This is a genomic window from Streptomyces sp. NPDC002206, assembly GCF_053593595.1.
Genome location: NZ_JBSFCW010000030.1, coordinates 1 through 80,937 on the forward strand (window position 1 = coordinate 1; position 80,937 = coordinate 80,937).

Annotated in this window: 69 protein-coding genes and 3 pseudogenes; 46 read left to right on the forward strand and 26 right to left on the reverse strand. The window is 70.2% G+C overall.

Annotated elements, in window-relative coordinates; translation table 11 throughout:
• Positions 1-1,685: 1,685 nt before the first annotated feature.
• The 9 genes and pseudogenes from ACWCP8_RS33095 (at position 1,686) to ACWCP8_RS33135 (ending at position 11,253) form a co-directional block, all read left to right on the forward strand.
• Positions 1,686-2,285, forward strand: coding sequence for a hypothetical protein (locus ACWCP8_RS33095; protein WP_451119910.1), 600 nt, complete (start codon positions 1,686-1,688; stop codon positions 2,283-2,285).
• 75 nt (positions 2,286-2,360) lie between these two features.
• Positions 2,361-3,200 (forward strand): annotated as a pseudogene (locus tag ACWCP8_RS33100) (tyrosine-type recombinase/integrase); the annotation flags it as partial.
• 782 nt (positions 3,201-3,982) lie between these two features.
• Positions 3,983-4,504, forward strand: coding sequence for a DUF2617 family protein (locus ACWCP8_RS33105; RefSeq protein ID WP_382827888.1), 522 nt, complete (start codon positions 3,983-3,985; stop codon positions 4,502-4,504).
• Positions 4,505-4,587: 83 nt separating this feature from the next.
• Complete coding sequence (locus ACWCP8_RS33110; protein ID WP_451119912.1) at positions 4,588-6,189, forward strand: polyamine aminopropyltransferase; 1,602 nt, start codon at positions 4,588-4,590, stop codon at positions 6,187-6,189.
• Between the two features lie 88 nt (positions 6,190-6,277).
• Entirely contained in the window at positions 6,278-7,219 is a 942-nt protein-coding gene (locus tag ACWCP8_RS33115; protein WP_352266747.1) for an SRPBCC domain-containing protein, read from the forward strand.
• Between the two features lie 21 nt (positions 7,220-7,240).
• A complete protein-coding gene (locus ACWCP8_RS33120; protein WP_352266748.1) occupies positions 7,241-8,038 on the forward strand; it encodes an aldose epimerase family protein in 798 nt (265 codons plus the stop codon).
• A 190-nt stretch (positions 8,039-8,228) separates the two neighbouring features.
• Positions 8,229-8,768: an orotate phosphoribosyltransferase gene (gene pyrE, locus ACWCP8_RS33125; RefSeq protein ID WP_352266749.1), complete on the forward strand. Its 540-nt coding sequence runs from the start codon at positions 8,229-8,231 to the stop codon at positions 8,766-8,768.
• A 213-nt stretch (positions 8,769-8,981) separates the two neighbouring features.
• Entirely contained in the window at positions 8,982-10,004 is a 1,023-nt protein-coding gene (gene fbaA, locus ACWCP8_RS33130) for a class II fructose-bisphosphate aldolase (RefSeq protein WP_352266750.1), read from the forward strand.
• A gap of 58 nt (positions 10,005-10,062) precedes the next feature.
• Positions 10,063-11,253 carry a MalY/PatB family protein gene (locus ACWCP8_RS33135; RefSeq protein ID WP_451119915.1) on the forward strand — a complete coding sequence of 397 codons (1,191 nt, stop codon included), beginning with the start codon at positions 10,063-10,065 and terminating at the stop codon, positions 11,251-11,253.
• Positions 11,254-11,311: 58 nt separating this feature from the next.
• On the opposite strand, the gene ACWCP8_RS33140 is transcribed toward ACWCP8_RS33135, so the two are convergent.
• Positions 11,312-11,926: a hypothetical protein gene (locus ACWCP8_RS33140; protein WP_352266752.1), complete on the reverse strand. Its 615-nt coding sequence runs from the start codon at positions 11,924-11,926 to the stop codon at positions 11,312-11,314.
• A gap of 142 nt (positions 11,927-12,068) precedes the next feature.
• Here ACWCP8_RS33140 and ACWCP8_RS33145 point away from each other — a divergent pair, with 142 nt between their 5' ends.
• The 8 genes from ACWCP8_RS33145 to ACWCP8_RS33180 all read left to right on the forward strand — a co-directional run bounded on the left by ACWCP8_RS33145 (position 12,069) and on the right by ACWCP8_RS33180 (position 20,664).
• Positions 12,069-13,586, forward strand: coding sequence for an MFS transporter (locus ACWCP8_RS33145; RefSeq protein ID WP_352266753.1), 1,518 nt, complete (start codon positions 12,069-12,071; stop codon positions 13,584-13,586).
• A gap of 62 nt (positions 13,587-13,648) precedes the next feature.
• The gene (locus tag ACWCP8_RS33150) at positions 13,649-14,062 is read left to right on the forward strand and encodes a DUF3151 domain-containing protein (protein WP_352266754.1); all 414 of its coding nucleotides are present in this window, start codon (positions 13,649-13,651) and stop codon (positions 14,060-14,062) included.
• Positions 14,063-14,222: 160 nt separating this feature from the next.
• A complete protein-coding gene (locus ACWCP8_RS33155; RefSeq protein WP_352266755.1) occupies positions 14,223-15,071 on the forward strand; it encodes a tryptophan 2,3-dioxygenase family protein in 849 nt (282 codons plus the stop codon).
• The gene (gene kynU / locus ACWCP8_RS33160; RefSeq protein ID WP_451119918.1) at positions 15,064-16,302 is read left to right on the forward strand and encodes a kynureninase; all 1,239 of its coding nucleotides are present in this window, start codon (positions 15,064-15,066) and stop codon (positions 16,300-16,302) included. The genes ACWCP8_RS33155 and kynU overlap by 8 nt, the downstream gene beginning before the upstream one ends.
• Before the next feature lie 109 nt (positions 16,303-16,411).
• Complete coding sequence (locus ACWCP8_RS33165) at positions 16,412-17,287, forward strand: alpha/beta hydrolase family protein (RefSeq protein ID WP_451119920.1); 876 nt, start codon at positions 16,412-16,414, stop codon at positions 17,285-17,287.
• Between the two features lie 131 nt (positions 17,288-17,418).
• Entirely contained in the window at positions 17,419-18,738 is a 1,320-nt protein-coding gene (locus ACWCP8_RS33170) for a sensor histidine kinase (protein WP_451119922.1), read from the forward strand.
• Positions 18,735-19,397: a response regulator transcription factor gene (locus tag ACWCP8_RS33175; protein ID WP_352266759.1), complete on the forward strand. Its 663-nt coding sequence runs from the start codon at positions 18,735-18,737 to the stop codon at positions 19,395-19,397. The genes ACWCP8_RS33170 and ACWCP8_RS33175 overlap by 4 nt, the downstream gene beginning before the upstream one ends.
• Positions 19,398-19,434: 37 nt before the next feature.
• On the forward strand, positions 19,435-20,664 hold the full coding sequence (locus ACWCP8_RS33180) for a cytochrome P450 (protein ID WP_451119925.1): 1,230 nt from the start codon (positions 19,435-19,437) through the stop codon (positions 20,662-20,664).
• A 250-nt stretch (positions 20,665-20,914) separates the two neighbouring features.
• Here ACWCP8_RS33180 and ACWCP8_RS33185 read toward each other — a convergent pair whose 3' ends face one another.
• Together ACWCP8_RS33185 and ACWCP8_RS33190 are read right to left on the reverse strand one after the other, a co-directional pair.
• On the reverse strand, positions 20,915-22,516 hold the full coding sequence (locus ACWCP8_RS33185; protein ID WP_451119927.1) for an ABC transporter permease: 1,602 nt from the start codon (positions 22,514-22,516) through the stop codon (positions 20,915-20,917).
• Positions 22,513-23,436 carry an ABC transporter ATP-binding protein gene (locus ACWCP8_RS33190; protein ID WP_451119929.1) on the reverse strand — a complete coding sequence of 308 codons (924 nt, stop codon included), beginning with the start codon at positions 23,434-23,436 and terminating at the stop codon, positions 22,513-22,515. Before ACWCP8_RS33190 ends, ACWCP8_RS33185 begins: the two co-directional genes overlap by 4 nt.
• Positions 23,437-23,550: 114 nt before the next feature.
• On the opposite strand from ACWCP8_RS33190, the gene ACWCP8_RS33195 reads away from it, so the two are divergent.
• Positions 23,551-24,084 carry a GbsR/MarR family transcriptional regulator gene (locus tag ACWCP8_RS33195; protein WP_451119931.1) on the forward strand — a complete coding sequence of 178 codons (534 nt, stop codon included), beginning with the start codon at positions 23,551-23,553 and terminating at the stop codon, positions 24,082-24,084.
• Between the two features lie 46 nt (positions 24,085-24,130).
• Here ACWCP8_RS33195 and ACWCP8_RS33200 read toward each other — a convergent pair whose 3' ends face one another.
• Together ACWCP8_RS33200 and ACWCP8_RS33205 are read right to left on the reverse strand one after the other, a co-directional pair.
• Positions 24,131-24,403: a DUF1876 domain-containing protein gene (locus ACWCP8_RS33200; protein ID WP_327245597.1), complete on the reverse strand. Its 273-nt coding sequence runs from the start codon at positions 24,401-24,403 to the stop codon at positions 24,131-24,133.
• Positions 24,404-24,481: 78 nt separating this feature from the next.
• Positions 24,482-25,339 (reverse strand): diacylglycerol kinase, encoded by an 858-nt coding sequence (locus ACWCP8_RS33205; RefSeq protein WP_451119933.1) that lies wholly within the window; start codon positions 25,337-25,339, stop codon positions 24,482-24,484.
• Between the two features lie 186 nt (positions 25,340-25,525).
• Between ACWCP8_RS33205 and ACWCP8_RS33210 the strand changes: the two genes are divergently transcribed.
• The gene (locus ACWCP8_RS33210; RefSeq protein ID WP_352266765.1) at positions 25,526-26,809 is read left to right on the forward strand and encodes an adenylosuccinate synthase; all 1,284 of its coding nucleotides are present in this window, start codon (positions 25,526-25,528) and stop codon (positions 26,807-26,809) included.
• A gap of 58 nt (positions 26,810-26,867) precedes the next feature.
• Here the strand turns inward: ACWCP8_RS33210 and ACWCP8_RS33215 are convergent, their stop codons facing one another.
• Positions 26,868-28,397, reverse strand: a complete 1,530-nt coding sequence (locus tag ACWCP8_RS33215) for a substrate-binding domain-containing protein (RefSeq protein ID WP_451119935.1) — start codon at positions 28,395-28,397, stop codon at positions 26,868-26,870.
• 187 nt (positions 28,398-28,584) lie between these two features.
• Here ACWCP8_RS33215 and ACWCP8_RS33220 point away from each other — a divergent pair.
• A pseudogene (locus ACWCP8_RS33220) lies at positions 28,585-28,986 on the forward strand (chitinase); the annotation flags it as partial.
• Positions 28,987-29,092: 106 nt separating this feature from the next.
• Here ACWCP8_RS33220 and dnaN read toward each other — a convergent pair.
• Entirely contained in the window at positions 29,093-30,232 is a 1,140-nt protein-coding gene (dnaN, locus tag ACWCP8_RS33225; protein ID WP_451119937.1) for a DNA polymerase III subunit beta, read from the reverse strand.
• Positions 30,233-30,594: 362 nt separating this feature from the next.
• Between dnaN and ACWCP8_RS33230 the strand changes: the two genes are divergently transcribed.
• Complete coding sequence (locus ACWCP8_RS33230) at positions 30,595-32,046, forward strand: helix-turn-helix domain-containing protein (protein ID WP_451119979.1); 1,452 nt, start codon at positions 30,595-30,597, stop codon at positions 32,044-32,046.
• A gap of 30 nt (positions 32,047-32,076) precedes the next feature.
• Here the strand turns inward: ACWCP8_RS33230 and ACWCP8_RS33235 are convergent, their stop codons facing one another.
• Positions 32,077-33,933 (reverse strand): serine/threonine-protein kinase, encoded by a 1,857-nt coding sequence (locus tag ACWCP8_RS33235; RefSeq protein WP_451119939.1) that lies wholly within the window; start codon positions 33,931-33,933, stop codon positions 32,077-32,079.
• Between the two features lie 177 nt (positions 33,934-34,110).
• On the opposite strand from ACWCP8_RS33235, the gene ACWCP8_RS33240 reads away from it, so the two are divergent.
• From ACWCP8_RS33240 to ACWCP8_RS33250, 3 genes are all read left to right on the forward strand, one after another.
• Positions 34,111-35,493 carry an aspartate aminotransferase family protein gene (locus tag ACWCP8_RS33240; protein WP_352266769.1) on the forward strand — a complete coding sequence of 461 codons (1,383 nt, stop codon included), beginning with the start codon at positions 34,111-34,113 and terminating at the stop codon, positions 35,491-35,493.
• A gap of 112 nt (positions 35,494-35,605) precedes the next feature.
• Positions 35,606-36,337, forward strand: coding sequence for a GntR family transcriptional regulator (locus ACWCP8_RS33245; RefSeq protein ID WP_352266770.1), 732 nt, complete (start codon positions 35,606-35,608; stop codon positions 36,335-36,337).
• Positions 36,338-36,470: 133 nt separating this feature from the next.
• On the forward strand, positions 36,471-37,121 hold the full coding sequence (locus ACWCP8_RS33250) for a hypothetical protein (RefSeq protein ID WP_352266771.1): 651 nt from the start codon (positions 36,471-36,473) through the stop codon (positions 37,119-37,121).
• Positions 37,122-37,187: 66 nt separating this feature from the next.
• Here the strand turns inward: ACWCP8_RS33250 and ACWCP8_RS33255 are convergent, their stop codons facing one another.
• Positions 37,188-38,063, reverse strand: a complete 876-nt coding sequence (locus ACWCP8_RS33255; RefSeq protein ID WP_451119942.1) for an SLATT domain-containing protein — start codon at positions 38,061-38,063, stop codon at positions 37,188-37,190.
• Between the two features lie 356 nt (positions 38,064-38,419).
• Between ACWCP8_RS33255 and ACWCP8_RS33260 the strand changes: the two genes are divergently transcribed.
• From ACWCP8_RS33260 to ACWCP8_RS33290, 7 genes are all read left to right on the forward strand, one after another.
• Positions 38,420-38,755: a YbaB/EbfC family nucleoid-associated protein gene (locus ACWCP8_RS33260; RefSeq protein WP_352266773.1), complete on the forward strand. Its 336-nt coding sequence runs from the start codon at positions 38,420-38,422 to the stop codon at positions 38,753-38,755.
• A 73-nt stretch (positions 38,756-38,828) separates the two neighbouring features.
• Positions 38,829-39,428: a recombination mediator RecR gene (recR, locus tag ACWCP8_RS33265; RefSeq protein WP_267003617.1), complete on the forward strand. Its 600-nt coding sequence runs from the start codon at positions 38,829-38,831 to the stop codon at positions 39,426-39,428.
• 92 nt (positions 39,429-39,520) lie between these two features.
• A complete protein-coding gene (locus ACWCP8_RS33270; protein WP_352266774.1) occupies positions 39,521-40,180 on the forward strand; it encodes a DUF5063 domain-containing protein in 660 nt (219 codons plus the stop codon).
• Positions 40,181-40,400: 220 nt separating this feature from the next.
• Entirely contained in the window at positions 40,401-41,672 is a 1,272-nt protein-coding gene (locus tag ACWCP8_RS33275) for an aspartate kinase (RefSeq protein ID WP_267003613.1), read from the forward strand.
• Positions 41,669-42,733 carry an aspartate-semialdehyde dehydrogenase gene (locus tag ACWCP8_RS33280; RefSeq protein ID WP_352266775.1) on the forward strand — a complete coding sequence of 355 codons (1,065 nt, stop codon included), beginning with the start codon at positions 41,669-41,671 and terminating at the stop codon, positions 42,731-42,733. The genes ACWCP8_RS33275 and ACWCP8_RS33280 overlap by 4 nt, the downstream gene beginning before the upstream one ends.
• Before the next feature lie 379 nt (positions 42,734-43,112).
• Positions 43,113-43,688: a SigE family RNA polymerase sigma factor gene (locus ACWCP8_RS33285; RefSeq protein WP_352266836.1), complete on the forward strand. Its 576-nt coding sequence runs from the start codon at positions 43,113-43,115 to the stop codon at positions 43,686-43,688.
• Positions 43,689-43,762: 74 nt separating this feature from the next.
• Positions 43,763-45,019: a hypothetical protein gene (locus ACWCP8_RS33290; RefSeq protein ID WP_451119981.1), complete on the forward strand. Its 1,257-nt coding sequence runs from the start codon at positions 43,763-43,765 to the stop codon at positions 45,017-45,019.
• 73 nt (positions 45,020-45,092) lie between these two features.
• Here ACWCP8_RS33290 and ACWCP8_RS33295 read toward each other — a convergent pair whose 3' ends face one another.
• From ACWCP8_RS33295 to ACWCP8_RS33305, 3 genes are all read right to left on the reverse strand, one after another.
• Positions 45,093-45,914, reverse strand: coding sequence for an SURF1 family protein (locus ACWCP8_RS33295; RefSeq protein WP_451119946.1), 822 nt, complete (start codon positions 45,912-45,914; stop codon positions 45,093-45,095).
• A gap of 81 nt (positions 45,915-45,995) precedes the next feature.
• Positions 45,996-47,843, reverse strand: coding sequence for a S9 family peptidase (locus ACWCP8_RS33300; RefSeq protein WP_451119948.1), 1,848 nt, complete (start codon positions 47,841-47,843; stop codon positions 45,996-45,998).
• Positions 47,844-47,957: 114 nt separating this feature from the next.
• Positions 47,958-48,512: a winged helix-turn-helix transcriptional regulator gene (locus tag ACWCP8_RS33305; RefSeq protein ID WP_352266837.1), complete on the reverse strand. Its 555-nt coding sequence runs from the start codon at positions 48,510-48,512 to the stop codon at positions 47,958-47,960.
• Positions 48,513-48,675: 163 nt separating this feature from the next.
• Here ACWCP8_RS33305 and ACWCP8_RS33310 point away from each other — a divergent pair, with 163 nt between their 5' ends.
• The gene (locus tag ACWCP8_RS33310) at positions 48,676-50,070 is read left to right on the forward strand and encodes an MFS transporter (protein WP_451119950.1); all 1,395 of its coding nucleotides are present in this window, start codon (positions 48,676-48,678) and stop codon (positions 50,068-50,070) included.
• A 91-nt stretch (positions 50,071-50,161) separates the two neighbouring features.
• On the opposite strand, the gene ACWCP8_RS33315 is transcribed toward ACWCP8_RS33310, so the two are convergent.
• Positions 50,162-50,968, reverse strand: a complete 807-nt coding sequence (locus ACWCP8_RS33315; RefSeq protein WP_451119952.1) for an SGNH/GDSL hydrolase family protein — start codon at positions 50,966-50,968, stop codon at positions 50,162-50,164.
• A 332-nt stretch (positions 50,969-51,300) separates the two neighbouring features.
• Positions 51,301-52,071, reverse strand: a complete 771-nt coding sequence (locus ACWCP8_RS33320) for an SDR family oxidoreductase (RefSeq protein WP_355994467.1) — start codon at positions 52,069-52,071, stop codon at positions 51,301-51,303.
• A 97-nt stretch (positions 52,072-52,168) separates the two neighbouring features.
• Between ACWCP8_RS33320 and ACWCP8_RS33325 the strand changes: the two genes are divergently transcribed.
• Both ACWCP8_RS33325 and ACWCP8_RS33330 read left to right on the forward strand, forming a co-directional pair.
• A complete protein-coding gene (locus ACWCP8_RS33325) occupies positions 52,169-53,053 on the forward strand; it encodes a sigma-70 family RNA polymerase sigma factor (protein ID WP_352266782.1) in 885 nt (294 codons plus the stop codon).
• A 71-nt stretch (positions 53,054-53,124) separates the two neighbouring features.
• Positions 53,125-53,685: a GNAT family N-acetyltransferase gene (locus tag ACWCP8_RS33330; RefSeq protein ID WP_451119955.1), complete on the forward strand. Its 561-nt coding sequence runs from the start codon at positions 53,125-53,127 to the stop codon at positions 53,683-53,685.
• A 219-nt stretch (positions 53,686-53,904) separates the two neighbouring features.
• Here the strand turns inward: ACWCP8_RS33330 and ACWCP8_RS33335 are convergent, their stop codons facing one another.
• Positions 53,905-56,295, reverse strand: a complete 2,391-nt coding sequence (locus tag ACWCP8_RS33335) for an excinuclease ABC subunit UvrA (protein ID WP_352266784.1) — start codon at positions 56,293-56,295, stop codon at positions 53,905-53,907.
• 361 nt (positions 56,296-56,656) lie between these two features.
• Entirely contained in the window at positions 56,657-57,013 is a 357-nt protein-coding gene (locus ACWCP8_RS33340; protein WP_352266785.1) for a VOC family protein, read from the reverse strand.
• A 534-nt stretch (positions 57,014-57,547) separates the two neighbouring features.
• Here ACWCP8_RS33340 and ACWCP8_RS33345 point away from each other — a divergent pair.
• The 4 genes and pseudogenes from ACWCP8_RS33345 to ACWCP8_RS33360 all read left to right on the forward strand — a co-directional run.
• Positions 57,548-58,455: pseudogene (locus ACWCP8_RS33345) on the forward strand (FAD-dependent monooxygenase); the annotation flags it as partial.
• A gap of 146 nt (positions 58,456-58,601) precedes the next feature.
• Positions 58,602-59,042: a helix-turn-helix domain-containing protein gene (locus tag ACWCP8_RS33350; RefSeq protein WP_352266786.1), complete on the forward strand. Its 441-nt coding sequence runs from the start codon at positions 58,602-58,604 to the stop codon at positions 59,040-59,042.
• 27 nt (positions 59,043-59,069) lie between these two features.
• Positions 59,070-59,678, forward strand: coding sequence for a hypothetical protein (locus ACWCP8_RS33355; protein ID WP_352266787.1), 609 nt, complete (start codon positions 59,070-59,072; stop codon positions 59,676-59,678).
• A 113-nt stretch (positions 59,679-59,791) separates the two neighbouring features.
• On the forward strand, positions 59,792-60,127 hold the full coding sequence (locus tag ACWCP8_RS33360; RefSeq protein WP_030929444.1) for a DUF2516 family protein: 336 nt from the start codon (positions 59,792-59,794) through the stop codon (positions 60,125-60,127).
• Here the strand turns inward: ACWCP8_RS33360 and ACWCP8_RS33365 are convergent.
• The 3 genes from ACWCP8_RS33365 to ACWCP8_RS33375 form a co-directional block, all read right to left on the reverse strand.
• A complete protein-coding gene (locus tag ACWCP8_RS33365; RefSeq protein ID WP_352266788.1) occupies positions 60,109-61,458 on the reverse strand; it encodes a PP2C family protein-serine/threonine phosphatase in 1,350 nt (449 codons plus the stop codon). The genes ACWCP8_RS33360 and ACWCP8_RS33365 overlap by 19 nt on opposite strands.
• A gap of 313 nt (positions 61,459-61,771) precedes the next feature.
• Complete coding sequence (locus ACWCP8_RS33370; RefSeq protein ID WP_451119958.1) at positions 61,772-62,845, reverse strand: C40 family peptidase; 1,074 nt, start codon at positions 62,843-62,845, stop codon at positions 61,772-61,774.
• 216 nt (positions 62,846-63,061) lie between these two features.
• On the reverse strand, positions 63,062-63,838 hold the full coding sequence (locus tag ACWCP8_RS33375; protein ID WP_352266790.1) for a class I SAM-dependent methyltransferase: 777 nt from the start codon (positions 63,836-63,838) through the stop codon (positions 63,062-63,064).
• A gap of 182 nt (positions 63,839-64,020) precedes the next feature.
• Here ACWCP8_RS33375 and mshA point away from each other — a divergent pair, with 182 nt between their 5' ends.
• The 3 genes from mshA (at position 64,021) to ACWCP8_RS33390 (ending at position 67,822) form a co-directional block, all read left to right on the forward strand.
• On the forward strand, positions 64,021-65,373 hold the full coding sequence (gene mshA, locus ACWCP8_RS33380; protein ID WP_352266791.1) for a D-inositol-3-phosphate glycosyltransferase: 1,353 nt from the start codon (positions 64,021-64,023) through the stop codon (positions 65,371-65,373).
• Positions 65,374-65,499: 126 nt separating this feature from the next.
• Positions 65,500-66,009: a type III secretion system chaperone family protein gene (locus ACWCP8_RS33385; RefSeq protein ID WP_352266792.1), complete on the forward strand. Its 510-nt coding sequence runs from the start codon at positions 65,500-65,502 to the stop codon at positions 66,007-66,009.
• Between the two features lie 121 nt (positions 66,010-66,130).
• The gene (locus tag ACWCP8_RS33390; protein ID WP_451119960.1) at positions 66,131-67,822 is read left to right on the forward strand and encodes a glycosyl hydrolase family 28-related protein; all 1,692 of its coding nucleotides are present in this window, start codon (positions 66,131-66,133) and stop codon (positions 67,820-67,822) included.
• An 18-nt stretch (positions 67,823-67,840) separates the two neighbouring features.
• On the opposite strand, the gene ACWCP8_RS33395 is transcribed toward ACWCP8_RS33390, so the two are convergent.
• Positions 67,841-68,851 (reverse strand): phosphotransferase family protein, encoded by a 1,011-nt coding sequence (locus ACWCP8_RS33395; protein WP_451119962.1) that lies wholly within the window; start codon positions 68,849-68,851, stop codon positions 67,841-67,843.
• A gap of 144 nt (positions 68,852-68,995) precedes the next feature.
• Between ACWCP8_RS33395 and ACWCP8_RS33400 the strand changes: the two genes are divergently transcribed.
• Positions 68,996-69,781 (forward strand): hypothetical protein, encoded by a 786-nt coding sequence (locus ACWCP8_RS33400; RefSeq protein ID WP_451119964.1) that lies wholly within the window; start codon positions 68,996-68,998, stop codon positions 69,779-69,781.
• A gap of 43 nt (positions 69,782-69,824) precedes the next feature.
• On the opposite strand, the gene ACWCP8_RS33405 is transcribed toward ACWCP8_RS33400, so the two are convergent.
• The 3 genes from ACWCP8_RS33405 to ACWCP8_RS33415 form a co-directional block, all read right to left on the reverse strand.
• Positions 69,825-70,067, reverse strand: coding sequence for a hypothetical protein (locus ACWCP8_RS33405; RefSeq protein ID WP_313938475.1), 243 nt, complete (start codon positions 70,065-70,067; stop codon positions 69,825-69,827).
• Positions 70,064-70,312: a hypothetical protein gene (locus ACWCP8_RS33410; RefSeq protein WP_326605003.1), complete on the reverse strand. Its 249-nt coding sequence runs from the start codon at positions 70,310-70,312 to the stop codon at positions 70,064-70,066. Before ACWCP8_RS33410 ends, ACWCP8_RS33405 begins: the two co-directional genes overlap by 4 nt.
• A gap of 543 nt (positions 70,313-70,855) precedes the next feature.
• On the reverse strand, positions 70,856-71,404 hold the full coding sequence (locus tag ACWCP8_RS33415; RefSeq protein WP_451119966.1) for an SMI1/KNR4 family protein: 549 nt from the start codon (positions 71,402-71,404) through the stop codon (positions 70,856-70,858).
• 239 nt (positions 71,405-71,643) lie between these two features.
• Between ACWCP8_RS33415 and ACWCP8_RS33420 the strand changes: the two genes are divergently transcribed.
• Entirely contained in the window at positions 71,644-72,588 is a 945-nt protein-coding gene (locus tag ACWCP8_RS33420) for a YcxB family protein (RefSeq protein ID WP_451119968.1), read from the forward strand.
• A 129-nt stretch (positions 72,589-72,717) separates the two neighbouring features.
• Here ACWCP8_RS33420 and ACWCP8_RS33425 read toward each other — a convergent pair whose 3' ends face one another.
• Positions 72,718-73,053 carry a DUF6233 domain-containing protein gene (locus ACWCP8_RS33425; protein ID WP_451119970.1) on the reverse strand — a complete coding sequence of 112 codons (336 nt, stop codon included), beginning with the start codon at positions 73,051-73,053 and terminating at the stop codon, positions 72,718-72,720.
• Between the two features lie 77 nt (positions 73,054-73,130).
• On the opposite strand from ACWCP8_RS33425, the gene ACWCP8_RS33430 reads away from it, so the two are divergent.
• On the forward strand, positions 73,131-73,451 hold the full coding sequence (locus ACWCP8_RS33430; protein WP_352266800.1) for a hypothetical protein: 321 nt from the start codon (positions 73,131-73,133) through the stop codon (positions 73,449-73,451).
• Between the two features lie 759 nt (positions 73,452-74,210).
• On the opposite strand, the gene ACWCP8_RS33435 is transcribed toward ACWCP8_RS33430, so the two are convergent.
• Positions 74,211-74,975 (reverse strand): hypothetical protein, encoded by a 765-nt coding sequence (locus ACWCP8_RS33435; RefSeq protein ID WP_383933462.1) that lies wholly within the window; start codon positions 74,973-74,975, stop codon positions 74,211-74,213.
• 777 nt (positions 74,976-75,752) lie between these two features.
• Entirely contained in the window at positions 75,753-76,775 is a 1,023-nt protein-coding gene (locus ACWCP8_RS33440) for a tetratricopeptide repeat protein (RefSeq protein ID WP_451119973.1), read from the reverse strand.
• Between the two features lie 481 nt (positions 76,776-77,256).
• Here ACWCP8_RS33440 and ACWCP8_RS33445 point away from each other — a divergent pair, with 481 nt between their 5' ends.
• Positions 77,257-77,487 (forward strand): hypothetical protein, encoded by a 231-nt coding sequence (locus ACWCP8_RS33445; protein WP_451119975.1) that lies wholly within the window; start codon positions 77,257-77,259, stop codon positions 77,485-77,487.
• A 135-nt stretch (positions 77,488-77,622) separates the two neighbouring features.
• On the forward strand, positions 77,623-80,847 hold the full coding sequence (locus ACWCP8_RS33450; RefSeq protein WP_451119977.1) for an FG-GAP repeat domain-containing protein: 3,225 nt from the start codon (positions 77,623-77,625) through the stop codon (positions 80,845-80,847).
• The last annotated feature ends 90 nt before the right edge of the window (positions 80,848-80,937 follow it).

Sequence of the window (80,937 nt, forward strand, 5' to 3'; positions counted from 1 at the left end):
CGACACCTCGAAGCGTGAAGAACGGCCGCCCTGCTGTCCCTCGAAGAACACGAGATCAGCGGGTCGAGTGAACCGGCGAGGTTAAACGCCAAGCTGAGATTCGCACGCCACTGGCCCTGGACCGACGTGATCACCAACGCCCTGGCACGGCTCGAAGCTCTCCCCAACCCAGGCTGACCAGCACGTTTCCGTCCCCGCGAGCAGCACCCTCCCCCGACCGGAGCCGTGGAACCCGGCGCCCACCCGACGCGACAGCCGGGCCCTCGGCCTGTCGGCCATCAGGCACAGGACGCGAAACGGTCCACCGACTTTGTCGGCGGACCGTCACGAAGGATCGAGGCTAGCAGGAACACCCTCGGACCCGCCCAGCGGGTCAGATTTACAGAGGGCTCCCCTTAACCCCTTTCACCTGCAGCTTCTCCGTCGCTAGACACCCCTGGGGCACACCTGAGGGAAGGGGCCCCAAGAACACCGCGAGAGACCCTCGCCCGTTTCAAGCGCTGGTCGGCCGTTCGACCAAGGCCGCTCACATTTCACTTGGCGGCTGACTTAGTTAGCGACGCTTTGCTGACACGCCACCTTCCGCCCACCCCTCGGGTCGGCTGCGTCGAGCGCGCCAGCTCCACACTGTGTGCCCGACGAGAGCGACTGCGGAAATGATTGCAGCAACGCGAATCGTGTTCCACGTTATGGAGAACGTCATCCCTTGCGAGTCAGCCTCTGTGCTCAAGCGCTGAGTGGCCTCGAAGAAGGCGATCAATGGAACAAGCAGGCGGAACAGAAGGCCACCAACTCCGGGCGTTCGCGCTACGTTCCCCACGAGTCCCACAGGCGCACCAAACACGAAAGCCGCTATTCCCCACACGAGAATTTGCTCCTCACTGGAGGCGCCATATTCCATTCCGGCCGGAACGGAGGCGGCAGGTTCCATTCCGGCCGGAATGGTAAGGTTCATATCCTTAAAAAGGTAGTATGTGACTACGCCGATAGCCAACCCCAAAGACGGCAGCAACGCTGACTCGATTTTGGATCGGCGGAAATAGCCCACCAAGAATGCATAACAGGCCCACGGCCAACCACTAGAAAAAACAGTACTCACGGCGACGCAAACGGGATTATCCCATTCCCCAGCCACGGGGCCCACTAGGCCAAGTAGCAAACCCGCCCCGAGAGACACAGCGACCGGCACAATGCGAGTGCGCAGGAAGCGCATATTTTCTCTTCCCCGTTCAGTGGGTAAATCAGAGTTGGAGGTGGCGCCACTCTGAGGCTGCGCGGGCAACCGAACGGCCCCCGAGCGGCGCACCAACCTACCGCACCTTCCGAGGAGTTACCGCTTGGTGTGGGGATCAGAACCTGCAGCCTCCAACTGTGGTCGGTGGCTGATACTTAACGCTCGGCTCAGGGCAACGTCGCTCCTATAGCAGTGAACTTAGGCTTTTAGGTTAGTTCCGAAAACCCCGCCGAAGCGGTTAGTCACCTCTTGGACCTCACCGAATTTCTCTACGGGGGCTACGTTTCGCTGGCGATGCGAGAGGATTCGTCTGCTGTTCTGTCGGAAGAAATTACTCGGAGGGTTGACTGTACTATCGCGAGGGCGACGGTGCGCGTAAAGGGATTGACTGTTCGTTTTCATGGTATAGTCCTAATGAATTTACAGGACGCCACAAAAAAAGGGGAATGGCGTGAATACCGAGAAGGTTACGGCTCGACGTCTTACGGCCGGAGAGGTTTCGGAATTGGGCCTCCAGGACGACATCTTCGTCTCGGCGGAGATGGATGGCCTTCCTCTCAACTGCTACGCCCCGGCTTCCCTTACGAAGCCGGGTAAGAATTTCGAGGGAGGGTCCTTCACTGCGAGGACGATCTTCGGTGAGGAAATTCATGTTCTCCCGGACAATGTCGAAGAGCGTGGGATCTGGATTGCCGACAAGGCAGGGGAAGAAATCGAGGTTCTCCAGAGTGCCGGCGTCCTCCTGAACCTCGCCCTCTTCGTGCCTGATGGGAAAAAGGAATCCCTGGAGTCGCTCTACTCCGCCGCACGGGACGCGTTCGGCGCGGGGATCGTTCAGCGCTGGAGCGAGGAAACCGTCGCGGTGCCGGACGTCAAGGTCGACCTGTACGAGGAGCCGGCCCGGGGGCGGAAGAACACGAACAGCCAAAATCGCGACCGCCGTGCCCTGGACATCTACCCGACCCGAGTGCGGTTCCTGGAGCCCAGCGATGGCTGGAGGTTCATTGTCGAACCGCACAAGGAGATCGTCGATGACACACCGACGATCTGACCTGATGGCAGGTTAGCCTCGATCTTTCGCGGGAGCCCGTCAGCTTGCTGACGGGCTCCCCTTCGCTTGTTGGGCGTGAGCCCTTCCTATGTCCGGAAGATCTTCGCGGATGTTCAGTCGGTCCTGTCCGCCGCTGTCGATGACACGCTGCTGTCCCGCAACCCACGCAGTGCACGGACCGTTCGGCGGTCCAAGCCCGCCCCCTATCCAGTTGTTCCGTGGGTGCCCACTCAAATGTTCGCCGTTCGAGCGGCTCTTGCGGAGCGGTATCAAGCGATGGTCGATGTCGGCGCCGGATGCGGTCCGCGCCAGGGCGAGGTGTTCGGGCCGGCCGAGGACGCTATCGACGTCGATGGGTGCACGCTTCATGTGGTTCGGCAGATCAAGCACGTGGAGGGGCACCCGGTGTTCGCTCTTCCCAAGGGCGGCAAGACGCGGGATGTGCCGCTGCCCGACTACGTGGCGGAATCCCTGAGAGCGCATATGGACGCCTTCAAGCCCGTGGAGATCACGTTGCCGTGGGACACACCGGAGGGTCCGAAGGTGTCCTTCCGGCTGATCTTCACGGCTGAGCAAGGGGGCATGGTGTGGCGGAGCAACTTCAACGGCAAGGAGTGGAAGCCTGCTCTCGCGGCAGCCGGGCTCATCCCCGAAGCGGTGGACCAGAACGGCAAGTACGAGTCAGCGCGCGAGCACGGCATGCACGCCCTGCGACACTTCTACGCTTCCGCGTTGCTGGACGCGGGCGAGAACATCAAGGCCGTCAGCGAGTACATGGGGCATGCCGATCCGGGACTGACGCTGCGGGTGTAGTCCCACCCGATGCCTGACAGCCGCGAGCGCGCCCGCCGCGCCATCGACTCGGTTTTTCAGCGCATCTTCGGGGAAGATCACGGCCCACAGACGGCCCAGTGAGCCCCGGGCGCCCCCTGACCTGCGCTTACGTGCAGGTCAGGGGGCGTTTCCCCGATAGAACCCTCTGAAGTTGCTCAAGTCTGCTTTGGCTCCGCGGGGCCGGGGGCATCCCCCACTCACGCAGGAAGCGGAAGGAACATGAAGCGGGGGACCTCGCTTCGGGGGACGGAAGGACGTGAGGTCGGTGGGGGCTTTCTTCGGGGTACTGGCCGGGATCGTTGTGATCGGCTGCGTCGTCGCGATGTGGCGGTCGGCGAACAGCAGCAAGTCGTCCTCCCGGCGCTCCGGGCGCCGTAGCGCGGGCGGCGGCGCGGCCGCTGGTGGCAGTTGGTGGGCGGGCGGCGAGGGCGGCGGCGCGTCCTGCGGAGGCAGCAGCCACTCGGGCGGTCACTCCGGTGGTCACTCGTGCGGGGGCGGTTCCTCGTGCGGTGGTGGTTCGTCGTGCGGCGGCGGGGGCGGATGCGGCGGAGGCAGCTGACACGGGGCAGCTGGTCCGCGTCACCGGGTGCCCGGCGGGTGAACTCCCGCCGGGCACCTTTTTGTTGGGTCGGCCGGCGCGTACCCGGTGAACACGTGAACCGTAGGGCCCCCGAGGGGATGGAAACCACGGCAAGTTGGGCAAAAATGCTGTGGATCGTCGCACTTCGTGATTCCCTCGTTGGAGAGAACATCCAGCCCTCGGACCCCAGTTGGACCTGATCGGGCGCTCCCCACCTCCCACGTATATCGCCACGGGGGCGTCCCCTGTCCATGTGTCCACGCGTGTTTTGCGGAGCCGACCCATGCTCACGACCCTCCAGACGGCCTATTCCGACACCCGTGCTGCCGACCTGGCCTGGGCGCTGGGGCGCGAACCGCTCCCCGCCCTGGCCGTGCTCGACCTCCAGCTCGGCGGTGCCCAACTGCAACTGCGTCTGCTCGGCGCCTCCCATCAGGTGCTTCTCGAGGAGGACGGCGGCAGCTGCTCCGAGACGGTGGCCTGTATCCCCGGCAGCAGCACACCGCTGCCGCTCGGAGTCGCCAAACGGCTCGGGGAGTGGGAGTACGAATTCGCGGCGCGTGTCGAGACGCTCTCCGCGGACGCCTTCGCAGGGCGTGCGCAGGAACTCCTCGCGCTGGTGACCGACCATCCGCACGGCCTCGCCGGGACGTTTCCCGGTAGTCCGCACGCCTTCACCGCCATGCTCGCGCAGCGGACGGAGGGCCAGGTGCGGTGGCGCACCTGGCATGCGTACCCGCAGGAGGGTCAGCTGGTGGTGACCCGCACCCGCGTGGGCGTGCGGATGCCGGCGGTGGCTCACTGATTACCCAAACGGCGTCGCGCACGCGGCACTTGCACCCTTGTGGGTGACAGGTGGCGACGTCGTCGTGACGTAGCGTTCGCATCATGATCGACCAGCAGGTGTCGCTGCGAGGGGGCGCGGCGCGAATCCCCGTGCGGCCGCGGACCGGCCGGCTCCTCGTGCTGGCCGCCGTGTTCATCTGTGCCGCCTGCGGACTGGTGTACGAGCTCGAACTGGTCGCGCTCGCCTCCTACTTGATCGGAGACTCCGTCACCCAGGCCTCCGTCGTGCTGTCCGTGATGGTCTTCGCGATGGGCATCGGCTCGCTGCTCGCGAAACGGTTGCGCAGCCACGCAGCAGTGGGTTTCGGGCTGATCGAGGCGGGGCTCGCACTGATCGGCGGCTCCTCCGCGCTCGTGCTGTACGCGTCGTTCGCCTGGATCGGGGAGTCCCGGTTCGCGCTGGTCGGGTTCTCGCTCGCGATAGGCGTCCTCATCGGTGCGGAGATCCCGTTGCTGATGACCCTGATCCAGCGCGTCGACCGGCAGGACGCGGGCGGGACCGTCGCGGATCTGTTCGCCGCCGACTATGTCGGGGCGCTCGTCGGTGGACTGGCGTTCCCCTTCCTGCTGCTGCCGGTCCTCGGCCAGCTCACCGGGGCGCTGCTCACCGGCATGGTCAACGCGGCGGCGGGCGGGGCGCTGGTGCTGTGGGTGTTCCGCCGGGACCTCGCCCCGCGCTCGCGGTGGCTGCTGATCCTCGTCAATGTGTCGGTGATCGCCCTGCTGGCCACCGCCACGGTCCTGGCCGACGACTTCGAGCGGGCGGCGCGGCGCGCGGTGTACGGGGACGAGGTGCGGGTCGCTGTGCAGACCGATGTGCAGGAGGTGGTCCTCACCGGGACGGGCCGCAGCTCCCTGGACCTCTATCTGGACGGGCGGCTGCGGGTCAGCGCCCAGGACGAGTACCGGTACCACGAGGCGCTGGTCCACCCGGCGATGGACGGCCGCCACGCGCGGGTGCTGATCCTGGGCGGCGGCGACGGTCTGGCCGCCCGCGAGGTGCTGCGCTACCCGGACGTACGGAGTGTCACGCTCGTCGAGATCGACCCCGGCGTCACCCGACTGGCCCGTACGGACCCGGCGCTCTCCGCGCTGAACGCGCACGCGTACCGCGACCCGCGGCTGACGGCCGTGACGGCGGACGCGTTCAACTGGCTGCGGGCGGGGCACGCCGGCTACGACGTGGTGATCTCCGATCTGCCCGCCCCCGGCATCACGGCGAGCACGAAGCTGTACTCCGCGGAGTTCTACGGCCTGATCGCCGAGGCCCTGGCCCCCGGCGGCCGCCTGGTGGTGCACGGGGGGCCGCCGGACACCCGGCCGCGCACGTTCTGGACGGTCGAGGCATCCGTACGGGCGGCGGGCCTGAGCACCCGCCCGTACGGCATCAGTGGCCGTCGTAGCGGCTTCGCGGCGGGCCCGGACCGCACGACGGACCGCACGAAGGCCCCGCACGGCTGGGGCTTCGTCCTCGCCCGCCCGGGACCGCGAGCCCCGGCGCTGGGCCTGTCTTCCCGGGCGCCGAAGCTCCGCTCCCTGACGGAAGGGGTACTGGCGGGCGCGGCCCGGTACGCGCAGCGGGGGCGGCTGCCGGAGCAGGCGCCGTCGACGCTGGTGCATCCGCGGTACTGGGAGGAGCCGTGAGGGGACAGGGGAGGTCTCGGGTGCTGAGTGCCGCTTCCGGGTGCGGAAGCGGTGACGGGGCGGCCGGGCCTGAGTAGGCTCGGTTTCCATGGAGCATGAGGTGTTCGTTCCGGTTCCGGTCCCGTCCCTTCGGCGGACGCTGGGCGATCCTGCCCGGGTCGCGCGCTGTGTACCGGGCCTCCAACAGGACGCCGACGCGTCCGCGGGCCCCCTGTCCGGCCGGCTCAAGGTCCGGATCGGAAGCCACACGATCACGTACCGCGGCACGCTGACTTCGGCCGCGCTGCCGGACGGGGCCGGGATCTCCGTCGAGGGCGAGGGCGTCGAGGCGCGGGGCAGCGGCTCGGCGAAGCTCGCACTGACGATCCGCCTGACGGAGACGGACGGAGGTACGACGATCGGTTTCACGGGCACGGCGGCCGGCGAGGGCCGCATCGTGGAGCTGGAACGCGAGGCGACGCTCGCGGCGGCCCACCGGCTGCTGGACCGCTTCACGCAGCAGCTGGTGACGGAGACGCTGGCGTCCCACGGGCCGGCTGCAGACGGACCGGCGGGCGAGTCCGACGGGCCGGCCGGGGCGGTCGTGGACCTGGCCGTCGACGAAGCCGTGGACCGGGCGATCGAGGAGGCCGCGGAGACGGCGGACGAGACGACGGTGGGGGAGTTCCCCGAGGGCGCTTCCGAAGAGTCTCCCGAGGGCGGGCCCGCTGAGGACGACGCCGCCGGGTCGCTCCCCGGTACCGGTTCGGTCTTCGACGCGCCCGTCCCCCCGCCGTCGCTCGACCCCGTCCCGGACATGGAGTTCACCGTCCCCGACGAACCGCCCGCCGAGGCCGCGCACGCCCGGCGGACCATGATCGGGCGCAGTGCCGAGGAGGTCGACCACGCGCCGCCGCGCGGGCGGTACGCCCCCGTGCCGTCGCCCGACTCGACCACCGCGGGTGCCACCCTGCGCTGGGTGGCCCCGGCGGCCGCCCTCGCGCTCGCCTCCGCGGTCGTGGTGGGCCGGGCGCTGCGGCGCCGGAGGTAGCGGCGCCAGTAGTGTCGTCGTGTGAGCAGTAGCGAGAAGAACGTCCGGCTGTCCGTCGGCGACACCGAGTTGACCGTGAACCCCGCCAACGGCTGCCGGATCAGCAGCCTCCGGATCGGCGGTACCGAGCTGCTGCGGCAGGGGGAGCGGTATGGCTGCTTCCCGATGGTGCCGTGGTGCGGGCGGACCGGGTACGGCCACTTCCTCAACGGCGATGTGCCTCATCAGCTGCCCCTGAATTCCCCGCCGCACGCCATTCACGGCACCGGCCGCGACACGGCCTGGCGCACCGCCAAGGCGGGCGAGTCGCAGGCCGCGTTCTACTACGACCTCGCCGAGCCGTGGCCGTATCCGGGCCGGGTGACCCAGACCTTCGAACTGGCCGAGGACTCACTCACGGTCGCGTTCGGCATCGAGACGTACGGGGACTCGTTCCCGGCGCAGGCCGGCTGGCACCCGTGGTTCCTGCGGAACCTCGGAACCGGCGGTGACGTACAGATCGCCTTCGACGCCGCCTGGCAGGAGGAGCGGGGCGAGGACCATCTGCCGACCGGCCGCCGGATCCCGGTCATGCCCGGGCCGTGGGACGACTGCTTCGGGATGCCCGACGGGGTCGATGTGACGCTCACCTGGCCGGAGCGACTGGAGTTGAAGGTGAAGAGCCGGGCCGAGTGGGTCGTCGTCTACGACGAACAGGCCGAGGCGGTCTGCGTGGAGCCGCAGTCGGGCCCGCCGAACGGACTGAACACCGCGCCCCGGTATGTGACCCCGATCGAGCCGCTGGAGATCGCGACGACCTGGAGCTGGCGCAGGCTCTGAGCCGGACACGCCCTAAGGGCTGTCCCGTCATCCCTGGTGGATCAGCGCGCGGCGTCGGATGCGGTGCATCGCAAGGCGGAGGGACATCCTCATACGGGGCGTATTCGGGCGTTCCGACAACGCGGCGAGGTGCCGTAGCTGTCGTCGTGCGCCCGCCAGGGATCACAGGACAGCCCTTAAGCTCGTAGCCATGACTGACGTACGCGCTGAGCTGCTCCAGCAGATCAAGGACAAGGCCGTGGTGCACGGCAAGGTGACCCTCTCCTCGGGTCTGGAAGCCGACTGGTACATCGACCTGCGTCGCATCACGCTGGACGGAACGGCCGCTCCGATGGTCGGTCAGGTCATGCTCGACGAGACCGCCGAGCTGGACTACGACTGCGTTGGCGGCCTGACGCTGGGCGCCGACCCGGTGGCCACGTCGATGCTGCACGCCTCCGCCGCCCGCGGGAAGACCCTGGACGCGTTCGTCGTCCGCAAGGCGCAGAAGGCGCACGGCATGCAGCGCCGGATCGAGGGCACGGACGTGAAGGGCCGCCGTTGTCTGGTGGTCGAGGACACCTCGACCACCGGCGGTTCGCCGCTGACGGCCGTCGAGGCGGTGCGTGAGGCCGGTGGCGAAGTCGTCGCCGTCGCCACGATCGTGGAGCGGGGTGCCGCTCCGGCCATTGCCGAGGCCGGTCTCCCGTACGTCCACGCCTACACGGTGGCGGACCTCGGCCTGGCCTGATTGCTGGCCTGACCTGCGATTTTCTTCAAGGGCGGACGGTTTCACGTGAAACCGTCCGCCCTTGTCGTATGCCTTCAGTTCCCCGGCCGGAACGTTGAGGGAGTACGCCGGGTGGAGCCGAAGCGAGAGTCTGGGAAGATGGGGGCGACGATGACGTCGCCCCCAGGTCAGGGAACCAGCAACGCACACCCGCACATCCCAAGGAGCGGACAGATGCCCATCGCAACCCCCGAGGTCTACGCCGAGATGCTCGACCGGGCGAAGGCAGGCAAGTTCGCCTACCCGGCCATCAATGTGACGTCGACCCAGACCCTGCACGCTGCACTGCGCGGCTTCGCGGAGGCGGAGAGCGACGGCATCGTCCAGATCTCCACCGGTGGGGCGGAGTTCCTGGGCGGCCAGCACAACAAGGACATGGTCACGGGCGCCGTCGCCCTCGCCGAGTTCGCGCACATCGTCGCCGCCAAGTACGACGTCACGGTCGCGCTGCACACCGACCACTGCCCCAAGGACAAGCTGGACGGCTACGTACGTCCGCTGATCGACATCTCCGCCGAGCGCGTCGCCAAGGGCCTGAACCCGCTGTTCCAGTCCCACATGTGGGACGGTTCGGCCGAGACCCTCGCCGACAACCTGGCCATCGGCCAGGAGCTGCTGGCCAAGGCCGCCGCCGCCAAGATCATCCTCGAGGTCGAGATCACCCCGACCGGTGGCGAGGAGGACGGCGTCACCCACGAGATCAACGACGAGCTGTACACGACCGTCGACGACGCGCTGCGTACCGCCGAGGCGCTCGGCCTGGGCGAGAAGGGCCGCTACCTGCTGGCCGCCTCCTTCGGCAACGTGCACGGCGTCTACAAGCCCGGCAACGTCGTGCTCCGTCCCGAGCTCCTCAAGGACCTCCAGGAGGGCGTCGGCGCCAAGTACGGCAAGTCGTCTCCGTTCGACTTCGTCTTCCACGGCGGCTCCGGTTCCACCGAGCAGGAGATCGCCACCGCGCTGGAGAACGGCGTCGTGAAGATGAACCTCGACACCGACACCCAGTACGCCTTCACCCGCCCGATCGTGGACCACGTGTTCCGCAACTACGACGGCGTGCTGAAGGTCGACGGCGAGGTCGGCAACAAGAAGGTCTACGACCCGCGCAGCTGGGGCAAGTCCGCCGAGGCGGGCATGGCCAAGCGCGTCACGGAGGCCTGCGCCAACCTGCGGTCCACCGGCACCAAGCTGAAGTAGTAGTAGGTACGAACGGCGGCCGTGGGCCCGGTACTCCCTGGGGTGCCGGGCCCACGGCATGTCCGCGAACGAGTACGAGGAGCCCACTGTGCAAGCGAACGCGCGCTATCACTTCGACACCGTCATCGACCGCAGGGGCACCTGGTGTGTCCAGTGGGACGGGGTCGCCGACCGGTTCGGTGTCGACGGGCTGCTCCCGTTCACCATCTCCGACATGGACTTCGAGACGGCCCCCGAGGTCCTGACCGCACTGCGGACCCGCCTCGACCACGGCGTACTCGGCTACACCAGCTGGCAGCACGACGACTTCCGGTCGGCGATCGCGCACTGGTACGAGACCCGGTACGGCACCGAGCTGGACACCGGCCGACTGGTGTACGGCCCGTCCGTGCTCAGCCAGTTCTCGCAGCTCCTCCAGATGTGGACGGCCGAGGGCGACGGCGTGGTCGTCCACACCCCCACGTACGACGGCTTCCGCAAGGCGATCACCGGCCTCGGCCGCGAGCTGCGGGGCGTGCCGGTGGGGGACACCGGGGCGCTGGAACGGGAACTGGCCCGCCCCGAAGCGAAGGTGCTGGTGCTCTGCTCGCCGCACAACCCGACGGGCCGGGTGTGGACGGAGCCAGAACTGGTCGAGATGGCCGCTCTGGCCGCGCTCCACGGGGTCGCGGTGATCAGCGACGAGATCCATGCGGACTTCGTGCACGACGGCCACCGGCATGTGCCGTGGACGCGGGTGGCGGGTGACGCCCGCTGGGCGGTGATCTCGTCCGCGTCCAAGTCCTTCAACTTCCCGGCGCTGACCGGCTCGTACGGCATCATCGGCGATCCGGCCGACCGGACGGAGTTCCTGCGCCGCATGGAAACGGCGGAGGGCCTGGCCTCCCCGGCGGTGCTGTCGCTCACCGCGCACATAGCCGCGTACCGGCAGGGCGGGCCGTGGCTGGACGCGGTACGCGCGTACGTGGCCGGGAACCTGGCCCTGGTCGCGGAACGCCTGAACGCGGCGTTCCCCGAACTGTCCTGGCAGCCCCCGCAGGCCGGCTACCTGGCATGGATCGATCTGCGCCCCCTGGGTGTGGACGACGAGGCACTGCAGCGGGTGCTGATCGAGCGCGAGAAGGTCGCGATCATGCCGGGTGCGGTGTACGGGGCCGAGGGGTTCCTGCGGCTGAACGTGGGGTGCCCGCGGAGCAAGGTCGAGGCGGGCGTGGAGGCGCTGGTGCGGGCGCTGGAGGCCGTGAGGTAGCGGACGGCTGCCCGCCCGGCGGCGAAGGGGGAACGCGTTCCCGTCGGGGCGCCGTGTGTCAGCCGAGCGGGGAGGCGTGTCCCGGCCGGCACCCGGAAGGGATGCTGTTTCCGCTGATGTTGAAGTCCCCGCAGGTGAGAAAGACGTGGTTCAACTGGCCGAGCCCGTAGGCGAGCGCGCCGACGACCACGACGACGCCGATGACCGTCCTTCGCTCACGCGTGGAGAGTTCCGACTCCCCGAAGAGCAGGAGGTGCAGGAGCACCCAGACCAGCAGCGGGGTGCCGACGATGCTGAGGATGCCGCCCGCCAGGAAGAGCGTCTTGTCCGGCCAGCCGTTGTGGCGGGGCACGACGGCGGCGATGACGATCCACACACTGGGCAGGGCCAGACAGGCCCAGTACATCCAGCCGTGTCGCGGTCCGCGTTCGCGCAGCAGCAGGGCGGTCAGCATCACGGCGGTCGACACCGCCCAGAGGGTGAGCAGTTGGTAGTAGAAGACGACGTTGTAGGCGCCGAGCGTGAAGGCGGGCTCCCAGATCGCCAGCGCTCCGCCGCCGGCGATCACGGCGGTCCTCGGCACCACTTGGCCGATGGCGGCGCTGCGGCTGCGGTGGGGGCCGGGACCCGTGCCTGCGCCCGCGTCTGCAGAACGGGTCTCGTCGTCATCCATGGAATCCATCTCCGGAACCGGGACATTTACGCACACATTACTCAGCGCTCGCGCGCTGCGGGTGGGGGCGCGGGCGCGAGCGACGAGCGGGGCGGCCGGACACGGACTGGCCGGAGTGCCGCGTAGCGGCGATGCTGCTCGCATGGGTGAGACACCGGCCGGTGAGATCCGTGCTGCCTCCGCGCCCGGGCGCTGGGTCGTCCTGACCACCGTCCTCGGGTCCAGCATGGCCATGCTCGACTCCACCGTCATCAACGTTGCCCTGCCTCGCATCGGCAAGGACCTCGGCACCGACCTGGCCGCCCTTCAATGGACCGTCAACGCCTACATGCTGACGCTCGCCGGGCTGATCCTTCTCGGTGGGGCGCTCGGGGACCGGTACGGGCGGCGGCGGGTCTTCGTCATGGGGGTGATCTGGTTCGCCGGTGCCTCGTTGCTGTGCGGCATTGCGCCGAATGCCGCCGTTCTGATCGGTGCCCGCGCCCTCCAGGGAGTGGGCGGGGCGCTCCTCACCCCCGGGTCGCTGGCGTTGATCCAGGCAAGTTTTCATCCGGACGACCGGGCGCGCGCGGTCGGGCTGTGGTCGGGGTTCGGTGGGGTGGGGGCCGCCATCGGACCGTTCGTCGGGGGGTGGCTCGTCGACGGCCCCGGGTGGCGGTGGGTGTTTCTGATCAATGTGCCGGTGGCCGCCGTCTGCGTGCCGGTCGCGCTGCGTCACGTACCCGAGTCGCGGGACCCGCACGCACACGGGCGCTTCGATGTTCTGGGGGCCTTGCTCGGCGCGCTCGCTCTTGCCCTGGTGACGTATGCGCTGATCGAGGCGCCCGGCCAGGGGGCGTCCGCCGCGGTGATCGGGGCGGCCGTGGGCGGGGTCGTGCTCGGGGTGGCGTTCGTGCAGGTGGAGCGGCGGCGGACGAACCCCATGCTGCCGCCGTCGGTGTTCGCGTCCCGTCAGTTCACGGCCGTCAATATCGTCACGCTCTGTGTGTACGCCGCGCTCAGCGGTTATTTCTTCCTCTCCGCCATCCAGCTCCAGGTCGTGGCGGGGTACTCCGCCCTCGGCGCCGGGACCGCCCTTCTTCCGACCACTGTGCTGATGCTGCTGTTCTCCGCCTCGTCGGGCGAGCTGGGGCAGCGGATCGGGCCCCGTATCCCGCTCACTGTCGGGCCGCTGTTCGCCGCCGCCGGGATGCTGCTCATGCTGCGGGTGGGGCCCGGCGACGCCTCCGTCTCCGCGTACGTACAGCACGTGCTGCCCGCCGTCGCCGTGCTCGGCCTCGGCCTGGTCACCGTGGTGGCGCCGCTCACCTCGACCGTCCTAGCCTCCGTCGAGACCGCGCGGGCCGGACTGGCCAGCGGGATCAACAACGCCGCCGCCCGCGCCGCAGGCCTGATCGCCGTGGCCGCGCTGCCGCTGCTCGCCGGGATGGGCCCGGAGGCGTACCGCGACGCAGGGCAGTTCGCAGCGGCCTTCAAGCGGGCCATGCCGATGTGTGCCGGCCTGATGGTGCTGGGCTCGGTGATCGCCTGGGCGACCGTACGGACACCGCCCGCGGTCCGGAAGAGCAAGGCGCGTCCCGCATGCACCGTGCACTGCGCTGTCGAGGCGCCTCCCCTCGAGCCCGCTCGGGACGAGAACGGGGACCCGGGCCGGACCTGACCTGACCGATCCGAGGACGCCCGGCTACCCCCGGCGCGCATGTGCCAGGCACACTTGAACCCATGTCCATCCACGAGAACCTGCTCGGGGGGCCTCCCCCGACCCACCTGCCCGACGACCCCGAGCCGCGCGAGCTCCTCGCGAACGGCACGGCCCCCGCCGATGTCGCCGCGAAGTACCCGACCTCTTCGCTGGCCTGGGCGCAGCTCGCCGACGAGGCGTTCGAGGGCGGCCGTGTCATCGAGTCGTACGCCTATGCCCGCACCGGCTACCACCGTGGCCTCGACGCACTGCGCAGGGCCGGCTGGAAGGGCCACGGGCCCGTACCCTTCGAGCACGAGCCGAACCGCGGCTTCCTGCGCGCCCTGCACGCCCTCGCGCGCGCCGCCCAGTCGATCGGCGAGCAGGAGGAGTACGAGCGCTGCTCATCGTTCCTCCGTGACTCGTCTCCGACCGCCGCCGAGATCCTGGGTTAGGACCTCCGGGACGGTGTTCCGGGCCCCGCAGACGTACCGCCGTCTGCGGGGCCTGCACGTTTCCCCGGGGTCCGCTTAGGATGCGGGCAGGGGACCGGAGCTCCATCACCTCACGGAAGGGGCGGACCGCTACCCGGAAGCTCGTGTCGAGGAGACAGCAATGTCGACGATCCACCCCGACCCCGAAGCCACCGGTGCGGACACCCCGCATCTGGACTTCGCGGGAACGACTCCGTACGAGGACTACGTCCAGGCGGATGTCCTGACCCATCTCCAGCACCTGCGCTCCGACGACCCGGGCGAGATGGTCTTCCTGGTCACCACCCAGGTCATGGAGCTGTGGTTCACGGTCATCGTCCATGAGTGGGAGACCGCGGCGTACGCCCTGCGTGAGGACCGGCTGCCGGTCGCGCGCGATGCGCTGAAGCGGTCGGTACGGGAACTGGAGGCGCTCAACGCGTCCTGGACGCCGCTCGCCCAGCTCACCCCCGCCCAGTTCAACTCCTACCGCGCCGCACTCGGCGAGGGCTCCGGCTTCCAGTCGGCGATGTACCGGCGGATGGAGTTCCTGCTCGGCGACAAGTCCGCGTCCATGCTCGTACCGCACCGGGGCGCGCCCCGCGTCCACGCCGAGCTGGAGAAGGCGCTCGCCGAGCCGAGCCTGTACGACGAGGTGCTCGCCCTGCTCGCCCGGCGCGGCCACGGGGTGCCGCAGTCCGTGCTCGGCCGCGATCTGACGCAGAAGTACGAGCCGTCCCCCGAGGTCGAGGCCGTCTGGACGGAGATCTACTCCGACCCCGAGCGGTACGACGAGCTCGTCCGGCTCGGCGAGGCGCTCACCGACGTCGGCGAACTGGTGTGGCGCTGGCGCAACGACCATCTCGTCGCCACCCGGCGCGCGATGGGCTCGAAGACCGGCACCGGCGGCTCCGCCGGGGTCGCGTGGCTGGAGAAGCGGGCCACGAAGAACGTGTTCCCCGAGCTGTGGACGGCGCGCAGCCATGTCTGAGATCTTCGCCGCGCGGGCCGCGGCACTCGACACCGCCGACGAACTGGCGGATCTGCGCAAGCTGTTCACTCTCGACGACGGGGTGTACCTCGACGGCAACTCGCTCGGCGCGCTGCCGCGACACGTACCCGCCCGGGTGCAGGAGGTCCTCACCCGCGAGTGGGGCGAGCTGCGCATCCGGTCCTGGGACGAGAGCGGCTGGTGGACCGCGCCCGAGCGGATCGGCGACCGGATCGCCCCGCTCGTCGGGGCCGCCGCCGGACAGATCGTCGTCGGCGATTCGACGAGCGTGAACGTCTTCAAGGCCGTCGTCGCCGCGAGCCGGCTGGCGCCGGAGGGGCGCGACGAGATCCTCGTCGACGCGACGACGTTTCCCACGGACGGGTACATAGCCCAGTCCGCCGCCCGGATGACCGGGCACCGGCTCGTCCCCGTCGCACCCGGGGACGTGCCGGGCGCGGTCGGGCCCCGTACCGCGGTCGTCCTGCTCAACCACGTCGACTTCCGCACCGGCCGGCTGCACGATCTGCCCGGCCTCACCGCCACCGTGCACGCGGCGGGCGGCCTCGCCGTCTGGGACCTGTGCCACAGCGCGGGCGCGCTGCCCGTGGGCCTGGACGCGCACGGGGTGGACCTGGCGGTCGGCTGTACGTACAAGTACCTGAACGGAGGGCCCGGTTCGCCCGCCTACCTGTACGTCGCCGAGCGGCATCAGGCGGCCTTCGACTCGCCGCTGCCGGGGTGGACGTCGCACGCCGACCCGTTCGCGATGGATGCCGGGTACGCGCCCGCGGACGGTTCCGTACGCGGCCGGGTCGGAACCCCCGACATCCTGTCCATGCTGGCGCTCGAGGCGTCACTGGACGTGTGGGACGGGGTGCCGGTCGAGGCGGTACGGGCCAAGTCGCTGGCCCTGACGGACTTCTTCCTGGAGTGCGTCGAGGCGTATGCGCCGGAGGGTGTGGTCGTTCCGGTCACGCCGCAGGCGCATGCGGAGCGCGGCAGCCAGGTGTCGTTGCGGTGCGTGGACGCGGGGATCACCGAGCCGGTGATGCGTGCGCTGATCGCGCGGGGCGTGGTCGGGGACCTGCGGCGGCCGGATGTGCTGCGGTTCGGGTTCACGCCGCTGTACGTGGGGTTCGCGGATGTGGAGCGGGCTGCGCGGGTGCTGGGTGAGGTGCTGAGTGAGGTCTCGGGCGGGGCGCTCGACGGGGTGCTCGGCGAGGTGTGACGCCTGCCGCGTCCCCACGGTGAATCCCCGTGGGGACGCGGCGCCGGGTGCTGATACCGTCCCCGCTGGTCAGGCCAGTTGGGCACCTCTGTCGGATGGTTGGAGCAGCATGTCGGATTCCGCCGCGCGTGATCGGGACGCAGTCGAGACCGAGTCGGCCTTCTCGCATCCGGCCGTCGCCCCCGACGCCTCGGCCGCCTACGGCGACCATCCCGACCAGGTGATCGACTTCTACGCCCCGCGCGACGGGCGGGCCGGGGCGCCCGTCGTGGTCGTCCTGCACGGTGGTGCGTGGCGGGGGCCGTACGACCGGCTCCATGTGACGCCGTTCGCCGACTTCCTGGCCCGGCGCGGTTTCGCCGTCGCCAACGTCGAGTACCGGCGCGGCAGCGAGCTCCCGCAGCAGCGGGGTTCCGGTCCGGTCGCGGGCCGTTGGCCGGAGACGTTCGACGATGTCGCCGCGGCCATGGACGCGCTGCCGCGGCTGCTGGCCGTCGCGCTTCCGGAGGCCGATGCGCGACGGATCGTCGTCACCGGGCACTCCGCGGGCGGGCAGCTGGCGCTGTGGGCCGCGGCCCGGCACGTACTGCCGCAGGGATCACCATGGCGGCTTGCCGCGGCGCCGCCGTTGCGCGGGGTCGTCGCCCTCGCGCCGATCGCCGACTTCGCCGCGGCGGTGGAGCTGGATGTCTGCTCCGGTGCGGTGGGTCAACTCCTTGGGCGGGAAGGGGACTTCGCCGCGCGGAGCCCGTACGCAGATCCGGCCGCGCTGCTGCCGACCGGTATCGCCACCGCGGTCGTACAGGGACGCACCGATCTGACCGTGCCGCACGCGGTAGCCGAGGCGTTCGTGGACGCGGCGGCCAAGGCGGGCGAGACGGTGGGGCTGACGCTGCTGGAGGAGGTCGGGCACTTCCCGTTGATCGATCCGGCGGCGGACGCGTGCGCGGTGGTGGCGGAGGAGATCGCCCAGTTGGCGTGGTGACAGGGGCCCCGAGGGCAACCGGCGGTCGCATTTGTCACTGATTTCCAGGGTCCAGTAGTCCTTGCGACGGATGCCGCAGGATCCGTATCACTGCTGACGACGTCGTGCGCCCGGCCGCCTACCTTGGGAGCGTGACCGAGACCACCAAGACCAGAAGCCCCGAGTTCCGGCTGGCCGCAGGGGCGATAGACGGCCTGCGGCAGGACCTCTTCCATGACGCGTTCGACTACCGTCCGCTGGCGCCCATGCGGACCGACGGGGCGCTGACCCGGCGACTGTCCGAGCGGATGCGCGCGCGGGCCGCCCGAACGCCGCACGCACTGGTCGGGCTGGCCGCGCTGATCACGGCCCTCATAGGCATCGGCGCGGCGGACGGCTCCGGGCCCTGGTCCGGGATCGAGATCGTCATGGCCGGGCTGCTCCCGGCGCTGACCGTCGCGATGACGCTGTTCCGGCCGGTCGGCGCGTTCTGGATGTCGATGGCGCTCACTCCGGTGACAGCCGTGATCACCGGCGGCGAATGGCCGTGGGTGCCGAGCATGTTCTTCTCGCACCTGGTGGTGCTCGTCGTGGTCGCGGCCCGGACCCGGCCGCGTACCGCCGCCTGGATGTGGGTCCTGACCCTGGTGCTCGGCACCTTCCTGGAGAACTTCGGCTGGCACTACTCGTCGACCACCGGGCCCATGGCCGTGGCCTCCGCGTTCGCCCTGCTCGTGGTGACCGTCGTGAAGACCCGCCGGGAGGCGGAGCGCGAGGTGACCGTGCAGCGCACCGTCACCGCCGTGGAACGCGACCGGCGCACACTGCTGGAGGAGCGCACCACCATCGCCCGCGAGCTGCACGACGTGGTCGCCCACCACATGTCGGTCGTCGCGATCCAGGCCGAGGCCGCCCCGTACCGGGTGGAGAACCCGCCGCCCGAGCTGGAGCAGGCCTTCGTCACCATCCGGGAGAACGCCGTCGCCGCCCTCACCGAACTGCGCCGGGTCCTCGGCGTCGTACGGGCCGAGGACTACGAGGCGCCGGACGCCCCGCAGCCCACCCTCGCCGAGCTGGACGGACTGCTCGCCAATGTGGCGGACGCGGGCCTGGTGGCGGAGAGGACCGTCACCGGTGCGGTACGCGAACTGCCGCAGGGCGTCGAGCTGTCGGCGTACCGGATCATCCAGGAAGCCCTCAGCAACACGTTGCGGCACGCGCCCGGCGCCACCGCCAAGGTCGAGATCGGCTATGTGCTCGGCGGGCTCGGACTGCGGGTCGTCAACGGGCCGCCGACCGGCCCGGTGAAGCCCTCGCCGGGCGCCGGGCACGGCATTACGGGGATGCGGGAGCGGGTCGCCATGCTGAACGGCGAGATGACCGCCGAGACGACCGCGGACGGCGGGTACGAGATCGCCGTGTTCATCCCCGTGCCCCTGGCCCAGGAACCGACGCAGAGCGAGACCTCATGAACGACATCCGTGTCCTGATCGTCGACGACCAGATGATGGTCCGCGAGGGCTTCTCGGTGCTCCTGGGGGCGATGCCGGGCATCGAGGTCGTCGGCGAGGCCGTCGACGGCCGGCAGGCCATCGCCCAGGCCGCTGCGCTGCGGCCCGACGTGGTGCTGATGGACATCCGGATGCCGGAGCTCAACGGCATCGAGGCGACCCGCGAGATCGTCGCGAACGACGCGGCCGCCAAGGTGCTCGTGCTGACCACGTTCGACCTCGACGAGTACGTGTACCAGGCGCTGCGCGCCGGGGCATCCGGGTTCCTGCTGAAGGACGCCTCCGCCCGCCAGCTCGCCGACGGGGTACGGGTGGTGGCGGCCGGGGAGGCGCTGCTGGCGCCGACCGTCACGAAGCGGCTGATCACCGAGTTCTCCCGGCTCGCCGGCGACCCGCGGCCGCCCGCGCTCGCCCGGATCGGCGATCTGACGGAGCGCGAGACGGAGGTGCTCGTCCTCATCGCGCAGGGCCTGTCGAACGCGGAGATCGCCTCGCATCTGGTGGTCGCCGAGTCCACCATCAAGACGCATGTGAGCCGCATCCTGGTGAAGCTGGGGCTGCGGGACCGTACGCAGGCGGCGGTGTTCGCGTACGAGGCGCGGCTGGTCACCCCGGCCTGAGCTGCCCCACCGGCGGGCGGGCGGCTAGCGTCCTTCCATGCACCCGTCTCCGCAGCCCGAGTCCGCCGCTTCGTTCGATCCCTGGTCGCCGGCGTTCGTCGCCGACCCGTACCCCGCCTACGCCGCGCTGCGGGCCACCGGTCGGGTGCACCGGTTCGAGCCCACGGACCAGTGGCTCGTCCCGCACCACGCCGATGTGTCGGCGCTGCTGCGGGACCGGCGCCTGGGCCGCACCTATCTGCACCGCTTCACCCACGAGGAGTTCGGCCGCACGCCCCCGCCCGCCGCGTACGAGCCCTTCACCACCCTCAACGGGCAGGGGCTCCTCGACCTGGAGGCCCCCGACCACACCCGGATCCGGCGCCTGGTCTCCAAGGCATTCACACCGCGCACGGTGGAGCGGCTCGTTCCGACGGTGCGGCGACTGGCCGCCGAGCTGGTCGACAGCTTCGTCGAGGCGGGCGGCGGCGACCTGCTCACCGCGGTCGCCGAACCGCTGCCCGTCGCCGTCATCGCCGAGATGCTGGGCATCCCCGCGTCCGACCGCGCTCCGCTGCGGCCCTGGTCGGCGGCAATCTGCGGGATGTTCGAACTGAACCCGTCCGAGGAGACCGCGAGCGCCGCCGTTCGCGCCTCGGTGGAATTCTCCGCCTATCTGCGGGAGCTGATCGCGGAGCGCCGCAAGAACCCCGGTACGGATCTGATCTCCGCGCTCATCGCCGCGCACGACGAGGGGGAGCGGCTGAGCGAGCAGGAAATGGTCTCCACCTGTGTGCTGCTGCTGAACGCGGGACACGAGGCGACGGTCAACACCACCGTCAACGGCTGGTGGACGCTGCTGCGCCACCCCGAGCAGCTGGCCGCCCTGCGCGCCGACCACGGGCTGCTGCCCACGGCCGTGGAGGAGTTGCTGCGGTACGACACTCCGTTGCAGATGTTCGAGCGCTGGGTCCTCGACGACATCGAGATCGACGGCACGGTGATCCCGCGCGGCTCGGAGGTGGCCCTGCTCTTCGGCTCCGCCAACCGCGACCCGGCCCGCTTCACGGACCCGGAGACGCTGGATCTGTCCCGGCGGGAGAACCCGCACGTCTCGTTCGGCGCCGGCATCCACTTCTGCCTGGGCGCGCCGCTGGCCCGGGTCGAACTCTCGGCTTCCTTCGGCGAGTTGCTGCGCAAGGCGCCCGGGATGCGGCTGGCGGCCGAGCCGGAGTGGAACCCGGGTTACGTGATCAGGGGCGTGAAGGAACTGCGTGTGGAGCTGTGACGGGAAGCCGCCGAGCGCTGCTCAGCACCCCGGGCGGCAGGCGAGGCGCGGTCCGTCCAGGACGTCGGAGGCGACACCGAAGGCGGTGAGCGCCAGCAGGGCCACGGCACAGGAGAGGGCCCGGCCCCACGTGCCTCGCAGGAGGCAGCGGCCCGCCCCCGGAAGAGTTCTGCCCCCGGGGGCCGGCCGCATGGAGGTCCGCCGGTGCATGCGGTTCGGCCGGACTCGGTCCGCCCTGCCGGACCGTTGCTCAGGTCAGGAGGTCGCGTCGCCGCAGCGCCGCCAGTCCCGCGCCCGTCAGCGCCACCGCCATCGCGGTGAGCAGCAGCACCGGAGCCCACTGCATCTCGGTGCCCGGCAGCTTCGGCAGATGGCCGAAGGGTGACAGGTTCATCACCGACTGGGGCAGGTCGAGCGCCGGGCCGATCCACCCGATCAGCAGGCACGCTCCCACCACGCCCCACGCGGCCGGAGCCGCTTTGGGAAGCGCTCCGTACAGCAGGACCGCCAGACCGCCGAGGAGCCAGATCGCGGGCACCTGGACCAGCGACGCCCCGAGCACCGCGCCGAACTCGTTGCCGTATCCGACGGCCAGACCGAGCCCGCCGACCAGCATGATGGCCACCGCGCCGCCGAACGCGATCACCAGGTGCCCGGCTGCCCACCGCAACCGCCCCAGGCGGTTCGCGAGCAGCGGTTCGGCGCGCTGCGAGGTTTCCTCGCTGTGCAGGCGGAGGATCGATGCCACCACATACAACGCGGTCATCATCCCCAGCATCCCGACCATCGTGGCCAGGAACGCCTGGGTCATGCCCTCCTGTCCGCCCATCCGCGCGAAGATCTCCTTGGCCTGCTCGTTGTCACCCACCAGGTCGTCCGCACCCTCGGCCATGCCGCCGAAGACGACGCCCGCCACGGCGAAGCCCACGGTCCAGCCGAGCAGCGTGCCGCGCTGCAGCCGCCAGGCCAGGCCACCTGCGGTGGCGAGTCGGCCCTCGGCCGGGCCCGGACGGGCCGGGAGGAAGCCCATGCCGATGTCGCGCCGCCCGGCCAGTGTGTACGCGGCCGCGGCCTGAGCCGCGATTGCTGCCACGAAGAGCAGCAGCACCCACCAGCGCTCGCCGGCGTACGGTCGCATGTTCTCGGCCCAGCCGATCGGCGACAGCCAGGTCAGTACGGACGACCCGTCGTTCACACCGGAGTCTCCGGCCGCCCGCAGCAGGAAGGCGAGGCCGAGCACGCCGCCCGTCATCCCCTTGGCGAGCCGCGCGCTCTCGGTGAGCTGCGCGACGATCGCCGCCATGGTCGCGAAGAGCATTCCGGTCGCGCCGACGGCGAGCCCGAGTGCGGCCGCTCCTGTTCCGCCCTGTCCGGCGAGGCCGCCCGTGATGAACAGCGTGACCAGCGCGTTGGCGACCAGGGCGGTGAACAGCGCCGATGTCAGCGGGGCGCGCCGCCCCACCATTGCTGAGGAGAGCAATTCCTGACGGCCCGTCTCCTCCTCCTCGCGGGTGTGCCGGATGACGATGATCAGGCTCATCACGGCGGCCAGTGTGGCGGCGAAGACGCCGAACCGCCAGGCCACCAGAGCTCCGATCGAGTCGCCGAAGACCGGTCCGTACATGGAGCGCAGGGAGCTGTTCGCGCTCATGGACGCGGCGACCTCGGCGCGGGCGGCCGGGGTGTCGTAGAGCTGCTCGATCGACGAGCCGCCGCTGACGACCATCAGGGTGAGCACGAGGACCCACACCGGAAGCATGATGCGGTCCCGGCGCAGAGCGAGCCTGAACAGCGGATCAGTTCCCGTGAGTTGGCCGGCACCGCCGCCGCGTACCGCGAGTTCCGCAGTCATCGCGACATCGCCTCTTCCGAGACCGTGGCCGCATCGTCCTGGTAGTGCCGGAGGAACAGCTCCTCCAGGGTGGGCGGGGTGCTGGTCAGCGACCGAACGCCCGAGGCGGTGAGCGAACGCAGCACGGCGTCGAGCTTGTCGGTGTCCACCTGGAGCCGTACCCGCATGCCCTGGACGTCGAGGTCATGGACGCCGGGCAACTGGGCGAGTCCGTTCGGTGCGGCGGCCAGTTCGGCGGTGACGCTGGTACGGGTCAGGTGGCGCAGGTCCGCGAGGGACCCGGTCTCGACCGTGACGCCCTTGCGGATGATGCTGACGCGGTCGCAGAGTGTCTCGATCTCGCTCAGGATGTGCGAGGAGAGCAGTACGGTCTGGCCGCGTTCGCGGGCGGCCTCCCGCACGTAGTCCGTGAAGACCTCCTCCATCAGCGGGTCGAGCCCGGAGGTCGGCTCGTCCAGGATCAGCAGGTCGACGTCGGATGCGAGTGCGGCGACCAGGGCGACCTTCTGGCGGTTGCCCTTGGAGTACGTCCGTCCCTTCTTGGTGGGGTCCAGTTCGAACCGCTCGATGAGGTCGGCGCGCCGCTGCTTGTCGAGGCCGCCGCCGCGCAGCCGCCCGTAGAGGTCGATCACCTCGCCGCCGGAGAGGTTGCGCCACAGGGTGACGTCACCGGGGACGTAGGCCACCCGACGGTGCAGCTCGACCGCGTCCTTCCACGGGTCCCGGCCGAGCAGCTGGGCGGCGCCGGAGTCGGCCCGCAGCAGGCCCAGCAGGACCCGGATGGTGGTGGATTTCCCGGAACCGTTGGGCCCGAGGAAGCCATGGACCTCACCGGTCTCGACCGCGAGGTCGAGGCCGTCCAGTGCGTGTGTCCGCCCGAACGACTTGTGCAGTCCGGCCACGGTGATTGCCTTGGTCATGTTTCTGAACGTACGCTACTTTCATAAAGTTGTGAAGTTAAAGAAGCGTATAAAGTCAAGGTGTGGTCCGGGGCCGGGGAACCCCGCCGGAATTCCAGGGGAGACGATGGGGCGATGAGCAGCGAAACCGGCGCGGACGGACGTGGGTACGAACCCGGGCGCGAACCGGAGCAGGGCCGCGACGAGGAGGCCGTGTCGCGGTTCGTGGAGCGTTTCGCGGCCGAGATGACCGAGGCGGGCATGCAGCGGATGGCGTCCCGCGTCTTCGCCGCGCTGCTGGCGGACGACGACGGCTCCATGACTTCGGCGGAGCTCAGCGAGCAGCTGCAGATCAGCCCGGCGGCGGTGTCCGGGGCGATCAACTACCTCACCCAGGTCAGCATGGTCGGGCGCGAGCGCGACCCCGGCTCGCGCCGGGACCGCTACCGCCTGCACAACGAGATCTGGTACGCCACCTTCGCCAGCCGCGACCGGGTCCTGACCCGCTGGGAGCACACCCTCCGGGAGGGCGCACGGACCCTGGGCCAGGACACGCCTGCCGGTGCGCGGCTCGCGGAGACGGCGGAGTTCTTCGAGTTCCTGCAGACGGAGCTGGTCGGCCTGATGGACCGCTGGCGCGACTACCGCAAGAAGTTCGACCTCCCGTGACGGAACGGCCGGGGACGGGGCACCGGCCCCTGAGCCCCGGGTCGGCTCAGGTCAGCGGGTGCGACGTCCGGCCGGACGCCTGGTCGATCTCGTCGTGCGCCTTGGTCAGCAGGTTCATTGCGAGTTCGTTCAGTGCTCTGGCTCCTGCGATCTCCTCGCCGACCCTCGGCTGCTGGGAGTCGGAGGGGTGGCGGCTGGCGTACCCGTGCGCACGTACCTCGTTGCCATCAGGGAGTCGTACGAGGGCGGCGGCGCGGGTGCGGTGGTTGTCTTCCTCGAATTCCAGCTCGATGTGCCATCCGACAGCGGTCTTCATCATGACCATCACCTCCGGGACCTCCTACCAGAGTGCGCCCGTTCCCGCGCCCGCGCACGGCCGGCCCCGCGACGCGTGGCGCTACTCCTCGGCCACCGGGAGCATGAGTCCCCACGCGCCCGCCCGCACCGTCCAGGTCCGCGTCCGGACCGGGCCGGCGACCTGGGTGTCCGCCCGGTAGCGGAAGTCCGCGCCGGAGACCGTGACCGCCTTGGCCTCCGCCGTCAGCGTTTCGCCCTTCGCGGTGTGGACGACCACGTCCGCGAGGCCTCCGCCGCCGCCCTGCGAGGTCACCGTCACCGATTCGACCGGGCTGTCCAGATCGTTCAGCACCACCCCGTCCGTCTCGACCCGCATCCGATGGGCGCGTGGTGTGGCGGGTGAGGTGGGTGGGGCGGGGCGGACCAGTGTGCGCACCAGGGAGCGACAGGTGTCCCAGACCGCCGTGACGCCCGTGTGCGCGGCCGCCGAGCCCGGCGCCGTGGGCAGGGCGGGGATGTGCAGGGCGCCCAGGACGACGCCGTCGCTGTCGTCGACCAGCAGGTCGAGCCGGCGTACGGCACCGTCCAGGGCCGCCCGCGCCGCGGCCACGGCGCCCATGGGCACGCCGAGCGAGTGCGCGAGTTCCAGCATTGCGGGCGCACCCACCGGAACCAGTGCGAGCGACTCACCGGTCAGCTCCCTGTCCCGGTGCAGCAGCGTCACGGCGCGCAGCAGTGTCCGGTCGTCGCCGACGACCACCGGACGCCGACTGCCGCGGCGGGACAAGGCCCGCGCGAATTCCTCCGGCCCGTCCGGGAGGCAGATTTTTGCGTGCGAACCTGCGCTCAGCACGTCCTTCGCGATACGGACGGACTCGCCGTCCGTCCGGCGGGCGACCGGGTCGATCACCACCAGCAGTTGGTGCGCACCGTTGCCGGGGGGCTGGGCAGCCGACACCTCGGTCCTTCCTCGGGTAGCATCTTGGTGCAAGAGCCCCTTGCGCTATTGCGCCAGGGGCTTCGTCTATTCCGGGGCACCCGGTTCGACGGTTCAGGCTTCGTCGTACATCGTCGTACGGCGTGTACGACGTTTACGTACGCCCCCTGACCTTGGACATGCCCCGCCCGGAAGGGGTGTACGCCTGTGCCCGCACTTGTGCTGCTCGGTGCTCAGTGGGGTGACGAGGGCAAGGGAAAGGCCACCGACCTCCTCGGTGGATCCGTGGACTATGTGGTGCGTTACCAGGGCGGCAACAATGCCGGCCACACGGTGGTCGTCGGTGACCAGAAGTACGCACTTCATCTCCTCCCCTCCGGAATCCTTTCACCGGGGTGTACCCCGGTCATCGGAAACGGTGTCGTCGTCGACCCGGCTGTCCTGCTCTCCGAGCTGAGTGGGCTGAACGACCGCGGCGTGGACACGTCCAAGCTGCTGATCAGCGGTAACGCTCATTTGATCACCCCGTACAACGTCACGATCGACAAGGTGACGGAACGGTTCCTCGGGAAGCGCAAGATCGGCACGACCGGCCGTGGCATCGGCCCGACGTACGCCGACAAGATCAACCGGGTCGGCATCCGCGTCCAGGACCTCTACGACGAGTCGATCCTGGAGCAGAAGGTCGACGCTGCGCTGGAGCAGAAGAACCAGCTCCTCGCCAAGGTCTTCAACCGGCGCGCCATCGAGGCCGGGAAGATCGTCGAGGAGATGCTCCAGTACGCGGATCAGATCAAGCCGTACGTCGCCGACACCACGCTGATCCTGAACGACGCGATCGACGCGGGCAAGGTCGTCCTCTTCGAGGGCGGTCAGGGCACGCTGCTCGACGTCGACCACGGCACGTACCCCTTCGTCACCTCTTCGAACCCGACCGCGGGCGGCGCCTGCACCGGTTCCGGCGTGGGCCCGACGAAGATCAGCCGGGTCATCGGCATCCTCAAGGCGTACACCACGCGCGTCGGCGCCGGCCCGTTCCCGACGGAGCTGCTCGACGAGGACGGCGAGGCGCTGCGCCGGATCGGTGGCGAGCGCGGTGTCACCACCGGCCGTGACCGCCGCTGCGGCTGGTTCGACGCGGTGATCGCGCGGTACGCGACCCGGGTCAACGGTCTCACCGACTTCTTCCTCACCAAGCTGGACGTGCTGACCGGCTGGGAGCAGATCCCGGTGTGCGTCGCGTACGAGATCGAAGGCAAGCGGGTCGAGGAACTCCCGTACAGCCAGAGCGACTTCCACCACGCGAAGCCGGTCTACGAGATGCTGCCGGGCTGGTCCGAGGACATCACGAAGGCCAAGACCTTCGGCGATCTGCCGAAGAACGCGCAGGCGTACGTGAAGGCGCTGGAGGACATGTCCGGCGCCCCGATCTCCGCGATCGGTGTCGGCCCCGGCCGTACCGAGACCATCGAGATCAACTCGTTCCTGTAGGACGGGACAACGCGGAGGGGGGCCGGGGCGGCTGTTGCCCCGGCCCCCCTCCGCGCCTTCACTCCTCCCCGCAGATCCGCAGCCCCTTCGGCGTCGCGCACGGCAGATGTCCATGCGTACGGATGACGTCCTGGCCGTTGCCGCGGCTCAGATAGCCCAGGAAGCTGGAGGCCAGCGAGTCGGCGGGCGGCTGGCCGTACGTGTAGGCGTACTCGATCTCCCGGTACGGGTAGGTGCTGGAGCCGATCGTGTCGACGGACGGGACGGTGGAGTCGATGGCGAGCTGGTGCGCCCCCTTCAGCGCGGTTCCGGAACGCAGCTCGCTGTAGCCGATCGCGCCGTCGAGCCGGCCGACGGTGGCCAGGACCTGGTCGGTGGAGTCGAGTTCGCAGCGGATCACCCGGGCCGCGGCGTCGTCCTTGGTGGCACAGTCGCGGGACGACTGGGCGGGTTCGTTGTGGCCGAGGACGCGGCGCTGGAAGACCTCGCGGGTGCCGGAGTTGGCATCCCTGCTGACCAGGAGTATGGGCAGGTCGGGTCCGTCGAGCGTCTTCCAGTTGCGGATGTCGCCCCGGTAGATCTTCCGGACGGTGGCCAGGGAGAGGTTCTTGACGGGCACCCGGTCGTTGACGACCAGGCGGAAGAGCGAGACCGCGACCCGGTTCTCGCGCAGCTGCGGGTAGCCGTGCGGTTTGGGGCCGTCGGAGAGGGCGATCAGCGCGGGGGAGCCGGACGCCCCGGCGGTCGCGCCCCGGTCGGCGAGCTCCCGTATCCCCGCGTTGCTGCCGTGCGCGTCGACGGTGACGGTGGAACCCTCGCACTCCTTCTCGTACTTCTGCGCCAGTTCCCGCAGGACCGGTTCGAAGGCGGTGGAGCCGGTCACCGTCAGGGTGCCCCGGGCGCAGCCCATCGGGGGCGGGGTGTCGTCGTGGACCAGGATGATCGAGGCCAGGGTGATGACGCAGACGGTCAGGGCCACGGTGATGAGCCGGGCGGCCCGGCCGAACATCGGGGGCTTCTCGTCGGGGCGGGCGGCGCTGTTGGGTGTCACCTCGCCGTCCCGGATGCCGCCGGTGATCCTGATGGGGCTGCCCACGTGCGAGCCGGTGAGCAGCACCAGCAGCTTGAAGTGCTCGCCCCGGTTGAGGGGGACGCGCGGCAGCCGGATGAGCCGGCCGCTGTGGCGCATCCCGCCCGCCGGGGTGAAGTGCTCCATCAGATGGTCGGCGCCGGGTGCCTGGGTGACCGCTATGCCGCGTACGGTGCGGCCGGTGAACTCCACGGTCAGTCCGTGCAGTTCACGGCCCGTGTAGTCGTTGTCGGCGATGGACTGCGAGCCGTCGTTCTCGACGCGCAGCAGGACCAGCGTGGCATCGGCCATGTCGGGCGTCTCGCTGAAGAGCCCGAGCCGGACATTGGCCCGGCCCTCGCTGACGTCACTGCCGATCGGGGTGTCCATCTGGACCCGGTAGCCGATGCGCTTGCGGCGGGGTACGCGGCGCTCGTACCAGAGCACTCCGACGGAGGCCAGGACACCGAGCACGGCGGTGCACACGGCCACGATGTTCTCGGCGCTGAACCACTCCACGGCTTCCTCGCGCTCCCCTCGTCGAACGCGTGCACGCACGTACGCGCACCGGTGCGGCACCGGCCCCCGGTTCGGGTCACCGTATGTGTGCGATGGGTGAGTCGGGGCGGGCAGCCGGATCCTTTCGGCTGACGTTCGCCTGCCGTTCGCGCAGCGGCGGGCTTCGGTGGGCCGGCCGGTTCGTCGTTACCCGCACTACTGCGACACCGGCCAGCCCTACGGCTGCCCGGCCGGGCAGTCCGCGTACTACGGCCGCGGCCCGATCCAGCTCAGCTGGAACTTCAACTACAAGGCGGCGGGCGACGCACTCGGCATCGACCTGCTCGGCAATCCGTACCTGGTCGAGCAGAACGCTTCCGTGGCCTGGAAGACGGGTCTTTGGTACTGGAACACCCAGAACGGTCCGGGCACGATGACCGCCCACAACGCGATGGTCAACGGCGCAGGCTTCGGCGAGACGATCCGCTCCATCAACGGCTCGCTGGAGTGCAACGGCGGCAACCCCGCCCAGGTCCAGAGCCGCATCGACCGGTACCGGGCCTTCGTGCAGATCCTGGGCACCACCCCCGGCTCGAACCTGAGCTGCTGATCCGCCGCTGAACCGGCCTTCCGATCCACAGCCTGTGGATCCTTTCGCCCGGCGGGGGCGTGCCCGGCCACGGCCCGGACACGCCCCCGCCGGTCTTCCGGGCGCCTCAGACCAGTGGTTTCACCGACATCAACAGGTGCCGGTGCGTCGGACGAGGAGCGGGGCCCTGGTCCGACTCCGCCGTGCCGCCCTCGGCCGTCCGGCCAGTGATCATGGCGCGTTGGCCGGGACCCATCAGGCTGAACTGGACGACCGGTGCGTCGAACGAGGCCAGGGCGTCCATCAGGTACGAGGGGTTGAACGCGACCGTCAGCTCATCGGCGCCCTCCAGGGCGGCAGGCAGCCGCTGGGACGCGACATCGTCCTCGTAGCCCGCCTGAAGCAGCACCGACTCGCCGGAGAAGGTCAGTTGGAGCGGGCTGTCGCCGTCCGCGACCACCGCGACGCGCTTGACTGCCTCGACCAGGGGCGCCCGGTCCGTCATCGCGGTCGTCGGTTCCGTCATCGCGAACAGTTTGTCGTGCCGGGGGAGCCGGCCGTCCAGGAGCCGGACCGTGGTGCGCATTCCGGCGAGTTCGAAGCCGGCCGACCCGGCATCCAGGGCGACGCTGACCATGCCCGAGCGGCCGAAGGAGCGGGCGATCTCCGTCAGGCGCCGGGCCGACACCACCACATCGGCCGAGGCATCCGCCGTCGCCGGCTTCCAGGCGAGCGTGCGCACCGCGAAGCGGTACCGGTCGGTGGCGGCCAGCGTCATCGTGTCGCCGTCGAGCCCGACCCGGATCCCGGTGAGGGTCGGCAGCGTGTCGTCCCGGCCCGAGGCCACCGCCACATGGGCGACGGCCGCGGCGAACTCCTCCGAGTCCACTGCCCCCAGCACCCCGGGCAGCGGCGGCAGCGCCGGATAGTCGTCCAGCGGCAGCACCGACAGCCCGAACCGGGCGCCGCCGCCGGTCACCGAGAACCGTGAACCCTCCACCGCGCACACCACCGGACTTTCGGGCAGCACCCGGCACACATCGAGCAGCCGCCTCCCCATGACCAGCACCCGCCCGGCCCGTACGGTCTCCGCCTCGACCTCGATGCAGGCGGACGCCTCGTAATCGAGGCCGGAGATCCGCAGCCACCCGCTGTCCGCCTCCAGCAGCAGACCGCCGAGCACGGGCACGGGCGAGCGTGTGGGCAGCACACGGGCCGCCCAGGCCACGGCATCGGTCAGTGCACTGCGATCGATACGGAACTCCATGGCGGGGCCCTTCTCCGTCGGTCCAGGTGAGGACCCGACGTTAGGCGGTGCCACTGACAATCGGCCCGGGGCCGGTGCGGCCGACGACAGCGACCACCCCCGTGGGTCGCTGCCGTCGTGACTCCCGGTCCTCCCCCGAGTCCGAGGCGGCCGCGTGTTCCCCCGACGCCCCGGAACACGTTCGGACTCTAGGACTGCGGGTAGACGGCAGGGAGATTCAATTCGCACTGTGTGGGCGTTACAGGGGTATCAGTTCGCACAGTCAAACCGGTATGCTGCACTCCGCTTTTCTGCGGAGCGCAGGACGGGTAGGGAGCGAGGGATCGGTGCGAGCAGAGGAACGTGCCGACGACGTGCTGCGGATGCACCGCCTGGCCCGCGCCGGCGGCTCACAGGAGCTGCTGCGCTGGGTGTCGGGGCGGGCCGGCGGCTGGGCCGGTCTGCTCGACGGTGACGGCACCGTCCTGCGCGGCGTGGCCCGCACCCCGGACCTCACGAGCGCGTCGGCCCTCGCGCTGGCCACCGAGGGCGTGAAGGAGCTGACTGCTCTCCGCGGCCGCTCCTTCGCTCTCGACAAGGGCCCGGACACCGCCCTGCTGTTCCCCCTCGACGGCACCCCCGACGCCCCCGCACCGATCCTCGCCGTCGTCGCCCGCCGGCCGCTGCCGGACGGACTGGCCACGCTTCTCGCCGATGTGGCGATGCCCCTGACCATGTGCTGGGCGGCCGAGACGGTCGAACGCAAGCGCCGCCGCGTCGACCTCGCCGAGTCCCGAGGCCGGGAAGCGGTGCTGCATCTGCTGATGACCGGCCAGCTCTCCATCGCCCATCAGGTGGCGGGCGCGCTGAAACCCACGCTGCCGGACCCCGTCCAGGTCTGCGTGGTCCAGTGCTCGGGCGGTCGGCGGGACGAGGTGGCGCGGGTGTGCACGGACATCTCCGGCGGCCGGTCCTGGATCGTGCGGTGTCCGGTGTACGCACGCCACCTGATCCTCATCGTGCCTGCCGGGCCGGACGGCGCCGATCCACGACTCGGCCTCGACGTCGCCGCGGTGGTGGACGACTGTGTCGTGGGCATGAGCGAGGACGTGCCGCTGAGCGACACGGCGACCGGATACCGGCAGGCGTTCCACGCCCTGGCCGTGGCCCGCGGACTGCCCGCGCGCCACGCCCGGTTCGGCTCGGCACCGGAACCGGCTCTGGTCGTCGGCGCGGCGGGCGCGCAGTGGGCCGACACCCTGCTGGCACCGCTGCTCACCCACCTGCCACGACGCAGCCAGGACCCCGGCAGTCAGGAGCTGGCGGCAACCCTCTCCTCCTGGCTGGCGTTCTCGTCGTATGCGACGCAGCACCTGAAAATCCACCGCAACACCCTTGCCGCACGACTGCGGTTGATCGGCGAGCTGCTCGGCCTGGACCTCAACCGGGTCGCCGATCAGGCCGCGCTCGACCTGGCCCTGCGCATCCGGGCCGTACCCGCGCGCGCCGTCCGGCCCACGGAGCCCGTACCGGCCGGCGCGCTGGACGAGATCCTGCGGCGTCCCGCCGTCGGGCAGTGGGCGGCCGAGCAACTGCGCCCGCTCGCCGCGACCGGTACGGCGGCCGAGACCACCCTGCGTACCTGGCTGAAGTGCGAGGCTCAACTCGGTCCGACCGCAGCTGCGTTGGGCATCTCCGTACCGGGTGTCCGCAAGCGTCTCACCCGGCTCGAAGCCGTACTCCAACGCTCGCTGCTCCAAACCCCCAGCGCACGTTACGACTTGTGGCTGGCGTTCCATGCGCTGGATGTCGCGGGAGCCACCGGCACGGCGTGAGGTCCGGCGCCGGACCGGTGCTGCGGTGGGTCAGTCGCTCTTCGTGTACGTGAGCTGCTCGCCGGTCTCCGAGTTCTCACGGCGCAGGGTGCCGTCGGGGAGCAGGGTGAGTGTGGTGGCCTTGCCCGGGGTGCAGGACGACATGGGTTCGCCGAGCGTCACCGTGGAGGGGCCGATGCGGATCGGTTCGTCGGGGGAGGGCTCGGAGGTCAGGTCCGCCTGGAAGACGCAGCGGTAGGTGCCACCGCTGTCGATGGGGCCCTCCGCGGTGAGGGTGAGGACGGCCTGGCCCACCTTGCCCTGCTGGATGACGAGTTCGCGGGTGGAGTGGCCCGCGGCGTTGTCGATGTTGCCCGACCAGGCGCCGAGGTAGGCCTCGGGGATCGGGCCGTCGCCGTTCTTCGACCCGTCGCCGGGGGACGGATCGGTGGAGGACGGGGAGTCGTCCGGGGCGGGGGAGTCCGACGGGCCGGAGGAAGTGGAGGGGGACGCGGTGGGCGACGCGGCGGGCTTCCTGCCGTCGTCGCTCATGAGCGCGTACACCGAGCCGCCCGCACCGATCGCGACGAGCATCGCGACCGCGACGAGCGCGATGGTCGAGCCCGTGCTGCGTCGCGTCGGCGCGGGCTGCGCGCCCGGCGCGACGGTGGGGTGGAGCGGGCCGTACGGGGGGGTGGGGCCGAAGCCGGGGTGCTGCTGCGGGTAGCCGTAGCCCTGACCGGGGTGCGGTTGGGCGGGCAGCTGTGGGTAGCCGTACCCGGGGGCGGGCTGTCCGGGCGGCGGAGGTCCGGGCGGCGGCGGTCCGAACCCAGGGACCGGGGCCGGTGAGGGGGGCTGGGCGCCGATCACCGTGGGGAGCGCGTGGACTGCGCCGGGCGCCTGGGCCGGCGGAGGCTGCGGGCCGCCCACGGGTGGCGCCGCGTCCTGCGGTCCCGCGGCCCCCGCCGACTCCTCCGGGTCCTCCGAGTCCAGCAGCTCCACCGCATGGCGGCCCAGTTGGGCGATCAGTGCGCCCGGCAGCCACGGTTCGGCCGGCTCGCCCTCCACCAGCCGCTCCAGGATCGCGTCCGTGGTCGGCCGGGCGGCCGGGTCCTTGAGGAGGCAGTCCCGGACGAGGCCGACCAGTTCAACCGGGACGCCGGTCAGGTCCGGCTCCTCCTGTGCGATCCGGAACAGCAGGGCATGGACCTCGTTGTCCGCCCCACTGAACGGAAGCCGGCCCGTCGACGCGTACGCCAGCACCGAGCCGAGGCAGAACACATCGCACGCCGCGGTCACCCGCTCACCCCGTACCTGCTCCGGCGCCATGAAGCCAGGCGATCCGACCAGTGAGCCGGTGCGGGTGAGACCCCCGTCGGTGACGGTGTCGAGTGCCCGGGCTATACCGAAGTCGATGACCCGCGGACCGTCGATCGTCAGCAGGATGTTGGACGGCTTCAGGTCCCGGTGGATGAGGTCGGCGGAGTGGATGGACCGGAGCGCGCGGGCCAGCCCGGCCCCCAGGCTGCGGACCGAACGCTCGGGCAGCGGACCGTACGCCCCCTGCCCCGGGCCCGCCGGGGCGCCCGCGCGACCGGAGACGGTGGCCTGGAGGGACGGCCCGGCGACGTACCCGGTCGCGACCCACGGCACCGCGGCCTCGGTGTCGGCGTCGAGTACGGCCGCCGTCCAGGCCGACCCGACCCGGCGGGCGGCCCGCACCTCCTGACGGAAGCGGTCGCGGAACTCCTGTTGTTCGGCGAGCTCCCGGCGTACCAGCTTGATCGCGACCGTACGGCCCCGGTCGGAGCGGGCCAGATAGACCTGTCCCATGCCGCCCGCGCCCAGCCGCCCCAGCAGGCGGTATGCGCCGATGCGTTGCGGATCCCCGGAGCCGAGCTTGTCCATGGTGTGCAGTCCTTCCCCCTCCGGCGACACGCCGCCGATGCGGCATGAGAATAGCGTCCGGCGAAAGGCCGGGCCGGGAACCGCTGCCCGCCGACCCGACACCCTGCCCACCAAACCGCCCCACGCCATACAAGATGGCCATGTCGAGCCGCTCACCGCACGACCTACGCTCGCCGCATGACCCCTCATGCCTCCCCTGGATCCCACGCTCCGCAGGTCGACTCCGCGGCCGGTGCGGCCGTGAAGGCCGCCGATCGTGCGCACGTGTTCCACTCCTGGTCCGCCCAGGGCCTGATCGACCCGCTCGCCGTCGCCGGCGCCGAGGGGGCGTACTTCTGGGACTACGACGGCAACCGCTACCTGGACTTCACCAGCGGCCTCGTCTTCACCAACATCGGCTACCAGCACCCCACCGTCGTCGCCGCGATCCAGGAGCAGGCGGGCAAGCTCGCCACCTTCGCCCCCGCGTTCGCGATCGAGGCCCGTTCCGAGGCCGCACGCCTCATCGCCGAGCGGACCCCCGGCGACCTGGACAAGATTTTCTTCACCAACGGCGGTGCCGAGGCCGTCGAGAACGCCGTCCGGATGGCCCGGCTGCACACCGGCCGTACGAAGGTGCTCTCCGCCTACCGCTCGTACCACGGCGCCACCTCGACGGCCATCAACCTGACCGGCGACCCGCGCCGCTGGCCGTCCGACAACGGTTCGGCGGGCGTCGTGCGATTCTGGGCCCCGTTCCTGTACCGCTCACCGTTCTACGCCGAGACCGAGGCCGAGGAGTGCGCCCGCGCCCTCCAGCACCTGGAGGACACTCTCGCCTTCGAGGGCCCCGCCACCATCGCCGCGATCATCCTGGAGACGATCCCCGGCACGGCCGGGATCATGACGCCGCCGCCCGGCTACCTCGCCGGTGTCCGCGAGATCTGCGACCGGTACGGCATCGTCTTCGTCCTCGACGAGGTGATGGCCGGATTCGGGCGCACCGGCAAGTGGTTCGCCGCCGAGCACTTCGACGTCACGCCCGACCTGATGACCTTCGCCAAGGGCGTCAACTCGGGTTATGTGCCGCTCGGCGGCGTCGCCGTCTCCGCCGAGATCGCCGCCACCTTCGAGACCCGCCCCTATCCGGGCGGACTCACCTACTCCGGTCACCCGCTGGCCTGTGCCGCCGCCGTCGCCACCATCGGTGTGATGGAGGAGGAGAAGGTCGTCGAGCACGCGGCCCACATCGGGGAGACGGTCCTCGGCCCCGGCCTGCGCGAGCTCGCCGAGCGCCACCCGTCGGTCGGCGAGGTGCGCGGCCTCGGCGCGTTCTGGGCGCTGGACCTGGTCCGTAACAGGGAGACCCGCGAGCCGCTCGTCCCCTACAACGCGTCGGGCGAGGCCAACGCCCCGATGGCGGCTTTCGGTGCGGCGTGCAGGAAGAACGGCCTGTGGCCCTTCATCAACATGAACCGCACCCACGCCGTTCCGGCCTGCAACGTCACGGAGGCCGAGGCCAAGGAGGGACTGGCGGCACTGGACGAGGCTCTGTCGGTCGCGGACGAGCACACCGTCTGACGCATCCGTCCGACACATCCGTACGCATCCCGCACGGCGCCCCTCCCTGTGCCCGGAACCGGGCACACCGGCCCTGGCTTAAGGTGGCCGCAGCCGAAGAGGGAGGGTCGCCATGGGCGTGAGTGGAACTGTGACCCGCAGTACGCTGCGGCAGCAGATCGCGGACGCGCTGCGTGACGAGGTGCTCGCCGGGCGTTTGCAGCAGGGGCGGGAGTTCACCGTCAAGCAGATCGCCGAGCAGTACGGGGTCTCCGCGACACCCGTGCGCGAGGCGCTCTTCGACCTCTCGGCGCAGGGCCTGCTCGAATCCGATCAGCACCGCGGATTCCGGGTGCACGAGTTCACCGTGGCCGACTACCGGGCGATGGTCGAGGCCCGCACCCTGGTCATGGACGGAGTCATCCGCGACATCTTCTCCGGACCCCCGCCCTCGCGTGCGCAGGCGGCGAAGTACCGCGAGTCACTGGTCTCGGTGCGGCGCCGAGCCGACGAGGCCGCACGGGCGGCGCGCGGCGGCGACCTCGACATCCTGATCGGCTACGACCTGCGCTTCTGGCGTGAGCTCGGCGCGCTCGTCGGCAACACGTACATCACCGACTTCCTGCACCGGTTGCGCGTCCAGTGCTGGGTGTTCGCCGTGCCGTACCTGCGCAGCGACGTGGACGTACGGGACTGGCTCTGGAACGGCCATCCTGCCCTGGTCGCGGCCATCACGCTGGGCGAGCACGACGCGGTTCGTGCGGTGATCGACGACTACAACGCCCACGCGCTGATGTGGGCGGACCGGCTCGCGGCCGGCAACCCGGCGCACCCGGGACACGGCGGTGAGCCGAAGGCGCCGTAGGGGCGACCGGCCCCGGCAACAAGGTGTTCCCGAGCCGGTCATGAGGGACCACTGTGCGCAACGTGCCGATCGCATTACGCTGTCCCGACCATCGCACGCACCCTTGCGAGAACCCGTTGGAGAGCGAGACTTCGTGGCCTGTGACCTGTGGCTGGTCCCCCTCGTCGATGTGCTGTGCCACAGCCCCGACAATCCGTTCGCCGAAGAGATAGCCATCTACGACAAGGCGCTGGGCGATGCCGGACTGCCGGCCGTACCCGTCTACGCCTACATGCCGGGTCTGACCGGTGACGTGGCCCCCGTGGCGGGCTTCGACTACGACGCGCTGCACTTCCTGCGCCGCGCCTATCTGCTCCGGCTGAGCGGCCTCGCGGTGACACCCGTCGACGAACTGGGCGGGGACTACGAGCAGCTGCTGGAGATGTTCGAGGCGACGGCGCAGCAGTCCCATCTGGTCTGGCACTACGACCACGCGGGGGCGTACGTCCCCGTGGACTTCCCCTCCCCGCTCACCAACGACGAGCTGCTGGAGGGCGGCGGCCCGCTGGGCTCGGCGCACGGGCTGCTGCGGGAGCTGGAGTTCGTCGCCCCCTCCATCGGCATCGACCCGGCGAACCCGCCGGCCGCCCCCGCACCGCCCGCCGCACCGACCTCCCTGGAGGAGCCGGCGAGCCCGATTCCGTACGACGACAGTCCGTTCGCCCGGGAACGGCACGTCTGGCTGGGTCTGCACGCGGCGGTGACCCGCAGTCTCGCCCAAGGCTCAATGATCATCTTCAGCTGACGCGACGGCCGGGCCCCCGCCCCGGAGCCACGAGCCCGCCCGGAGCCACCGATCGCCGGTCACCGATCAGCGCGGTGGCTCCGGGGGCCGCTGCCGCGGCATGTTCGGGCGGGCCATCGACTGGAGTGGGAACCGCCCCGGCGGCACCCACTGCTCCGTACGCCCCCCGATCCCGCTGCCGGACACCAGCGCCTGCATTCCCATCGGCGCGGGCCCGGCCCGGAACTCGACCATCCAGTCCGCGGTCTCGGACCGCACGAGCTCCGTGATGTCCTCCGAGAACCGTCGCAGCACCCCGAGGCACCGCTCCGCCGCCTCGCTCGCCGTCCCCTCGGTCGGCCCGAGCACCTCCCGTACGCACTCCGACGCCCAGTCGAACTGCAGCACCTGGAGCCGTCGCTGCACGGCCTGCGCCGTGGCGAGGTTCCTTATCCAGCCGGAGGTCAGGCCGAAGAACCGATCGCAGGCCATGCACGCGGCGCCCAGCAAGAGCGACAGATAGCCCCAGCCGGCCGCGCCGTCCAGCGACCCCGTCAGATCGAGGAGCGGCAGCGCGGCGCCCGCGACCGCCCCGGCCGCCGTGCCGATCCGCAGCGCCCTGGCGCCGCGCCGCTTCCACACCCGGTCGGCCAGGTACCAGCCGGCGGTGCGCAGCGCGTCGGCCTCGACATACCGGTACAGCTCGTCGAGGCGTTCCGCGGGTTCACCCCAGTCGCCGAGCGGGAACGGCTGCCCGGTCAGATCCCCGCCCCGCGCGCCGGAACCCGGACCCGGGTCCGGGTCCGGGTCCGGGCTCGCCTCCGGGCCCGAACTCGGCGGAACGGCCGAACTCGGCGGAACGGCCGAACTCGGCGGAACGGCCGAACTCGGCGGAACGGCCGAACCCGGCGCACCGGGCTCGTTGCGGGGCGCCCCTTCGGGCTGCATCTCCGGCTGACTCACCGGGGCACTCCTCTGCACTCTGCGTGTCGACGTATCAACGCGTGTTTCGACGCGTGCACTCGACAGCGGGCGGACTTTCGACGTGGCCGACCTGTCCCGCTTGCGTAACGCTGCGTGACGGCGGTGCACGTGTGCGTACTGATACGCATGCCCTTCCTACCGCCGAATGGTGGGCCGTGGGGTCGAAATCGCGGTATTTCTGGGTGGGCAGGGCCTGTGATCAGGTATAGGAGTCTTGCTGTCGTTGACGGGATCTCACCCGAAAGAGTTGCTCGCCAGTGGGTGGGGCGTGGCGCCCGGGGACCACGTAGGCTCGGCATACCGAAACATTTGTCGTCGAAATGCCAGGAGTGACCGTGATTCCCGGTGGTGGCCAGCCCAATATGCAGCAGCTGCTGCAGCAGGCCCAGAAAATGCAGCAGGACCTCGCGGAGGCCCAGGAGGAGCTGGCGAGGACCGAGGTCGAGGGACAGGCGGGCGGCGGTCTGGTGAAGGCGACCGTGACCGGTTCGGGCGAGCTCCGCAGCCTGATCATCGCCCCCGAGGCCGTCGACCCCGAGGACACCGAGACGCTCGCCGACCTCGTCGTCGCCGCCGTCCAGGCAGCGAACGAGAACGCGCAGCAGCTTCAGCAGCAGAAGCTGGGCCCGCTCGCCCAGGGGCTGGGCGGCATGCCCGGTCTGCCCTTCTGATCCGTCAGCACACCAACTACCGTACGTACCACGACGGCAACAGCCGCGGGTCCCAGCTCAGGAAGGCGTTCCGTTGTACGAAGGCGTGGTCCAGGACCTCATCGACGAACTGGGCAGGCTGCCCGGCGTCGGTCCCAAGAGCGCGCAGCGGATCGCCTTCCACATCCTGCAGGCCGAACCCACCGACGTACGCCGTCTCGCCCATGCCCTCCTGGAGGTCAAGGACAAGGTCCGGTTCTGCTCGGTGTGCGGCAATGTCGCGCAGGAGGAGCAGTGCGGGATCTGCCGCGACGCGCGTCGCGACCGGACGGTGATCTGTGTGGTCGAGGAGCCGAAGGATGTCGTGGCGATCGAGCGGACCCGTGAGTTCCGCGGCCGTTACCACGTCCTCGGCGGGGCGATCAGCCCGATCGAGGGCGTCGGTCCGGACGATCTGCGCATCCGTGAGCTGCTGGCGAGGCTCTCCGACGGGTCCATCACGGAACTGATCCTGGCCACCGACCCCAACCTGGAGGGCGAGGCCACCGCGACGTACCTGGCGCGGATGATCAAGCCGATGGGCCTGCGGGTGACGCGGCTGGCCAGCGGGCTGCCGGTGGGCGGCGACCTCGAGTACGCGGACGAGGTCACCCTGGGCCGCGCGTTCGAGGGGAGGCGGCTGCTCGATGTGTAGCACCCGTACCACCACGTCTCACGACGGTTTTACGTTCAGCGACGCTATGTTCTACTCACCGTTCGCGACCGTGCCCACGGGAGGTCCCCTCGATGTCTGACGCCACGCTGAACTCCGTCACGCAGGACCCGGACGACTTCGCCGTCCAGATCGCGGACCAGATCAAAACGTTCATCGTCGCCGTGACCGAGGTGTCCAAGGTCGACGAGCCGGAACAGGCCGTCCCGATCCTGCTCCTCCAGGTCTCCCAGCTACTGCTGGCGGGGGGCCGGCTCGGCGCGTACGAGGACATCCTCCCGGACGAGCGGTACGAGCCGGACCTGGGCGCCGAACCGGACGCGGACGGCCTGCGCGAGCGCTTCGCGACCCTCCTCGAGCCGATCGACGTCTACTCCGAGGTCTTCGACCCGTACGAGCCCCGCAAGGCCCCGGTCCCGTGCCGCATCTCCGACGGCCTGGCCGACCTGGTCACGGACCTGCGCCACGGCCTGGCCCACTACGAGGCGGGCCGCACGACCGAGGCGCTGTGGTGGTGGCAGTTCTCGTACTTCTCCAACTGGGGCTCCACCGCCTCCGCCACCCTGCGCGCCATCCAGTCCCTGGTCGCCCACATCCGCCTGAACCAGCCCCTCCAGGAGCTGGACGGGCTGGACACGGACCAGGACGCGGGCGAGGACGATCTGGCCGAGGAGGCGGGCCGGGTCATGGCGGAGGAGATCGCGGGACCGCTGGGCCTGCGTCCGGTGAAGTAGCCGTCCCGGCCGCACCGAGCGGGCGGGACGGAGTGTGGAGTGGGGCACACACGGGAGTGGATTCCGGTTCGCCGGGCAGCAGCCCGGTACGAGCAGTTCGGGACGGCACGTCGAGATCACGTGGTGAGCGGGACATCTCACGATGTGATATCGGCGGGGCGTTTCCGGACTGCTCGTTAAACTGAGCGGACCGAAGCAATGGAATGAGCGAGGAGCGCACGTGGGCCTTGTCGTGCAGAAGTACGGAGGCTCCTCCGTAGCCGATGCCGAAGGCATCAAGCGCGTCGCCAAGCGAGTCGTCGATGCCAAGAAGAACGGCAACCAGGTGGTTGTCGTGGTATCGGCGATGGGCGACACGACGGACGAGTTGATCGATCTCGCCGAGCAGGTATCACCGATGCCTGCCGGGCGTGAGTTCGACATGCTGCTGACCGCAGGAGAGCGGATCTCCATGGCCCTGCTGGCCATGGCGATCAAAAACCTGGGCCACGAGGCCCAGTCGTTCACGGGCAGCCAGGCCGGCGTCATCACCGACTCGGTCCACAACAAAGCGCGCATCATCGATGTCACGCCGGGCCGTATCCGGACCTCGATCGACGAGGGCAACATCGCCATCGTGGCCGGGTTCCAGGGGGTGAGTCAGGAGGGCAAGAACATCACCACCCTCGGCCGCGGCGGGTCCGACACCACCGCCGTCGCACTGGCGGCCGCGCTGGACGCCGAGGTCTGTGAGATCTACACCGATGTGGACGGTGTCTTCACCGCCGACCCACGGGTCGTGAAGAAGGCCCGGAAGATCGACTGGATCTCCTTCGAGGACATGCTGGAGCTGGCCGCGTCCGGCTCCAAGGTGCTGCTGCACCGGTGCGTGGAGTACGCACGCCGCTACAACATCCCGATCCACGTCCGCTCATCCTTCTCCGGACTGCGCGGCACCTGGGTCAGCAACGAGCCGCAAGGGGACCAGAAGGTGGAGCACGCGATCATCTCCGGAGTCGCCCATGACGTCTCCGAGGCCAAGGTCACGGTTGTCGGCGTGCCGGACAAGCCGGGCGAGGCCGCCGCGATCTTCCGCACCATCGCGAACGCGGAAGTCAACATCGACATGGTGGTGCAGAACGTCTCCGCCGCGTCGACCGGTCTCACCGACATCTCGTTCACGCTGCCGAAGGCCGAGGGCCGCAAGGCCATCGACGCCCTGGAGCGCAACCGCGGCACGATCGGCTTCGAGTCGCTGCGCTACGACGACCAGATCGCGAAGATCTCCCTGGTCGGCGCGGGTATGAAGACGAACCCCGGGGTCACCGCGTCCTTCTTCGAGGCGCTGTCCGACGCCGGTGTGAACATCGAGCTGATCTCGACGTCCGAGATCCGCATCTCGGTAGTCACCCGCGCCGACGACGTCATCGAGGCCGTGCGCGCCGTACACACGGCCTTCGGCCTCGACAGCGACTCCGACGAGGCTGTCGTCTACGGGGGCACCGGCCGATGACACCCCGCCGCCCTTCGCTCGCGGTCGTCGGAGCGACCGGGGCGATCGGTGGCGTCATGCTCCAGATCCTTTCGCAGCACGCGGACGTCTGGGGCGAGGTGTCGCTGATCGCCTCGTCGCGTTCGGCCGGCCGCAAGCTGGTCGTCCGCGGTGAGGAGACCGAAGTCCTCGAACTCACCGAGGACGCGTTCGACGGCGTGGACGTCGCCCTCTTCCTGGTGCCCGACGACGTGTCCGCGCGTTGGGCGCCGATCGCCGCGTCCAAGGGTGCGGTCGTCGTCGACGACTCGGCGGCGTTCCGGCTGGACGCGGATGTGCCGCTGGTCGTGCCCGAGATCAACCCCCACGCCGTACGGATGAGGCCCCGGGGCATCGTCGCCAGCCCCAACTGCACCACGGCATCGCTGATCGTCGCGGTCGGTGCGCTGCACGCCGAGTTCGGGTTGCGGGAGCTCGTCGTCTCCTCGTACCAGGCGGTGAGCGGAGCGGGCCGAGAGGGTGTCGCGGCGCTGCGCGAACAACTGTCGATGGTCGCGGGTACGGAACTGGGCACCAAGCCCGGAGACGTACGCCGGGCCGTCGGGGACACCGAGGACTCGCCCTTCGCCGCTCCGGTGGCCCTCAATGTCGTGCCCTGGGCCGGAACGGAGGCCGGGGACGGCTGGTCGTCCGAGGAGCTGGCGATCCGCGACGAGTGCCGCAAGATCCTGGACCTGCCGAACCTGCCGGTGGCGGCGACCTGTGTGTACGTCCCCGTCGTCGCGACGCACTCGATGTCCGTGCACGCCCGCTTCGAGAACGAGGTCGAGGTCGACCGGGCGCACGAGATCCTGGCGACCGCACCCGGTGTGGTCCTGTTCGACAGCCCGGCCTCCGGCGACTTCCCGACGCCGTCCGATGTCGTGGGCACCGACCCGACCTGGGTGGGGCGGGTGCGGCGGGCTCTGGACGATCCACGCGCCCTGGAGCTGTTCGTATGCGGCGACAACCTCCGCAAGGGGGCGGCGCTGAACGTCGCGCAGATCGCCGAATCGGTGGCTGCCGAGTTCCCCCAGGCCTGACCCGACCCGACGGCTCACGATCGAACCTGTTTTGTACTCTCTGTGAAGCCCTTGTGAGCAACTTGCTGGTCTGAACCTCTTGAGCTGGGGTGTTGCGGTGTCCGACGATGACCTTTCGGTCCGCTGGAACCAGTAGTCGGGCAGCGCGCGTCTATGCCGTCACTTCGCGGATGGTGGGGCGCGAAAACGGGGCATTTGTGGAAGAGCAGGTACGTATGAGGGCATGTCGCACAGCGTCAAACGCGGTGCCGCACGCGTACAACCCTGAGGGGGGGACGCGTGTCCAACTGGCGTGGCAGAGGTTCTCGATATCACAGTGGTGGGCCCGTTGCGAGGCGCTACCGTGCGTCCGCTCCGGCGGCCCCGCGCACCCGGCGGTATGCCGGTGATTGCGCCCATGCCCGCTGCGCGCTCGGCCCAGCTGCCGTCGCAGCGCGGGGGCGCTGACGAGACAGTGGCAGCCGGTACTACGGTCGACCATCTCACCGAGACCTACCGCGCCCACTACCGTTCGCTGCTCGGCCTCGCGGCCCTGCTGCTGGACGACACCGCGTCGTGTGAGGACGTGGTGCAGGAGGCGTTCATCCGCGTGCACTCGGCGCGGAACCGGGTACGTGAGCCGGAGAAGACACTCGCGTACCTGCGCCAGACGGTCGTCAACCTGTCGCGCTCCGCACTGCGCCGCCGCATCCTCGGGTTGAAGCTGCTCTCCAAGCCGATGCCGGACATGGCGAGCGCAGAGGAGGGTGCGTACGACCAGCTGGAGCGGGACGCGCTGATCAAAGCGATGCGAGGGCTGCAACGGCGCCAGCGGGAGGTACTGGTGCTGCGGTATTTCGCGGACATGACCGAGGCCCAGGTGGCCGAGACGCTGGGGATCTCCCTGGGTTCGGTCAAGGCGTACGGCTCCCGCGGTATCGCGGCGCTGCGCGCCGTGATGGAGGCTCAGGTATGAGTTGGCGCGAGCGCAAGGATCCCGCGCAGGAACGCACGCACGAGCGTGAGATCGACCGGACTGGAAACGGAATTGTGAACCACGGGCCGGAGAACGCGCCGAACGCGCCGAACGTGAACTCGGACGGGCACCCGGATACGGACGCCGTGTCCGTCGAGGAAGTGCCGGAAGGGCAGGGCGGGAGAGACGACCCCGCCGAAACGGAACGGCTCGCCGGCCTGACGGCCCTCTTCGGCGCGGTATCGGGTGCGGGCCCGGGTGCAGGATCGGGCCGGGGTGCCGGTGGCGGCTCCGGTGGTCCCGGCGACTTCGACGACTCCGGTTCGGACCTGGACGAGGTCGCCCTGCGCCGTATGCTGCGGGGCGCTGTCGAGGGCCTCGAACCCGGTGACGGCACCCTCGACCATCTGAAGCGCGCCGTCCCCGCCCGGCGCGCCAGGAAGCGGCAGGCCGTCGTCGGAATGGCGGCGGCGGCGCTGCTCATCGGCACTGCGATCCCCGCGTTCGTACACGTCGCCAACTCCGAGGGCTCGAGCACCGCCAGCCCGGCCATCGCCGCGCACGGCGAGCAGGCGCAGGGCGGCGGCTCCGACACCGGCTCGGCAGCCGGCGAGAAGGCCGGTGGCGGCACCGCCGGCGGACAGGGCACCGGCGGCAACGGTCACCCGAACGGCTCCAACGGCCCCTCGGACACCGGTGGCCAGGGCGCCGCCGGCGACGCGGCCACCGGTGGTGCGGGCCCCGCCGACAGCACGGCGGCCTCGATGCCGGTCTGCGACCCGGGCCAGCTCGGCGTCGCCTCGGCCGAGACGGGCGCGGCCGGTGCCGACGGCACCGTGTACGGCAGCTTCCGTATCTCCAACATCTCCGGCAAGGAGTGTTCGGTGACCACCAGTGGCACCGTGGACTTCCAGGCGATGGGCGCGGCCGACCCGGCCAAGATCAACGTCGTGCAGCACACCGCGGGCGACGCGGCGGCCGGACTGCCCGACCCGTCGCAGGAGGCGGGCACAGTGCTGCTGAAGCCGGCCATGGCGTACGAGGTGCGGTTCGCCTGGGTCCCGAAGGACACCTGTCCGACCTCCGGCGCGTCGCCGACCCCGACCCCGACCGACGGTGCGGCGGGTACCTCCGACGGCACCGTCGGTGACGGCACGGGCACGGCGCAGACGGATGTGCAGCTCGGCAGCGAGGACGGCGGCACGACGCTCGGCGGCAGCATCGCTGTGACGCACACCCCGGAGCCCGGGGCGCCGGTCGCGGAGACGGAGATCCCCAACGCCTGCGCGGGCACGATCTACCGGACGGGCGTGCTCGCACCGACGGCCTAGCACCATGACGCATATGTGGGGGCCCGCCGGTCGAACCGGCGGGCCCCCACATACGTGCGTACGCCGGGACGGCTCAGGCTGTGCGCGTACCCGCTTCCGCGTCCGTGTCCGCGTCCAAGTCGGGCACGAGGCCCAGCTTCACGTCCCGCGCGGCCTCCGCCTCGCGGCGGACCAGCCGGAACCACATGAAGAGCACGAAGGCGGCGAAGACGAACCACTCGCCGGTGTAGCCGAGGTTCTGGAACGCCTTCAGGTCGAGACCGCTGCCCTGCGGTGCCACGGCCGGTACGGGGCGCAGCGCGCTGTCCTGGGCGCCGCCGCTGCTGTCGGTGTCCTGGAGCGTCACCCATGCGTCGTACACGTCGTACGGCACGAGGTTGACGAGGGACGCGGCGCTGATCATGCCGAGCTGTCCGTCGGGGAGGCCTCCCGCCGTGTCGACGCCGTCGGTGCCCGTGTTCTCGGACGCCTGGAGGTCGCCGGTCACCGTGACCTCGCCGGTCGGCGCGGCGGGCACCGGGGTGTGCCCGGCCTTGCCGGGCAGCCAGCCGCGTACCACCGGCAGGGCCTTGCCGCCGTCGGTGCGCAGCATGTTCAGGACGTAGAAGCCGCTCCTGTCGTCCAACTCCCGGCCGGGCACCAGGAACTGGTCGGCGTACCGGCCGGTGGCGGTGGCCGGGCGGCCGGACGTCACCGTGTCCACCGGCAGCAGATCATCGAGAGGCTTTGCCGCTCTCGCCCCCGGGGCCGGCTGCTTCGTGGCCTGCTCGTGCGACTGCACGCGGTCCTCGAAGCGGCCGAGCTGCCAGGTGCCCATGAAGACGCAGAGCGGGATGGCCAGTACGGCGAAGAGGTTGATCCCCCACCATCGCGGGGTCAGCAGGAACCGGTACACCCCTCCACGGTACGGTCCCCGCTCCGGAACCCCGGAGCGGGGTGCCGCCGACGTCACCACCCCCGGTGGCCGGGGCGCCCGCTACCCGAGGTGGCGCCGGGCGAAGTCCAGCTCCAGCCGTACCTGCTTGATGCGCTCCTCGACGACGAGCGAGCCGTGCCCCGCGTCGTACCGGTACACCTCGTGCACCGCCTGCCGGACCTTCAGCCGGTCCACATAGTTCTCGACCTGGCGGATCGGGCAGCGCGGGTCGTTGACCCCCGCCGAGATGTAGACCGGCGCCCGCACGGCGTCGACGTACGTCAACGGGGACGAGGCCTCGAACCGCTCCGGCACCTCCTCCGGCGTACCGCCCAGCAGCGTGCGGTCCATCGCCTTCAGGGCCTCCATCTCGTCGTGGTACGCCGTGAGGTAGTCCGCGACCGGGACCGCGGCCAGGCCCAGCGCCCAGTCCTCCGGCTGCGTACCGAGGCCGAGCAGCGTCAGATAGCCGCCCCACGAACCCCCGGCCAGGACCAGCTTCGCGGGGTCCGCCAGCCCGGACTTCACTGCCCACTCCCGGACTGCCGCGATGTCCTCGAGCTCGATCAGGCCGACCCGGTGCTTGAGCGCGTCCGTCCAGGCCCGCCCGTACCCCGTCGAGCCGCGGTAGTTGACGCGGACGACCGCGTAGCCGTGGTCCACCCAGGCGGCGGGCCCGGACGCGAAGGCGTCGCTGTCGTGCCAGGTCGGGCCGCCGTGGATCTCGAAGACGGTCGGAAACGGGCCCTCGGCCAGGGCAGCGGGCCGCTGCACGAGCGCGTGGATCCGGCCGCCGGGCCCGTCCACCCACACGTCCTCCACCGGCACGGACGCCGGAGCCTTCGTACCCGGCGGATCGAGCACCACCGCACCCGTCGTGGACCGCACGGCGGGGGGCTGAGCGGCGGACGACCACAGGTACTCCACGGTGCCGTCCGGCCGGGCCGTGGCACCGGACACCGATCCGGCAGGTGTCTCCACCCGTACCGGAGCGCTGTCGGCCCCCGGCTCGTACCGCCACAGGTCGCTGCGGGCCTCGAAGCCGTGCACGATCAGCAGCGCGGACCCGTCCGGATACCACTCGGCGCCCACGTCACCGGGCAGATCGATCGCAAGATCCGTCTCCGTCCCCGTCACCGGGTCCCAGATCATCGGCTCCCAGCGGCCCCGCCGCTGGTGTCCGACCAGCAGCCGGGTGTCCCCGGCCACCGGCGCGAAGCCCAGCACCGACAGGCCCAGCTCCTGCGTACCGCCCTTGGTGTCGTCGAGCTCGGCGACCGTTGTCCCGTCCGGCCGCACCACGCGCAGCGCCGAATGCATCGCGTCGCCGTGCTCGGTGTGCTCCAGGGCGATCAGCGTCCCGTCGTGCGACAGGTCCCCGACGCCCGCCGACTCGCGGTGCCGGTAGATCTCGACGGGCGGAGCCCCGGGCCGTACGACATGGATCGTCGTCCCGTCCTCATCGGTCGACCGGCCGACCACCGCCGTCCCGTCCCGCCCGATCGCGAGCCCAGCCGGGTACGAGGGTTCGAGCCCGGGAGCCGCGGGCTCGTCCGCCGGCCCTCCGCTCCCGTCGCCGCCGTGGAACGGCTGGCGCATCCACACCCCGAACTCGTCGCCGTCGGTGTCGTTGAACCACCAGATCGTCTCGCCGTCCGGCGTCAGTATCCCGTCCGTCGTCCCGTTCGGCCGGTCGGTGACCTGTCGCTGCTCCCCGGTCGACCGGTCCCACGCGTACAGCTCGTACGTCCCCGTCGCGTTGGAGACGAACAGCGCACGGTCCGGCGCGTCCTCCGCCCAGTCGGGCAACGACACCCGGGGCGCCCGGAAGCGCTGCTCCCACTCGGGAACGGAATCGGTCGTCAGCGCCGGAACGGAATCGGTCGTCGAGCCAGTGATCTCAGTCATGCCCCCCATTCTGCGCCGGGGGCCGGACACTCGGCCCGTATCGTCCGCAGCCTGTGGACAACTCCCCGGCCGGCCGGGGCACGGCGTCGCGCACACCGTACGGCTGACGGGCCGTCAGGGTGTTATCGGTGCGGGTGTGGGGCCGGCCCGGTCCCAGCCGGGGGAGCGGACGTCGACGGTGAGGGTGTTCATCGCGACCTCCGCGCCACAGGTGCGGCAGATCCACGCGGCGTCCAGGTCATGCCCGTGTGCGCCGTCGCCCTCGCCCTCGCCACGGCTCTCCGCGTCCGTGGTGGCCACCGGTTCATGGACCATGACGACCGGCGGCTCCTCGTGCACCCAGCGGTCGCCCCAGTCCAGCAGGGCCCGGATCACCGGAGCGAGATCCCGGCCCGCCTCGGTCAGGTGGTACTCGTGGCGCGGCGGCCGTTCGTTGTACGGGCGCCGCTCGACCACCCCGGCGTGCTCCAGTGACCGCAGCCGGGCCGCGAGCCGGTCCCGGGGCGCACCGGTGTTCCGGGCGATCGCCTCGAACCGGTGATTGCCGAAGAAGATCTCGCGCACCGCGAGCAGCGCCCACTTCTCGCCCACCACCTGCAGTGCGGCGGCGGCGGAACACGGGCGGCCGGGCAGTGCGCCGATGTCGATACGGCTGCCGGAACCATTCATTGCACTCACCCCTACAAGGTTGCCATCTCAAACTTACTGGCGCTACCTTGCCGTCATGACAGTTGGAAAATCAAACTCACTCGCGGGCGCGGTCGCCCCGGGGCCGTCCGCCCCGCCGTCGGAGCCTGGGCCGCCCACGGCGAACAGGCCCGCGAAGGGCTCGGTGAACGGGTCCGCGAAGAGTCCATCCACTGGATCCCGTGCGACGGCCTGGATCGTTTCGGCCGGGGTCTTCGTCGTGAACCTCGACCTGTTCATCGTCAACGTGGCTGTCCCCGCCCTCGGTGACTCCTTCGGCGACAGCTCGCTCGCCTCGCTGTCCTGGGTGCTCAACGCGTACGCGATCGTCTTCGCCGCGCTGCTCGTCGTCGCGGGCCGGCTCGCGGACCGGTACGGGCACCGGCGCGGCTTCCTCCTCGGTCTGGCGGCCTTCACCGTGGCCTCCGCGCTGTGCGCCGTCGCCCCCGGGATCGGCTGGCTGGTCGCCGCCCGTGCCCTGCAGGCGGCCGGAGCCGCCGCCCTGATGCCCACCTCGCTGGCGCTGCTGCTGGTCAACACCGCGCCGGAGCGCCGGCCGCAGGCCATCCGCAGCTGGGCGGCGATCGGAGGCATCGCCGCCGGTCTGGGGCCCGTGATCGGCGGGCTGCTCGTGGAGGCCGACTGGCGCTGGGTTTTCCTCGTCAACGTGCCGGTCGGTGCGGTCGGCCTGGTGGCCGGGGCCCGGCTGCTGCCCGATGCCCGCCCGGACCGCGACGGACGGCTGCCGGACCTGGCCGGCGCCGCGCTGCTCACGCTCGCCATCGGCGCACTCGCGCTCGGCCTGGTCAAGTCGGACGCGTGGGGCTGGAGTTCGCCGGAGGTGATCGGCGCGCTCGTCGCGGCGGTCGTCCTCGCCGGGGCGTTCTGGCTGCGCTCGGCCCGGCACAGCGCCCCGATCGTCGAACTGCCGATGCTGCGCACCCCGGCCTTCGCGGCTGCGACCCTCGCTGCGCTGCTCTTCTCCGTCGCCTTCGCGGCGATGCTGCTGACCTCGGTGCTCTGGTGCCAGCAGGTGTGGGGCTACTCGGCGATCCGTACCGGACTGGCCATCGCTCCCGGGCCCCTGGTCGTACCGGTGCTCGCCGTCACGGCGGGCCCCGTGGTCCGCCGTCTCGGCGCGGGCCGCACGGCGGCGCTCGGTTGCCTGCTGTTCGCCGTGGGCCTCGGCTGGTGGGCCGTCGCGCTCGATGCGGTCCCGCACTACGCGGCCGGACTCCTGCCCGGCATGCTGATCACCGGTATCGGCGTCGGCTTCGCCCTGCCCACCCTGGTCGGTGCGGCCGCGGCGGCCCTGCCGCCCACCCGGTTCGCAACCGGATCGGCCGTCACCACGATGGCCCGCCAGACCGGTTCGGTCCTCGGCGTGGCCCTGATGGTCACGCTGCTCGCCACCCCGGACGGCCCGGCCGAGGCGCTCGACGCGTTCCGGCACGGCTGGTGGGCGGCGGCCGCCACCGCCGTACTGGCCGCGGCGATCGCACTCGCACTGCCCCGGCCGGGCGCCGCGGGCCGCGCCTGACACGCAACGGACGGAACGGGACAGAGAGATGGCGGTCCACCGGAGACGTGCCGGTGGACCGCCATCCCACACAGGGCTGCGTACGAGCGAACTACGCGGCTGAGCGGAAGGCGGGCAGATAACCGCCCGACTGCCCTGCGGACTTGGGGTGGTACGACTCGTAGACGGGGACAGTCACGCTGTTGAGCCACGGACTGCCGGAGCACAACTCGTGCCCCGTGAACTCGTCGACCACGCTGGAGAATGTGAACCCGGCATCGACCGCCTGCTGGGCGATGACGCCGTTCAGTACGTCGGACGCGTTGTTGATGGCGGAGCGCTCGGTCTCGGAGAGACCGGCGATGCAGCCCCCGCTCAGCTGGTAGAAGCGCGGGTATCCCAGCACCACCACATGGGCCTGCGAGGCGCGTGACCGGATGGAGCCGTAGAGCGAACCGAGGCCGGACGGCAGTACGTTCTGCATCTGCGAGACAGCCGCGTTCACGCTGCTGAGACAGGTGGCCTCGCTGTACAGAACGCAGTCCTCCATGACATCGGCAAAGCCGACGTCGTTGCCGCCCGCCGTGACACTGACCAAGGTGGTGGACGAACTCAGCGCACCCAGCTGGCTGCTCGCCACCGAACCCGTCGTGGCCCCCGAACAGGCCACGAAGGCGAACGAGGACGGTGAGTTCTGGGTGGCCCAGAGGTAGGGGTAGGCCTTGGTGCTCCGATGGCAGTCGCCGCTGTCGGAGATGTAGCTTCCCGAGCCGACGCCGGACGAGTAGGAGTCGCCGAGAGCGACGTACCCGCCGGCGGCGGCCGCGGAGGTTGCCGAGGCCGGCTGGGCAACGCCCAGCGCGGCCAGGGCTGCGAGGACCAGAGTGGATGCGGACGCCCAGAATCTCCGTACTGACATCACTGTCAGCCCTCCGAAGTGTGGGGGGTGGGTGGGGGTTGATTGAGCGAGCACGTTTCTAGCAGCTGTGGGTACCGGCCGGTAATAGCCGCGCAAGAACTCGCCGGATATGCCCGAATGATCGTTCGGTAGGCATGGCTCCGTGCGTGGGTAAACCTCCAACTGTCCGCGAATTGAAGGCTGTTGCGGTGTACGGCCAGGATTCCGCGCGACGTGGAGGAGGCGGCGACGTCCCGCCGGCCGGTCAGCGGCCCGACCCGGTCATCCGCATCCGGGCCGGCCCCGACGGGGTGTGGGCGGTGGCCGGCAGTGACGGAGAAGTCGTCGGAGTGCTAACCCACCCGCTCCGCCAGGAACTGCTCCCAGGTCCGCTGCCCCACAACAGCCCCCTCGAGAGACAGGTTCTCGCCGGCCCGGTACGCGCGGCCGGCCTTTCCCGGCATGCGCACCGGCATCATCAGCCGGTGCTTGCCGCGTGCCTGCAGATATCCGCGGGCCAGATCGGCCATCCCGTACACCTTCGGCCCCGCCAGATCGGGAACCGGCCCGGCGGGCCTGCCGAGGGTCAGTTCCACGATCCGGGCCGCCACCTCGCGCGAGTCGACCGGCTGGAACCGGAGTCCGCCCGGGCACGGGACCACCGGCAGCTTCGCCATCTTCTCCACCACATCGAGGGCCAGGTCGTGGAACTGGGCGGCACGCAACGTCGTCCACTCCAGGCCTGAGTCGGCCACGGCGCGCTCCGCGCCGAGCTTGGTCCGGAACCAGCCCAGCGGCACCTTGTCCGCCCCGATCACCGAGATGTACACCAGGTGCCGCACCCCGGCCCGCGAGGCAGCCCGCACCAGATTGCGGGTCGCCTCGTCATCGCCCTTGGGGCCGCCCGCAAGGTGCAGTACGGTCTCGACCCCGTCCGTCGCGGGCTCCAGGCCCTCGCCCCTGAGCAGGTCAGCGGTCACGTACTCGATGCCGTCCCCGGACTCGCGGCCGTGCCGGCTGAGGACACGTATGTCGCGGCCGGCCTGCCGCAGAAGCGGGACGACGTGGCCCCCCAGGGTGCCCGTGCCACCGGTGACCAGGATGGGTGAGGTCGTCACGGTCATCTCCAATTCGTTCGTACGGGAGCCGATCTCCCGGTTGGATCAGTCGGGGTTTCGTGGGTCTACTGCATTGACCCGCCGCGACGAAGGAATGTGACACGTGGACGACAGTGCATTGCTGACGGAGCGTTTCGAGGAACACCGGTCTCGTCTGCGGGCGGTCGGCTACCGGATGCTCGGCTCGCTCAGCGAGGCCGATGATGCCGTTCAGGAAACCTGGCTGCGCCTCGATCGCGCCGGGACCAGCGGCGTCGAGAACCTTGCCGGATGGTTGACCACGGTGGTGGCACGGGTCTGTCTGAACATGCTGCGTGCGCGTGAGCAGCGGCGCGAGGAGCCTCTCGGGATACGTATGCCGGACCCGGTCATCAGCCACGAGGACGGGGTCGGTCCCGAGCAGGAGGCGTTGCTGGCCGACTCGGTCGGGCTGGCGATGCTGGTGGTGCTGGAGTCGCTGACACCGGCCGAGCGGCTCGCGTTCGTACTGCACGACATGTTTGCCGTGCCCTTCGACGAGATCGCCCCGATGGTCGAGAAGACCCCGGCCGCGACCAGACAACTCGCGAGCCGCGCCCGCCGCCGGGTGCAGGGAGGGGTACCGGTTCCCGACCCCGATCTCAACCGCCAGCGCGAAGCCGTCGACGCGTTCTTCGCCGCCGCTCGCGACGGTGACTTCGACGCGCTCGTCGCCGTACTCGATCCCGACGTCGTGCTGCGGTCCGACGGCGGCGTCGCGGGCGCCCGCCACACGGCCGTGCTCCACGGCGCACGGACCGTGGCCGGCCAGGCGCTCACATTCGGTCAACTGTCGCCGTTCGCACGACCGGCGCTCGTCAATGGGGCTGCCGGAGTCGTGGTCGTTGCCCAGGGAAGGCCGCTGTCCGTCATGGCCTTCACCGTCACGGACGGCAGGACCGTCGCCATCGACGTACTGTCCGACCCCGAACGGCTGCAGAAGCTCGACCTGACAGTCCTCGACCACTGAGGCGTCGCCGGTGACGCCGCCCGTGGGAAGATCCCTTCGCAGTGCGCTGGTCCCGACTGTTGAAGGTGACGATGTACGCGATATCCCTGGGCGACGACGGCGCCGAACTGCGCCCGCTGGAGCCGTGGCGGGCCGAGGAGTTCCTGGCCCACATCGACCGGGGGCGGGAGTTCATCGGGCAGCACAACGCGCTGCCCGACGTCGTCACGGACCTGGAGTCGAGCCGGGCGTTCCTCCAGGCGTACGCGGAGAAGACCGCCGCCGACGCCGGACGGCTCCACGGCATCTGGACGGGCGACAAGCTGGTCGGCGCGGTCCTCCTCCGCACCATGGACATCGAGCAGGGCACCGCCGAAGCGGGCTGCTGGCTGGAGCCGTCGGCGGTGGGCAAGGGGCTGGTGACCCGGGCCGCGCGTGTGATCATCGATTGGGCCATCGAGGAGCGGGGCATCCACCGCGTGGAGTGGTGGGTCTCGTCGACGAACGAGGCCAGCATCGCCGTGGCCCGGCGCCTCGGGATGACGAAGGACGGCGTGCTGCGGGCGAGCTACCTGTACCGGGGAAAGCGGCACGACGAGGAGATCTGGTCGGTGCTTGCACCGGAGTGGCGGGCGGGCAAGCGGACGCCCTGAGCCCGGCGCCCCCGCCAAGCCCCCGTGCAGACCCCGATCGTCGCTGCCGTCGTGGCCGCCACGACCCCCGCGTCCGCGCCCGGGGCGGCGAACGCGGCGCCCCACTTCTCGACCGACCGCGTCATGAACTCCTTCGCCTCGGGCGAAGCCGGCCGGGCCTCGGCGTCCTCCCTGCCGATCTCGCCGCCCTCGAGATGCCTGATGTCGCGAGGGCCTCGGTCAGGTGCCGACGTAGTCCGCGAGGTGTTCACCGGTGAGGGTGGAGCGGTCGGCGACGAGGTCGGCCGGCGTGCCCTCGAAAACGATCTTGCCGCCGTCGTGGCCGGCGCCGGGGCCGAGGTCGATGATCCAGTCGGCGTGCGCCATCACCGCCTGGTGGTGCTCGATGACGATGACCGACTTGCCGGAGTCGACGAGCCGGTCGAGCAGGCCGAGCAACTGCTCGACGTCGGCGAGGTGGAGGCCGGTGGTCGGCTCGTCGAGGACGTAGACGCCGCCCTTGTCGGCCATGTGGGTGGCCAGCTTGAGCCGCTGCCGCTCGCCGCCGGACAGCGTGGTGAGCGGCTGGCCGAGGCTGAGGTAGCCGAGCCCGACGTCGGCGAGCCGGTCGAGGATTCTGTGCGCGGCCGGCGTGTGCGCCTCGCCGGCGCCGAAGAACTCCTCGGCTTCGGTCACCGACATCGCGAGCACCTCGCTGATGTCGCGGCCGCCGAGGGTGTATTCGAGGACCGACGGCTGGAACCGCTTCCCCTCGCAGTCCTCGCAGGTGGTCTCCACGCCGGCCATCATCGCCAGATCGGTGTAGATGACGCCGGCGCCGTTGCAGTTGGGGCAGGCGCCCTCGGAGTTGGCGCTGAACAGGGCCGGCTTCACGCCGTTGACCTTCGCGAACGCCTTGCGGATCGGGTCGAGCAGTCCGGTGTACGTCGCCGGGTTGCTCCGTCGCGAGCCGCGGATGGGCGCCTGGTCGACCGACACCACGCTCGCGGAGGCGGGGACGGAGCCATGGATCAGTGAGCTCTTACCGGAGCCGGCGACGCCGGTGACGACGCACAGCACCCCGAGCGGGATGTCGACGTCGACGCCCTGCAGGTTGTGGCGGGTGGCGCCGCGGATCTCCAGGGTGCCGGTGGACTTGCGCACCGTCTCCTTGAGGGCGGCCCGGTCGTCGAGGTGGCGGCCGGTGACGGTACCGCTGGCCCGCAGCCCCTCGATGGTGCCCTCGAAGCAGACGGCGCCGCCCGCCGTACCGGCGCCGGGGCCGAGGTCGACGACGTGGTCGGCGATCGCGATGGCCTCGGGCTTGTGCTCCACGACCAGCACCGTGTTGCCCTTGTCCCGCAGCCGCAGCAGCAGGCCGTTCATGCGCTGGATGTCGTGGGGGTGCAGGCCGATGGTGGGCTCGTCGAAGACGTAGGTGACGTCGGTGAGTGAGGAGCCGAGGTGGCGGATCATCTTGACGCGCTGCGCCTCGCCGCCCGACAGCGTGCCCGACGGCCGGTCGAGCGCGAGGTAGCCGAGGCCGATCTCCACGAACGAGTCGAGGGTGTGCTGCAGCGCGGTGAGCAGCGGCGCCACCGACGACTCGTCGAGGCCGCGGACCCATTCGGCCAGGTCGCGGATCTCCATCGCGCAGGCGTCGGCGATGCTGATCCGCTTGATCTTCGACGACCGGGCCCCCTCGCTGAGCCGGGTGCCGTCGCACTCGGGGCAGGTCGTGAAGGTGACCGCGCGCTCCACGAAGGCACGGATGTGCGGCTGCATCGCTTCCTTGTCCTTGGACAGGAACGACTTCTGGATCTTGGGGATCAGCCCTTCGTAGGTGAGGTTGACACCGTTGACCTTCACCTTGGTCGGCTCGCCGTAGAGGAAGTCCTGCATTTCCTTCTCGGTGAACCTGCTGATCGGCTTCTGCGGGTCGAGGAAGCCCGACTGGGCGTAGAGCCCCACGGTCCACTGGCTGTCCGACTTCCAGCCGGGGATGGTGAACGCACCCTCGGCGAGCGACTTGGAGTCGTCGTAGAGCTGGGTGAGATCGATGTCGGAGACCGCGCCCCGGCCCTCGCAGCGCGTACACATGCCGCCGGTGCGGTTGAAGGTCGCCTTCACCGTCTTCTTGGCACCGCGCTCGACGGTGATCGCACCGCTCGCCCGGACCGAGGCGGTGTTGAAGGAGTACGCGCTGGGCGGGCCGATGTGCGGCGTGCCGAGCCGGCTGAAGAGGATACGCAGCATCGCGTTGGCGTCGGTGGCGGTACCGACGGTGGAGCGGGGGTCGGCCCCCATCCGCTGCTGGTCGACGATGATCGCGGTCGTCAGCCCTTCGAGTACGTCGACCTCCGGCCGCGCCAGCGTCGGCATGAAGCCCTGCACGAAGGCGCTGTAGGTCTCGTTGATCATCCGCTGCGACTCCGCGGCGATCGTGCTGAACACCAGCGAGCTCTTGCCCGAGCCGGAGACGCCGGTGAACACCGTCAGGCGGCGCTTGGGGATCTCGATGCTGACGTCCTTGAGATTGTTCACGCGCGCGCCGTGCACGCGGAGCAGATCGTGGCTGTCGGCAGCGTGCAGCGCAGGCGACTGCGTGTTCTTCCTCTTGGCCGGGCTCATGGTGTCTCCATCTGTTGGGCGGGCCCGCCTTCGCGGTCTCCGTCGGTGTCGCCTGGCTCGATCCAACCAAAATTCGAGCAGTACGTCTGTCTTCTCTTTTGCTTCGGCCGTGGAACCTCCGGTTCCGGGCGACGCGTCCCGCCCGCCGGGGTGTCGGACCGGCCGGCGACGAGCGGGGCGAAGCGGAACGAGCGGGTACAGGGTGACCGACGCACGCGGGTCGAGGCCGGTGTGCGCGGTGAACCGGCCACCCTGCTCCTGCCTCAGTGCGTCGATCTCGAGGACCTCGACTTCGCCCTCGGTCACGGACACCTCGCGGGTGGACCGGGACGCGGGAGCGGGGTCGGCACTCAGCCGGCGCTCATCGGTCCTGAAGCAGCCCGAGGACGTTGCCGTCGGGGTCGGTGACGGTGGCCACCAGGCGGCCGCCACCGACGTCGTGAGCGGGCTCCTTCACGGTGGCACCCGCGGCGGTCACCTCGGCCAGCTTCGCCTCGATGTCCGGCACGTGCCAGTAGGCCACCGGCGAGGTCATGCCCTGCGATCCGCCGCCCGGCACCAGCCCGATGTGCTGGCCCGCGGCCTCGAAGCCGACGTAGTAGGACTCGTCGGTCTGCGGCGGTACGCCGAGCAGGGCGGCGTACACCTTCTTGGCCGCCGCCAGGTCGGAGACGGGATGCAGCACGGTCTTGATTCCCTGGGTGGCAGAGTCGGTCATGGTCACTCCTGAAGTCCTGGGTCCGGTCGGGATTTTCTGGCGCAGGTACGAACGGGGAGTCCGGAAATCGGCAGCCCATCGCCCCGGATGGTGATTTCGCCGTTGGCCGTTCGTCTTGACCGGGTCCGGCCCGCAAGAGAAGGAGAACCACCGGAATCACCTCCGCGCGGTCACGCTAGCTGCGGCTCGGGGGTCCGTGCTTCTCGAATCCTGATCGGTCCGGTCACGTGTTACGCGACGCACGACGGGATCCCCGCCGTCGCGCGCGGAACTGTCCTGCGCAGCGTCGGTGAGCCTGAGCAGTGTCGAGGGGACCGTGCAGCACACCGCACGGCCGATTTCTTCCGAGGATGCCGAAACGAATAGCTTTCGAGCCGGCTTTGCCGAAGAGGGTGGAGAACCTCTCGCTCCGTGGCCGCATCTCGCAGGCGTATGACAAATTCTCCGGGATCGCGGCATCACCGCACGCGGCGCGCCGCCGTTTCGCGAGGAGATTGTCCGTCCGCAGCGGGCGACAAAAAGAAAAGGCAAGGAGAACGGTTCCTCGCGGTCAGTGAGAAGTTCCAGGTCGGCGGTTTCTTCGGTGGCATCCAAAAGCCGTGGCCGGACCGGTTGGACACGGCGTACCCGTACGGCCTCTCCACTCTGCAGCCGGTCACCGAGCGGCTGCTCAACGAGCGTGCCCTCGAACTCGGGACCGAGATCCGGCGCGGCTGCGAAGTGGTCGGGCTGAGCCAGGACGAGGACGGGGTGACCGTCGAACTGGCGGACGGCGCGCACCTGCGCTCGCGGTACCTCGTCGGGTGCGACGGCGGCCGCAGCGCGGTGCGCAAGCTGCTCGGCGTCGGTTTCCCCGGCGAGCCCGCCAAGGTCGAGACGCTGCTGGGCGACATGGAGATGGCCGAGGATCCGGCGACGGTGGCCGCCGTCGTCGCGGAAGTCCGCAAGACCCAACTGCGGTTCGGCACCATCCCCAACGGGGACGGGACGCACCGTGTCATCGTGCCCGCCGACGGCGTGGCCGAGGTCCGTGCGACCGCGCCGACCCTCGAGGAGTTCAAGCACCAGCTGCGGGCGGTCGCGGGCACCGACTTCGGCGTGCACTCGCCGCGTTGGCTGTCTCGGTTCGGCGACGCCACCCGGCAGGCCGAGCGCTACCGGGTCGGCCGGGTGCTGCTGGCCGGCGACGCGGCGCACATCCACCCGCCGACCGGCGGGCAGGGGCTCAACCTCGGCGTGCAGGACGCGTTCAACCTCGGCTGGAAGCTGGGCTCTCGGTGGGGGGCTGGGCGGATCGGGTCGACCACGTCGTCGACGCCGGCGAGGAACTGGACGCGCCCGCGGTGCTGCTGCGGCCGGACGGCCACGTGGCGTGGGTCGGTGAAGATCAGGCAGATCTGCTCAGCCGGATGCCGAGATGGTTCGGCGCCGCCGTCGGCTGAGCGCGTCGCATGAGGCGGGACACGACAGGTGTCCTGCACCTACGACACCTGTCGCGTTCGGACGCGGTCGGTCACGTACCGTGACGCGGAACACTATTGCAAGCATGTGCTTGCAATAGTTAGCAGTGATGGCGCACTATCGAGTCATGGCATCACTCAACGTCGGCAATCTCGGCGAGTACCTGCGCGAGCAGCGCCGCACTGCTCAGCTCTCGCTGCGGCAGCTCGCCGATGCTGCCGGGGTGTCCAATCCGTATCTCAGCCAGATCGAACGCGGGCTGCGCAAGCCGAGCGCCGAGGTGCTGCAGCAGGTCGCCAAGGCGCTGCGGATCTCCGCGGAGACCCTCTATGTGCGGGCCGGGATTCTGGACGAGCGGGAGCGGGAGGAGCTGGAGACCCGGGCGGTCATCCTGGCCGATCCGTCCATGAACGAGCGGCAGAAGAACGTGCTGCTGCAGATCTACGACTCCTTCCGCAAGGAGAACGGATTCGATTCCGGCTCCGGGGACACCGATGACGAATCCGGCCTCAGCGCCGACGGCACAGATGCCGATACAGCTTCAAAGCCTTCACCACCCTCAAACTGATTCTGATGATCCGGGAGGACCACAGTCATGGCCATCACCGATGACCTGCGTAAGACCCTCACCGACCCGACCCCTCTCTACTTCGCCGCCGGTACGGCCGACCTCGCCGTCGAGCAGGCGCGGAAGGTCCCGGCACTGATCGAGCAGCTGCGGGCCGAGGCGCCCGAGCGGTTCGAGGCCGTGCGCAACGCCGACCCGCGGGCCGTGCAGGAGAAGGTGACCACGCAGGCCAAGGAGGCGCAGGCCACCGTGCAGGCCAAGGTCACCGAGGTGCTCGGGTCGCTCGACACCGATCTGAAGAAGCTCGGTGAGTCCGCTCAGGACCTGGCGCTGCGGAGCCTGGGTGTGGCCGCGGAGTACGCGGTGCGGGCCCGGGAGACGTACGAGAAGGTCGCCGAGCGCGGCGAGCAGACCGTGAAGACGTGGCGTGGCGAGACCGCCGAGGATCTTGTCGAGATCGCCGTCGTGGTCGAGCCGCGGCGGGAGTCCGAGCCGAAGCCGGCGCCTGCCGCGAAGAGCGAGCCGAAGGACGCTGCCAAGACGGAGACCCGGACGTCCGGCACGCCCGCCAAGAAGGCGACGACGCCCGCGCGCAAGCCCGTAGCGAAGAAGCCCACGCCGCCGACCGCCAAGTAGCGCCGCGGCCGATGTGTACCGGGGCGCGGGCCGGGCACCTTTCGGGGTGGCCGGCTCGTTGTCCCGGTACCTTGGCGGCGAGGCGCTCATCCATTCATTAGGCGGTGCACACCATGTTGCTCACGGGGTTCAGCACACTTGTCTGGCTGCTCTACCTGATCATGCTCGTCCTGGCCGTGGTCGCGCTCTTCCTGGCAGCGACGGCACGCGAGGATGCGTACCGCGCCGCGGACAAGCAGAAGAAGTCCTTCTGGCTGATCATTCTCGGCATCACCGTTGCCGTGAACCTCTTCGTACCGATGCTGTTCCTGCAGCTTGCGGGCGCGGTCGCATCGATCGTCTTCATGGTCGACGTACGGCCCGCACTGAAGGCGGTCTCCGGTGGCGGCGGCCGGCGCGGTGGTTCCAGCAGCGACGGGCCGTACGGGCCCTACAACGGCGGTCGTTGAGCGCCCACGGGTGACGCCGATCCGGGGCGGGGGCGCGGAAGGGACGCGCTCCGGCCCAGATCACCATTGCGGCTCCGGTCGGTGCTCCGGTCGCGGTCGAGCAGCAGGACCGCGACGTCGTCGGTGAGTTCGCCGCCGTTCAGCTCGCGCACCTCGGCGACGGCCGCCTCCAGCAGCGCCTCGCCGCTGAGCCCCTCCGCCAGCTGACGGTTGATCATCGCGACCATGCCTTCCTGGCCGAGCCGCTGGGTTCCGGTCGGCCCGACGCGGCCCTCGATCAGCCCGTCCGTGTACATCATCAGGCTCCACGACCCGCCCAGTTCGACCTGGCGGCGCGGCCAGCGGGCGTGCGGCAGCAGACCCAGCGCCGGGCCGCCGTCCTCGTACGGGAGCAGCTGCGCCGCCCGTCCGTGGCGAGTGATCAGCGGGGCCGGGTGGCCCGCCAGGCAGAGCCCGGCGCGCCGGCCGTCGGGGGTGATGTCGACGGTGCAGAGCGTCGCGAAGATCTCCTCGCTCTCCCGTTCGTGCTCCAGAACCTGCTGGAGCGTGGAGAGCAGTTCGTCGCCGCAGAGTCCTGCCAGCGTCAACGCCCGCCATGCTATGCGCAGCTCGACGCCGAGCGCCGCCTCGTCCGGGCCGTGGCCGCAGACGTCACCGATCATCGCGTGGACGGTGCCGTCGGGAGTGCGGACCGTGTCGTAGAAGTCCCCGCCGAGCAGCGCACGGCTGCGGCCGGGGCGGTAGCGGGCGGCGAACCGCAGATCGGAGCCCTGCAGGAGCGGGGTGGGCAGCAGGCCGCGTTCCAGCCGGGCGTTCTCCTGGGCGCGCAGTTTCGACTCGGTGAGCTGGTGCTGCGCGACGTCGGCGCGTTTGCGTTCGACGGCGTAGCGGATGGCGCGCGTGAGCAGCCGCCCGTCGAGCTCGCCGCGGAAGAGGTAGTCCTGGGCGCCGACGCGTACCGCCTCGGCGGCCAGCTCGGTGTCGTCCTCCGCGGTGAGCGCGAGGACGGCGTGGCGCGGTGCGATGCGCAGGACGTGCTTGAGGGAGGCGAGCTCGGTGTGCCCCTCGGCATCCTCGTCGGCGCGTGTCTCGCTGCTGGGCGGCAGGGCCAGGTCCAGCAGGATGCAGTCGACGTCGTCCGTGAGGAGCCGTCCCGCCTCGGTCAGATTGCGGGCGGTCCGGATGCGGACCCGAGTGCCGGCCGCAGCAGGGAGCTCGGGGACGGTGAAGGTGCCCGCCGGGTCGTCCTCGATCACCAGGAGGGTGAGGTGGGCGACGTGGGTGGTCTCCGCAGTGGGAGCGACACGCTGCTGCGGTACGGGTACGGGCATAGGTTCGGTTTCCTTCCCTCCCCCCGAGGGCGCGGCGGGACGACGATCGACGACCCACCAGACCGGGACCATAGCGGTACCGGACATGCGAACGGAATGGCGAATGTCATCCGCCATCCGGCATATGGGGAGCCATAAGCCGCGTCCCGTCACGGATCCGGCGAGAAATGCGCGCCCATGGGCGGTCCGAGGGTCATGACGAACATCACCCCTGCGGCGTGGGTGCGGGTGGCGTGCCTCACGGCGCGGGGGGTGAGCGCGTGGTCCGGGTCACTCGCGCGGGGCCGCCCGTATCCGTACCGGCGTGGCCGGGTCACCGGTCCGGGCGAACCACCCCGAGGATCTCCATCGAGCCCGCCCCCGCGAGCGTCACGTTCCGCCCCGGGCGCGGTGCGTGCACGATGGCGCCGTCGCCGATGTACATCCCCACATGGCTGGCGTCACCGTGGTAGATGATCAGGTCACCGGGGCGCATGTCCTTGACGGCGATGTGCGGCAGCTGCCGCCACTGCTCCTGCGAGGTGCGCGGGATCGGCCGTCCCGCCGCCGCCCATGCCTGGGACGTCAGGCCCGAGCAGTCGTACGATCCGGGTCCCTCGGCCCCCCAGACGTACGGCTTGCCGATCTGGGCCGTCGCGAAGGCCACCGCCTTCTTGCCGTGCGCGCTGGCCTCGCGGTTGATCTCCTTGAGGGCGCCGGAGCCGAGCCAGGCGGTCTGCGCCTTGTACTCCGCCTCCTGCTCCAGCTCGAGGAGGCGTGCCCGCTCCTCCTTCTCCAGCTGCGATTCGAGCTTCTTCGCCGCTGCGATCTGCCCGTTGATCCGCTTCTTGGCCTTGGCCTGCTTGAGACGGTTGGCCTCGAGCTTCTTCCAGTTGCTGCTCGCGTCCTTGGTGTACGTCTCCAAGTCCTCCTGGGTCCTGGTCAGTTCGCCTAGGACCCCCTTGGCGGCCTGCTGGCCCTGCCAGACCCTGTTCACACCGTCCATGAACATCCGCGGGTCGTCGCTGAGCATCATCTGCGCGCCCGGCGGCAGCCCGCCGGTGCGGTACTGCTCGCGGGCCTGGGCCCCTGCCCTGCTCTTGAGGTCGGCGATCTTCGCCTGTCCCGCGACGATCGCCTGCGCCAGTTTGACGATCTCGCCGGACTGCTTCTTCGCCTGCTCCTCGGCGAGGTTGTACGCGTCGGTGGCCGCCCCGGCCTTGCGGTAGAGGGCGTCGATCTCCTTGCGTACCTCTTCGAGGCTCTTCCTTTGCGGAGCTGATGGAGTGGTGGGGGAGTGGGAGGGGGAAGGCGGTGCGGGTGTGGCGAACGCCTGGGTCGGCACGGTCAGTACGGCCAGAGCGCAGACCAGAGTGATCGCGGCAGCGGCACAGTGACGTCGGTTCACAAGCTCCCCCTCCGAGCGGATCTGATTTACCGTCAGTAACTTTTCGCGGCGTCGCGATCGTGCCATGCCGTACCGAAAAGCAACAGAGGCATTCCCCGTCATCTCGGACGAACGGCGTCGCGTCCGTGTTCCCGGATGCGCCCCGAACCGCACCCGTTCAGTGCCTGGTGGGCCGCCGGTCGGTGCCCGTCGGGCCACCGCTCCGGGCTTGTTCGGCTACCGCTCGGGCCGCAACGCCTCCCACTTCACCGTGACTTCGCCCTGCCGCCACCTCCGTACCCCGTCCGTCAGCGGCCAGTCCCCCGACAGCGTGCGCACCGCGGTGATCCAGCGCTGCCGCGCGCCCAGTGAGGCGTACGGAGCCGCCGCGGCCCACGCCCGGTCGAAGTCGCGCAGGAACGCGTGGACCGGTTCGCCCGGCACATTGCGGTGGATCAGCGCCTTGGGGAGGCGTTCCGCCAGGTCGGAGGGGCGGTCGAGGGAGCCGAGGCGGGTTGCGAACGTGACCGTGCGCGGGCCTTCCGGGCCGAGCGCCACCCATACATGGCGGCGCCCGATCTCGTCGCAGGTGCCCTCCACCAGAAGCCCGTCGGGGGCGAGCCGGGCGCACAGCCGCCGCCAGACCGCGGCGACCTCACCCTCGTCGTACTGGCGCAGCACGTTCGCCGCCCGGATGAGGGTGGGGCGGCCGGTCAGCGGGATCTCGAAGCCGCCGTGGACGAAGGTGAGCCCCTCGCGCTCGTACGGCTTCGCTGCTGCGACCCGCTCCGGATCGATCTCGATGCCGACCACCGCCGTGCGCGGCTCGGCGGTGCGCAGGCGTTGCAGCAGCTCGACGGCGGTCCAGGGGGCGGCGCCGTATCCGAGGTCGACCGCGACGGGGGCGTCGGAGCGGCGCAGGGCGGGGCCGTGCGTGGCGGCGATCCAGCGGTCCATGCGGCGGAGCCGGTTCGGGTTGGTGGTCCCGCGGGTCGCGGTGCCGATGGGGCGCATGACAGCGAGCCTAACGATCCCGCGGGCCCGGGCGGGCCGCGGTGACGCGCCGTAGGTGATCGTAATGATTTGGCAAAACGGAAGCGGAAGTGGAAATGAAAGGGTGCGTTTCGCTGTTCCAGGCTTCCGAGGGGGCGCATGCCCCTTCGGTGTCATGCCCCGAGCGAGGAGGACCGGACGACGTGAGCCAGTACGTCTCTCGGCTCGGCAGCAACCGCATGGCGCCACGCCTGAGGTTTCCAGGCGCCTTCCCCGGCAGTCACCGCAAACCGCGGCGCATCGCGATGCTCTCCGTGCACACCTCCCCGCTGCACCAGCCGGGCACGGGCGACGCGGGCGGCATGAACGTCTACATCGTGGAGCTGGCCAAACGGCTCGCCGCGATCAACATCGAGGTGGAGGTCTTCACCCGGGCCACCACCGGCGCCCTGCCCCCGACGGTCGAGCTGGCGCCCGGCGTCCTGGTGCGGCACGTCGACGCGGGGCCGTACGAAGGTCTGGCCAAGGAGGACCTGCCCGCCCAGCTCTGCGCCTTCACCCACGGGGTGATGCAGGCCTGGGCCGGCCAGCGCCCGGGCTACTACGACCTGGTCCACTCCCACTACTGGCTCTCCGGCCATGTCGGCTGGCTCGCCGCGCAGCGCTGGGGCGTTCCCCTCGTGCACGCCATGCACACCATGGCGAAGGTGAAGAACGCGGCGCTCGCCGAGGGCGACATCCCGGAGCCGGCCGCCCGGGTCATCGGCGAGACCCAGATCGTCAGCGCCGCCGACCGGCTGATCGCGAACACCGCGGGGGAGGCGGACGAGCTCGTCCGGTTCTACGAGGCCGATGCGGCGGCCGTCGCCGTCGTCCATCCCGGGGTCAACCTGGAACGCTTCCGGCCCGCCGACGGCCGGGCCGCCGCCCGGGCCCGCCTCGGACTGCCCCAGGACGCCTTCGTCCCGCTCTTCGCCGGCCGTATCCAGCCGCTGAAGGCCCCCGATGTGCTGCTGCGCGCGGTGGCCGTGCTGCTGGACCGCGATCCGTCGCTGCGGTCCCGGATGGTCGTACCGGTGGTCGGCGGCCCCAGCGGCAGCGGGCTCGCCAAGCCGGAGGGACTGCAGAAGCTGGCGGCGCGGCTCGGGATCACGGATGTCGTACGGTTTCACCCGCCGGTCGGGCAGGACCAGCTCGCCGACTGGTTCCGGGCGGCGTCCGTGCTGGTCATGCCCTCGTACAGCGAATCGTTCGGCCTGGTCGCCATAGAGGCGCAGGCGGCCGGCACCCCGGTCGTCGCGGCGGCCGTCGGCGGACTGCCGGTGGCGGTACGGGACGGGGCGAGCGGCTTCCTGATCCCCGGGCACGACCCGCAGGCGTACGCGCAGCAGCTGGCCCGGTTCGCCGAGTCGCCGGAGCTCGTCGCCAGGATGGGTGCGACGGCCGCCGCGCATGCGCAGGGCTTCGGCTGGGACACGGCGGCGTCCGCGACCGCCGACGTCTACACGGCCGCGCTGCACGAGCACCGCCGTCGCGTACGCGTGCACCACGGCTGACACACGCGCGAGCCCTCTGCCGAGGCACGCATGCGCCACGGCAGACCCACGCGCACCCGCGCCCGCACCCATGCGCGCATCCCGGCCGACGCACGCGCGCAGCCACCCCTGACGTACGCTCACCCCATGGCTGACGTATCCGCCGCAGCGGCAACAGCGCAGGTCATCGAGGCGACGTTGAAGGACGCCGAGCTCGAGTGGGAGAGCCCCGAGGCCGGCAGCTACGTCGTGAAGCTGCCCGGCACCCGCAAGCTGTCCACCACCTGCTCCCTCATCGTCGGCGCGCACTCGCTCTCCCTCAACGCGTTCGTCATCCGCCACCCCGACGAGAACGACGCGGCGGTCCACCGCTGGCTGCTGGAGCGCAACCTGCGCCTCTTCGGCGTGAGTTACGCGATCGACCGGCTCGGCGACATCTATCTCGTCGGCCGGCTGCCGCTCTCCGTGGTCACCCCCGAGGAGCTGGACCGGCTGCTCGGCGTCGTCCTTGAAGCGGCCGACGGCTCCTTCAACACACTGCTGGAGCTGGGCTTCGCGAGCGCGATCCGCAAGGAGTACGCGTGGCGGGTGTCGCGCGGCGAGTCCACGCGGAATCTGGACGCGTTCACGCATCTGACCCAGCGCCCCGTCAACTGACCTTCTCGGTCCACCCAATTCGGCGGCGCACGACTCTTTCGCTGCGCCGCCGCGCCGTGGCATGCTCACCGCCGACGCAAACATGAACGTCGTTCACATGCATGAAAGGCGGGTCGGTTCGATGGCTTCTGTGGGGAACATCAGCAGACGTGGACTGCTGGGCAGCGCGGTGGCCGTGGCCGCAGCCGCGGCGACCGGCGTGATCAGCGCCGGCACCGCCCGGGCGGCTACCCGGGGCGGTCACGCTCCGGGCGGCGTCACCCCCCTCTGGCGCGAGTTCGCCGCCACCCCCTTCACCCACGCCCAGGTCCCGTTCATCGGCCGGGCCGGCTACCGGGGCGGCTCCGACCTCCCCCGGCACCACGATGTCGTCGCCAACGTCCTGCACTACGGCGCCGAACCGGACGGCTCCGCCGACGCCGCCCCCGCGATCAACCGTGCCATCGCCGCTGCCGGAGAGCGTGGCGGTGGCACGGTGCTCATCCCCGCAGGCACGTACCGCATCGACGACATCATCCGGATCGGTCACAGCAATGTGGTGGTGCGCGGTGCCGGCAGCGGACGCACGAAGCTGTACGCGACCAAGAACCTCACCGAGCTGATCGGCGTGTACGGCAGCCGCTACGGGGGCGACAAGTCCAGCTGGTCCTGGGCCGGCGGCCTCATCTGGCTCTGCCCCGAGGACCGTTGGACCTCGCTCACCGGCGCCATCAAGGCGAAGGCCTGGCCCTTCGAGGGCTGGACCGGCAACAAGCGCGACGAGTGGCAGACACTGACGACGGTCGCACCCGCCCGCCGCGGCGACCGGTCGATCACCGTCGAGTCCACGAAGCAGCTGAAGCGCGGCGGGATCGTCCTGCTCCGCCTCGCCGACGACGCCGACCACACCCTCCTGGAGCACATGGCGGGCGGCGGCCCCGGCCCTGAGGCGTACTACTGGGACGACAAGACCAAGCTGACCTCGTACGTTCCCTACGAGTGGCCGGTCCGCATCACCGCCGTACACGGGCACAAGGTCACCCTGGAGCGCCCGCTTCCGCTGGATGTGCGCCCCGAGTGGGACCCGCGCCTGACCACGCTCGCCACCCCGCTGACCGGCTCGGGCGTCGAGGGGCTCACCCTCGAGGCCGTCGAGACCCCGCAGTCGCAGCACCTGCTCGACAAGGGATACAACGGCGTCGCGTTCCAGTGCGCGTACGACTGCTGGGCGGACGACATCACCGTCCGCCACGTCGACAACGGCTTCGGGCTGATCGGCGCGTCCGCCTGCACCCTGCGCCGCACACGGGTCGAGGGCCGCGGCTCCCACCACCCGTACTACTGCCGTGAGGGCTCGCACGACAACCTGATCGAGGACTTCACCATCGCTCAGCGCACCGTCCCGGCGCCCGCCGGGACGCAGCTGCACGGCATCAATGTCGAGGGGCTGTCCAGCTACAACGTCTGGTCGCGCGGCGAGATGGAGATGGGGACGTTCGACTCGCACCGCGGGATGCCGTTCGCCAATGTCCGCACCGACATCACGGTGAACAACAACGGCCGGCACGGCGGCGATGCGAGCGCGGGACCGCTCTTCGGCGCCCGCTTCACGCACTGGAACATCAGGGTCACCAACGGGCGGGCCGGCCTGATGCGGATCGACGGGCTCGCCCCGTACAGCGCGACGGTCGGCGTCAGCGAGGTGACGGAGTTCGACCAGATCGATGTCCCGGACTTCACCGGCGACCTGCACACGCGGCTGGAGGCGTACGGCGCACCGGAAGCGGTGTGGCCGCCGAACCTGCACGACGCACAGCGCGCGCTGGTGCGCTGACGGGCGTCGGCGCTGCGGTCAGCCCCGGGTCCGCAGCGCCGACTCGACGTCCACCAGGGCCGATTCGAGCTGCGGCCCCACCTCGCGCCATACCCACTCGCGCATCTCGGCGGGGGAGCGGCGGGGGACGGTCTCCACCAGCATGATCAGGTAGAGATAGCAACGGTAGAGCGCGAGCCGCAGCCGCAGGGACGAGTCGAACACCACGGCCCCGCCCGACACCGACGCATACCCGGCGAGGAGATCCTCGTCCTTCTCCACATCCCCGAGCAGGGCGAGCGAGACGAAGTCGGCGGCCGGGTCGCCCCAGAACATCCGCTCCCCGTCGATGATCCCGCCGATCGTCCGGGCACCCGGCTCCCCGTCGACGAGCACATTGCCCTGCCACAGGTCGAAGTGGACGAGGGCGGGCCGGGTGACGTCGCCGAGGACGGGCGCCGCAGCGGCGAGCAGCGCGCGGATCCGGTCCGTCGGGCGCGGCAGCCGGGCGCTGTACGTGTCGGCGTCGGCGAGCACGGCGTCCGTCATCGCGGTGAACGCCTGCCGCCAGGTCGGGGCCAACGGGCCCAGCGCCTGGGCCGGATAGCCGAATCCGCCGGGCCCGGTGACGGAGTGCAGCCGCCCGACGAGCCGCCCCAGCTCATGCCTGAGCCGCCGCTCCTCGCGGTCCGCCAGGGCCGGGCTGATCCCGTACCAGGGCTGCCCGGGGCAGGCCGACATGATCAGGTACGGTCCGGTCGCGGAGCCGGGATCGAGCCGGCTCTGCACGACGCCGGGAACCGCGACGTCCCCCGTCGCTGCCGCTGCCGAGTAGAAGGTGACCTCGTTGACCAGGAGGTCGCGCTCGTAGCTCATCCCTGCGGCGGTCGGCGGCGGCGGTATTTTCACCACCCAGTCCCGCCCGTCGGTGAGCGTGACGCGGGTGACGGCGTTGTACGTGCCACCGGTGAGGGGACTGCACGCCGCAATGCGGTCCGCCCCGATTCCGATGTCGTCGAGGACGGTGGAGACGGCTGCTCGGCTCTGCATGTGCGGGCCCCTTTGCGCCGGTTGTGGACCGGACTGTTCTGCACCGGCCCGGTGTTTCACGAGATGATCACAACGCAATTACGATCAACTCCTGTGCCCGAATTGGTTGATCGTCAAACCACAGTCGGCTCATAGAGTTGGGCCATGAGATCTACTGTCATACGTCGCGCCGCTGTTGCCGCCTGCGCGGCCTCCCTCGCTCTGGCAGCCACCGCCTGCGGAAGCTCGGATTCCGGTAGCGGGGGCGCGGACGGCAAGAGCAAGGAGAGCGCTGCGGCCGAGCCCGCCGTGGCCAAGGCGCTGACCGCCGCCGAGCTGGACAAGGTGGCGCTGGTCCAGGGTGACGTCAAGGGACACAAGGTCAGCAAGGCGGGCAAGGACGACGCCGTCGCCGCGTCCGCCGTCACCGTGGACAACAAGGCCTGTGACACCTTCGCCGACGCACTGCTGGGCGCCCGGGTCGGCAAGCCCGTGGCGGCCAACCAGCGCAAGGTCGTCAGCGAGCCCAAGATGGACCAGAAGGAGAAGCAGGACAGCGCGGACGCGGAGGAGGCGTTCATCGCGGCCTTCGACATCACGACGACGATGACATCCCTCTCCTCGTACGACGGCAAGGGCGCCCAGGAGACGATCGACGGCCTGCGCACCGCGGCCACCGCGTGCTCCGGCGGCTTCGGCCTCACCGTGGTCGGCGACAAGCAGAAGGTCGTCAGGATCGAGGAGGAGAAGGTCTCGGGCGGCGAGGAGTCCGCGGCCTGGACGGTGACGGTGGAACAGGACGGCGAGAAGGCCCCGTTCAAGCTCGTGGTCGTGCGCCAGGGCGCCACCATCGCCTCGTTCACATCGCTCAACCTGGCGGCGTCCGGCACGGGCAAGGACTTCGGACTGCCGACCGCGGTGGTCGACGCACAGCTCGCCAAGCTGGTCTGAACAACGGGACTCGTCCGGGCAACGGGCCCTGGGGCGAACGTTCTCAGGGCAGCGGGACGAGCCGCACCACGGTGACCGTGAGAACGGATCCGGAGACGTAATAGAGCACGATGGCCCCGAGGACCGTCGCCTCGCGGCGGTCGTGCTCGCTCTTGACGGCCGACGACCCGTGCCCGTACGGGTCGCGCCCCAAGGTCCGCGCCATCTCGTCGCGGAACGTACCGCTCTCCCGCATCTTGGCCAGGGTGTCGTCGGCGGGCGGGGCGTAGGAGATGCGGAAACTCAAGAGACGCTCCGCCTCTCCGCCTCGTCCTGCGCCAGCCGGTCCAGGATCCGCTCGGCCTCGGGATCGGGCACGGCCTCCAGCATCCAGTGCCGCATGACCGCCTGGATCTCGTGCACCCCGGCCTCGTTGATGGCACGGTCGAACTCCTCGCGTCTGTCCTCGGGGAGCGTGGCACGGATGTCCGGGATGCTGTTGGGCACTTCGACTTCGGTGCCGCCGACAAAGGTCTTCAGAGGCTCACCCATGCTCGTTCTCCCGATCTCTCAACGCGCGCGCCCCAATCTAGGGGCTGTAACGCCCTTCAGTGCGACAGGGAATGGTCACGGCGGTATGGACGCAGAGCCAAGTAACTGTGGACTCGGTGCCAACGACTTCCCCACCGCGATCCCGGCAAGCTGATGCGGCACGGGGCGCCGGATGGCTTCGGCGTCATGGGCCGCGAACTGTCGCACAGTGAGACGGAATCTGAGACGGGGGTGTCTCCTCGGTCCATCGGTGGCGGAAGCGCGCGCCGTTACCTTCGCCGTGGATGAGGAAGTCGTCGATCGGTCCCCGAAGTCGGAGACTGATACAAGGGTCAGCTCGAGTGCATCGACAGCGTCCAGGGCCCTGGTGATCTCAACCTTGTTGCCATCGCCGTTCTCCACGGCTCTGGTCCATGCCTCCACCGTTGGCCACAGCGGCTCCCAAGCGGGAGTCGGCGAGAAGCGACATCTATGACAAGACCGCCACCATCTATCTCGCCGCCATCTTCATCTGGTCAGCCACGTGATCCGAGAGAAGACGGCCTAGCGATTCCTCCAGTTGACGAAGGACACCTCGTCCTCCAGGATCACGCTGATCTTCTGCTGTCGAAACGCCTTGTCACTCAGGAGCCTGCGAAGGAACTCGGCCATCCCGAGTGGGTGCAACTGCATCTCGGGGTTGGTGTGCCTCCCGCAGATCAGCACCGGCCATCGATCCGGGTCGTCGTCCGTGGTCACCCAGCAGTAGATGTCCGCCCCCGACGTGGTGGCCCACGCCACGATGGACTCGGGGTCCACGTCGAAGTCGGCCTCGGCGCGGCACATTTCCCAGGTGTAACGGGCGCTCTCCGTCTCGTCCCGCAAGCCTGGGCCATCCCGGTACGGCCACCCGTTGGCATGCGGCGCCGGCAGATCGATGCTGATCGTGTCGCTGATCGCCCCCGCCCCGTAGACCTCCATGAACCGGACGTAGTCCGTGGGGAACCGGGTCCCCCAGATCGCCTCGACCTCGCTCCAGTCGATCCGCTCGTCCACCCCGTGGGCCACCGGCATGAGTTCGGCAAGTGCCGCCACCGCGTCTCTCCCGCGCATGTCCCACCCTTCATCCCGCCACCCGCACCGCGCGACGTGTCGTATCTGAGGTTCAACTTACGAGAACCACCCCTGCGACGAATCTCTGGGGCGCTGCCTCCGGTGCCTCGACAAGATCCGAAGGAAACGGCCTAGCCCAGACGCCAGCCGCAACCCTCCGCTCCCGCCTCCTGACCCCGAGCACGTTCCGTCCCTCCCCGGCGCTACGCTCCGGTTGATCACCGAACCGGGGAGGGGACATGGCCGAGGGCCGGGAAGCGACGGACGCCGTCGCGGAGAGACCGGTGGAGCTGGCCTACCGGCACACCGTTGACGACCTCGCGGCAGCGATCCGCACCCGGGCGAAGACCACCAGGGCGGGCCTTTTCCGGCGCCGCCTGCGGATCTTCACGCTGGTGGTCACGGCCGTCGGATTCCTGCTCTCGACGCTCGGCGACGGCCACCGTGACACACCGTGGCACCTGTACCTGGCGCTGGCGTTCGTTGCCTTCATGACCGCCGTGCCGCGGCTGCAGGCCCGCCAGCTCCACCGGCTCAGCGAGCGGCAGGGCGACTTCCGCGTCGTCGTCGACGAGACCGGGATCCGTCTCACCACCGCCCACAGCTCGGGCACTCTCGACTGGCACCTGTACCCGCGCTATGTCGAGACCCCGGAGCTGTTCGTGCTGCTCAGCGCCGACAAGTCCGCCGTCGGCGTCGTCGTCCTGCCCAAGCGCGGCCTGAGCAACCCGGAGGACGCGGGCCAGCTGCGGGCGATCCTCGATCGGCACCTCGTACGCGCGGATGCCGCTGTGGCGCCGGACGCCGATAGGACACCGAGCCGGGGCCGGGCCGTCCGGCGCGGAGCGGGCGTCGTCGGGCTGCTGCTCCTCGGGCTGGTCCTGTTCTTCTTCGCCTACGCCGCCGTCCAGAAGGCCGCGGACCCAGATGGCCTCCCCGGGCTCCAGCACAACAACGCGCCGGTCTCTGCCGTCGCCCTGATCCTGGGGTTGCCTGCCGTCGCCGGCGCATGGTGGGCCGTACGGCGGATGAAGGTGATGCGGATCGTGACCGCCGTGCTCGCCGCAGCCGTGCTGCTGGTCGGCGGCGCCGCCCTCTACCGCATCGGGCCGATGCTGCACTGCTGGGGCTCAGACCGGATCACCCAGGGCCCCGACGGCGACTACGCCTGCTACGACTTCTGAGCGAGCCCGGAGCTCACTCCTCTTCGGCACCTGCGGCGCAGCCGCCGCAGGTGCCGAAGAGCTCGATGAAGTAGAGAAAGTTCTACCGCGCTCGCTTACGCCGATGGTGAGCCGCTGTGGGCGAGTCGTTCACAGCACCCCCAGCTCGGTGTCGGGCCGGCAGTGGATGCATGCCCGGATCCCGTCGGCGAGGGCGGCGAGGGCCTGCTCTCGGGTGATGGCCCGCTGGCGCTTCCCCGCCGCGTAGCACCCGCCGACATGGACTTCGATGGGTCGGGCCCCTACGCCGATGCTCAGCTCGACAACCCAGTCCGGCGTCGGCGGCCGCCGCTCCTCACCCTGCTGCCGCTCTCTCTCCCGCTGCTCCGCCGCCGCGATCGCCTCGTCGATGCGCTCCACCCACATGGCATGCCATGTCCGCAACGTACGGAGCCGCGGCAGGTCGCTCGGGAAGAGTTCGGACATGTGTTCGAGTCTACGTCGGGCGCTTGAGTGTCATATGTGGGCGTATCGTTCGGAAGCCGACGAGAGGAGGCGCACGCATGACCGACGCTGACCTGCTGCGATCCCTCGGAGTCGACCCGTCGCAGCTGGATCCCGCCCCACCATGGGTACCCAGGGCCGGCGCCGAGCGGCTCGACGGCAGTCATCCGTGCGCGCTCTGCGGCAAGCCCGCCAGAGCGACCGTGGGCGTCGACACACCCAGGCATGGTCGCCGATGGTTGGACCGCTGCATGCCCTGCTTCATCGCCACCACCCCACGCGGTGGTCCCCGCGAGCCGCTCGCGGACACACTGGCCGTTCTGCGGGAGGCAGCCCGGGAGGCGGGTGCCACCGTGACCATCAGGACCGACGAGTCGTAGCGGCCCTGATCCAGCTGCGTGAAACACGAGCGGCCGCCGTTGCACCTTCGTTCGGTGCAACGGCGACCGCTCGGTCTGCTGCTCATCTGATGCGGTCAGATGATGAGGCAGGCGGCCCATGTCGCACCCCGGGTCCCGCCCTTTACCGTGCGGACGACCTCATCAACGGGAGGCTAGCAGTGGCGCACACCCTCCCAATACGGCCAGCCCAGATGCTGGCGACCTCTTCGTCCCGAACGCGATCGCGTGCGTAAGTGACCTTGTTGGTCTGCCATTTGGCCTGGGATGAGGCGCAAGGTTCTGTCCGTAGTCGTCTACGGGAGTACGGGGAGGGCTGTTGTTGTTGGCCCCCCGTTTAGCCCCGCGCGCCGGCCAATCATCGGTTTGGTTGGTGCACGCTTTCCAACTGTGCGAGTGGCCGTCCGTGAGCGTTCATGGACGGCCATTCGGCAGATCAGAGAGGGCTGGCGTACGTCGGCGAACTAAGGCGGGCGTGAGCGAACTGGACAAGGAACAGGACAACGAGCGGCGGTGAAGGAGGCCTTGTCCTGTGGGTGCTGGCCCAAGCTCGCTGTCAGTGTGGTGCTCTACGGCCTTCTGATCCGTAGGCGGGTGCGCCGTTGAGGCTGGCCAGCCTCTCGCGGGAGAAGTCTTGCCCGTGAGCGGACACCAGTACGTGCGTGGGTGCCGATGTACACGGCCGTTGATGTCAGGCGTTGATGTCAGGCGCTGATACCAGGCCCGCCGGCACCGCGGACATCACTTCACCACGACGTTGTCCCCGGACGACGTCGACGGCCCGGTGGTGGTGTTGCCGTAGTACACCCAGCGCCACGTACCCGTCTTGGAGGCCTTCACGGTCGTCCTGAGATCACCCGAGCCGTTCGCGTACACCTTCTTCACCGTGGTGTAGGAGGCGGCGCCGGCAGGCTTGAACTGCAGGCTCACCAGGCGGCCTCCGTAGGAGGCGTACTTCCTCGTCTCCCAGTTGGCCCGCGTGACCTTTCCGGTCACGGTGATGGTCCTGTCCTTGGACACCGGTTCGGGCGAGGCGTTGACGGTCAGGCGGGAGTTGCGCTTGACGTGGACCGTCAGACCCTCGTCGTCGGTGTCACCACCGCCGCCCTCGAAGGACACCTCGGCCCCGACCTTCCAGGCCCCGGCCTCGCTGTTGCGCATGGCCCATATGCTCGGGTCGAAGTACATCGTCTCGTTGATGTCGCAGACGCCCGAGCTCACCTTGATGCAGTCGCTCGTCTCGATGGCGTGCCACAGCCGATCACCCGCACCACCGCGGTACAGGAACACCGCCGGCCACTTCCACTTGTGAGTGGTCGCCATCCGGAAGGAGGCGGGCACCGCCACCTCCTTCGACACCCCGATCACAATCGGCTTGCCGCCGTTCACCTGGACACGGGTGAACGAGACCCCACCCTCGGCCGCCCCGGCTGGCACCGCGGACACGGCAGTGAACACCGCCGCCGCTCCACCGGCCACGACGACTCTCCAGACCTGCTTCCCCACCTGATCCCCAATCTCCGTACGGAAAGGCACCAAAGGCTCATCCCTCCAGCGCCTTACAGACAGCCGGCATCCACACGGGGTTGTACACCCGCGCATCACAATGGGGCATCAGACAATCCCCGCCGCTCCACCCCAGGCGGGTGCACCTCAGCGGCCAACGATCCGGGGCTGGAGATCAGCGCAGAGTGCACGGCTGCCACGCCACCGAAAATGACCGCCGTGATGCGTCGTTGTACGCCTGTGTTGATGTCAGGGATTGATGTCAGCCCGTCAGCGCGAACAGGACGAAGGCACTGGTGGGCCAGCCTGCGGGACGATTGAGGTACAGGCGGGTGCGCACACCGATCACCTGGCCTCCCCTGGCCACCGGGGCCTGTTGGCCAGGATGCACCTGTACGCCGGCGTGTCCCTGTGTACGCCGATGTTGATGTCAGGCAAGAGGGCCCAGGCCGCGAAAATGCCCCTGAGTCGCGCCGTCTGCGCAGCTCAGGGGCATGATCAAAAAAGCTACTTCTTCTTGCCCTGGGTCTGGCGGGCCCGTCTTCCGGCCCTGGTCGGGAGGGTGCATGCCGCAACTGACCTGCGGTTTGGCTGTCATGATTGGTCGTTGTTGGCCGTTGCTTGTCGCCCTCGGAGGGCCCAGAGAGGGCCCAGAGGGGGCCCGGTGGCGTCGCCCCGGACCCTCATCGCGAAGAGGAGCAGCCGCGCGAGCGGGCGGCCTCGACAGATCCCCACCCTGACCTATGAGGTCACCACTGGCAGAACGCGACGGTTGCGTCATCGCCTGACTTGTAGCGGGGCCATCGACGTCCCGGACTCAGTCCGTGTTCGTGCTCGCCCCCGAGCACTCCGCTCCCTGTCTCTGGCCACGGCCACCGCCGAGACAGGGAGCGGTTCGTGCGTCGAGGGCTCGCTCACCAAGGGGCTGGCCACAGGTTTGGCCCGCCCCCTCGTCAGCCGAGCGGCCTCAGCGGTAATGCGGCTCAGCAGTGTGCGGGCTTCTTGGGTCCGGGGGTGGATCGGATGCAGGAACTGCTCGCAGGCGTTCAACGCCTGCCGGGCTGTGGCTTCCGCCTCGCTGCGGCGGCCCAGGCCATACAGCGCTGTGGCCGTGCCGATGTCTCGAGCCCCGCTCGCGGCGCGGACCCGGTCTGCCGTGAGCCGACGGGCCTCGGCCAAAGCTTCGTTGTACCGGCCCCGCCTGTTCAGGCTGCGCACCAGGACTCGCTGCAGGACGGCAGCCGTGTCCGTGTCCGCGCGAGGCAGATTGCCGCGGGCAATGGCCTCAGCCTCTTCGTAACGGCCCTGCCCGCACAGGGCAGCTGCCAGGTTGGCCAAAGTGGTCAGCTCGATTTCCCACACCTTGGTGAGGTGCGCGAGACGGGTTGCGGCCCGCAGTATGCCGTCCGCTTCGGCCTCCGCCTCCGTGTACCGCTTCTGTTCGACGAGGACCACGACGCGGTTTACCCGAACCTCCAGCAGCAACACCCGCCCCGTGCCAGTCATCCGCTCCAAATCCGCGATCAGGGCCTCCAGCTCAGCCAGCACCTCGGCTCCACGCCCGTGAGCAATGGCTGCCGCCGTGGCCAAGGCCCCGGCCAGCCACTCCACAACCTGGCCCCGGTCCCAGAAGCGCCGGGACGCGGCCGCAAGGGCTCTCGCCCCGGCCTCGGCCTCCTCGTACTCGCCCACTTCGAACAGATCCCGCAGGCGGTCGTAGACCACCGCCTGCGAAGGGGGCAGCTGGTCCCCTGCCCACCGACCTCGCTCGCGGCCCCACACCGTTCGTATGAACTTCACCAGCCGCGAGGCTACGTGAACCCCAAGGCTGCCTTCGACACCCCAGCAACAGCTGTCACTCAAACTGCGATGAGACCTGCTCACGTAGCGCGCCGTAGAGGCGCCGTGCGCGGGCCTTGATAAAGCAGGGGAACGCGCCCCCTTCTCCACGGCAGAGATTGACACCTTGGGCGGCGCACGCTTTCCAACTCTGCACGGCCCCGTTCGTGCTGGTTCACGGTCGTCCGCGGGCCGGGCCACTGGGCTGCTCGCCGGAGACCTGAACGGCCGCGAACGGCTGCGAATGAGGCTGTCGATAAGACTGCTGGATTGCCCGCAAGGCAGCCGTAGACCCGCAGCACGTTCGAGTTGGGGATGAGGGCTGCCGCTCTGTGCCACTGTCGGTCGTCGTTGGTCAGCGCCATGCCCAGATGCGGCTGGGGACACCTGGGTACAAGCTGGAAGTGGGCCAGCCGGATAGAAGCGGCTTTGAGGGGTGGCAATGTTCCGCGCGCAGCTGGGCCGTCGCCACGCCCACGACCCCTTCGACCTGCCCACGCTCCAGTCCCGTCTCACCGGCACGGACTTCTACTCCGACGCGGACTTCACCCAGTACGGCCTGGACGACGCGGCGGTCACCGCCCTGCGTGCCTGGGCCCAGCACTGGTCGGATGACATCGCCGAGCGGCTGATGGAGGAGGGCGAGTCGCCCGACGAGGAGTCTCCTGAGTGACGGCCGCCCGGCAGCCGCCGGGGGCGTGGGGCCGACGACGTGAACACCCAGGCTCCTGGTAAGAGAATGGCAAGAGGCTGGTAAAGTCCGCTCACTTGGGCGGGGCAGGGGGCCCTCGCCGGGAGGGACTCTCACGTGGGCAGACATGCCCTGGGACGGGGCGGTCTGACCGTCGCTGTCTCCGCACTCTCGGTCGCCGTCGCGGCCGTCACCGTGGTCTCGGGGGGCGGCGAGCCGGCCCGCGCGGCCACCGCACAGACAGCGGGAACGACGGAGATTCTCCTTCAGGACCCGCGCACGGAAACGACGCGTTCGGACCGCGTGCTCGCGGCCGGCGAGACCGGCTTCCTGCACCGGCAGGCCGGTGGAGCCGGGCTGCTCTGGACGAACTACGAGGACGGCGGCACCACCACCGTCACCACCCCGCCCGGCAACGCCGGTGCGGGCCAGCCGTACCAGCCGACCACCACCAGCTGCTACGACATCAGCGCCACCTGCCCCTCGGGCACGTTCGGACAGGGCGCCGACACCGTCGCGCTCCCGCACCGGTCGTACACCGAACCCGTCTCACTGTGGACGCCCGGCGGAGCGGACGGCGGCACGCTGCGCACGCTGGACATGCCGCGGCTGGACTACGTCGGCACGTACGGCGGGACTGTCGTGGCGGCCGAGCAGAACACCAGCGTCGACGGCTCGCCCCAGCCTGGCACCGGGCTGGAACTGCTGGACTACGTCGACGGCAAGCAGCGCACCCGCGTGGTGACCGGAGGCCCGGCCGACAAGGTCTGGAAGACGGGCGTCACCTCCGTGCGCACCGGAGACGCCAAGGGCGCGCTGCTCGCGTACCCGGGCGCCGCCGACTCGACCGGCGCCGCGACCTTCGACATCCACTACCTCGACTTCGCCACCGCGGAGCTCACCCAGGTCTTCTCCGGCGCCGGGAGCGGGCTGTCACTCTCCCTCTCCGGTGACCGGATCGGCTGGTACACCCAGGCCGCGGGCCTGCACCTCCGGTCCCGCGCGGACCTCGCCGCCGAGGAGACGGTCCCGGTGGCGGGCAACGGCACGGCCGGCTCCCCTGTGCTCGTCGGGAACTGGCTCGTCCTGGTGGCGGACCGGGGCCCCGTCACGGCCGTCTCGCTGACCGATGGCACCACGAAGACCCTGCTGACCCGCTCGTACGGCGACCCCGTCGCCGCCCCCGACGGCTCCGCCCTCGTCACCGGCGGCACGAGCACCACCGACTGGTGGGTGCAGCGCGTCGTCCAGGGCGCCGACGGCACCCCGCGGCTGGAGAAGGTGGCCAAGGTGCCGCCGTACGAGAACCCCAAGACGGGCCTCGCGCTCAGCCGGGGCAGCCTGCGCGTGGCGGAGCGCGACCCCGCCGTCAGCAGCACTATGGACGCCACGTCCGTGCGCACGCTGACGACGAACGGCAGCACCATGCTCACCGCGTCCGACGCCACGGCCGGCGACAAGGTCTCGGCCGTGTGCCCGTACCCGGGCACCTCTTGCTCGGCGATGTGGGGCAACAAGGTCACCGCCCCCCGGGACGCCTACCTCGAGACGTTTTACGACGCCGACGAGGGCGGATCGGGTCTGTCGGACGCGGACCGGGTGGCCCGCGTCGGCGACGGCTCGGGCGTTCCCGACCTTGAGTTCGGCACCGAGAAGGGCGCGATCGTCGACGTGTCCGACGACTACGCGGTCTACAACTCGGGCGGCTCCGCCCCGATGCAGTACGTGGGCCACTTCGGCTACGGCCAGAAGCTGAAGCGCTCGGTCCGCGCCGCGGCCCTGAACGGGCCCGTCCTGTGGAGCGCCACCGCCACCGCCGGCCAGGTCACCTCCTACAGCCTCACCACGGACAAGACCCTCACCACGGTCACGGTCCCCGGCGCCGGCTGTGTGCCGACCGAGCTGCAGGCGGCGGGCCGCTGGCTGTACTGGGCCTGCGGCACGGCCTCAGCGGGCGTGTACGACACCAAGGCCGGCACGTCCGCCGCCGTGGCCCCCGGTGACGTGCTGCTCGGCGACGGCTTCACCGTCCGCCACGACCACGCCGCCGACGAGTTGGTCCTCACCGACGCGGCCACCGGCGCCACCCGCGTGGTCGCCGCGAAGGTCCCGGACACCGGCCTGGCCGCCGACCGCCGCTACCGCTGGACGGTCGACGAGTACACGGGCCTGGTCGCCTGGTTCGACGCGTTCGAGCAGACGCACGTCGCCACCACCGGCGTGACCCCGTCCGCCCTGACCGCGTTCGACTCGAGCGCCGACAGCTACGCCGCGCCTTCCACCGCCGACTCCTGGACGGGTTCGTGGCTGCTGTCCCGCCCTGTCGGCTCCTGGTCGCTCACCTTCACCTCGGTGGAGAGCGGCGAGACCGGAAAGGCGAGCCGCTCGGTCACCGGCGGTGCGAGCGCCGCCCGGGTCTCGGCGGGCTGGAACGGCAAGACCGCGAGCGGGGCCCGCTTCCCCAACGGCCGGTTCACCTGGACCCTGAAGGCGACGGGCCTGAACACGTCCACCGCCACCACCGTGGCAACCGGCAGCGGCTTCCTCAACAACGGGGCACCGGTACGGCACGACTTCGGCAGCCCCGACGGCCCGGACGGCACTGGCGACCTGCTGACCCTCAACTCCTCGGGCGCCCTGACCTTCCAGAGGGGCACGGGCGCGGGGACGTTCTCGAGCAAGGTCAGCGGCAGCGGCTGGGCGACCAGCGTCAAGGCGGTCCCGTTCGGCGACCTGAGCGGGGACCGGTGCAACGACGTCCTGGTGCGCTACAGCAGCGGGGTCCTGCGCCTGTACAAGCCGGGCTGCGGCGCGGCGCTCAAGCCGACGACGTCGTACACCACGCTGGCGACCAGCGGCTGGACCCAGTACGACGTGCTGACCTCTCCGGGTGACATCAGCGGTGACGGCCGACCCGACCTGATCGCGCGCAACGCCTCGACCGGCGCGGTGTACCTGTACAAGGGCACCAGCACGGGCAAGCTGTCCGCGCGCGTGAAGCTGTACGACAGCTGGAAGGGCTACAAGAAGATCGTCGGCACCGGTGACCTCAACGGTGACGGCATCGGCGACCTGGTCGTCCAGGACACCTCGAACACCCTGTACCGCTACAACGGCACCGGCAAGGGCACGTTCGGCGCCCGCGCCAAGGTGTTCGGCAACTGGGGCGGCACGTACAACGCCGTCGTCGGTGTCGGCGACCTCAACCGTGACGGCAAGGCGGACATCGTCGTCCGGGACAGCGCGGGCAAGCTGTACCGCAACTACGGTGACGGGAAGGGGTCGTTCGGGTCCCGTACCCAGATCGCCACCGGCTGGGGCGGGTACAAGGCCCTCTCCTAGTACTCCAGCAGTACTTTGTGGCTTGACCTGGGGAAACGTCGAGCGGTGGGAGTGTAGCGGGCAGGTTGCCGTCACGGACGGCTTCTGCCC

Bases quoted from the DNA above. Each gene is read 5' to 3' on its own strand.
- ACWCP8_RS33105 (WP_382827888.1), top strand. From the start codon at position 3,983: ATGCTCACGACCCTCCAGACGGCCTATTCCGACACCCGTGCTGCCGAC.
- ACWCP8_RS33110 (WP_451119912.1), top strand. From the start codon at position 4,588: ATGATCGACCAGCAGGTGTCGCTGCGAGGGGGCGCGGCGCGAATCCCC.
- ACWCP8_RS33115 (WP_352266747.1), top strand. From the start codon at position 6,278: ATGGAGCATGAGGTGTTCGTTCCGGTTCCGGTCCCGTCCCTTCGGCGG.
- pyrE (WP_352266749.1), top strand. From the start codon at position 8,229: ATGACTGACGTACGCGCTGAGCTGCTCCAGCAGATCAAGGACAAGGCC.
- fbaA (WP_352266750.1), top strand. From the start codon at position 8,982: ATGCCCATCGCAACCCCCGAGGTCTACGCCGAGATGCTCGACCGGGCG.
- ACWCP8_RS33135 (WP_451119915.1), top strand. From the start codon at position 10,063: ATGTCCGCGAACGAGTACGAGGAGCCCACTGTGCAAGCGAACGCGCGC.
- ACWCP8_RS33140 (WP_352266752.1), bottom strand. From the start codon at position 11,926: ATGGATGACGACGAGACCCGTTCTGCAGACGCGGGCGCAGGCACGGGT.
- ACWCP8_RS33145 (WP_352266753.1), top strand. From the start codon at position 12,069: ATGGGTGAGACACCGGCCGGTGAGATCCGTGCTGCCTCCGCGCCCGGG.
- ACWCP8_RS33150 (WP_352266754.1), top strand. From the start codon at position 13,649: ATGTCCATCCACGAGAACCTGCTCGGGGGGCCTCCCCCGACCCACCTG.
- ACWCP8_RS33155 (WP_352266755.1), top strand. From the start codon at position 14,223: ATGTCGACGATCCACCCCGACCCCGAAGCCACCGGTGCGGACACCCCG.
- kynU (WP_451119918.1), top strand. From the start codon at position 15,064: ATGTCTGAGATCTTCGCCGCGCGGGCCGCGGCACTCGACACCGCCGAC.
- ACWCP8_RS33165 (WP_451119920.1), top strand. From the start codon at position 16,412: ATGTCGGATTCCGCCGCGCGTGATCGGGACGCAGTCGAGACCGAGTCG.
- ACWCP8_RS33175 (WP_352266759.1), top strand. From the start codon at position 18,735: ATGAACGACATCCGTGTCCTGATCGTCGACGACCAGATGATGGTCCGC.
- ACWCP8_RS33180 (WP_451119925.1), top strand. From the start codon at position 19,435: ATGCACCCGTCTCCGCAGCCCGAGTCCGCCGCTTCGTTCGATCCCTGG.
- ACWCP8_RS33185 (WP_451119927.1), bottom strand. From the start codon at position 22,516: ATGACTGCGGAACTCGCGGTACGCGGCGGCGGTGCCGGCCAACTCACG.
- ACWCP8_RS33190 (WP_451119929.1), bottom strand. From the start codon at position 23,436: ATGACCAAGGCAATCACCGTGGCCGGACTGCACAAGTCGTTCGGGCGG.
- ACWCP8_RS33195 (WP_451119931.1), top strand. From the start codon at position 23,551: ATGAGCAGCGAAACCGGCGCGGACGGACGTGGGTACGAACCCGGGCGC.
- ACWCP8_RS33200 (WP_327245597.1), bottom strand. From the start codon at position 24,403: ATGATGAAGACCGCTGTCGGATGGCACATCGAGCTGGAATTCGAGGAA.
- dnaN (WP_451119937.1), bottom strand. From the start codon at position 30,232: ATGGAGTTCCGTATCGATCGCAGTGCACTGACCGATGCCGTGGCCTGG.
- ACWCP8_RS33230 (WP_451119979.1), top strand. From the start codon at position 30,595: ATGCACCGCCTGGCCCGCGCCGGCGGCTCACAGGAGCTGCTGCGCTGG.
- ACWCP8_RS33235 (WP_451119939.1), bottom strand. From the start codon at position 33,933: ATGGACAAGCTCGGCTCCGGGGATCCGCAACGCATCGGCGCATACCGC.
- ACWCP8_RS33240 (WP_352266769.1), top strand. From the start codon at position 34,111: ATGACCCCTCATGCCTCCCCTGGATCCCACGCTCCGCAGGTCGACTCC.
- ACWCP8_RS33245 (WP_352266770.1), top strand. From the start codon at position 35,606: ATGGGCGTGAGTGGAACTGTGACCCGCAGTACGCTGCGGCAGCAGATC.
- ACWCP8_RS33270 (WP_352266774.1), top strand. From the start codon at position 39,521: ATGTCTGACGCCACGCTGAACTCCGTCACGCAGGACCCGGACGACTTC.
- ACWCP8_RS33280 (WP_352266775.1), top strand. From the start codon at position 41,669: ATGACACCCCGCCGCCCTTCGCTCGCGGTCGTCGGAGCGACCGGGGCG.
- ACWCP8_RS33285 (WP_352266836.1), top strand. From the start codon at position 43,113: ATGCCGGTGATTGCGCCCATGCCCGCTGCGCGCTCGGCCCAGCTGCCG.
- ACWCP8_RS33300 (WP_451119948.1), bottom strand. From the start codon at position 47,843: ATGACTGAGATCACTGGCTCGACGACCGATTCCGTTCCGGCGCTGACG.
- ACWCP8_RS33305 (WP_352266837.1), bottom strand. From the start codon at position 48,512: ATGAATGGTTCCGGCAGCCGTATCGACATCGGCGCACTGCCCGGCCGC.
- ACWCP8_RS33315 (WP_451119952.1), bottom strand. From the start codon at position 50,968: ATGTCAGTACGGAGATTCTGGGCGTCCGCATCCACTCTGGTCCTCGCA.
- ACWCP8_RS33320 (WP_355994467.1), bottom strand. From the start codon at position 52,071: ATGACCGTGACGACCTCACCCATCCTGGTCACCGGTGGCACGGGCACC.
- ACWCP8_RS33330 (WP_451119955.1), top strand. From the start codon at position 53,125: ATGTACGCGATATCCCTGGGCGACGACGGCGCCGAACTGCGCCCGCTG.
- ACWCP8_RS33335 (WP_352266784.1), bottom strand. From the start codon at position 56,295: ATGAGCCCGGCCAAGAGGAAGAACACGCAGTCGCCTGCGCTGCACGCT.
- ACWCP8_RS33340 (WP_352266785.1), bottom strand. From the start codon at position 57,013: ATGACCGACTCTGCCACCCAGGGAATCAAGACCGTGCTGCATCCCGTC.
- ACWCP8_RS33350 (WP_352266786.1), top strand. From the start codon at position 58,602: ATGGCATCACTCAACGTCGGCAATCTCGGCGAGTACCTGCGCGAGCAG.
- ACWCP8_RS33355 (WP_352266787.1), top strand. From the start codon at position 59,070: ATGGCCATCACCGATGACCTGCGTAAGACCCTCACCGACCCGACCCCT.
- ACWCP8_RS33360 (WP_030929444.1), top strand. From the start codon at position 59,792: ATGTTGCTCACGGGGTTCAGCACACTTGTCTGGCTGCTCTACCTGATC.
- ACWCP8_RS33365 (WP_352266788.1), bottom strand. From the start codon at position 61,458: ATGCCCGTACCCGTACCGCAGCAGCGTGTCGCTCCCACTGCGGAGACC.
- ACWCP8_RS33375 (WP_352266790.1), bottom strand. From the start codon at position 63,838: ATGCGCCCCATCGGCACCGCGACCCGCGGGACCACCAACCCGAACCGG.
- ACWCP8_RS33385 (WP_352266792.1), top strand. From the start codon at position 65,500: ATGGCTGACGTATCCGCCGCAGCGGCAACAGCGCAGGTCATCGAGGCG.
- ACWCP8_RS33390 (WP_451119960.1), top strand. From the start codon at position 66,131: ATGGCTTCTGTGGGGAACATCAGCAGACGTGGACTGCTGGGCAGCGCG.
- ACWCP8_RS33395 (WP_451119962.1), bottom strand. From the start codon at position 68,851: ATGCAGAGCCGAGCAGCCGTCTCCACCGTCCTCGACGACATCGGAATC.
- ACWCP8_RS33400 (WP_451119964.1), top strand. From the start codon at position 68,996: ATGAGATCTACTGTCATACGTCGCGCCGCTGTTGCCGCCTGCGCGGCC.
- ACWCP8_RS33410 (WP_326605003.1), bottom strand. From the start codon at position 70,312: ATGGGTGAGCCTCTGAAGACCTTTGTCGGCGGCACCGAAGTCGAAGTG.
- ACWCP8_RS33415 (WP_451119966.1), bottom strand. From the start codon at position 71,404: ATGCGCGGGAGAGACGCGGTGGCGGCACTTGCCGAACTCATGCCGGTG.
- ACWCP8_RS33420 (WP_451119968.1), top strand. From the start codon at position 71,644: ATGGCCGAGGGCCGGGAAGCGACGGACGCCGTCGCGGAGAGACCGGTG.
- ACWCP8_RS33425 (WP_451119970.1), bottom strand. From the start codon at position 73,053: ATGTCCGAACTCTTCCCGAGCGACCTGCCGCGGCTCCGTACGTTGCGG.
- ACWCP8_RS33430 (WP_352266800.1), top strand. From the start codon at position 73,131: ATGACCGACGCTGACCTGCTGCGATCCCTCGGAGTCGACCCGTCGCAG.
- ACWCP8_RS33445 (WP_451119975.1), top strand. From the start codon at position 77,257: ATGTTCCGCGCGCAGCTGGGCCGTCGCCACGCCCACGACCCCTTCGAC.